We start from the raw sequence: 115,343 nt of genomic DNA on the forward strand, positions 1-115,343 counted from the left end.
CACCTATATTGTGAGAGACGCTCAAGGCAGGATCCTGCTTCAATCCAAAAATGCAGAAGCAGATATTTTCCCGTCCGTAGAGCAATTGGGCTTTTTAACGCTGGATGATTATCGCATTTTCACGGGCTCCACGCTGGATGGCAATGTGATCATTTCTGTCGCAGACCCTATGGCCAGACGTCAGAGGGCGGCGCATGACACGCTGGAAGCGCTTGCCATGCCGCTTTTTATTCTGGTACCGCTCAGCATGCTGGGGGTCTGGTTGCTGGTGCGCATTTCAATGCGATCAATAAGAGGTTTCAGAGCGGAGATTGAAGCCCGTGGCTCCGGAGATCTTTCCCTTATCAGCGCAGAGAACCTGCCATCGGAAATCGAGCCTGTGGCAGACGCGGTCAATAACCTGCTTGATCGCATGCGCAGGACGCTGGAAGCCGAGCGTAGTTTCACTGCCAACAGCGCACATGAACTTCGAACCCCCGTAGCTGCGGCTCTTGCGCAAACACAAAGGCTCATCTCCGAAGCAAAAGACGCGCCGCTTCAGGAACGCGCCCGCCAGATTGAAACGGCCCTTAAGTCTCTTTCACGCCTTACAGAGAAGCTGATGCAACTGGCGCGCGCCGAAGGCGGTGCGATGTTGTCGGAAGAAGCAAGGGATATCTTGCCCATCTTCGCGCTGGTTCTGGATGAATTCCGGGAGGATAGTGATCGGCTGAAAATCCGATTACCGAACAAGCCGGTGCCGTTACTCATCGATGCCAATGTGTTTGCCATCCTCTTACGCAATCTTATTGAGAATGCTCTCAAGCATGCGACAGCAAATAGTCTGGTAGAGATTGAGTTGCGCCAGAATGGAGAGCTTGTGGTGCGCAACGACTGTAATGCAATAACGCCAGACATACTCAGTCGCCTGACCCGCCCCTTCGAACGTGGACAGACGGGCGCCAAGGGCAGCGGCGTGGGACTTGCCATCGTCGCGGCGATCGTCAAGGGCAGCGGTGCTTCGCTGCGCCTTAACTCGCCCATTGCCGGAAAAGCCAGAGGCTTTGAAGCCATTGTGTCTTTCTCCCCCAAAGGGGAATGACACGGGCGATTCTGCCTCCGGCTCAAGAGTTCATCTACTTCATCGCGTTGCGCTGATCGTGCATTCGGCGGATATTTTCAGGCCATGTGCTTTTGATGTATGAGAGCACCGCGATGATTTCCTCATCACTTAGCACATCCTTGTATATCGGCATGTCAGTCTGATAGTCCGGCATATTCCCGATCTCGGCCAGACCAAATTTGGTGATACCGAATAGAAGCGCGTCGGCATGATGCCATGTATGGCCGGTTTCATCATGAGGCGGCGCAGGCAGCCGACCGTCTTCATTGGTTTCGCGCCAATTGGGATGTCCTTGAAGATTGTCTCCGTGGCAGGCTGCGCACTGCTCTGAATAGATCTGTTTACCCAGTGTGACAATCACCTCATTGTCAGGACGCAGCAGCCCCTGGCCGCTGCTATCTGTTGCGTAAAGCATAACCCCAAGCCCAACGGCGACGATTGCGGACAGAACCGTTGCGACCATTATGAATTTTGGAACATGTTGGCTTTTTGATTTTTTCTTGCTTGCCATCAGACAACCTCGAACCATGTGGTCATGCCCGCAGCAGCATGCTCAAGCATGTGACAATGCAACAGCCATTGACCGGGATTATCTGCAACAAACGCGATTTTAGTTGTTTGGCTTGGTCCGATCAGGAAGGTATCCTTCCACGGGCGTCCCTCATCGATGGTGCTGCCTTCCCTTTCCTCGATACGGAAGTGATGTCCATGAACATGCATGGCATGGGGCCAGGCTGTATCATTGATCATTTCAATAATTACGGTCTCCCCGCGTTTGGCCGTAAAAAACTGCTGCTCAGGCAGGTTGGCCACACCGTTGAATGCCCAAAACTGCATGGACTGCATCATCTCCTGCCGACCGAGGGGGGCCCCCTTGTAGGTCATGTTTCCCATGCGCCCCATCGCGCCGCCCGTAATAAGCGATCGATGTGTTGTGGCAGCATTGAGGTCGGGCTCGGTGAGTGCGTTGGGTTTCAAGACAGGAACAGACGGAGCGCCATTTACCTTGCCTGTGACGCGAAAGGTGGCAAAAGGAAATGGCTTGTTGCCGGAAAGCTCTTCAAGGACAAAATCCTGCCCTTCCTTCGGGATAACCAAAAGGTCCACGCGCTGCGCCGAAGACAATAGATATGGCTCATAGGGCATGGAGATTGGCTCTGGCAAAGGCTGTCCATCAAAGGCCAAAATTTTCGCCTCGAAGCGATTTGGATCCAGCTCAAGAGTGCGTGCGTTGCTCACATTGATGAGGCGCAAACGATAGGGTTCCCCTGCCCTCAGGTCGATCTCGGGCATGCTCTTGCCGTTGACTGTGATCCAGTTACCCAGACGTCCGGCATGGCTCCAGTCCATTATCATGCCCATGGAGCCTTCATCAAATTGCCCGTTCTGATCCAACAGCCAATCATCTATCACGAGGGTAATGTCATGCTCGGAATCGAAGGTAGGATATGGCTCTTCGACAATCAACGGGCCATAGAGCCCACGCCCGACCTGATTCCAGCTTCTGTTATGGGCGTGATACCAATAGGTTCCGGCATCGGGAGCGACAAAATCATACTCAAATCGTTCCCCGGGTTTGACGGCGTTTTGTGTCAGACCGGACACTCCGTCCATAGCATTTTCAATGCGCACACCATGCCAGTGAATAGAGGATGGTTCATCCAGTTCATTGATGAAGCGCACCTTCACCCGCTCCCCCTGCTTAACACGGATTTCCGGTCCGGGTGTTGTTCCGTTATATGTCCAGATAGTCGATTTTGGACTATCTGGGTAAAGGGACTGTTCGGCTTTTTGGGCACGGATTTCGAGAAAACCATCTTCCGTTTGCGCAAGGGCAAAATGATAGGGTGCAAGGGCTGCGGCGGCAGCACCCGCACCGAGCTTGCAAAAATTGCGTCTATTCAGATTCATCGTCGCTTTCCAATCGGCAATCACAGACAAGGCGATGGCGCGCCAGGTCTTTGATGCCGGTATCATGGAGTCCGTATATTTCAGTGCAAAGGCTGAACGTCACGGACACGTTATCGTTTTGAAAATGGGAGAATGGCCAGACTTTATGGTTTTCTGGCCCGAAACTCCATGTGGCAAGCAGAGCATGTTTCAACCATCATGGTGAAAACGCCGTCTGCAGGCATCTGCCCGAGTTGATTGGCCTCATAAGCATCTGTGCCCATCATACTCCCCATATGCCCGGCCCCTTCCATCATGGCCCCACTCATCATGGATCCATCCATCATCACCCCGTTGTCAGCCGCAAGCGTCAATCCATCTGCGTAGCTTTCCAACTGGCTGGACAACTGAGAAAAACGTTCCCAGTCAGTCCAGATTTCCGGCTTGGCGTGGGTGGGGGCTTGAAGAGATCCTTCAGGAAACTGATCGACAAGATTTTGGCCAGCATGCTGTTTGATGATCTCGGCCTGCTTGCGGGCAGACTCCGCGTCATATGCCTCCGGATCTTGCACCATGGCTTTGACAGCGCGCACGGCCTTGCCCATCTCTTTCATTGAATGCATGCGCTCTTCGACAATGCCTGTCGCACCATCATGGGCATGTGCCATCGGCCCCAAAGTAAGTGGAGCTGACAGCAGCAGAGTTGGCGCGAATACAAATGCTTGTTTCATGGAAAGTCGCCTTTGATTGAGATTTGAGTTTATGGTTCAAATTCAATCAGGCAAAACGCGGCGGTGGAGGATCCGGCGAGAAGATTTGGGCGATAAAATCGCGGACCGTGTGTGCGGGGACGGTATGACTTAAGATTGGACCTGGCACATCTGCACCACAAGAGAGCGCAAGAATCTGCCCTCCACAATGCATCTGCTGTTCATCCTGCATTTGCGGGCACCCCTGACAAGGCGGCCCCATATCATGCAAAGACTGGTCGATCTCGAATTGAGAGAGCTGTTTCTGGCCGAGCGTCTGAACCACATCAGCATGGGTAAAGCTGCCACCCGAATATACAAGACAAAGCACACTCAACATGATGAGCATGTTCCCTATCCATCCAAAGTGAGTAGCAAGGCGTTCCAAATCTATCAATCCTGATTTTCTTTCCGATGCCTATCGTGCCACAGAATGATGAATATGACAGGTATGTTTTTCAAAAATATTCTCTTTAAGGATCTTGTAGCCATGAAGCATCAAAGGCTGCCTGTTAGCCGCAGGGACGCATAACGGTCAAAAGATGGTTTCAGAATGAAACGGGCGATAGGGTTGCTTTTTTTTCAGTATGCCAAGAGAATATTGCATTAAGTTTGGTCAATTAGCTCATTTGCACATTTTGCAAGCAACTTTTATATCAAAACAGCCTTCAGCAACTTGTGGTCGAAGAATTGTTGAGGTAGCTTTTTTTATTCACTGCTGTCGAGGATAGGAGATACTTATGAAACATTTTAAGATTTTTACTGGCGTCGCTTTTGCGCTCAGTCTGGCCGCTTCGGCTGCCGTGGCACAGGATATGGCATTTTTCCGTATCGGCACGGGCGGAACCGCAGGCACCTACTACCCGATTGGCGGCCTTCTCGCCAATGCGATTTCCAACCCTCCGGGGTCTCGTCCATGTGACAAGGGCGGTTCGTGCGGCGTCCCGGGTCTGATTGCCTCGGCTCTGTCTGCCAACGGTTCTGTTGCAAACATCAACGCCATTGCGGGTGGCACGCTAGAATCCGGCTTCTCACAGTCCGACGTTGCGACCTGGGCCTATACCGGAACCGGCATCTGGGAAGGCAAACCGGCCGTTGAAAAACTGCGCGCCATTGCCAACCTCTATCCGGAAAGCATCCATCTCGTTGTGAGCGCTGACTCTGGCATTTCCAGTGTTTCCGATCTAAAGGGCAAACGGGTTTCCATGGATGAACCCGGCTCGGGCACCCTTGTTGATGCAAAAATCATTCTCAATGGCTATGGCCTAACCGAAGACGACATTGAGCCGGAATATCTCAAACCCGACCAGGCTGCAGACCGGATGCGCGATGGCGCGATGGATGCCTTCTTCTTCGTAGGCGGCTATCCTGCAGGTGCCATCTCGGAACTGGCGAGCCAGCATGATGTGAAACTCATCCCGATCACCTGCGATGAAGCTCCGAAAATCTGCGAAGACTTCAAATTCTTTGGTCCGGACACCATTCCCGGCGGGACCTATGAAGGCAACGCAGATAGCGTGAATACGCTCTCCGTTGGTGCCCAGTGGGTCACAAGCGCGGATCAACCCGAAGAGCTGGTCTACAACATCACGAAGGCCCTTTGGAACAAGAATACCCGCAAGCTGCTTGATGCGGGCCACGCCAAAGGCAAGATGATCACGGAAGACACAGCCCTTAACGGTGTCGGCATTCCTCTGCATCCGGGTGCAGAGAAATTCTACAAGGAAGCAGGCCTGATTAAATAGGCCCATCGGCTCGGGCCCTTGCCTGAACCTTAAACAGATCTGAAGGGGGGCGAGGCCGTTCTTGCCCCCTTTACCACTATCCGACAGGAGCGCACGGGATGACAGAGGACCGCAGCAAACAAGAAGATGGCGAGGAAATCCATCATCTATCAGCCGACGAACTTCAGGCAATCGAGGAAGAATTTGACCCAGAACTCCGCTTCCGGACACTGGCTTGGCCTCTAACGCTGATCACGGCAGCGATCCTGTTTCTCCTCTCGTGCTATCACTATTATACAGCCGGTTTTGGCATCCCTCAGGCAACGGTCCACCGCGGGCTGCATCTGGGTGTCACATTGCTGGTCGTCTTTCTCAGTTTTTCGGCCTTTGGCAAAAAGATCGTCACTCCAAGCTGGAAGGCGCCTTTCGGGTTGCCGCTCATTGACTGGGGTCTCGCCATTGCCGGGGTGCTCAGCGCGCTTTATGTTCCGTGGATCTATAGCGAGCTTGCCTTCCGCGTCGGCAACCCATTGCCCATTGATATCTTTATGGGAACGGTCATGATTGTCGTGCTACTGGAAGCGGTGCGTCGATCCATGGGCTGGCCATTGCCGGTTATCGCAATCCTGTTTATGGCCTATGCCTATTTCGGCAAATCCATGCCGGGAATCCTCGTTCATCCGGGCGCCAGTTGGGCCAATATCGTCAACCATCTCTATCTCACTTCGCAGGGGATCTACGGTACGGCTCTCGGAGTGATCGCCACCTATGTCTTCCACTTCGTGCTCTTCGGTGTAATGGCAACGCGCATTGGATTGGGCCAGTTGTTTATCGATGTCGCCTCTGCGCTCGCCGGACGTTATGCGGGCGGTCCGGCAAAGGTGTCCGTGCTGTCTTCGGCCATGCTCGGCTCGATCTCGGGTTCATCCATTGCCAATACGGTGACCACCGGAGCGCTTACCATTCCGGCCATGATCCGCATCGGCTATCCACGTCATTTCGCAGCCGCAGTTGAAGCGGCCGCCTCAACCGGTGGGCAGATCACGCCGCCCGTCATGGGCGCGGTCGCCTTCCTGATGATCGAATATCTCAATGTGCCGCTCACTACGATCCTCACGGCGGCGCTTGTGCCCGCCTTCATGCATTTCTTCGGCGTTCTGGTTCAGGTCCATCTGGAAGCCCGCCGCCTTGGCCTCAGGGGCATGTCTGCTTCTGAATTGCCAAACGCATGGAAGGTGCTGAAAGAGGGCTGGTTATCGGTTGTGCCTTTGGCAATTCTGGTCGCCGTTCTGTTGTCTGGACGCACGCCTTTTGCCGCAGCCTTCTATTCAATTTCTGCCTGCATCGTTGTCTTGGCTATCCAGCAAATTCAGGCTTCCGGCCTTATAGGAGGCATCAAGGGTACGATCTATGAGGTCTTTGAGGGCTTTATTCTGGGTGCGAAACAATCTTTGTCTGTCACAGCTGCAGCGGCGTTGGTGGGGGTTGTGATCGGGGTTGTTACTCTGACCGGGGTCGGCTTCAAGATCGCCTATATGGTCACCAGCATTGCGCAAGGGTGGGCAACATCACTCCATGCAATGACCGCCTTCTTGCCTTTTGAGTTGATGACTGTGCCATCACTGACCCTACTATTCACACTTATGCTGACTGCGGTGGTTTGCATCCTGATGGGGTGTGGCATACCCACAACCGCTAACTACATTATCATGGTTGCAGTTGCGGCCCCCATCTTGGGTATGCTCGGCGTGCAGCAGATGGTGGCGCACTATTTCGTCTTTTATTACGGCGTTCTGGCTGACGTGACACCACCGGTGGCCATGGCCGCCTATGCCGGCGCCGGGATAGCGGGCGCAAACGCCTTCAAGGCAGGCAATACGGCCTTCCGCCTGAGCATGGGCAAGGCTCTGGTCCCCTTCGTCTTTGCCTTTCAGCCAGCCCTTCTTATAGTGACTGATGGCTTTACCTGGCAAGCCTTTGCGCTGGCCTTTGGTGGCGCAGTGCTCGGCATCTGGATTCTGGCATCTGCTGTTTCCAACTGGCTTTTCGCACCACTCTACTGGTTCGAGCGCATCATTCTGATTGTAGCGGCTTTGCTGTTGGTGGCACCAAATCTGATTGCAACCGCGGTAGGGTTGGTCGTAATAGCTCCAATCATTCTGCGACAGTTGCTCCCCCGCTTGTTGCAACGGTCACAAATGGGGTAAGGGGAGCAGTGCTCGTTCTGACGGACCCAATCTCGCACCGGGCGACGCTCAAAGGGACAAAATGAGGGCCGATAGCTTCGTGACCGTTCATACGGCCCATCGGCAACGATCATAGTGGAATGGACAACATACGTGAGCTATTCATCGACCATAGGGAAGACCCGTTATCGCTTTGAAAGCTTGAAAGATCTGCTCGCTAAGGCAACGCCTGAACGATCTGGCGACGAGTTGGCAGGCATTGCGGCAGAAGGCCCTGTCGAGAGGCTAGCCGCGCAGGTTGCTCTTGCTGATCTACCCCTTCAATCCTTTCTGGATACGGATATTCTCGGTGTTGAGAATGACGAAATCACGGAGCTGATTTATAGCAGCCATGACCTGCCAGCCTTCGCTCCCATCTCCCATATGACCATGGGGGAATTCCGCGAATGGTTGCTGGCTCCGACGACAACATCGGAAATCTTGAGCAAACTGCAGCCCGGGCTCACGCCGGAGATGGTCGCCGCAGTCTCCAAAATTATGAGATCCCAAGACCTGATAGCAGTGGCTCAGAAATGCCGGGTGGTCACGAAATTCAACAATACAATCGGCCTTGAAGGGCGTATGGCCACTCGCAACCAGCCCAATCATCCGACGGACGACAGCCGAGGCATTCTGGCCTCTGCAATTGATGGCCTGATCATGGGGACTGGCGATGCGGTAATCGGCGTCAATCCGGCAACCGACACAGTCGAGGACTATATCCGCATCGTGTCGCTGCTTGACAGGTTGGTCGAAGCCTTGGAGATACCGACCCAGCATTGCTGCCTTGGTCACGTAACTGTGGCACTGGAGGCGATAGGGTGCGGAGCTCCGGTCGACCTTGTTTTCCAGTCAATTGCGGGCTCTCAAAAAGCGAATGAAGGTTTTGGCGTTAATCTTTCCCTGCTTCGTGAAGCTCATGAGGCGGCCCTGTCTTTAAAGCGGGGAAGGATTGGCGACAATGTCATGTATTTCGAAACCGGACAGGGAGCAGCCCTTTCTGCGGATGCCCATCACGGCATGGACCAACAGACAATGGAGGCCCGCGCCTACGCGGTCGCTCGAGAATTCCGCCCTCTCCTCGTTAACACCGTCGTCGGGTTCATAGGACCAGAATATCTCTTCAACGGAAAACAAATCATGCGCGCCGGTCTCGAGGATCACTTCTGCGGCAAGCTTTTCGGGCTGCCGATGGGGGTTGATGTTTGTTACACCAATCATACAGATGCAGATCAGAACGATATGGATAGTCTTCTTGTTTCTCTATCTGCGGCCGGAGTCAATTTTGTCATTTGTGTACCCGGTGCCGATGACATCATGCTCAATTACCAGAGCCTATCGTCCCATGATGCGATCTTTGTGCGAGAAACCCTTCACAAAGCCCCTGCTCCCGAATTCTCTGACTGGATGGAAAACAAGGGGATCACGGATAAGACAGGTAGAATGCGATCCGAGCCAGCCCTTAGCGGCCCTTCTCTTTTGGCTCTGACAGAGGCTGCACAATGAAAAAAGACGTTTCGGCAAGCCAACTTGATACGCATTTGCGTGAAATGACGGCAGCTCGTGTTGCACTTGGTCGTTCCGGCAGTGGCGTGCCGACCGGTGCTTCCTTGGCCTTTGCCCTGGACCATGCACGCGCGCGTGAAGCGGTTTGGTCCGACATGGACAAGACCAGCTTGTGTGAGGCGCTTGTCTTCTGGCCACTCGCCAGCGTGAGAAGCGCAGCCCCTGATCGCTCAAGCTATATACGCAGACCGGATCTGGGTAGAAAGCTGGCGCCAGAGACTGATCTTTCCACCTTGCCAAAAGAGGGAATTGTCATAGTCATTGCTGATGGTTTGTCTGCAATGGCGGTGAATGCCAATGCAGTCAAAGTCGTTACACACCTGCAATCGCTCTTGCCCGAACCTGCCGGTATCGTGTTGGCAGAGCGCGGTCGCGTTGCCATTGGCGACGAAATCGGGGCGATGGTTTGCGCGAAGGCTGTTGTGGTTCTCATTGGTGAAAGGCCCGGTCTTTCCTCTGCGGATAGTCTGGGTGCCTATATCACCTGGTCACCAGAACCAAGGCTACCTGACAGCCGTCGCAATTGTATTTCCAATATCCGAGATGGCGGCCTTGCGCCAGAAGATGCTGCAAACAGGATTGCCACTCTGCTTCGTCGCATGGAAAAAGCGCAAATTTCCGGCGTCGCGCTGGCGGGGTCTGTTGCCGAGCAACTCTTACACAAAGCGTAATTTCTAAAAACCAAATGCTCCGACTGCTTTACAAAAAGCATCACGTACCAATATTTGCGCAAGTCCATAAGCCTTCGACCAGCGTCATGATACCTACAAGCGCTGAAAGCCAAGAGGTTTGTCGGGATGGCAGTAAAGTTTCAGCCTAGTACCAAAGCTTCAGTCTGCGATAGTTGTGAACCTTCAAAGTCGGAGCAAAGAGGCGTCAGGTCGAGATGTATAATTTCATAAATGCCAGAGCCAGAAGTTGCTTATACCGGCGTTCGATTGAACAATTTTCAATACTGCAATTATAACATAAGCGTTTTTTCTGAATATTATAAGAAACTATAGCTTCTTACAGTCTTAACCCATATGAAAACTATACATCTCAGAAAAGCGCACTATTTCTAGTTGATAAACTCAGAATACAGAATTGACACGGGATCACAGATTTGTATCTTTCCTTTATATACCGATATGAAGTTGACCTACATAACGAAGGAAAACAGAAGCATGACGAGACAGCCCCAATCGGTTCGCCCAATTCTGTCTTTCCTCGACAAGGCAGGACACAGAGCAAGTGCAGAGCGCTTTGCTCTGTTATCCCAGATCGAAAAGGAAGGTTCGATCTCGGCTGCAGCCAAGCAATTGAAGATCAGCTACAAGGCTGCCTGGGACGCAGTCAATGCGCTCAACAACCTGTTCAGCACCCCGCTCGTGGACGCAAAGCCTGGCGGCAAGAAAGGCGGTGGCGCCACCCTCACCGATGAGGGACGAAAGGCTCTGATCGCCCACCAACACCTCACCGAACGGCTCAATGCCTTTCTCGCGGAGATCGAACAGGATATCTGCGGCAATAGGGGCAGCTCCCCGCTTTCTAGCCCCCTTCTATGGAGTTTCGCCATGCGCACCAGTGCCCGCAATGTCTTTCACGGCATCGTCGAAGATGTCATCACCGGCGCGGTCAATTCAGAGATCAGTCTGCGTGTATCGGAGCAAACGGTTTTGACCACCGTGATCACCAACAAAAGCGCAGAGACCCTGGATCTACGTGTTGGCAGCGAAGCCTTCGCCCTCATCAAGGCTTCAACGCCGGTGCTGATGGCCGACAATGACGGAGCGCGCCTCTCTGCCCGCAATCAGATCAGGGGCACGGTCAGTTCGGTTGAACCGGGCGCGGTCAATAGCGAGATACAGCTCGATATAGGGAACAGTAAAACCCTCACCGTGGTTATCACCCGCCAGAGCACAGAAAGCCTAGACATCAAACCTGGCGACAAGATGTGCGCCATCATCAAGGCATCTCAAATCATCCTCGGCGTCGAATAGCAGTCCTTTTAATACACTCTGTTCCAAGCAACCCGACCATCCCGAAAGGCACTGTCCCTATGACACCTTCTTTCAAAAATCTGCTTTCTCTTTCCGCCCTTACACTTTCACTCGTTGGCCTTGCTGGCCCATCCCTTGCCGCTGACACCAAGGTGGCGGTTGCTGCCAACTTCACGGCAGCAGCCAAGGAAATTGCCACAGCTTTTGCGGCCGAAACTGACCATACAGCCACGCTGAGCTTCGGCTCCACCGGCAAGCTCTATACACAGATCTCAAATGGCGCGCCCTTCTCGATATTTCTGGCGGCGGATCAAGCCCGACCGATCAAGGCAGAAACAGATGGACTGGCCGTACCCGATAGCCGCTTCACCTATGCTCAGGGCAAGATCGTGCTATACAGCACCGATCCCGATCTGGTTGATAGCGATGGTGCCGTTCTCAGGGCTCCTGACAAGTTCCACAAGCTCGCCATAGCCAACCCCAAGACAGCCCCTTATGGTGCCGCCGCCATGGAAACCCTCGACAAGCTGGACGTCCCGGCTGCCGTGATGGACGCACTGGTGCGCGGTGACAGCATTTCCCAAACCCACCAGTTTGTCGCCTCCGGCAATGCACAGCTGGGCTTTGTTGCCCTGTCTCAGGTCGTCAACAGCAAAGAGGGTTCCCGATGGGTCGTCCCTGATGATCTTTACGCTCCTATCAAGCAGGATGCTGTCTTGCTGAAAACCGGAGCAGAAGATGAAGCCGCCAAGGCCTTCCTTGCCTTTCTCAAGGGGGAAACCGCCAGAGAAATCATCCTCAAATTCGGCTATGGTGTCAAATAGTCAACGCCCGGCACGTAAGGGGCGATAAAGGGCAAGAAGGAGACTAGCATTGCTCGAGGCCATAATCCTGACACTGGAACTGGCGATCACCGTCACTATTCTGCTGCTGATCATCGGCACGCCGATTGCTTGGTGGCTCGCCAGATCGAAGAGCTGGTGGAAGGAGGTGGTCGGTACACTGGTCTCCCTGCCGCTGGTGCTGCCACCAACCGTGCTCGGTTTTTATTTGTTGCTGGCGCTCGGGCCGAACAGCATGCTCGGTCGCTCCATTGCGGCGGTGGTCGGGCACACCTTGCCCTTCACCTTCGCTGGCCTCGTCGTAGCGTCCATCATCTACTCCTTACCCTTCATGGTGCAGCCAGTGCGGAATGCCTTCGAGGCCATCGGAGATCGGCCGCTGGAGGTGGCTTCCACCCTGCGTGCGTCACCTCTGGATTGCTTCTTCTCCGTCGTGCTGCCGCTAGCAAGGCCCGGCCTCATCACAGGCACCATCCTCAGCTTTGCCCACACGGTGGGAGAATTCGGGGTCGTTCTGATGATCGGCGGCAATATCCCCGGCGAGACAAAGGTGCTCTCCATCGCCATTTATGATTATGTCGAAACACTGGAGTGGAACAAGGCTCACATTCTGGCAGGCGGCATGCTTGTCTTCTCCTTTCTTGTCATCTTCAGCACGACAACTATCGAGAAGCGTTTAAGGAGACGGATGCAATGACCGGCACTCATCCTCCGTACAACTTTCATATCGACCAGTCCGACGTGATCTCAGCCCGCTTCAAGGGCCCTCAGGGCAGCTTCAAGCTAGACGCAGCCTTCACGCTGCCTGCCGCGGGAATCACCGCTCTGTTTGGCCCCTCGGGCTGTGGCAAGACCAGCGTCCTGCGCTGTATTGCCGGGCTCAATGCCATGCAAGAGGGGTTCTTTTCCCTCAAGGGTGCCATCTGGCAAGACCAATCCCGCTTTCTGCCTGCTCACAAACGCCCCGTCGGTTATGTCTTTCAGGAAGCCAGTCTCTTTCCCCATCTCTCAGTCAAGCAGAATCTTGTCTACGGGCAAAAGCGCAGCCAACCTCTCAGCCCATCAGACACGGCCCGGCTAGATCAGGATGATGTCATCTCGTTGCTCGGCATCGGGCCCCTGCTCCAGCGTTCTCCCAACAAGCTCTCCGGCGGGGAACGTCAGCGGGTGGCCATTGGCCGCGCCCTTCTGTCCTGTCCCAGCATCCTGCTCATGGATGAACCCATGGCCGCGCTCGACCGCTTTAGCAAGAACGAGATCCTGCCCTATCTGGAGCGCCTGCACGATGAACTGAAGATCCCCATTCTCTATGTCAGCCATGACATCAGTGAAGTGGAACGCCTCGCTGACCATTTGGTTCTGATGCAACAGGGCACGGTCAAGGCCGCCGGACCTCTGCAGTCCCTCTTGTCCAATCCAGATCTGTCGCTCGCTCTGATGCCAGATGCCGCCTCCGTCCTTGGCGGCACTCTCTCCGCGATGGACGATGCCTTTGGCATCAGTACCATCATGGTCTCCGGACGTCCCTTTTATGTCCCCGGCGTCAAGGGGCCGATCGGACACCCCATACGTCTCAGGATCGAAGCCAGCGACGTCGCTCTCTCCCGGCATATGCCCGAAGGCTCGTCTTCCATCCTAAACACTCCGCCCGTCACCATTGAGACCATCCAGCCCTTCGGCGACCATATGGCCAACATATTCCTCACTCTGGGCGAAGATCTGGACAGACAGACCCTCATAGCCCGCATCTCAAACAAAAGCCTCCACGCCCTCGACCTGAGGACCGGCGACAGACTTCAGGCGATGATCAAATCTGTTTCAATGGTGAGGTAAGTGTGATTGCTCTACGCCCTGAAAACTGGATCGTTTTGAATAACAGTTTTCCGCGCTATTCTTCTGGCTGAGAGAAGGAGAGAAAGCGATAAAAGCATCGAAGTTTTCGGTCGCACAGAAGGCGTTTGTTTTGAATCTGGGTGATGATGGTGTACCCCGTTGCAGAGCTCTGCAGGAAGGCAGGAATCAGTCAGGTGACCTATTTTTGTCCGTCGTCGAATGCTTTGGGACTGATGTCTGTGGTTATGACTGGAGGGTTCAGCTCATCAGGTTTTTCGATTTAAGCGGCTTGTGATTTATGTTGCAAGCGGCGCCGTTGGATTGTCTTCTGTTTGATCCTTTGCCTTTGTTCCAGAATTGCCTGCCCTCTTCCGAAGTAAACGTCCGCTGGTGTGAGATTTCCAAGGCTCTCATGGTATCGGCAATTGTTATAGTGGTCGATGAATGCCGCGATCTCATTTTCCAGATCCGTCGGGAAGAAGTAGTTCTCCAGCAGGATCCGGTTCTTGAGTGTCTGATGCCAACGTTCGATTTTGCCCTGTGTTTGCGGATGACCTGGCGCATCATGTATCTGTTTCATAGATCGCTCTTCCAGCCAGTTTCCCAGATCCTCGGCGATGTAGCATGGGCCATTGTCCGACAACAGGCGCGGTTTATGTTCGACCTTCACGCTATCGCAGCCAGAAGCCTCAAGAGCCAAATTGAGGGTGTCGGTAACATCATGGGCCTTCATGGTGGTGCACAACTTCCAAGCCACGACATAGCGAGAGAAGTCATCAAGAATGGTGGACAGGTAAAACCAGCCCCAGCCGATAACCTTGAGATAAGTGAAGTCGGTTTGCCCGCTGCCCGGCAAGCGATGTTTCCATCGCTGAGAGGAGCATCTCGTTGGGACGGGTTGTCTTGTCCCGGAATTCATTATCAGCTTTCATGACGATAAATGCCGGAGACGTGATCAGATCATGAGCTTTCAGAAGGCGATAGACCGAAGCCTCTGAGACAAAACAACTTTCCTTGTCTGTGAAGGTCACAGCCAGTTCCCGTGGGGACAGCTCAGTCTCTTCCAGCGCCAACTCGACAATCTTATCACGGACATCATCATCAATCCGGTTCCAGACCCGTGAAGGTGCGGAGCTGCGATCTTCCAGCCCTTCAACACCATCGATCAGGAAACGGTCGTACCAACGATAGAATGTTGATTTAGGAATGCCCAACATCTTCAATGTTCGAGTGACCGGCAGATGGGATTCTTCGACAAGGCGGATGATCTCATGCTTCTCGGATGCGGGATACCTCACTCTTCTTCGCCCCCATCCACTGACCGGCAGTTGATTGCAAAGCAATCAATGAGAGGGATCGATCATACTTTTTTAAGCAGGCGGAGCTCAAGTGTTTGCTCAGCGACAACTTCCTCAAGGTCCCGAGCCTCCTTGCGAAGCGTCTTCACTTCATCGCTGGTGGCAGCACGAGCCGTATCTCCGGCCAGTCGCTTCTTGCCAGCCTCAAGGAATTCCTTCGACCAGGTGTAATAAAGGCTCTCGGAGATACCTTCGCGGCGGCACAGGGCGGCGATACTGTCTTCGCCACGCAAGCCGTCCAGCACAATGCGGATCTTTTCTTCTGCCGAATACTTCTTCCGGGTCTTGCGGCGGATGTCTTTGATGGTTTTTTCTGCGGACCAGATTTCTGTCTCATCTTCGCTTCCTTTGATAGAGCTACGATGAGCCAAAATCCTCCTTTGTCAAATCAACCCAATCTGTCCCATAGGTGCTGAGACGGAACAAAACACCAGATTCAACCATAGCTCCAAATTCTAATCCATCAAGCAAGTCACCAATTCATTCAGAAATCCTATCGCTCAACAAACACCATCAGATAATCGTTAGCCACCTCTCATTCATAATCCATAAACGCTGTTCTCGCCCCACGTTGCGACCACTGGCGAGATCTGCAATGAGATCTTTATATTGATATTTATGGAGTATCTCCATGGAAAGTACAGCGGAGTTTCTCACTCCTTCGCGGTGTGCGCGCGGAAGGCCACGCAAGTGGGCGGACGAGGAGAAGGCGCAGATCGTCTCGGAAAGTTTTCAGCCGGGTGCTCGTGTCTGTGATATTGCCAAGCGGCATGGGGTTCGACCAAACCATCTCTCCGCATGGCGTAGACAAGCGCTCCGAGGCAAGCTGGTCGAGATCACGCGCGCCGGCACAGCTCCCATTGCGCAGGAGGGCATCGAAGGGATTGCAGCCCTATACCGCATTGAGGCTGAGATCAAAGGCATGGATGCTGATACGAGGCTTGCGATACGGCGGGAAAAGTCGGCGCCTTTGATCACAGACCTGCAAGCCTGGCTCACACAGCACCGCGTTCGTATCTCAAAGAAATCGCCACTGGGCCTGGCGCTGGCCTATATCGCCCAATACTGGGAAGGGCTTTGCCTGTTCCTCACCGACGGGCAGATCGAGATCGACAACAACAGTGTCGAGCGGACAATCAGGCCAATTGCCCTCAATCGCAAGAACGCACTCTTTGCCGGTCATGATGCGGGAGCCGAAAACTGGGCGATCATTGCCTCGCTCATCGAAACCTGCAAACTCAATGGCATCGATCCCCATGCATGGCTGGCACGAACGCTCAAAGCCATCTTCAATGGTCACAAGCAGAGCAACATCGATGAGCACCTTCCCTGGAACTGTCCCCGCAACGTGTGAGCAAAACAGCGGTTACGACCATCCGAACACCAAACCCGATTGAAAGCACTTTTGCCACAATCCACCATAGCACCAAACGAACAAAAGGCCGCCGCTTAAAACCACTCAATCTCTAGAGTCGACAATAGCTCCTATTTGTTTCTACAACTTTAAAGTAAGACGCGATACACAGTGTTCGATTATGCCGTGTATCGCGTAGCAGCTATTGGCTTTGTTTCAGCACGGGTTTAATCCACGCTTCCCCAGCCACCACCGTTTGCTGTGTCGATCAGAACTTCATCACCGAGATCTAGCTTGATGTTGGAAGCAAAGGCATAGGTTTCTATTTCACCGGACGGACGTTTGACACGGATTGTATTGAAGCCTCCTTTTTCTCCTCCTGCAACGGACCAGACTGGCACATTCGTGTGAGAATAGCCTGCGGACATTACTGCTTTTGCACGCGGTTGGTAAGAAGTTGTCATGCCACGCCCTCCTTTATAGAGGCCGTTTCCCAGAGGGCTCTCTGACAAGGCTTTCCAGCCAACATCAATGCCATAACGGGCCTCGCAGATTTCTACAGGACAATTGAATGTGTCTCCATGGTTAGGAGAATACATTGCGTCAAGTCCATTGCGTTCGCTGGTTGCCCCCCACCCCCCCATTTGAGGCTCAACCATTGTGTAGCTGCGGCCGGTTTCTGGATGAACGCCCGCAATCACTGTGCCGCAAATAGAACCAAAACTGCCGGAAGGCAGGCGTTTGGGCATTTTTTGCGCCATGCCTTGCCAAAGCATGTCTGAGAGGCGAATACGCGTTTCCGAGTAGTATCCGTGAGCCGCTGGTTCATGAGGATCAAATATGGAGCCTTTACGCGTGATGACCTTCAGAGGTCGGAATGAGCCTGCGTTTGCAAAAAGTGTCGGATCGGTAAGAACCTTGAAAATCAACTGGCATGCTATGCGGGCGCCATCATGAGACGTGTTGAAGGGCCCTTCCCTTTGATCCGGAGCATTCGTCAGGTCAACAGTCAGGCTTTTTGGAGTAATGTGAATGTCTGCATGCCATTCATCACCTTCATCTTGCAAGGCAGATACATGGAAGGAACCTTCAGGAAGCTTGCTCAGGCCGTCCAGAGCCCTTGCTTCACCAATATCAAAGGCTTCATTGATTGCAGCTTGAAGTTCCTCAGGTCCATAGCGCTCGGCCATTTCCTTTATGGGTTTGGCTCCGCGTCTACCTGCTGAGACTTGTGCCCATAGATCCCCCATAACAAAGTCTGGCAGACGTGAATTTACCGAGATAATTTTGAAGACAGAGTCTATTTTCTGGCCTTTATCAAACAGTTTGACAGCAGGCAGGCGCAGTCCTTCCTGGAGGATTTCCGTTGCGTCTGCGGCCATGGAGCCCGGCGTTTTGCCGCCAACGTCATTCCAGTGAGCAATTGATGCTGTCCAAGCTACACGTGTATCGCCATGGAAAACAGGTTCGGCCACGACCACGTCATTTAGGTGAGTTACGCCTCCCCAATAGGGGTCATTGGTTATGAAGACATCGCCACTATTGATGTCTTCACCATAGATTTCGATAATCTGCTTTACCGCCTTGTCGAGCACGCCGACAAAACCGGGAATACCAGCTCCGGACGAAACGATATCACCGTTGGTATCTGTAATGCCCGTTCCGACATCAAGCACTTCATAAATAATCGGACTCATCGCTGTTTTTCTCAGAACAGCGAACATTTCTTCTGCTGCGGCTGTAAGGCCGGCCTGAATGACTGCGCGCGTGAATGGATCGCTAGAAGCCATGATTTTCAATTCTCCTTTTTGGCTCACCTCAAAGAGGATCTGAACCAGCAGGGCCGGAGCTTTCTCTGGCCAGAAAATGGGATAATCTAGATCTGGATGACGAAGTTGCCCCAAGAATCGACAACCACTTTGTTATCGGGATGGATAACGATCGTTGTGCCGGGATCTTCGATAATCGCAGGGCCGGAAAATGTCATGCCGGCCATTAGCTTCGCGCCATCATATATATCAGCTTGATGCTTTCCTTCCGTTGCGAAGTCCACATGTCGGCGGCCCTTTAAAGCATCACTTGCCGGAGCTTTGGTCGGATTCTGTCGGTTCGGTTGCAATTTACCGACTTCGGCAGAAGCAATTATGTGAAGTCCGACCATCTCAACCGGCGCGTCAAGGCGATATGTATATTCACGTTCATATGCTGCGTGAAAGTCCTCAACGATCTTTTGGAGATCTTCTATCGTCAAGTGACCACCAACAGCCACTTCCGTTGTATGCTCCTGATTTTGGTAACGGAATTTGCCATAGCGTTTAAACCGTATAGAAGTTTCAGGTATGCCCTCACCGACAAATTTTGCCTTTGCTTCTGCTTCAAGAGACAGGAAGCGCTGTTCGATTTGTGGGATGGATTCTCCGTTCATGTCCGAAAGAGCTGTCAGAAAATAGTCGCGGCGCAAATCGGACATCATCATGCCCCAAGCCGAGAATACCGATGCTCCGGCGGGTACAACGACCTTCTTGACGCCGAGTTCTTTGGCCAAAGCGACAGCGTGCATGGAGCCTCCGCCTCCGAAAGCAACCATAGTAAACTCGCGCGGGTCATGGCCTCTATTAAGTGAAACCAACTTAAGCGCATTGATCATATTGTTATTGGCGATACGAATAATGCCCCGTGCAGCCTCATCCTGATCAATGCCCAGACGGTCTGCCAGCTTTTGCAAAGCTGCCCCTGCTGCTGCGACATCCGCGTTGACTGATCCGCCGCAGAAATAGTCCCGGTTGATGCGATTTAGCCACAGGTTGGCGTCGGTTGTTGTTGCGTCTGTGCCCCCTCTGCCATAGGCCGCTGGCCCTGGTGATGCACCAGCAGACTGAGGGCCCACGTTGAGCTTGCCATAATCGTCTACCCAGGCGATAGAGCCTCCACCATTGCCAATTTCAACCAGATCGACAACAGGCACCATAATTGGATAACCCGCTGATGACTTGTCTCGCTCGATCCAGTAGTCTGTCATGATGGTGACTTCGCCGTTCTCGATGAGCGAACATTTTGCCGTTGTGCCACCAATATCAAGAGCGAGAATATTTTTTTCACCAATGAGCTTTCCAAGCTCTGCTGCACCCCAGAAGCCAGAAGCAGGTCCGGATTCGACCATCGTGATTGGTATCTGGGCCGTTGCTTCCAGCGTATCTACGCCGCAGTTGGATTGCATGACATAGAGTTGACCGTTGAAACCGTCAGAATGAACGCCGGCTTCTAGTCTATGTAGATATTTCTCGGCTACGGGCTGCACATAAGAAGAAAGGACAGCAGAATTGGTCCGTTCATATTCTCGCCATTCCCGGCTAATCTGATGCGAACCAACAGCAGAGATCTCGGGGCAAAGCTGTTTGAGCTTCTCTAGCACGGCAATTTCATGGGCTGGGTTGGCATAAGAATGCAGAAGAGAAACGGCAATAGCTTCTACGCCATTGGCTTTGAAGGTCTCAACGATTTCCTGCAAACAGGATAGATCTAATGCTTCGGTTTCCTCGCCCATGTAATTCATACGGCCCGGGATTTCCAGTCGCAGTTCCCTTGGAACAAAAGGCTCTGGTTTTTCATAATAGAGATTGAAGAAATCAGGCCGGTTACCTCTGGCAATCGCCAAGATATCGCGAAAGCCTTTTGTTGCAATGAGCCCGACTTTTACGCCTTTTCGTTCAGTAAGCGCATTGATGACAACCGTTGTGCCGTGTGCCATGACATCGACACTTGAAAGATCAACCCCACCCTTTTTCAGCACATTGAGCACTCCTTGCTCAAAGTTCGGTGGTGTTGTGTCTGATTTGGCCGTGATGATCCGGCTCTCTTTGGTTGCGTGATCGATTTCGAAACTGACAAGGTCAGTAAAGGTTCCACCGACATCTGTTGCGATGCGGACAGTTTTTCCGCTCATTTTGTTTCTCCTTACGATGCCCTGTGCCTAGGAAAATTGAGGCCACTCGCCCTGCGGGGTGGCGAGTGGTCTTGTGGGTGCTGTTTATAAAAACGAGACCTCGATTATTTCCAGTTGTAGATCTGAGTGGCCCGTTCTTTGGTCAGGTAGCCATTGCGTAGATCGTTCTCTATTGCTTTGGGATCACGATTTTTCGGATCGCCACATCCGCCTCCATTTGCTGTAACAACACGGATGACGTCACCTTCGTTAACCTGCACATTTGTCGCAAAAGAATAGCGCTCTTTACTGCCATCTGTTCTCACAACCTCGACATAGTTTGTCGAGCCATCGAACCCTCCATCAACGCCCCATGGCGGGATTCGAGATCGTGTATAGCCGACGGACATGAAATTGTTGTCGACTCTCACACGGTAGTGCAGCTCAATGCCTTTGCCTCCACGCCACTGACCTTCTCCTCCTGGCTCGGAGTTGAGTGAAAAGCGGTCGACAATCATGCCGTAGCGGGCCTCTGCAATTTCGGCCGGACAATTGAATGTTTCTCCATGGAACCCGGAAAACTGTCCCGATATGCCGTCAAATCCATGCCAGGCACCCCAGCCACCAACCTCGGGTTCAACAATCGTGAAATGGCGTTTGCTATCAGGGTGCTCACCACCAACGACCGTTCCGCAAATGGACGCAAAGTTGCCTGCTGGAATGATGGCAGGATAATGGGTCGCCAGTGCTCTGAGGATTAAATCAAATAGGCGTATTTCTGTTTCGGAATAATAGCCCATAGCGCCGGGTTCTTCGACGTGGAAAACAGTTCCGGGTTTGGTGATGACTTCAAGTGGACGAAAGAACCCGCCGTTACCCGGGCCGTCAGGATCGATAAATGCTTTAAAAGCCAATTGAGCTGCAATGATCGTTCCGTCTCTTGATGAGTTTGATGAACCCTTTTGTTTGGGATTGTCAGAAAGATCTATGGTGAACAGGTCATCGGCGATGTCTATGCTCACTTTATAGATGTCGCCGTTGTCTTGTTCTTCTTCAAAACTGAATGTGTTTTTTTCAATATTCGATAGCCCGTCTCGGGCGCGACGTTCCCCAAGTTCCATATAGTTATCAAGAGCGGCCACAAAGGTATCTGCGCCATATTTTTCGACCAACTCCAGAACGCGTCTCTCCCCCGTTCGCAAACCGGCAATTCCCGCCCAGAGGTCTCCCCGCAAGAAATCCGGCAGTCGTGAATTGACAATCATTATGTCAAATACGGCTTTGTTCTCGACACCAGATTCAAACAGCTTGACTGCAGGAATGCGTATTCCTTCTTGGAAAATTTCTTCAGCATCGGCAGACATGGAGCCGGGTACATTGCCGCCGACATCGTTGTAATGGGCGATATTGGCTACCCAGGATACGATCCTTCCGTTTGAAAAAATCGGCGCGGCTAAAACCATATCATTGAGGTGGGTGACACCCCCGTAAAATGGATCATTCGTTGCAAACACGTCGCCCGGCTTTATTTGGTCAAGCGGGAATTTGGCGATCAAGCCTTTTACCGACTTGTCGAGAACACCAATAAATGCTGGGATTCCGGCACCCGTAGCAGCTACGTCGCCTGCGGGGCCGAGCACTGCGGTAGACATATCCAATACTTCATAGATGATAGCGCTCATCGATGTCTTGCGTTGGGCTACGAACATCTCATCAGCAATTGCTACCATGGCATTCTGGATGATGTCGAAGGTGATAGGATCGAATTTTTGCTCCTTCGTCATGTCTTAGTCCCTTATCTCGATATGTGTGTTGCCGTAGGCGTCTATATGGACCCGGTTGCCCGGATGAATGACGATGGTTGTGCCTGAGTCCTCGATAATGGCAGGGCCACTGAAACTCATGTCCGGTTCGAGTTTGTCACCATTGTAAATGGTGGCCTCGTGAACGCCTTCCATGGCGTAGTCGACCTTTCGCGTTCCCTTGACCGCATCAGCAAGAGAGGCTCCGGTTCTTTGTTGAGGAACAATCTCTAGTTTGCCAACTTCGGCGGATGCTATGAGGTGAATGCCGATAATTTCCATCTCTGCATCAAGGCGATAGCAGTATTCACGCTCGTAAATGCCATGGAACTGTTCAATAGCCAGTGCCATATTTTCTTCAGACATGACTTCGGGTTCGATGGGCACCTCAACTGCGAATTCCTGATTTTGGTAACGGCAACGCAATTGTGGGTGCAGCGTGATCTTGTCTGCTGTCAGGCCTTCCTTACTAAATTCCTTGTAAGCGAGATGTCGTACTTCTTCGAATAAAGTGTTGAGGGCTTTGACTTCGTTTTGGCCGATGAGGCGGGTAACAAAATAGTCGCGCCGCAGATCGGACATCATCATGCCCCATGCCGAGAAAACTGGTGCGCCACGCGGAACGACGACCTTTTTCATGCCCAGTTCACGCCCCAATGCTACACCGTGCATTGGCCCGCCACCCCCAAAGACCACCAGAGTGAAGTCTCGGGGGTCATATCCACGATTAATGGAAACCAGTTTTAGGGCGTTGACCATGTTAGCGTTAGCTATTCGGATGATACCTCTGGCGACTTCGCTTTTGTCTAGTTTAAGCTTGTCGGATAGCTTATCGAGGGCGAGGTCAAGCGCAGGCATGTCAGCATTAACAGTACCGCCGCAGAAATAGTCTTTGTTGATGCGCCCTAGATATAGATTGGCGTCGGTTGTGGTTGCATTATGCCCGCCGCGGCCATAGGCGGCTGGACCTGGGCTGGCTCCAGACGATTGGGGGCCGACGTGCAATTTTTCATATTCGTCAACCCATGCAATAGATCCGCCGCCATTACCGATTTCGACCAGATCGACGACCGGAACCATGATCGGATATCCTGCAGATTTCTGATTCCGTTCAATCCAGTAATCCGTCTTGATAGTCACCTGTCCGCCAGAGATCAAAGAGCATTTTGCTGTTGTGCCTCCAATGTCGAGCGCCAGAATGTTCGGCTCGCCAATAATGCGCCCAAGTTCTGCTGCGCCCCAGAAACCGGAGGCTGGACCTGATTCTACCATTGTGATCGGGACTGACTTGATGGCTTCCAGAGAATCCACGCCGCAGTTTGATTGCATGACAAACAGGTTGCTATCATACCCCCTGCTCTGAAGGCCAGTTTCCAGTTTTTCAAGATAGCGCTGTGCTGCAGGCTGAACGTAGGCGGACAAAACGGTCGTATTTGTCCGCTCATATTCGCGCCATTCTCGAGTAATTTGGTGGGAGCTAACTGCCGGTATTTCAGGCCAGAGGGATTTGACGGCTTCCATCACCTGTTGTTCGTGAACAGGATTGGCGTAAGCATTCAGCAGACAAATCGCTACGGCTTCAACACCTTCGGCCTGAAAGTCCGCAAGAATTCCTTCCAGATCAGAGATATCAATCTGTGAAATTTCATTGCCTTTATAATCGATGCGGCCTGCAAGTTCTCGGCGCAGGTAGCGCTCAACGAAAGGCTGAGGTTTGCGATATTTTAGGTTGAAGAAATCTGGTCTGTTACCGCGCCCGATCTCCAGAACATCTCTAAAACCCTGCGTGGTAATCAGACCGACCTTAGCTCCTTTGCGCTCTGTCAGTGCGTTAATAACCACGGTGGTACCATGAACGAAAAATTCGACTTCGGTTATATCCACTTCTGACTTTGCAATTACGTTCAGAACACCTTCCTCGAAATTGGGTGGTGTTGTATCTGATTTTGCTGACAGGATAGTCTGCTTGCCAGTTTCCAAATCTGTTTCAAAGAAAACCAGATCTGTGAATGTGCCACCAACGTCTGTGGCAACGCGGGAAATCTTGTTTGATGTCAACTTTGGCTCCATTCATTTGGCCCCGATATTACTGCGGAGGTCAAATCTCTTTCGTGTGATTTATCTCGCCATTTTGGTTGGCGATTTAATTTGTTATTTCATAAAGTGGTAGGCGCGTAGAATTTCAAAAAAGTGCTTGTGTTCAAAGGCAATTGTTCTCGGGCTATGGCTTTTCGCCCCAGGGTACCAACTGGCCTTATAAGCATCTTCAGGGTTATTGAATTCTATAATGAGTTCAAAAGACGGGGCGATCGGCGGCAACATTGCCGAGGTGTCTTTGGCAAGGACAGCCGCAATGCCGGAGCGAATTTCTGATCTGGATTTTCTCGGCGCGATGGAATTGGTTGACGGACCGACGCCAATCAATGTTTCTACCGTTGCGATACCGTGTACAAAGGCTTGGGCGTCCTGACATATGCCCTGATCGCCAGACAGAAATACTGAAGGTACGTCATATCTTGCTGCGCAAAGAGCGTTTAGGGTGAATTCCGAAGCCACCTCGCCATTCAGCAACACGCGATAAATGCGCAAATTCGATGTATGGGCCAACGGATTGGTTTCGGTCCCAGCTTTGGAGTGATACCCGGTGTAGATAGCCGCATCGTAGTCTTCGGAAAGTCCAAACATCATTGCGTCTGGATGACCAGACCAGTTGCGAATTATTCGGGCATATTCGGGAAGGCGCTCCAGTATGATATTGCGGCCGGTTGCATGAGCGTCCTTGATGAGAACTTCCTCTGCACCGGCCTCTCTGGCGCCTTCACAAGCGGCGATAACTTCTTCGGTCATCAAAGACTGGATCTGAGAATACTCTCCGGGGACATGGCGTCTGGCTTCATCCCAGAAGTTGATACCCGCAGTTCCCTCTATATCTGCACTAATGAAAACCTTCATCTTTATCCCTATCGTCTTGAAGGAACCTGTCAGGCGATAAGCCGAGCCAGATTGGCTAGAGTTTCAGTTCCAAATCCGGTCCCCCCTGGGGGTGCAAATGCGGATTCAGCACCCGCATAGGCCGGTCCACCGACGTCGATATGAGCCCACTCGACACCGTCATCAATGAAATTTTCCAAAAAGGCTGCCGCGATCGAAGCGTTGCCGTAGGTCACACCCGGCCAGTTGAGCATATCTGCGAAATCCGATTTCAGCTGAGCATGGAAGGCTTCATCGATTGGCATCGGCCAAACAAGCTCACAGGCGCTGTCTGCTGCCTGTTTGACTGAACTCAGCAGTGTTTCGGCATTGCCATAAATTCCTGCGTAGCGGGTTCCCAATCCGATCTGTACGGCATAGGTCAGTGTCGCAATGTCAATCACTTTACGCGCTCCCAACTGGCGCTGGGCATAGCTTAGGCAGTCAGCAAGTACCAATCGCCCTTCACAATCAGTGTTTCGCACCTCGACGGTTTGTCCGTTGTAGGAGCGCAGGATATCTCCTGGCCGGATAGCCGAACCGCCGGTCATGTTTTCTGCAAGGCCAATTACTGCAACGATATCGCCTTTGAATCCGTTCTTGGCTAGCGAAAGCATGGCGCTGGTCACAACAGCCGCTCCAGCCATGTCGCCTTTCATCTCCCACATTCCCATAACAGATTTGACATTGACGCCGCCGGTATCAAAACAGATACCTTTTCCGATAAGCGCTGCAGGCGCCGATTTTCCTTTGCCGATGGTCATGACTACAGCACAAGGGGGATTGTCCGAGCCCTGCCCGACACCCAGCAGGAGGCCCATGCCTTCTTTTTGCAAGGCTTTCTGATCCAGCAATTGCGTCTTGATACCTGCTTCCTCGCAGGCAGAGATCACACGGGCAGCCATTTTTAACGGAGGTAATTCATTGGCAGGCTCGTTGACCAGATCACGCGCAAAATGGATAGCATCAACGTCAACTTTTAAACCGTTGAGTGTTGTGTCGGAAAGGTCTTCGGTGCCGCAATACGAAACTGATTTGACCAATGGTTGTGGGGCTTTGTAAACATCAAAGCTGTAAGCTCTCATGGCTAATCCGCGCAGTATTTCGAGCGCGTGCCTTTCTGTCCAAAGTGCAATGTCTTCTGCTGCACAAGCGTCGGGAGCCGCCGCTATTGTTGCTCCTATTTCACGGAACTCTCTGGGAGTTTCTGCTCCTCTGGCTCCTACCAGAATGATCCGTTTATGAGAGGTTCCCGCGGGTGCCGGAATGGAAAGAATTGCCTTCTTTTCAGCTGTGAATCCGACTGCTGAGATGGCTCTTGTAATTTGGTCTGCAACCGGTTCTCCCAGAGTTGAAACCAGAGTTTCGGACAGCTTTGTTTCGCTCAGAACAAGAACCAGAGAGTTGCTTGATCCGCAATTTGATATTGATGTGCAAGAAATTTTCATTTCGTGCCAACTCCTTAGATCTTGATTATGTGATAGTCGCGAGGAAGTGCCGAAAAGACGCGAGGTCCTTCTTTGGTCAATGCAACAATTTCCTCAAGGCGGACTCCAAACTTGCCCGGAAGGTAGATGCCCGGTTCAATGGAAAAGACCATGCCTTCTTCTAGGATAATGTCGTTTGTCGCAGTTATGAATGGTCGTTCGTGGCCGTCGATCCCTAGCCCATGTCCGGTGCGGTGAACAAAATATTCGCCATATCCGGCATCCGTAATCACACCACGCGCGGCCGCATCAACAGCTTTGGCGGGTACTCCGGGTTTGGCAGCCAGAAGCGCCGCTTGCACGGCTTTCTCCACAATTGCGTGGACCTTTTTATATTCCTCGGAAGGGTCGCCAATAACAGCCATGCGCGTGATGTCGCTTGGAAAACCGTTTTTGCGTGCTCCAATATCAATTACAATTGCGTCTCCTGTCTGGATGACGCGTTCACTGACGCTATGGTGCGGAAAGGCTCCATTGGGGCCGGATCCAACAATCCAAAAGGCCGGCGTTGCTCCTTGCGACTGGAAATATTCTCTTATTTGTGCTGCCACCTGACTTTCAGTCATGCCGGGTTTGATGAAGTCAAAGGCGGTGAGAATAGCTTGATCATCAATGAGAGCGCTAGCCTGGATTAACTCCAGATCATCAGCATCCTTGATCATGCGCAGGTGACCAACGGTCTTTTCGGTAAACTCGACGTTTATTTCGTTTGGCAGTGCTCTGGTAAGAGTATAGGCGAAATCGGCTCTCATCGTTTCATCTAGAACAACGGTTCTGATCGTTTCACCGTCAAGGTGTTCGAGCGCCTTCTTTATGGCTTGCGCAGGCCCTTCATCATCCGACCATGGAAAGAATGGAATATCGCACCGTTCTCTTGTGCCTTCCGCGTTGAGTGCGGGCATCAGGAAGGCCTCACTTGACTGAGTGATGAGAAGCAGACAGGGCCGTTCATCGGCGTGTGTGCGGAATCCTAGAACCCATTCCATATGTGAGCTAGGGCCTATCGCAACCAGATCTGTTCCGGTTTCTTTCATTTTTGCTTTTAAGGAAGCCAAACGATTTTGTTGTTTAGTCATATTTTCCTCTCAATACCTGCCGTACGCAGATGGATCATCGGGTTGTTTCGGGCTTCCAATGGCCATCCTGATGTTCATTCTGGAAGCGAATACAGCGGGTTGAGTGTCCGGGTTTGATTTCTTTCAGTTTTGCAGGCAAATGCCCACACTCCGTTTTTGCGAAAGGGCAACGCGAGAGCAGACGGCAATGTGGTTTGGGATCAATTGGTGAGGTTGGCTCGCCCTGCAGACTGATGCGTTCTTTTTGCTCGAGAGGATGCTCGATCGGCGTTGCTGAAACAAGACCTCGGGTATAGGGGTGGAACCCGTTGTTTAGCACATCTTCTACTGGACCACTTTCCACTATTTGGCCGAGGTACATGACGATGACGACATCTGCTACAAGGCGCACAACGGACAGATCATGGGAAATAAAAAGAAATGCCAGCTGAAACTTCTTTTGCAAATCCACCAAGAGATTGAGAATTTGCGCTTCAACTGACACGTCCAAAGCAGAAGTCGGTTCGTCTAGTACAATGAGGTCGGGATTGGTTGCGAGGGCTCGGGCAATCCCGACACGTTGCTGTTGGCCACCTGAGAGCTGATGGGCGTAGCGATCGGCATGGTCTCGCCTCAGGCCGACAAGTTCAAATAATTCGTCTACGCGATCTTTTATTTTATCTGGAGGAACCGTACCATGAAGCATAAGCGGTTCGGCAACGAGTTTGCCAACCGGGTGGCGCGGATTTAGTGAGCCCAGTGGATCCTGAAATACCATTTGCATTTTGGCACGCAGACCCATCAGTTGTCTTTCAGATAGGGAATTCAGCTCGCGGTCTTCAAACTGGACTGAACCACTATCTGGTTCTTCTAGTCTAAGAAGACAGCGTCCTACGGTAGATTTGCCTGAACCGCTTTCCCCGACGAGAGCAACAGTTTGTCCCGATGAAATTGAAAAACCGACTTCTTCAGCTGCAATCAGGTTGCCTCGTTTGAAAAGTCCCTGCCGAACGGGATATATTTTGCCGAGATTGTCGACTTCTAGAATTGGTTTGGTCATGAAATCTCTTCCCAACGAAGGCATGCAGCCTTGTGATTTTCTCCAACCGACATGAGGGATGGAGCGTCCTTGGAACAGGCTTTGGTAGCGAAGGCGCAGCGTGGGTGGAACGGGCAGCCTGTCGGGCGCTCCCGAAGATCCGGGACTTGACCCGGGATCGTCTGTAGCTTTCCCTCACCTGACGCATGTGCTGCGCGGGCAGCGAGCAGGCCGCGCGTATAAGGGTGTTTGGGAGAGTCGAAGATATCAATTGTTCTTCCCTCCTCCACCACGGTACCTGCATACATGACGACGACGCGTTCACAGAGCTCGGCCACCACACCAAGATTATGTGTTATGACGATCTGCGTGAGGTCGGCTTCCTTTTGGAGTCGTTTGAGCAGCTGGATAATCTGGTACTGAATCGTTACGTCGAGTGCGGTTGTGGGTTCATCGGCAATCAGCAGACTTGGACGAGAGGCAAGTGCCAGAGCTATCATCACTCTTTGTGCCATTCCGCCAGATACCTGATGAGGGTAGCGCGTAAGGACCGACTCTGGATCAGCCAGGCCGACATTACTAAGAAGTTCTATCGCTCTTTTGTGGGCCTTAGCACCAGATAGGCCTTCGTGAATTTTCAGAACCTCATTAATAACCCGACCGATTTTAAAAACTGGGTTGAGGGCAGACCGCGGGTTTTGGAAAATCATGGAAATTTCGTTGCCACGAATCTTTCGCATCTCTTCCTTTGAGATTTGCATCAGATCTGTGCCTTTATAGACGATGCGGCCTCCAGAGATGCGTCCAGGCTTTTGTAAAAGCTGAATGATAGACATCGCCGTTACAGATTTACCAGAACCGCTTTCACCAACGATGCCAAGAATCTCTCCAGACTGAATGCTTAGATTAACACCATCCAATATGTGGGCAGAACCGGACGGAGCATCAAAGGTGACATGGACACCATCCAGCCGTAACAAGGGCTCCTGGGTCGGCGTCATTTGTGTGGATGCTTGATTGGTCATGGTTTTATCACTTTGATTTTGGATCAAGCAGATCGTTGAGACCATCCCCGATCAGATTGAATCCCATCACACTGATGAAGATTGCCAGTCCGGGGAAAAAGGAAACCCACCACTGTCCTGAGATGATTTGCGGTACGCCAAGGCTGATCATGACGCCCCACTCCGGAGTTGGAAGGCGCACTCCGAGACCGATGAAACTAAGTCCGGCGGCATCTAGAATAGCCCAGCCGAATTGTAGTGTAGCTTGCACAAAGATCGGAGCGAGACTGTTGGGGAGCAGATGCCACCATAGAATGCGCCAACGAGAAGCCCCTACCCCCTGTGCCGCCATGGCATAGGTCGAGCTGCGGATGATGAGAAACTTCGCCCGCATCAGGCGGGCATAAACGGGAACATTGACGAAGGCGATGGCTATGATCAAGTTCGGGATACTTGGACCGAGAACGCCTGCAATAGCCATGGCGAGAATAAAACCCGGAAATGCAGCGATGATATCCATAACGCGCATTAGGATTTCATCAACTTTACCACTGAAATATCCTGCCAGTGCGCCAACGGGACAGCCGACCGCAATGCCGAAAATGACGGCACCGATACCGATTAGCAAATCAATACGTGCGCCGTAGAGAATGCGTGAAAAAATGTCTTCACCAAATAGGCCCGTTCCGAAAAAATGGGTTGCTGATGGTGGCAGTAGTCGGTTTTTGGGGTTGAGACTGTAAGGGTCATAAGGTGCGATTAATGGTGCAAGCAGTCCTGCTATCGCAATGAAAAGCACAATGCCGATACCAAGGGCAGTGACAGGATTGTGGGCAATCCAGCGAGAGAGACGTGTCATGATGCCCGGCTCCGCTTTGTCGTTGGCACTCGTCTCATCGGTGGGGGATTTTGATAAGGCAACCATAGGGCATTCCTTTAAAGGCGAACGCGAGGATCAAGGATGACATAGAAAATATCAACCAACAGAAAGATGAGCACATAGAGCGTGGTCGAGTAGAGAATGAACCCCTGAATGGCGGGATAATCGCTAGAGGTTATGGCCGTGAAAACGTAGCGCCCGAGCCCGGGCCAGGCAAAGATGTTCTCGATCAGAACCACACCGCCGAGCATGTAGCCATAAACCATGGCAGTCATGGTCATCAGCGGAAGAATAGCATTCCTGAAGCAATGCCGAAGAACGATAGAGCGCACATTGAAACCTAGAGCGCGAGCGGTGCGTGCATAGTCAGATTCGAGGGCTTCAACCATCCCTGCCCTTGTCATTCTTGCTAGTGGAGCCATGGCAGCGAATCCGAGAACGCCTGCAGGCAAAATGATGGACATGACCGCCGACTTGAAGGCTTCCCAATCTCCGGCCAGCAAGGCATCTACAGTAAACAGACCCGAGATGGTCGGTGGAGCGGAAACATATAGAGAAATTCGGCCTTGCGGAGGCGGTAGAATATGAAGTTTGAAGTAGAACACATATACCCCTAGCAAACCGAGCCAGAAAACGGGCATGCCGACGCCAGTAACCGCAAAGATACGGGCGGCATGGTCGATCAAACTGTTTCTCCATACGGCGGCAGCGATACCAAGGGGAATAGATAAAACGAGCGCGATTGTCATCGCTGCTAGGGTGAGTTCGAAAGTCGGCATGAAACGGGAAAGAAGATCGCTCAATACCGGCTGACTTGTGACAAAGGAGTCACCAAAATCGCCATGAAGAACATCTCCGATATATCTCAAATACTGCATCCACATCGGATCGTTGAGGCCTGCTTGTTGGGCGACAAGCTCTCGCGTTTCGGGGGTCGCCATCGGGCTGACCATCATGTCGATAGGGTTGCCGGGAATGACGCGTGTTAGTCCAAAGGTGATTATTGTAACACCCAACAGAACGGGAATGAGGAGCAGAAGTCTGCGCGCTACATAGGTAATCAACGATCTACCTCATGAATAGATAGAGCTTCAGAGTCGAAAGGCTTGCCGTTGCATGGGGGAGCATGCAAGAAACCTTCCGTTCCAAATCATCAAGAACTGACAATTGAATTGGGATGGAAAAAGGTGCCGGTGGAGTACTGCGACCCCACCGACAAGTAGCCAAGGGGGATACTTCTACTCTTTGTACATATACTGGAAGCGGTTGTACCGGTCGGCAGAGAAGAAGGTGTAGCCTTTAACGTTGGCGCGTGTGGCGACAAGGTTTTGTGGCTGATAGAGGAAGACCCATGGAGCATCTTCGACAATCATCTTCTGTGCTTCGACAGCTGCTTTGTTGCGAGCCTCGATATCAGTGTTGAGGGTATATTTCTCAATCAAGTTGGCCAGTTCAGGATTATCGTAATTTGCATAGTTGCAGCATTTCGATTGGAACAGCCAGAACAGATGATAGAAAGGATCATTGTTAATAGAGGTCCAGCCTGAGGCGAAGAACATACCAAGAGTGTGCTTTTGCAGATTCTCGGTGAAGGCAGCAGACGGCATTTCCTGAATGTTTATTTTGATGCCTGCCATGCCGAGGGTTTGCTGCGCATAGATCGCCATTTCCTTAGCTTCTTGCAATCCTGACGGAATTTGCAAAGTGGTTGAGAAGCCATTTGGATAGCCCGCTTCTTTCAAAAGTTCCTTGGCTTTTGCAGGGTCATTCTTGTATTTGAAGAATTCATCGGTATGCGGAGGAGTGCCTTCCGGAATTGGGCTGGTAAGCTGGGTGGCATATCCATTCATCACCTGATCAATAATCGTGTCATACGGAAAGGCGTATGAGATCGCCTGACGCACCAATTTGTTGTCAAACGGCTTCACCTTATTGTTAAGGCCGATATAAGTAACTGTACGGTTAGTGTCTCTATTTACTGTAATATCTGGATTTTCTTCGAGGGCTTTGATGTCTGACGTTGGCAGATTGTAAGCCACATCGACTGCGCCGCTTACTAGCTGCGCCAGACGGCTGGAGGGATCTGGAATGATTTTGAAAATAACTTTAGAAAGCTTGGCCGGAGTGCCCCAGTAGTTCTCATTGCGCTCTAGCACCCAACTATCGCCTGGCGTCCAATTGGCCAGTTTGAATGCGCCCTGCTCTGTTCCCTGAACGTGGGTTTTTAGCCACTCATGAGCGTAAGGATCTTCCTTTGTCATATGTGGCTTGACCACTTTGGGATTCAGAATGGAATGGGGGAACTGAGCCATGTTGCCTAAAAGCAATGTGTTTGGCTTTTCTACTGTGAGCGCAACAGTCAAAGGATCGATGACTTTGATCTGTTCTTTTTTCTTTACACTTGCCATGCCCATCAGTGAGGCGGCGACACCCTTTTGATCGAAGATGCGATCATAAGTGAACTTTACAGCCTCTGCGTTTAAAGGATCACCATTTGAAAACTTCAGGCCCTTGCGGAGTTTGAATGTAATGGTCTTGCCATCTTCACTCCAGTCGTAGCTTTCAGCAAGGCCTCCAACAAAACCGCTGGGATCTGCGGACAGAGTGCCATCTGCATTTTCGATCATTTTGTAGTCGATCAGCCAATCATAAACGTTTGTCAGGAACTCCTGAGTTGGAATATCTCCTCCTGAAAGGGTTGGGTCCAGATTTTGAATATCACCTGGAACAGCGACGACAAGGACGTCTTTTGACTGTGCCATTGCATTATGAGATACACCCAAAGAAAGGGTTACCGCCAAAGCGGTAACAACAGGGCGTATAAAACTGAGGCTTTTTGAGAGTTTCACGGGATACTCCAATTGCTGCTGTTTCTCTGAATTGTGTGTTTTTGTGATTGTTGAATTTTCTTATTAGAAATTAAATTTCCTATACATCATGTTTATGTTAATACTAACTGTCAAGGACAAACGTCGTATAGGCGTAAAAATCTATAGATATAATTCGAAAGCTGTGCTGGTGCGGAGGTGCCAATTAATGGTTAAAGCGCAGGTTATTTGCGATGCTTTTGGCTCGTCATCTTAGGAAGGCGGAAAGAAACGCGGGGCGCTTTTTTGAGGTCAATCTTTGGCGAACCGAAAGGCTCTCCAGCTTTTTAAGTAAGCAATCCAGGTTTGCAGTACCATATTTTGCCGCATTGAATCTCAGTTCCAATCTGCCCCCAGAAATTGCTTTCTGTAATTGGACACGGATGAATTTTCTCGTGCAATAGATCTGGTATAGATTGCCAAGTTTGCGCAAGATATTGACGGATTTGTGGGAAAAATCGGACGATTCTAATAGTATGAAACAGCTCTGGCGTTAGCAAATTGCCACTCACAAGTATCGTAAAATGTGAGTGGCTTTTGGCGCATCTAAATCTAGTCACATGCAGCAGTAATAATAATTTCAACTAGATAGTCCGGGCTGGCGAGTTTTGCTTCACCACAAGCGCGAGCCGGAGCATGGCCATCGGGGACCCAGGAATCCCATACAGAATTCATATCCTCAAAATATTTTTCCATATCTGGCAGCCATATGATTGCTTGAAGAATTTTTTCTGGAGAAGAACCTGCTTGAGCAAGTGCTCCTTCTATTTGAGTGAGACAATCTTTGGTCTGTTCAGCGACTGTTGCGCCGTGACCAACGTGGCCACAGAGATATACAACTCCATTGTGCTTTACGATTCCGCTCATGCGGGTTCCAACTTCAAAGCGCTCTATCATTAATCCATACCTGTGTTTCTAGTTCGTTTTCTCTTTGTGGGAGACATCGGTTTTGGCAAAGCTATTTATGGAATCAGCAGATTTGCAGAACCATATATTATGCTTTTTATATTCTGGTGCGGGATCTGATCCGATTTCTATGGCTGTTTAGGATCACTCCAACGGTTGTTTATTTCTGATGTGCGTTGACTTAACGCCTCAGGATAGGCAAAAGCGGCCCATACAAAGCGCCAATAATTTCCTATAAGAAATTCAATGTAACTTCAATACTAATTGTGCACGAGAAGTGCTATTTAATGAGCTTCTTTTTTGAGGGATATCTTTTATCTCAACATCTTTGTTTTTATCTAACATACTGGCAATATGTAACAAAATTTATCATGTGGAGTTTGAGTTGCGCGTGAATTAAATTCTTCTTGCGCTGATCGCTATGGTGCGGGTATCATTCCTATAAGAAATATTCGCCAAGATATGCTTTTTAGGCACTTTTCTGCGTAAAATTTAGGCATGTTTAGTGGTTTAGTTGGCTCTATGGACTACGCGCACAGTATGACAGATATTACAATTCCTTATGAAGAACTCGTTGATTTGCTCGATAGCATTTTCTGTCACGCAGGTGTTCGTGCTGAAAGTTCGTCGATTTTAGCCAAGAACTGTGCTTCTTGCGAACGAGATGGAGCTCTTTCTCACGGAGTATTTCGTATTCCCGGTTATTTGGGATCGCTTTCCAGTGGTTGGGTTGATGGTCAAGCTGAACCCGTCATCGAAGTGGATGGTCCCGCGTTCGTTCGTGTGGATGCGGCAAATGGTTTTGCGCAGCCTGCGCTTGAAAAGGCCAGATCTGTCGTAGAAGCAAAAGCGCGTAGAAATGGCGTTGCAGTTCTTGCTATAAGAAATTCACATCATTTCAGTGCGCTTTGGCCTGATGTCGAGGGATTTGCTCAAAATGGTCTGATTGCTCTTTCCATGGTCAATAGCATGGCATGTACCGTACCTTTCGACGGCACTAAAGCCATTGTTGGCACCAATCCGATTGCCTTCGCAACACCGGTTGAAGGAGATTTGCCGTTGGTCGCGGATATGGCAACCAGCGCTATGGCAAACGGTGATGTGCAAATCGCATCACAAAAAGGTTTGTCTATTCCGCCCAATCATGGTGTCGACAGAAATGGAGAGCCGACCACAGATGCTGATGCGGTGCTAGATGGTGGAGCTTTGCTGACATTCGGAGGCTATAAAGGCTCTTCCATTTCGCTCATGATAGAGTTGCTTTGCGCCGCATTAACAGGCGGAAAGTTTTCTTTTGAAGTTGACTGGAGCGCACATCCGGGCGCGCAGACACCACACACCGGGCAATTGATTATCGTCATTGATCCCGATTTTGGTCGTGTAAACAGCTTTTCCTCTCGGGCGGCCCTGCTATTGCAGGAATTGGAACGGGCAGGAGTTTCTCGTTTACCTGGTCAACGGCGCCATAAGCAAAGAGAGGTGAGCCTTCGGGATGGCATCCAAATGAAATCGGATCAATTGAAAAAGCTAAGAGACTATGCATCTGTAAGCATGCTTAAAGCGGCCAGCGCTTGACGCCAGGTAGTTTCTCTTGGACTAGTAAAGTTGCTATTTTTGCACTATCGTTTGCCTGGACACAACCATGCCATGCAGAATTAGGGATGGAAATTTAGAATGAAAGACGCTGCTTTTTCAAATGGACGTGGACTACGTCAGCCACCGTCAACTCTGGCAATTATCGTTAGGCGGCTGCGGAAACAAAATGAACAAAGCATTGCGCAACTCGCTGAACATTGTCAGCTTGCCCCCTCGACCCTTTCCAAAATTGAGAATGGGCAGATGTCTCCAACCTATGAAACCATTCTCAGTCTGGCAAATGGCCTTGATGTCGATGTTTCCGAGTTGTTTTCCAACAAGCCCGGCGTTCCCATTACAGGGCGTCGATCTATCAATGCCGCAGGTTCTGGCGCCATTATGAAAACGGAGCATTATGAATATGAGCTGCTCTGCGCTGATATCGCCAAAAAGAAAATCGTTCCTCTGCTAACCAAGATCAATGCGCGATCCGTTGATGAATTTAAACCTTTTAGTTCGCATCCCGGTGAAGAGTTTATCTATATCTTGGAAGGCAGCGTTATGCTCTACACTGAGCTCTATTCTCCCAGCGAGTTGAATGTTGGTGACAGCTGTTACTATGATAGCACGATGGGACATGCAATCGTTTGTACAAGTGACGAGCCTGCAACTGTGTTATGGGTTTGCTCGAATGTTGTTAGTCCATTGCATGACTAGCTGATCGCCTTACATAAGCCAGATCTGAAATTCTCATAGTCCTATTCGGTATCTAAAAAAGGACTGTCCGTTATCAAATGAAATGGTACCAATTTGGCTTCAAAGTAAGAGAGCATTTGTCTCATCTGGTTGTCGATATTAAGCGGCAGTTTTTCGGTGAAGCAAGCGCCTTTTTTCGAGTGTTTCCTGCTTGATGATTTTTCTTTGTCTGAGAATGGTTTTGTCCCTTCCAAAATAGACGTCAGCCGGTGTCACGTTGTTCAAGCTCTCGTGGTACCGATGGTGATTGTAATGGTCGATGAAGGCTTGGATTTGCCTTTCCAAATCTCCGGGCAGAAAGTAATTTTCTAGCAAAATTCGGTTCTTTAGGGTTTGATGCCAACGCTCAATCTTGCCCTGTGTCTGCGGATGGTACGGAGCGCCGCGTGAATGCTTCATGCCTTTTTCTTGCAACCAATCGGCCAAATCGGACGATACATAACTTGAGCCATTATCGCTGAGCAGGCGTGGTTTATGAGCAACATGGATTTGATCACAGCCTGAAGCTTGCAATGCCAGATCCAGGGTATCCGTCACATCCTCTGCCTTCATGTTGGTGCACAGCTTCCATGAGATAATGTATCTACTGTAGTCGTCCAGGATAGTTGACAGGTAGAACCAACCCCAGCCAATAACTTTTAAATAGGTGAAGTCGGTTTGCCAAAGCTGATTGATGGCCGTGGTCTTGTCTTTGAATTCGCTAGCTGCCTTGACCACAATATAGGCCGGGCTGGTGATCATGTCGTGGGCCTTGAGAATGCGATAAACCGAGGCTTCCGAGACAAAATATCGTTCTGTATCGGTGAACATCACTGCCAATTCTCGAGGCGATAGTTCCGGCTCGTTAAGGGCTAGTTTGACGACCTTGTCCCGGATATCGTCGGGGATCGAGCTATAGGTGAATCTGGTGTTTGGAGGATTTGAAAGTTGGCGGTGCATCTGATTGGATCGTCGTTGCTACGCGAATCCACCAATCTTCGAGGACGCACCACCATGGATGAGAATACCATCGTCGAATTGCGCGGTCGAGATACCGTTGCTGACCCATTGACAGAATTGCTGCGCAAGGGTGCGCGGCAACTTCTGCAAACGGCTGTCGAGGCGGAATTGGAAGCTTTCCTACAGGAGTTCAAGGAACAGAAGACACCTGATGGATTGGCCGGAGTTGTCCGCAATGGCCATCACCCCGAACGTGCTGTTCAGACCGGAATTGGTCCTGTCACGGTGAAAATCCCCAAAGTCCGCTCCAAGGTCGGCAAACCGGTCACCTTCCGGTCAGCCCTTGTTCCGCCATATGTCCGCAAGTCCAAGTCTATCGAGGCAGCCTTGCCCTGGCTGTATCTCAAGGGCATATCGACCGGTGAGATGGAGGACGCTCTGAAGGCACTTCTCGGGCCGGACGCGACCGGGTTCTCTGCCAAGACAATATCTCGGCTGAAGAAACAATGGGCGGCAGAGTATGAGGATTGGCGCAAAGCTGACATCAGCCGTGATGAATGGGTCTACATCTGGGCGGACGGCATTTACAGCGGCCTGCGTGGCACTGATGACCGGCTCTGTGCCCTAGTGGTGATCGGGGTGAACTCGCGAGGTGAAAAGCATTTTCTGGCTATCGACGATGGCGTCCGCGAATCCACCCAGAGCTGGCGAGAGGTTCTGCTGGGCCTTCAAAAGCATGGCCTCAAGGCACCGAAATTGGCCATCGGCGACGGAGCCATGGGATTCTGGGCGGCGCTGGAAGAGATATTTCCATCCACCCGTCAGCAACGCTGTTGGGTCCATAAAACGGCAAACGTGCTCAATTATCTGCCCAAGCGATCCCAGCCCAAGGCCAAGAAAATGCTGCATGATATTTGGCAGGCAGAGACCCGTGAGGATGCCAATCTCTCTTTTGACCTGTTCATCGAAAGCTATGAGGCCAAATACCCCAGGGCAGTTGAATGCTTGATCAAGGATCGCTCAGAACTCCTGACATTCTTCGACTTTCCCGCTCAGCATTGGCAGAGTATCCGCACATCAAATCCGATTGAGAGCGCTTTTGCCACCATCCGCCATCGCACCAAGCGAACAAAGGGAAGCCTGAGCAGAGAAGGTATGCTGCATATGATGTTCAAACTCGGCCAATGCGCCGAGAAAAACTGGCGAAAGCTTCGTGGCTTCGCTCATCTCGCTGACGTCATTGAAGGCGTCGACTTCGTCAACGGCATCAAGCCGTCAAACCAACAAAAGGCCGCTGCTTGAAAAGCTTCAAACACCAGAATTGACAATAGCTCAAGGAAGCGAAGATGAGACAGAAATCTGGTCCGCAGAAAAAACCATCAAAGACATCCGCCGCAAGACCCGGAAGAAGTATTCGGCAGAAGAAAAGATCCGCATTGTGCTGGACGGCTTGCGTGGCGAAGACAGTATCGCCGCCCTGTGCCGCCGCGAAGGTATCTCCGAAAGCCTCTATTACACCTGGTCGAAGGAATTTCTTGAAGCTGGCAAGAAGCGACTGGCCGGAGATACGGCTCGTGCTGCCACCAGCGATGAAGTGAAGTTGCTGCGCAAGGAGGCTCGGGATCTTAAGGAAGTTGTTGCTGAGCAAACACTTGAGCTCCGCCTGCTTAAAAAAGTATGATCGATCCCTCTCATTGATTGCTTTGCAATCAACTGCCAGTCAGTGGATGGGGGCGAAGAAGAGTGAGATATCCCGCATCCGAGAAGCATGAGATCATCCGCCTTGTCGAGGAATCCCATCTGCCGGTAACTCGAACATTGAAGATGTTGGGCATTCCTAAATCAACATTCTATCGTTGGTACGATCGTTTCCTGATCGATGGTGTTGAAGGGCTGGAAGATCGCAGCTCTGCACCTTCACGGGTCTGGAACCGGATTGAGGATGATGTTCGTGACAAGATCGTCGAGCTGGCTCTGGAGGAAACCGAATTGTCTCCCCGGGAGCTGGCGGTGACCTTCACAGACAAGGAAAGCTATTTTGTGTCAGAGGCTTCGGTCTATCGTCTTCTGAAAGCTCATGACTTGATCACGTCTCCGGCCTTCATCGTCATGAAAGCTGATAATGAGTTCCGGGACAAGACAACCCGTCCCAACGAGATGCTCCTCTCAGCGATGGAAACATCGCTTGCCGGGCAGCGGGCAAACCGACTTCACTTATCTCAAGGTTATCGGCTGGGGCTGGTTTTACCTGTCCACCATTCTTGATGACTTCTCTCGCTATGTCGTGGCTTGGAAGTTGTGCACCACCATGAAGGTCCATGATGTTACCGATACCCTCAATTGGGCTCTTGAGGCTTCTGGCTGCGATAGCGTGAAGGTCGAACATAAACCGCGCCTGTTGTCGGACAATGGCCCATGTTACATCGCCGAGGATTTGGGAAACTGGCTGGAAGACCGGTCAATGAAGCAGATACATGGTGCACCTGGTCATCCGCAGACACAGGGCAAAATCGAACGTTGGCATCAGACACTCAAGAACCGGATCCTGCTGGAGAACTACTTCTTCCCGACGGATCTGGAAAATGAGATCGCGGCATTCATCGACCACTATAACAATTGCCGATACCATGAGAGCCTTGGAAATCTCACACCAGCGGACGTTTACTTCGGAAGAGGGCAGGCAATTCTGGAACAAAGGCAAAGGATCAAACAGAAGACAATCCAACGGCGCCGCTTGCAACATAAATCACAAGCCGCTTAAATCGAAAAACCTGATGAGCTGAACCCTCCAGTCATAACCACAGACATCAGTCCCAAAGCATTCGACGACGGACACAATGTGAGCAAGGGCGAACGCTGGTTCTGTGATGAGGCTGAAGCGGTCGCCGCTGGATGGCGTGCGCCCATGTGGCGATGAACGATTATGCACAAATCTGCACGATCGTAGCACCTATTGGTTGCTGCTAGAAGTGGTGGAATGATGAAAGAAAAATCTGCGGCAAAAAGAAATCCGAAGTGGTCGCGCGATGAACTCATTTTGACGCTCGACTTTTTCTTCGATCATTCGCCCCATTTCCCCGACAAAGCATCCAAAGAAGTTGCAGAGCTTAGTTCGCTACTGAATGAGCTTGGCTTAAAAATCTCAACACAAAAAAATCTGATAGCTTTAGGAATCCGAATGTGGTTTACATGAAGCTGATGAACCTGAGGCGCTTTGACTCTGATTACAAGGGAAAGGGGCTTCAACGTGGCGGCAAAGACGAACAGGTTGTTTGGGATACCTATTTTAGCCGCAGAGACGAGCTCAAGCGCACAGCCGATGCCATCAAGGCAATGCTCAAAGCCGATTTGCGGCCTTCTGAACTAACGCCTTCGCCCGACCTAGAAGAAGCGCCCGAAGGCCAATTGCTCACGCGTATGCATAGCTTTCGAGAGCGCAATAGAGAAATCGTGAAGAACAAAAAGGCTCAAGCTCTTGAGCGTGACGGGCAACTAAAGTGCGAGGTGTGTGGCTTCAACTTCGAAGAGGTCTATGGTGAGACAGGTGAGAGCTTCATCGAGTACCACCACACTAAGCCGGTTTCGGAAATGTCACCAACAGACCAAACCAAATTAGCGGATTTAGCTTTGGTCTGCTCTAATTGCCATCGGATGATTCATCACCAACGGCCTTGGCTCACGATTGACGAGCTCAAAAGCAAGCTCAAGCGATGAGGATCGAGAAACCCAAATTGTCGGCCAGTCGGAACCGGGCCGAGATTCATACCAATACTGGGGAAATGTTGAAAGCGGTCCAAAAGCTATTGAGATTTAGCAGGGAAACATGGTGCTACTTCGAGAGACTGGAACAAGGAAGCGACTTTGTGGTTGTAGCCTTCAGTGAAGGTCCCTATCCGCCCGTTCTACGCCTAGAGTAGATTTTGTCTCCTAATGTTCAAAATATTCCCAATTGACCTCTGAGACCCCTATAAACAAATTCTGTGACAAGTTGTTGATTTTGAGGTGCGGTGAAATCGCACTAAACGCAACCGTTAGATTCGTTGCTGTGTTTAGGTCGTGTCTGTATCCGATCGCAGGCGGAACCTGCAAATGGCCAAGTATTAACGATAGGGCATAAAGTAGGACACTATCGCAACTACACGACAAACGATTGAAGTATATATGAAAATTTAGGGAAATGGCGGAGAGGAAGGGATTCGAACCCTCGAGACAGTTACCCGCCTACGCCCTTAGCAGGGGCGCGCCTTCAGCCACTCGGCCACCTCTCCGCGGACCTGTTTAAAGATCATGGGGTGTTGAATCAATGGCTATTTTGTCATGAGAATGACATTTCCACATAAGCCTCGAAAAGTTTCCGGCTTGCTAGGCACAAGAGCACGGCACAATCGCTTTTGCGTTTTCTCTCGATTGATCAATCATTTGAAGAATATGCGATTTGTGCGCAGCCTCAGCTCGCCCCGCTCCTCTCATGAAAAATTCTAATCAATGGAGTGCCTTAATCCATCAGAACGCTGTTGAGATAGTGTTCAAACACCGGATATCCATCACGCTCATAATCGAAGTCGCCAAAAGGCAACAGAGCCATATTTATCATGCCAATGAGAATATAGAGAAAGCCCATGGCGGCGTGGTCCGGATTAACACCTTGCTTCAAGTTGCCCGCTTCGCCCAGCTTTTTATAGGCACAGCAAAGCACCTGCTCATAGAGTTTATATTTATCAGACAGGAACTCGACCAATTCCTTGTCCTTATCCGATATCTCCATGTTGTGCATGATGATGAAGAACGCGCGACCAACAATGTTGTTGTCTTCGAACAGTTCAAGCAGGCTGTTGATTTGTTGGCGGAATGCCTCAGCAGGTTTGTCTTGGGGCAAATTGAGCAAGGTATCCTTAATGGGCTCGAAGAAGGGCAAGGCCTGCTCTTCCCAAATTGCCTGAATGACTTCAGACTTACTCGAGAAATGCCCGTAGAAAGCCCCGCGTGTTACCCCTGCCCTCTCTGCAATTTCATTTAATGTCGTCGCCGTAAAGCCTTGGCTCCGGAACAACTCTGCTGCCGCTTCTATCAGGGCTTGATAGGTCTTTTCCTTGTCAGCTTTTGTTTTTCTCGCCACTCTCTTTATCCACCAGCAATAGAATATTTATCATGTCACCTCCCTTCTCGGGGGAGATAGCAGGTATCTCATAATATTTCTACTTTACATTTATTCATACACGTATGTATGTTTTCTGCGAACAAACGCGCTCGATCAATGCGCAATAAGTTGCCATTCACACTTTCTCGGTTCGGCTCATGTCAAAACACTTCATGCTGATTGGCCTGATGGCTCTTTTGCTATCCGGATGTAATGAATCCTTCTTCAATTCTGCAGATGCCAATGAAAATGGCACTGAAGATCCTTCCGCACGTCCGGCCAAGATTGCAACAGCGCAGCGTGTTGCCCTTAGTTTGCCCAAATCATTCCCAGGTGTGACCACGGCGTCGCGCAAGGCGATCCTTTCCTTTCGTGTCGACGGGCAGATCGAGGATTTTCCCGTGCATGCCGGGCAGACCTTGAAAAAGGGAGAGCTCATTGCCCGGCTTGATGATGAGCCTTATCGGACAGTGGTTGACTCACGACAAGCGGCTTTCGATCTGGCCAAGATCAATCTGGAGCGGACAAAGAAGCTTTTCGAGCAGAAGCATGTAGCCAAGTCTACGCTTGATTCCGCAGAGACAAATTTCAAATCGGCACGATCTGCCCTCAAGGCAGCAAGGGACAATGTGAAATACACCCGACTTGAAGCGCCCTTCGAAGGCCTTGTCGCCAAGACATATGTCGAGCGCTATCAAACCATTGCTGCAGGCACACAGATTGCTCAGTTCCTTGGCACCAAGAATATCGATGTCGAATTCAATGTTCCTGAAAAGCTGTTTTTGCGGTTCAACCCTCGCAAGCTCGAGGTGAAGCCAACGCTGCAGATCGAGTTTGACGCCCTTCCGGGCAAGAACTTTACCGCGACCTACAAGGAAATCGATACAATTCCTGATCCTGTGACCCGCTCCTATCAGGTAACTGTCACCATGCCACGCCCCGATGACCTGACCGTCTTTCCCGGCATGAGCGTAACAGCAAGTCTCAATCTGGCGAGCCTGCTGGCCCATAGTGATGATGGCGGCGTTCTGGTGCCACTCGAATCTGTATTTGATGAAGATGGCAAGCGCTGGGTCTGGAAGCTGAACGATCAAAACGAAGCCCACAAGAGCGAAGTCAAGGTCTATGGCATTCAGGATGGACAATTGCGCATCTCTGAAGGGCTTGAAGACGGAGACCGCGTCATAGCTATTGGTGTCTCCTATGTCTCCGAGGGCATGAAGGTTAGAAAATTCAAGAAAGAAGGCGGGCTGTAAGCCCCTCTCCTTTTCGGAACGCGAACGGGTGTGCCGCATGCCCCCGTTCAGGCTGAACGCCTAATTTTTGCAGGTATGAGGGGAAGCCCATTTCCCGACGTGCGCATTGTTTGCAGGACGAGAGTAATGACACTCACAGACTACGCCATCAAGAATAAGGTTGTCAGTTGGATGATGACCATCCTGCTTCTCGCTGGGGGAATTTATGCCTATATGCATCTTGGGCGTCTTGAAGACCCTGAATTCACGATCAAGGAAGCCGTTATTGCGACGGCCTATCCCGGCGCGTCTTCGTATGAAGTAGAAGAGGAAATAACGCTGCCGATCGAAACGGCGCTGCAACAGTTGCCTTATGTCGATCATATCACCTCCATCTCATCTGCGGGCCTTAGTCAGGTGACCGTTGAAATGAAGGACAAATATCGGGACGCCGCACTGAAGCAAATCTGGGATGAAATGCGGCGTAAAATCAACGATATGAGTGCTGACTTGCCAACGGGCTCCTACCCCCCTGTCATCAACGATGATTTCGGCGACGTCTATGGCATCTATATGGCTGTGACCGGTGATGGATATAGCCATCAGGAGCTGAGCGACTATGTCGACTTCCTGCGGCGCGAGCTGGTGTTGGTTGATGGTGTGGGCAAGGTTGTCATCGGCGGCACCTTGCAGAAACAGATCATTCTGGAGATCAGCAGGTCCAAGCTCGCGGCACACAATCTCTCGGTTGCCTCGCTTCAGACCCTTTTACAAAACCAGAATGTGGTCACCAATGCAGGGAGCATTAAAGTCGGTAGCGAATATATCCGCATCAGTTCGACCGGCGACTACAGCACCGTGGATCAAATGAAGGATATCCTTCTGGGACAGGCCGGAGACGATGTTGTCTATCTCTCAGACATTGCAGATGTGAAGGTCGACTATGCCGACCCGCCGTCTCATGTTTACCGTTTCAATGGCAGTCCGGCCATGACGATCGGCATTTCGTTTGCCGAAGGGGTGAATGTGACGGAAGTTGGCGACAATGTTTCCCAACGGCTTAAAGAGCTGGAAAACAGCCAGCCTCTGGGCGTCGACCTTCATATGATCTACAATCAGCCGCAACAGGTGACGACATCCATTGATGACTTCCTGGTCAATCTGGGCATGTCGATTGTCATCGTTATCGTTGTTCTTCTCGTGACGATGGGGTTGCGGTCCGGCATTCTGATGAGCGCGATCCTGCTCTTGACCATCTGCGGCACCCTGATGGTCATGGAGCTGATCGGTATGCCGTTGCATCGCGTGTCTCTTGGCTCAATGATCCTCGCCCTCGGCATGCTGGTAGATAACGCCATTGTCATTACAGACGGCATTCTCGTCGGGCTCAAGCAGGGCCTTAGCAAGGTCAAGGCGGCTCACCGGATTGTCACTCAAACCGTTTGGCCCCTGTTTGGTGCCACAGCCATTTCCATCGTCGCCTTTGCCCCGATTGGGCTTTCGCCAGATAAGACGGGAGAATATGCAGGCTCCCTTTTCTGGGTGCTGATGATATCGCTCACCATCTCCTGGATTCTGGCCATGACACTGACGCCGTTCCTTGCGTCCGTCATGTTTTCGGAGACCAAGGTTCGCCAAGAAAGCAACGAGAGTGGTGAGCGCGAAGAGATTGATCCTTACAAAGGCTTTATCTACCAGATCTATAAATCCTTCCTCCTTCTATCCTTGCGTTGGCGATGGGGCACCATGGCCGTCATGGTCGGCTGTATGGCCGCCGCAATCTATGGCTTCGGATTTGTCGGGCATTCTTTCTTCCCGACATCCAAACTCCCCATGCTCACGGTGGACTACTGGTTGCCGCAAGGGTCAGATATCCGCGCAACGATCAAGGACATGGATCGTCTTGAAGGGATTTTGCAGAAGAATGACAAGATCAAACAGGTAACCACCACCATTGGTGGCGGCGCAGAGCGTTTCATGCTGACCTACAGGGCGGAACGCACCTATGCCAACTATGGCCAATTCATTATCGAAGTGAAGAATTTTGAGGAGCTGCCCAATCTGCGCCGTTGGGTCGACAAGACCTTGAAGGAAAACGCCCCTTATGCCTTCGTCAAAACGGGACGCTTTGAACTGGGAACGGCAGCGGGGTCTAAAATCGAGGCACGCATAACAGGCTCTGATCCTGCGGTCTTGCGCGAATTGGCGAGCAAGGTCATCAATGTCTATCGCTCTGACCCGGACGCCATCAATATCCGGCAAGACTGGCAGGAGCGCACCAAGGTTCTGCGACCTCAATTTGCAGAAGCCGAGGCGCGCCGTCTGGGCATTACCAAGGCGGACATAGACCGCGCAATCCTCTTGAATGTTCATGGCTTGCCCATTGCTCAGGTGCGCAATGGTTCAGACATCCTGCCTGTTGTCTTGCGCCCGCCGCTTAATGAACGCAACAGCGTTGATCAGCTTGGGGATATTCAGGTTTACAGCTCGGTGCTGCAAAAATATGTAAGCATTGATCAGGTGGTCCATTCAATCGATCTGGACTGGGAAGATCCGCTTGTCATGCGCCGCAACCGCAAGCGCACCATTCAGGTTTGGGCAGATGCAGATCCATACTCGGAGACGTCCAGCCTTGATCTTTTTGATCGTATGCATGGTAAAGTGGAAGCCATTGAAATGCCCCAAGGCTATGAGCTGACATGGGGTGGTGAATATGAAAACCAATCCAAGGCAACCAGCGCTGTCTTTGCCAATGTACCATTAGGCGTGCTGGTGATGTTTGCCATCACTGTCATGCTCTTTAATTCATTCAAGCAGACGCTCGTGGTGTGGCTCACTGTACCCCTTGCCATTATCGGGGTAACTGCAGGCCTCTTGATCTTCAATCTGCCTTTCAGTTTCACCGCCCTCATCGGTTTCCTCTCCCTCTCGGGTATGTTGCTGAAAAATGGCATTGTGCTGATTGAGGAGATCAAGCGACTAAACGAAGAGGACGAAATCAGCATCCATGATGCAATAACGCGTGCTGCCGTTTCGCGCCTGCGCCCTGTAACCATGGCGGCGCTCACAACCGTTCTTGGCCTTATCCCGTTGGTTACGGACATCTTTTTCAATTCTCTCGCTGTCACCATCATGTTCGGTTTGGCAACTGCAACGGTTCTGACATTGATCGTAGTGCCTGTGTTGTTTGCGATCTTCTATGGTATCAAATTCAAGCGAGGTGAGACGATCTAGGGCCTTGTGCCCTGTGCCAACCCTTTTTGCGCTACAAGTCCGGCGCTAATAGCCGAAAAACCCCATTCAAGACTGGTTCTCCAGTCTTGAAATAACCCGGACCCCACCAGACCCACAAAGCCGGGTTATTCCAGACGGAACACCCATTCCGCCAGGAGAAATCGCCCCCGTGATGCTATTGCGTTATTGGGGGCGACGGTCTGTCTTCCATTACCTTTTGTAAAAAGCATCCCTGCAAAGTCGAGCCATGCAATTTTGAGTGGTCTGCTGAAGCAACTATCCCGGTGCATTTTCATGCCTTGATGGGTTAGTCAGTGGCCGTCCTCGCAAAGGTCCAGCATGTGATACAATGCGAGAACACAGACAGCATTCGAATTCAAATTCTATTATATGCCCAATTGACCGTTGGGTTTGGCTCGCGGCATTCACCCGGCTCTGATCGATTAAGCTTTGCCAGCGTGGCCAAACACATTTATTGCAACAGGCACCAAGCAGAGACCAGACATGATCGACAGCCCCTCCTCACAAGACCATATTCGGCTCAGACACCGGCATCTGGAAAAAATTGCCATGGCAGCGCTCAATGTCGGCTGCATGCTCATGGAATCAGGCGCCAAGGCCGAGGTTGTGCGCAACGGCATCGAAATGGTGGTCAAGGGGCTGGGCGCAGAAACCATAGCGGTGCGTATCGGGTATGCCTCCATCAGCCTGACGGTCCGTGATGGCGGCGATGTTGGAAACACCATCTCACGGCTGTTGCAAGTGGGCCATCATGGCGTCAACCTTCAACTCAACAACGCTGCCCGCGCCCTCGCCGTGCGCGCCTCACAGGGTTCTCTTACGCCCGAGGCAATTGTTGAGGAAGTGGCGGGACTGAGGAAAAAGACTCCCAAGCATCATTGGGTGACTGTTGCACTTGCCACCGGCCTTGCCTGCGCTTCCTTTGGTCAATTACTCGGAACAGACGCGACGGCGTTTCTGCCCATCTGGTTTGCGGGCTTCATCGGCCAGACGATCCGGCATTTCATGGTGCTTAACAAGCAGAATGTGTTTGCCATGGTCACGATCGTCGCCTTTGTGTCTTCGGCAATTGGTGGCCTGATATCGCAGCTGGTTGGCAGCGTAACGCCAGAGATGGCGATGTTTGCTTCGGTGCTGTTGCTCGTCCCCGGCGTTCCGTCAATGAATGCGCAAACCGACATCATGGAAGGCTCGCCTACGCTGGGGAGCGCGCGCGCCCTGACTGTTTTCATGATTCTCATTTTCCTGACGGTAGGAGTCGCCCTCTCCCGCTATATTCTCATGCGGTTCGGTGCCTATGACCAGTTGCTCAACCACAATATTGTGCATCATATCCTGTTTGGTGGCATTGCCGCTGCAGGCTTCGGTATTCTGTTCAACTTCAGTTGGCGGACCGTTGGCTGGACGGCAATTGGCGGCGGCATAGCCCTTGCTGTGCGCACATTGGGACTGGATGCTCAATGGGGATTGGCCATGTCCTCCACGATGGCTGCTGCGGCCGTTACGGTCTATGTGCGCCTGCTGTATCTATTGCCGGTCTATGTGCCTACCGGGGGCAGCATGCTCGCCATCGCTGGCTGCATTCCGATGATTCCGGGAAGCGGAGCAGCCCACGGGATCGTCGGCCTGATGACCTTTGCCAGCCAACACGACAATTATGACGTTGCACTGCTTGGCAGCTCAGTCGCTTCCATGCTGAGTGTTGTTTTCACCATTGGCGGCATTGCGGCAGCGATTACCCTGATCAACGAAATCATCAAACGCCCAAGTTTCCCGACGCTCTAGGGGAAGCCCGCCCGCCTGTCTACAAGTCCAATCCATGAGAGGAAGCGCAAAGTCTGGTTTGTCTTTGCGCTTTTTCTTTATCTGGCTTCAGAGAGGATTCTAGCAAAAGTCGACATTGCCCTTCTGATCGCCCTTCACGCATCCAATACAAAAAAGGCCCGCTCGAAGCGGGCCTTTTCGAATAGCAAAGCGAAACGCGGTATTAGCGTTTGGAGAACTGGAAGGAACGGCGAGCTTTTGCACGACCGTATTTCTTACGTTCAACAACACGGGAGTCGCGAGTAAGGAAGCCACCTTTTTTCAGGACACCGCGAAGCTCTGGTTCGTAGTAGGTCAGAGCCTTGGAGATGCCGTGGCGGATAGCGCCAGCCTGACCGGACAGACCACCACCGGAAACGGTGCAGATGATGTCATACTGACCATCACGGTCAGCAGCAACGATTGGCTGCTTGAGAACCATCTGCAGAACCGGACGACCAAAATAGACGTTGAAGTCTTTTTTGTTTACGGTGATTTTGCCAGAGCCTGGTTTAACCCAAACACGAGCAACTGCGTCTTTACGTTTACCGGTAGCATAGGCACGGCCATGAGCGTCGAGCTTCTGGACATGAACCGGAGCGGTTTCTTCAGCTTCTACGCCAACAGCGGAGCCGAGGTCTTCAAGAGACTGTACTGTATCGCTCATTTAATGACCCTCACATTCTTGGCGCTCAGTGCCTTAACATCCAGCACTTCTGGAGACTGGGCTTCATGGGGATGTGCTGCTCCTGCATAGACACGCAGGTTAGACAGCTGTACGCGAGACAGCGGGCCGCCTGGCAGCATGCGCTGCACGGCTTTCTGGATCACACGCTCAGGGAATTTCCCCTCGATGATCTGGCGAGCGGTACGCTCTTTGATGCCGCCCGGATGACCGGTGTGCCAGTAGTATTTTTTGTTTTCGTATTTACGGCCGGTCAGCTTAACCTTCTCGGCGTTGATTACGATAACATTATCACCGCAATCCATATGCGGGGTGAAGGTTGCTTTGTGCTTGCCGCGCAGACGCATTGCGATCAGCGCTGCAAGGCGACCAAGCACCAGGTCTTCCGCATCGATCAGAATCCATTTCTTTTCGATGTTGGAAGGATTTGCAGAAAAAGTTTTCATTGCACTTCCGTATTTCGGTGTCATGTGACAACGTGAAACGGCGACCGTTCTCAGGCCGCCGCAATGTCTGGCGCTCCTTTTATAGCAACCCTTGTTTTTGTCAAGCCAATTTGTTTAAAATTCATCAATAAAAACAATGCGATATTTTTGCGGTATATAATTACCACAAAAAATAAATCTATTTTTGGCACCCAAGGTCCGCTTTTCACCTTGGCCGCCCTTTCACCAATGACTGTCCAAATAAAACCGCCCAACAAAGCCAATTGCGGGCGGTTTGTCGATTACACCTTAACTGCATGCAGCGTTGGGCCAAGATGGCCTGTTTGCCTACAGCGTGCAAACCGTGTCATGCAAGCCAGTATCTTCATGGTGATAGTCTGGCCGGGGTGTTTTGGCGGCGCCATTGATGGTTCCGACAAATTTGGCGTCGGCCACCTTCATGCGCTTCCAGCCCAGGTCGCCAGTACGCGATCCTCCGGATGTCTGATAGACATACATCAGTTCATTGCCGCGCAAGGTTTTGCCAACAGCATGAACCTCAACATTTCTGTCATAGCCATGATAGTTGATTTTGAGGACATCGTGATTCTTGAGGGCTTCGCATGCATATTTGCTTTCCATAACGTACCTCCTCGCTGACCATTGCGTTACGCCTTCATTATTCCGAATCTGAGAATTCCTGTAAATTCTCAAATAGTTCGTCATAGCCTTTAAAGCCTCCAATCTGCCAGCTATGCGCTCTATTGACCCTCGCTTGCCGGTTATACGCCTTCTAAGGGCCACTTCATCCAATTGTCAGTTTCGCGCAAAAGACGACGCATACCGGCCAAGCTTGACTTGCTGTTCAAATAGCGGGCATGGTCGCAGAAGCAAATAAAATCAAGTGAGTCCCGGGAGGCCAAAATGACCACAGGAGCCACCAATCAGGAAGATGCGCTATTGACCGAACAGGTCGGCCCTGTGCGACGCCTGATCATGAATCGTCCCAAAAGCCGCAATGCGCTTTCGGAAGAGATGATCGCTGCATTGAGCGCAGCGCTTGATGAAGCAGACTCCGACACTCAAACACGTGTCATCGTTCTTGCCGCCAACGGACCGGTATACTCCGCCGGACACGATCTCAAAGAACTTAATTCCCATCGTAATGATGCGGATAAAGGCGAAGCCTTTTTCAGCCGGATTTTCACGGACTGCTCAGCGTTGATGCAGAAAATCCAGACAGTCTCAAAAATCGTCATCGCAGAAATCCAGGGCACCGCCACAGCGGCTGGCTGCCAGCTGGTTGCCAGTTGCGACCTAGCCATCACTGTCAACGAAGCCGATTTCGGTACGCCGGGCATTAATATCGGATTATTCTGCACCGGTCCTGGGGTTGCCCTCACCCGCTCTGTTCCACGCAAACAGGCAATGGAGCTTCTGGTGACGGGTGAAATGATCGACGCCCACACCGCCAAAGCCTATGGCATTGTCAATCGCGTTGTACCGAAGGACTATTTGCGGATCGTCGTCGACAAATATGCGATAGAGATTGCAGGCAAATCTGCCGAAGCCCTGACCTTTGGCAAGCAAGCTGTCTATCGGCAAGACGAAATGCCCCTGGCCGATGCCTATACACTCGCGACGGATGTGATGACGAATAATCTGCTCGCAGATGATGCGATAGAAGGCGTCAATGCCTTTATTGAAAAGCGAAAGCCCGACTGGCCCAGCCTTAAATAGGAGCATTCCATGGACCATAGCGACTATACCGCAGACTATCTCAAGGACATCCTCTCTTCGGTCAAGCGCATCGCCCTGGTTGGCGCCAGCGACAAACCGGAGCGTGCCAGCTATCGGGTTATGAGCTTTCTGCTTGATCATGACTACCACGTAATTCCGGTTAATCCGGGCAAGGAAGGTCAGGAAATTCTGGGCCAACGCGTGGTCGCCCGTCTTGCCGATATAGACGGCCCTATCGACATGGTGGATGTGTTCCGCAATTCCGAAGCCGCGGGCGGAGTAACGGATGAAGCCATTGCCGTTGGAGCCAAGGTAGTCTGGATGCAACTCAATGTGTTCAACGCCGCGGCTGCCAAGCGAGCAGAGGATGCCGGGCTCAAGGTGGTCATGGATCGCTGCCCGAAAATTGAACATCCAAGCGTGATGTTCAATTAGCCAGCACATGAACTGCGAAAATTGAATTTGAGCGGCGGAGCAATCTGTCGCTCTTCCTATTTGTGCGCTCAATTTTACGCACTCGCTGCACATTTTGACGCCCGGCGGAAGGTCGGATAGCTCAACTACAAATTAGCAAATAAAATCAAGCATATAAAATCCCTGATTGGTTCCCTTTCATATTTCATTTTTACCGCCATCATTAGAAACCTCGTTCAACAATCGAGCAAAATTTAAAACGATATTTTCCACTTTCAAATGGCGCGGCGGGTTGTGCTGGTCTAGAGTTGCCACACACTTCAATCTTGAAGATACATTGACTTTTTATTGGCAAAGCACGTCGCGAGATAAGCCCGCACGCTCTGCACTGATTTATGAAGAGGACGATTATGAGCGAAGAAACAGCCCTCGGCTTTTCCACTCTTGCCATTCACGCTGGCGCTGACGCCGACCCGACCACTGGCGCACGCACCACGCCGATCTACCAGACGACATCCTATCAGTTCCGCGATACCGAGCATGCAGCCAATCTGTTTGCGCTCAAGGAATTCGGCAATATTTATACGCGTCTGACCAACCCGACGACCGCTGTGCTTGATGAACGCATCGCTGCGCTGGAAGGCGGCTCAGCGGGTGTTGCCGTTGCTTCGGGCCATGCAGCGCAGTTTGTTACATTCCATTCCCTGATGGGACCAGGTGACAACATTGTCGCTGCCAACAAGCTCTATGGCGGTACGTTCAACCAGTTCAACCACACCTTCAAAAGTTTTGACTGGCATGCCAAATGGTCTGATGCACTTGATCCGGAAGCAGCGCGCGGCCTGATTGATGAAAAGACCAAAGCCATTTATATCGAAAGCCTCGCCAACCCTGGTGGGGTGATCTGCGATATCGAGGGCTTTGCCAAAGTCGCCAAGGATGCCGGCATTCCGCTGATTGTTGATAACACGATGGCAACCCCTTATCTGTGCCGGCCTATTGAACATGGTGCCAACATTGTTCTGCACTCCATGACCAAATTCATTGGTGGTCACGGTAACTCCATGGGCGGGATGATCGTCGATGGCGGTAACTTCGACTGGTCGCAGTCTCACAAGTTCCCGATGGTCAACACCCCGCGCGCGGAATATAACGGCGTCAATTTCTACGAAACCTTTGGCCCGATGGCTTTCGCCATCACCTGCCGCGCTCTTGGTTTGCGCGATCTGGGCCCGACCCTGTCGCCATTCAACGCCTTCCAGATCCTGACTGGTGTTGAAACCCTGCCCCTGCGCATGGATCGCCACTGCGAAAACGCTCTCACCGTCGCCAAATGGCTTGAGAGCAACGACAAGGTGAGCTGGGTTTCCTATGCAGGTCTTGAGTCCAGCCCGCATAAGGCTGCACAAGAGAAATATCTGCCAAAGGGTGCAGGGTCCGTCTTCACATTCGGCCTCAAGGGCGGCTATGATGCAGGTGTGAAGTTCATCACCAGCCTCAAACTGCTCAGCCATGTTGCCAATATCGGCGATACGCGTTCTCTAGCCATCCACCCGGCATCGACCACTCACAGTCAGTTGACCGATGAGCAGAAGACCGCAGCGGGTGCGGCTCCGGATACAGTCCGCCTGTCAATCGGCATTGAAGATGTAAAAGACATCATCGCCGATCTCGAACAGGCAATGGCTTGAATGTGAATTGCAATCATCTCGAAAGGCCGGGACAGTCCCGGCCTTTTTTGTGTCCGCCATGCTCTGACCATATCAACCCGTTTATCCTCTCTGATAGTCCTTGCCAGTCTCAAGAGGTGTGCATAGGTTTGATATTTGGAATATATCCATTGCTAGGTCAGACGAATGAATTTTGATGAACGTTACACACTCGCCATTGCTGAACTGAAACGCACACCCATTGTGGAAGGAAACTATGCGCCGCCGCTGCATCGGTTTTTGCGCGGCCGTGGTGTCAGAATAAAGCCGCCACACTATAACAGTATCGGCATGAATATAATCACCACCGGAGCGCCTTTTGCCGTGCTCTGGGGCGCGATCATGTGGTTCATTCTCTGGCAAAGCCAAAAACTGACACCCTTCATGGCCATCGGCGCTGCGCTTGTTGCGGGCACCATCTTCGGGCTATTCATGGCGCTCTATTATCGCTGGTCATTCAACCAGAATGCGCTGACCAAATGGGACCAGTTGGAGCCTCAGGAGGAACTGGCGGCGCCAAAGGAAGAGGACAAGGAGGACGCACCGGAAGCGCCCTCACCCAAGCCTGAAACGGATGGCACTCCGTAAAGAAGGGCGCCAGTGCTGCCGCCCGTTCATTTCACAGCCAATGCTTTGATCGGGTCAATATTTCCGGGCATTATCGTATAAATCGCGCATTACAAGGGTCGCAGACCCCAATACAAGCATTGCTCCGGCCTGATGTAACAAGGCAAGAGAGAAAGGCACGGCAAACAGCAAGGTGGTGATGCCGATGATAACCTGAAATGCCAGCAGACCCGCAAGAATGTTGACTGGCAGCATTATGTCGCCTTGGAAGGGATCGCGCCTGAGACGGAACCATAGCAAGAGACATATCACAGCGACCAGATAGGCCATCATGCGGTGATTGAACTGGATGGTGGCATGATCCTCAAATATGGAATGCCAGACGGACCCCGTGTCATAGATCTTCTCGGGTATGATACCGCCATCCATCAATGGCCATGTGTTGTAAATCAAGCCTGCATGAGTGCCTGCCACCAGCGCGCCAAGAAAGATCTGCACCATGATGCAGACGGTCAATATCCCCATCAACCAGACGTGACGATCCGCACTGACACATTCGGGCATCTTCTGTCCGGTTCTATAGCCGCGTGCGACCCATAACAGCGCAAAGAATATGATTGATGCGAGGATCAGATGGGTAGCGAGACGATATTGGCTGACGTCGACGCGATCCACCAGCCCTGACGCAACCATCCACCAGCCGACAAAGCCCTGCAATCCGCCCAAGCCAAGCAACACGAGCAACCGTGGCTTAAGTGATGCGGTCACCCTTCCGGAAAGCCAGAAATAGAGCATGGGAACAAAAAAAGCCACGCCGATAAAGCGCCCCAGCTGGCGATGCCCCCATTCCCACCAGAAAATATTCTTGAAATCATCCAGCGTCATTCCCTTGTTAACATGCTCATATTCAGGAATCTGCTGATATTTGAGAAACTCCTCGTTCCATTCTTCAACTGACATGGGCGGGATGGCGCCATGGATGGGTTTCCATTCGGTAATGGAAAGCCCCGAGTCTGTGAGACGAGTAATACCGCCCACCACGACCATAAGGAAAACGAGAAAGGCGACACAATAGAGCCAGAACCGCACCATATGCCGAGATCTGCTGGCCTTGTCTTCCTCCTTGTCGACATAATAGATTGCGCTTTCCAAAGCCGCTTCATTCCTCACCATCGGATGCCTCAATTCTCTCTAGATAGTCCACCTCGAGACATAAGCATCTCTGCTTGCGCACGTCGGGTCAAGGCAACTGAGGGCTAAACTGTTTGAAATTTGCGCTTCTCTACCAAGATAAGGGCCGTTCTAATTCCATAGTCGGATCAAGGAGATGGCTTTTTTGCTTTTCACGGACCAATTGCTAAGCTATTAGGACACAAAACCGCAGACCAATGGAGCAACCATGAGCCAACGCACTCGGAAATTCTTCGGCATGATCATGCTTGTTGCCTGGGTTATTCTCTATGCCGCAGTTGGCATGACCATTGGCGCGGCAGTTGTCGCCAACGCCACGCCCCTCGCTCAAATCCTGTTTTTCCTGATTACCGGCCTTATCTGGATTGTGCCCGCAGGGTTGATCATACGCTGGATGGAAAAACAGGTCTAAAAACCGGCATGTAAGAGGCCTATGGCTGAACCAACACGCTATTCAGCCGCTTGCAACAAATTATCCGGCTCATCTGCATTGTCATCGCTATCGCTAAACTCAAGATCCGTCACGATGAGGCTGTCAGCGAAGCCAAGATGTCCAACGGCCTCATGCAGCTGGGCAACTTCGCTTTCGGCGATTTCGGGCACGATAACAAAGGCTAGTGCATCGGGAACAGACGCAAAACCGCGAAGAATACTGACATCTTCGCACGCAGTTCCCAAGTCGAGCATGACGATGTCATAAGCAGCCTCAAGTGCAATTAGCAGCGCATGAAACTCCGAAGAGAGCAAATCACTGCGATTGAGAGTACGACTACCCGCATGGATGCATTTTGCCTTCCCGGTCCATTCTTCATCGATAAAATCTGAAAAACTGCCATTGCCATCCAGTAGATCGGCAATCCCGCAAGCCTTCGGCCCGTCGCCGTCGATTGCTTGCGACTGAGCGGATATCAGATCGACATAAGCAACGGAGCGTTCTTTAACCAGTCGATTGGCCAGAGCCGATCCCCTCGCTCCCCAGGCTTGATCCTGCGCCATCAGAACGATGCGTGCGTGGGTGACATCACTGAGCTGTTCAGCAACCAGATCGAAGATGATGGCTGCGCGGCGGCCGGTCCCCTGCTCTACTGACAAGGTATCAAGCTTATTGGCAACTTGCCTTGTCTGAACCATGTGGATGTCAGCGCTTGGCATAATGGGCAAATCGGCTGGGGCCGGAAATGACAGACGGATTTCTTGTGGTAAGTCAGCCCCATCAGCCAAACGGGCCGAACCTCTTTCCGTATTCTTTTTAAAGCGTGAGAAGACAGCGCTTCCTATCAAGCCAAACAGAAACACCGTAGCAGCCCCAAATAGAGCCCAAAGGAAGGCTGCCTTTGAAACAGGTGTGTAGGCTGTTGTCGCCCTGACCAGAACGCGCGCCGCGGGGGGCAGCAAATCGAGCGTAGACAGGGTTTTCAGCTCGGCCTGCCTCACACGAAGCCGCTCGACCATCTGTTTGCGACCCTTTTGCTCCATGCTGGACAAATCACCGGCATTTGCCTTTTGCTCCCCCTCACTCTTTCCGGTTTGTTTCAAACGGGACGACAGGGCCTCGATCTGTCCGTTCAGCTTATCAATTGAAACATTGAGTTCCTGATGACGCTTTTTCGAGAGCAAATCAATATAGGCTTCAGCAAGGCTGTTGGCGATTTTGGCAGCGGCGTCGGCTCTTGGCGCTTTCATGGAAATTGTAATTACACGTCTAGGGGCCAAACGCTCGACACTAAGAGACTGTTGAACACGGTCTATAACGGCCTCTCTGGCAGAAACCGAGAAAGAGCCAACACGAAGCATCATCCCGAGTGTCTGCAATGTTCCACTGGCAGCAAAGCTCTTGTCTTCGGTCAGATGCAATTGATCGACGATGGTCGACAAAATTTGTGGGCTTTTCAGATCTCTAATCAGCTTGTCAGCCAATTCGGTTTGGCTGTCCGTTCCCTTATAAAGAGATGCAGAATCGACCACAGAGGGGAAATACTGTTCTTGTGGCGCCAGCAGCAGAATGCGCGCTTCGGACTGGTATTCTTCAGGCTGGTAAGCTTTATAGGCGAATAAAACCGCTCCAATGGCGAGGGAAGCCAGCGTCAATCGTAAAAAGACCCGTGGAGATAATCTCAATGCCGCAATAGATTTGCGGGCGTTGCTCCCTGCTCTTTTATCGCCAATGCGGTTCTCACATTCCATCGCCATATCAGCCCCCTTATGCTGAGCCTATTGGGACAAATTATAGTAACCACTTTATTAACGAGAGACGTTTTACCTTTTCCCTTGATGCAATCTGAGCTGGCGCGCATAAACATCGGGCACAATTACCGGAAATTTACGCGACATTAACCATAACAACATTTGAATAAAACCGAGTTAGTCAAGCGAGTCGAACCATGTTTCGTTTTTTGGTCATTCTGGTTATAGCCCTGACGGTCAGTAGCTGTTCAAGCTATCGGCCCGCCGGTGATGCATTTCATAAATCCCTCGTCGGGCCATATGAGCTTGATGCCGGCGACCGGATACGCGTAACCGTGTTCAATCAGGAAGATCTCAATAAAGAATATCTTGTCGATCAGGCTGGCTATGTTTCCATCCCACTCATCGGCAATGTGGCGGCTCGCGGAAAGCAAACCAGTGAACTCGCCAAGATCATCGCAGGCAAGCTCGCCAACGGCTATGTACGCAACCCCGACGTTTCGGTAGAAATCGCGCAGTATCGACCCTTTTTCATCATGGGCGAAGTCAATTCTGCTGGTCAGTATTCCTATGTGAGTGGCATGACAGTACAGACCGCGATCGCCATCGCAGGCGGCTTCACGCCAAGAGCCCAGCAGCGTTATGTCGACATTACCCGCCAATTGAACGGCAAGATCCTGACTGGACATGTGCGCCTGACGTCCCCTGTTCGCCCGGGAGATACAATTTACATTCGAGAGCGCATCTTCTGATTTTTAATTCCAGCCTTAAAGTTGCGTTATACTTCTAGGTTTCATTTGCTATAAAGCACTTCTTTAACGATAATATCCAAAACCAACTGGCAAAGTTTTTCTCGGTTCAACCATTAAAACTTAGTCAGACTTTGTTTGCTATATCCTTGGTTGGGACAATAATTTTAAATGTGGGTGACCCAGAATGCAGCCTCTTGATCCGAGGACAGCCTTCACTTCACGCGCCGTACTAGATGCCAATGAGCCAATTGTCGACAAGAACAAAGATGCTCATATTACGGATCTGGCTCGCGAAGTGGCTGCCGAGTTCTCTGAAACCACTTACGCACCAGGAATCGTTCGTGGTCTGTTTCAGCTAGCAGATTTTGTCGTTCTGGCTCTTCTCGGCATCATATCGACCTCTATGATGGGCGGTGCGATTGTCGCTGGCATGAGTTTTCCTGTACTGCTCTCAGTGGCAGGCGCAATCATGTTTAGCCTGTTTCTGCTTTCGGTTGATGGCTATTCCATTCTCGATATGAATCATCTGGCGCCCCAAATTGGCCGAACCATCGGTGCGTGGACGATGGTGATTGTGTTGTTCCTTCTTATTTTCTACCTCTCGGAAACTCCCATCGACGCCAATCGTGGCTGGCTGGGTGTCTGGTTCATTTCAGGCATCGCGACCGTGTCAGTGATGCGTGCGGTTGAGTCCCTACTTGTGCGCATATGGCAACAGGATGGACGATTGGAACGCCGTGCGGTGATCGTTGGCGGGGGGGATCCAGCTGCTGAGATCATTACCTCACTGGAAACGCAGGAAAATAACGATATCCGCATCTGCGGTATTTTTGATGATCGGGATGATGAGCGTTCGCCCCCCATAGTTGCCGGTTATCCGAAACTTGGTACGGTGGACGATCTTGTCGAGTTTTCGCGCCTTTGCAAAATCGACATGTTAATCGTTACCATTCCGGTTTCTGCCGAGAAGCGCGTTTTGCAGATGTTGCACAAACTCTGGATATTGCCGCTTGATATCCATCTTAGCGCCCATATGAACAAGATGCAGTTTCGCCGGCGCACCTACTCCTATGTGGGCAATCTGCCTACGGTTCCGGTATTCGCCAAACCCATAGCCAACTGGGGCGGCCTTCTGAAAAGAGTGAGCGATGTAGTGATCGCCGGAATTTCGATTGCCCTCCTTTCTCCGATTTTGATTGGCACGGCCATCGCCATCAAGCTGGACAGCGAAGGCCCCATCATTTTTCGCCAAAAGCGCCTCGGATTCAACAATGAAGAGGTCGTGATTTTCAAGTTCCGCTCCCTCTACCATTCACAGAGTGATCAGAGCGCACAGAAATCTGTAACCAAGAATGATAGCCGCGTTACCAAGGTAGGGCGGTTCATTCGGAAGACCTCCATTGATGAGTTGCCACAATTGTTCAATGTGATTCTTGGATCATTGTCTTTGGTGGGCCCTCGCCCTCATGTGCCACGGCAACAAACCAATGAACGCCTGTTTGAGGAAGTGGCCGATGGATACATGGCGCGCCATAAGGTCAAGCCCGGCATTACAGGCTGGGCACAGATCCATGGCTGGCGCGGGGAAATCGATGACGATGAAAAGCTCAAGCAACGCGTCGAGCATGACATCTATTATATCGAGAACTGGTCTCTTGCCCTTGATCTCTACATTCTGGCTGTCACGCCCCTCAAGCTGTTCAATCAAGAGGGCGCCTATTAGGACGCAAGACAGGTTGGCGCCCTCACCAGTGCCAACGGCAACAAACTAATCTATCGGTAAATCAGCGCTTTATCCGCTTTCTTACCCTTAAGACATATTTTGTGAACGCTCTTTTTCTCGAAAGCTTGAGGATAATGTGCATCAGGCGATCTCAAACATTGCAAGATGATGACAGAGCCATTATAAAGCCTCTTGTCGGAGCGTAGCGCAGCCTGGTAGCGCACTTCGCTGGGGGTGAAGGGGTCGTAGGTTCGAATCCTATCGCTCCGACCAATTATCCTTCCCCACAGTATTTTCCAAACAATAATTCTATCTGCTTTTTGAATGCAGCAATAAGCCCCGTCGGCTTTCATACCGCGGCTTTGCTGATGTTTGGTATTCAGTACTTATTGCAGGGCAACTGATTGTCATATTCATGCAATACGGCCTTTATAGAAATCTCCATAACTGACACAGAGGAATCACTCACCTCTTCTGCTACGCTTGTTAACAGAACGTGAGAGAGTGATAAAATGTTGTCGACCGAATTTGTTGCATGATTACACCAGAACGTCGTGACCACTGACCGTGCATGACGTATTTGATGGCCCTGTCGGATGGTGGGGCCATTTTTTTATCTAGCATACAGCCACACGCAAAACTCGTTACAATTTTAGCTTTTCAAGTAGCACTACATTAAAAGCTGACAGATATAATCACGTTATGATTCCAGCTTTGAACATATCAACTGCCGGCATGCTTGCCGCTTCTGACCGTCTTGAGGATATCGCATACGGGATAGCCAATCCTGTTGCTGATAACGCAGCTCAACCGGCGACGCCGACGAGTCGGCAAGTCAGACCAGAAGAGTCCATAGCACCGGTGTCAGCAGCACCAGAGCTGGATCCGGCGCGTCTTGTAGAGTTGATAGAAACAGAGGCGGCATTCAACGCCAGCGCTTTGGCCACAAAGTCGGTAGCCAGTGCCTCGCAAGAGCTGATGGACGCACTGCGTTAGACTTTCCTAAAGTTACAATTTTGCAAGCATAATCAGATCAGTCTGACAATGCCTGATCCAAGATCCGCTTGCACTCCAGCAGCTCAAAGAGCGTTGATTGCAAGCGTCTTATTTCGTCTCGGGATAAGGATTGCTGTGTCATAGCAGCCAGTTCTTGATCACTTGCCTCTGAACGCCCCCCCATGAAGCGCGAAAAGAAGCCCGACTTCTGCTCTTCTTGCAATGCCCTTAAACGCGCTTCCTCTACTGAGAGACTGGCGCTCCTCCCACCTTGCAAAAATTGAGGATCGCCAGAACGAAGATCTGGCGGCAAAGGCTGATTGTCTTCTTGAGCATTCACCCCTGGAGCCATGGCTGGCGCAACAGGCTGGCGACCGACGGTTCTGTCTTCTGGAGCCGCGACCGGTTGCATGTGTGGAATGTCCCGTCTGTGCGCTGAAGTCTGCCGTGGCGCGGAGCTTGGCATGGAGTGCGGCGCAACGCGGCCTTGGCCTTGACGGCCTTGCGCACCTTGAGGAGCGGGGTTGCTATAGGCAGCGGGTCCTGGTGCGGGTGCGGGGTCAGGGGTGACGCCCCTTTCGCTACGAGGCACCATTTTTGCCGCCTGCGGCATCTGAGATGGATGGGGCGCGGCCACACGGGGACCTGCTGCAGTATGCTCGCTTCCGGTAACATCAGAATTTACATCGCCCAAATTGTTCCTAGCCAACGCATCTGGAGTTGCCTGATACCCTCCCGCCGTAGCCCGATCAATCGCCTGAGCCGATTGCTGAGGCTGCATGGCCTGAGCATGATCAATAGGATGAGCAATCGGCTGGGGTTTGCTAGAGGCTGCTGGTGGCTGATTTTGCAGTGGCACTTGAGTTGCAGGATGCGGCGGCAGATACATATCCTGCGCAGGATAGACATCCGGCTTTAGTACTTGCTGGGGCGCTTGTTGAGGCGCTTGCGTGGGCACCCGATTTTGCGGCTGAGCGGTAGGTTCCGGAGAGCCAGTTTCTGCAGGGTTTGCAGCTTGCTGTTCTGTGGTTGCTTGAGAAGTTTGAGCTTCTTCCGCGGCGGCGCCGACCGTGTCGATAACGTGGCGCACCCCCTGCTCTTTCAGGATCTTCTGCACGCCTTTAATGGTATAGCCCTCATCATAAAGCAGATGACGGATACCACGAAGCAGGTCAATGTCGTCGGGGCGATAATAGCGGCGACCACCACCGCGTTTCATAGGCTTTATCTGGGAAAAGCGCGTTTCCCAAAAACGCAAGACATGCTGAGGCAAATCGAGATCCTGAGCGACCTCGCTAATTGTTCTGAAAGCGTCAGCACTCTTCCGCAAGACATCCACCTGTCACACATTTCGCCTCGATATGCCGAAAAGCATAAAACAGCCGGGCCCGAGTGCATATAAGACTCGAGCCTGTTTCCATCAGCCATTTGCCGAGACGATTTTATCAGCTACACACCAGCTCGCACGAGAAAGCGATCTTTTTAAGATGCCTCAGGAGCCAAAGAGTCGTTGATTTTCTTTTTCAGAACGTTGGATGGTTTGAACACCATCACGCGCCGAGGAGAAATCGGAACTTCCTGTCCGGTTTTCGGATTACGACCGATGCGCTCGTTCTTATCTCTTACGAAAAAGGTTCCGAAAGAAGAAAGCTTGACCTGTTGTCCTTCAACAAGGCAATTGCTCATTTCATCCAGTACCATCTCGACAAGCTCTGCAGATTCCGTGCGCGACAGTCCTACCTTCTGATAGACCGCTTCGCACAAATCCGCGCGCGTTACCGTTTTGCCCCCCATGTCGCAAACCTCTCTCTGAAAAGATCTATATGACTCATACCGTTGAAGCAGGGTATTTCCGTAATTGACTTCCGTCAACTGTAAGACTGCGCATTAATTTTCTCATTTGCCGAATAAATCAAAACAATCATATGCGCGTTGAATGCCACTCATACAGAATCATAAGTCAAAGGCCCTTTGAAGCAACTTATTATCAAAGCTATCTACAAAAAAACGCCCCTAACATAGTCTAGTTGTTGGAAAAATCGCTAATAAGGTGTTGTCGCATAGTAAAGCGCTGACACTTTTAGCAAAAACAAGCAAAGCATTGTCAAAAATACGAACTCAGCGCAAAATCCGCACAATTGGTGAATGTTGCGCCGATCCGTTGAAACAAAAGCAGACTACCAGCGCAGCAGGACAGAGCCCCAGGTAAAGCCTCCGCCCATTGCTTCGAGCAAGATCACATCGCCCTTTTTGAGGCGGCCATCCTTGGCTGCGGTATCAAGCGCCAGAGGAATGGAGGCAGCTGACGTATTGCCATGAAGATTAACTGTCATCACGACCTTTTCCGGCGCGATATTCAGTTTACGGGCACTGGCATCAATAATACGCTTGTTTGCCTGATGAGGCACGAACCAGTCCAGATCATCAGCGGTCATACCGGTTGCCTTGAACGCATCAGTGATGACGTCCGTGATCATGCCAACCGCATGTTTGAAGACTTCCTTGCCTTCCATGCGCAAGTGACCGGTGGTCTGAGTGGTCGATGGTCCACCATCAACAAAGAGCTTTTCCTTGTGACGACCATCAGAGCGCAGATGGCTGGTCAGAATGCCGCGATCGGAAATTTCGCCTTCCCCTTCTTCGGCCTTGAGAATGACAGCGCCAGCGCCGTCACCAAAGAGCACGCAGGTCGTGCGATCTTCAAAGTCGAGAATGCGAGAGAAAGTTTCGGCACCGATCACCAGAGCCGTTTTGGCTTTGCCACAGCGCAGATACATGTCGGCGGTCGATAGTGCAAAGACGAAACCCGAACACACGGCCTGCAGATCAAAAGCGGCACCATGATGGATCTCCAGCATATTCTGGATCGCAACCGATGTTGCCGGGAAAGTATTATCCGGAGTGGCCGTTGCACAGATGATCAAGTCAATTTCTTGCGCATCGATACCGGCGCTCTTGATCGCTTCTATAGCGGCCTTGTAGCCCAGCTCAGAGGTAAACTCCCCCTCTTCAGCGATGTGGCGCTGTTCAATGCCTGTCCTTTGCCGAATCCATTCGTCAGACGTATCAACGAACTTGGCCAGATCTTCATTGGTTACGATTTTCTTGGGCAGATAGGATCCGGATCCTACGATAACAGACCTTGTGACGCTCACTTATGCGTTCTCCTCGTCAGGCACTACTCGGTTCTTGTGATAAACAGACAGATCCTGTTCGATTTTTTCGGTCAAACCATTTTTGACCATGTCATAGCCAAGGCTGATGGCTGAAGCGAAGCCTTCACCATCCGTCCCCCCGTGGCTCTTGATGACGATGCCATTGAGGCCGAGAAATACGCCGCCGTTGACTTTGCGCGGGTCCATTTTCTCACGCAAGCGCTGAAAAGCGGAGCGGGCAAACAGATAGCCGATCTTGGCCATCAGAGTACGGCTCATGGCGGAATGCAAATATTCAGCCAGCTGCTTGGCAGTGCCTTCTGCAGTTTTCAGGGCAATATTGCCAGCAAAGCCTTCGGTCACCACCACATCCACTGCGCCGGTACCAAGATCGTTGCCTTCAACAAAGCCTTTATATTTGAATTGCGGGAATTCGAAATCGCGCAGCATGCGGCCAGCCTCTTTGACTTCATCAAGGCCTTTGACATCTTCTTCGCCGATATTGAGCAAACCGATGGTTGGCTGTTCGATACCGAACAAAGCGCGGGCCATGGCGCCACCCAAAAGGGCAAAATCCACCAGCTGCTGAGCATCGGCGCCAATCGTGGCCCCCACATCGAGCACGACGCTTTCGCCGCGCAATGTGGGCCAGATGGCAGCAATGGCCGGCCGCTCGATATCGGCCATGGTGCGCAGACAGAATTTGGACATTGCCATCAGAGCACCGGTGTTGCCGGCAGAAATGCAAACCTGAGACTGGTTATCCCGCGCGGCCTCGATTGACCGCCACATGCTGGATTTTCCACGTCCGCGGCGCAAAGCCTGACTGGGGCGTTCGTCCATCTGAATAACGACTTCACAATGATGCAGTGTGCTTGCTTGCTTTACGCGAGGATAATCATCCAGCAAATTTTCCATAATTTCCTGATCACCATAAAGATGATAGCGCACGTCAGGATGACGTACCAATGCAAGGTCTGCACCTTCAAGGATGACAGCAGGACCATTGTCCCCGCCCATGACATCCAGCGAAATGTTAATGACTTCAGACATTACAGATATCTCTATCCCGCCTTCTTCTTCATCCAGTCTGTTAATATGTAACCGGATTTGGTCCAGCCCAATAAGCGACTGCAAAGTTTGGCTCGACTATTATTGTTGTTGGGACAATATCCAAATTCTGCCAAGAAACAACCGCATTATTTGGAAATCGCCCTCATCAAGCCCGCTCTACTCGTCTTTTGGCTTAGGTTCTTTGAGAACAGCCAGAGCAGCGAAGGGGTTTTCAGATCCATCAAAGGCGGCTTTGTCCTCTATATGACCGGAAAATTCGACACCGGGCGCACGAGGATAGTCGTCAAGACTCAGAGCAAAAAACTCCTCGGCATATTCGCCGACGTCGATTTCCTCACCTTCGAACTCTTCTGGCGGGTCTTCCCCTTCCGGATCAATCACCATTTCGCTCATTGTGGCATTTTCAATCGCGCGTTTGGCAAATTCCGAGCCTTTGGGCACCAGCGTGATTCTGAAAGGTTCGTCGATCTGCTCCACGACAGGTGCCAGCGTCACGACACAGGACTGCTCCACCTCTCCGCGCACGTGCCCTTCGATCTGAACACCGCGCTTTTTCCATGGAGAAACCTTTGCTTCAATAGAAAAGGCATTCACGGCCAGAATACCGAGACGGTCTCGCATTTCATTGAGGGCTTCGGCATCGGCGGATCCCTTGACCATTTCGCCAAGGCTTTTCAACCGAGCGACATTTATTGGCAGGGAGATCACTGGGGCGCGCGGGGCCAGTACAGGATCAGTAGATTTTTTCGACATAATGGCGTTTTCTTCTTTGTGCTCGAACGCGCGATCATGCGTTCGATTGGATGTGCAGTGAGCCGTCGCCAAAAACCTTGGATCGAGTAACAAGCATTTGCGACACACTTCGTCCGGCTCCGAAACAAAGCCTTTTGCAAACTGACTGATCAGTATGCTTGAAAAGGCCCGATTTCGGGAAAATTCAGCTCACCTTTACTGAAATCTTCCATGGACTGCAATTTTAATTTTTCATCGCAGTCAAGGATATAACGGGCCAATCCGGCAGCTTCTGGGCAAGGCTTGCTTTCTTCACCGTATATGTTGCGCGAGAGAGCAATTGCAAGGGCTTCCACACCTTGGTCTCGTGCCTTGTCATAGGCTTCAGCATGCCCATAGAAAGACTGGGCCATCTTCTTGATCTTCTTGGGCACGGAAAGGTCGCCCACCCCCTGCTCCCTCAGGGAGTCATCCATATCCTGGAAGAAACGCCCAAAAACAGCCTGAGACAGCTCCCTATTCTCTGCTGTTTCGCTTTTCATGCGATAGAAAAAAACATAGGCGTGCAAAACGATCATTTCAAACCGGCCTGTGACGGAATCCTCGACAGCATAGCTGAGATAGAATTCTGGCTGCCTCGCCGCCGCCACGATTTGCCGATAGAGATCATCGGCGATTTCTTCTCTCTTTTGGGCTTTGCTTTTGAACAGGTTGAAGATCATCGGGTCATTTCCGTTGGCGGTTTTGCGATAGGCGAAATGAAGCATTCTATAAGGGCAGACAAGTTATCCGGCCATAAGAGCGGACAGACTGTTTGCACAATGCTTTAAATCACCCTTGAGCATTTCACAATGATTGCATTTTTTGTGTAAACGAGATACCGACTAAAGGAAATATGGTTGAAAAGGCAGAGATACTTTCGAGTGGTTTGAAATGTATCTCGATTAGGTTCTTCTGATGCCGCGCGGGTGATCACGCCTGCAGCTGTGTGTGGACCAATTATTACGAGGAGTAGCACCTTCAATGCGCAATGATCGTCCAGTTTCAAATGGCCGCAACACTCATCTGGTTAAGACCCTGCTTTCTCCGGCAAGAGCAGCAGGAATGGCTGCTTGCCTCTGCACGGTCCTGCTATCAGGTTGCTTTACCGAAACAACATCCATCCACGGCTTTGTTCCTTCTGATTATACTCTTGATCAGATTGCCGAAGGCGCCAGCCGTGAACAGGTTCTGCTGACCTTGGGCACCCCTTCCACGACGGCTGATTTCGGCGGTGAGGTATTCTACTATATTTCCCAAACGCGCAAGCAGCCGGTTGCCTTCATGCGTTCGCGCCCTGTCGACCAGACTGTGGTTGCCGTTTATTTCGACGACGAACAGCGCGTTGCGCGCACGGCTCGCTATGGTCTGAAAGATGGCAAGTTGTTCGACTTCTCCCGTCAGGTCACGCCAACAGGTGGCAAGGATACCCAGTTCCTCAGCCGTCTTGTGGAAGGCATTGGCGCAGGTATCGGCGAATAGGAAAGCATTCTTTACGCAAAATAAGTTCCAAAGGGCCTGGCCTCACAAGGTCAGGCCTTTTCTTTTGCCTTGTTGCGGTTTGGGTTCCTTAAGGTGGATACCTTAAAAATGCTCGTAAGAAGGACCTTTGGAGAGAGCCATTTCATGTCCACTCTCATCGAGCAGACACACGCCCTTCCCTTCTGCAACCCTGCCAATTCTGGTGACAGGCACATTCAGTGCAGAGGCCGCCGCCCGGATGGCCTCTCGATCTTGACGACGAGCACAAAAGAGAAGTTCGTAATCATCGCCCCCCGTCAGAGCCACATCTCTGGAAGCCGAGGTTACATCCAGCATCGCTTTGGCAGACAGAGAGAGTGGCACGGCTGCATCGTCCAGATGCAACGCGCAATCGGCCGCGGACGCCATTTTCGCAGCGTCTCCCATCAAGCCATCGGAGATATCCATAGATGCCGTGGCGAACTGGCGTATCAGGGCGAGACCTTGCAAGCGTGGTTGAGGCAGTAGGAAGCGGTTGATGAGAACAGCTTTGCCCTCTTCACCGATTTCAGGATAGTCCTCAGGCTCGCGGCGCAGCAACAACCCCAGAGCGCTATCCCCTATGGTGCCGGTGACATAGACATCCTCGTCAGGCTTGGCATTGCGGCGCAAGATGGTGCGCCCCTTGGGCACTTCGCCAAAAGCGGTGATGGAAAGGGTCAGCCGTTCAGGGCTCTTGACCGTATCCCCGCCAATCAGCGGAAAATCAAAGGCCTGCTGGTCTTCACCAAGCCCTTTACAAAAGCGGGAAAGCCAGTCTTCCGTCCAGTCTGAAGGCAAACCGAGTCCCAACAGGTATCCGACAGGTTTGGCCCCTTTCGAAGCCAGGTCGGAAAGATTGACCCGCAATGCCTTTTTGGCAATCAGCTCTGGTGCGTCATCGGCAAAAAAATGCACATTTGCGACCAGCATGTCCTTTGTAAGAACAAGCTGCTGATCGGACGCCAGATTGAGAAAAGCGGCATCGTCACTGAGACCAAAAGACATATCCGGGTGACACAAGGGCGCAAAATACTGTTTGATCAGCGCGCTCTCACCAAGGCGCACCTGTCCTTCGGCATTGGCCATTGATCACTCCCGGAATGCTTACTGGGTCTTTGCCCTGACTTCATCCTTGCGGATATTGCGCGCCAGAGCATCAAGCACACCGTTGACCATGCGCGGCTCATCCCCTTCAAAGAAGGCTTTGGCCACGTCGATATATTCTGACAGGATCACCGGTGCAGGAACATCCTTGCGGAACATGACCTCATAAAGACCACAGCGCAGGATCGCGCGCATGGTTTGATCGATGCGCGCCAAGGGCCAGCCCTTTTGCAAGGCGCTGTTGATGAGTGGATCCAGTGTTCTCTGTTCGCGCACAACACCACTCACGATATCCCTGAAATAGGCATAGTCCGCTGGCAGATAGAGTTCTTCATCGACTTCTTTACCAAGACGGTAAAGCTCGAACTCCTGCAAAACTTCGGTCAAAGGTGTCCCACCGACATCCATCTGGTAGAGGGCCTGAACGGCCCCCAGCCTGGCAGAGCCACGCTTGTTTGCGGTACGGACAGATTTTTCCTGTTCACTCATTCTTCTATTCCGAATTTCTCGCGTAGCTCAATCATGGTCAATGCAGCACGAGCTGCAGCACCACCTTTATCTTTTTCTTCAACACGCGCACGCGCCCAAGCCTGCTGGCCATTTTCGACGGTCTGGATGCCGTTACCGACGGCCACGCAGCCCTCAACAGCCAACCCCATGATAGCGCGAGCGCTCTCATTGGCGACGATATCGTAATGGGTCGTTTCACCACGGATCACGACGCCAAGAGCAACATACCCGTCATAGTCGGAATAGCCATCTTCAACAGCGGCCATCGCCATTGACAAAGCGGCAGGAATTTCCAGCACACCGGGAACGGCAACGCGCTCGTAAGTCGCACCAGCTTCCTCTAGAGCCTCGACAGCTCCGCGGACCAGTTCATCGGCAAGATCTTCGTAAAACCGGGCCTCGATGATTAGAATATTGGGGGTTTCCTTAGTCATGATTTCCATCCGAAGTCTTGGGGCATGGGGCGGCATAAGCCGAAGGGTTGCCTGTCAAACCATGTCCGCTCGCAGTTGTCCAGCATTTTGTGCAGAATTCACCGGCCAACATCGGACCAGACGCATCATACGTCAAGCCTATATCGTATTGACCTCGAATTTTTTTCGATAATTGCTGAAAAGGCAGAAATCCAACAGACAGACATTGCGGGTCCAGCGCTAAAGCGCTGGTCCAAGAAGCATTGGCGAGCCATCAGTGAATCGCTCAAATCTGAAGCGCGAGATGTCGTGGGTCGGCTTGTTGCCCAGCACCAGATCCTTGACGACCATCGCCGCCCCCGGCCCGAAACCGAACCCGTGGCCGCTAAAGCCTGTCGCAATCACAAGGCCGGGCAGTTTCTCGATCGTGTCGATCAACGGAACGACATCCGGCAGGGCATCCACCATGCCTGCCCAGGCATCTATGATCTGGGGTGATCCGACACCCGGAAAGCGGTTCTCAAAGGCATAGACGGCCCTCTGAACATATTTCATGTTAGGTTGAGGCTCCAGCACACGACATCTCTCAAACGGTGTCTGCTGGTCTGCTGACCAAGACCGCTTGGTGGTCCATGCATCGGGGAAACCTTTGGGCGCCCAGGGAGTGAGGAATGTATGGTCCCAACTTTCCTTCAGAAGCGGAATATATTTGAAGAAATTCCTGAAGGCGTCCGGCCCAATGAAGAAATCATTGCCATCACATACAGCTAGCGTATAACCGCCATCCTTGCGGCGGCGCAGAGCAAAATCTTCATCGGCACTGTTATGCTCAGTGAAGTTGGGCATCGGCGCCGTTTGCATGGCCGTGAGACTCACCGACAGCTGCGGAAAACTTATCCCGTGATTGCGCGCAAACAGCAAAGACCATGCGCCAGCAGCCAGCACGACATGATCGCATTTTACAAGACCCTGCTCGGTATGCAATCCGGTCACGCGCCCCGCTTCAATCTCAAGCGAACGCGCGGCGCAATTCTCGATGATGGTTACGCCTTCCTGATGGGCCAATTTGGCGATAGCCGGTATGGCTTCCCATGGCTCAGCGCGGGCGTCATCAAGCGTAGACGTACCGCCAACCCATTGGTTATTGGATACACCGCCAAAGATATTGGAAACCTCTTTGCTGCCGAGACGCACGGAATTTACCCCATACTTCTCGGCAATGGACATCCAGTCTTCCAGACCCTTCAACTCCTCCTGACTGGAGGCGAGATAATTGATCGGAGTGGTGACGAAACCGGTTGCGCCATCTACCTCGGCATCGGCTTCTTTCCAGAGCCGCAAGGCCTCTATTGCGATGGGAACCTCGGCCTCATCGCGCTCATGCTGACGAATCCAGCCCCAGTTACGGGACGACTGCTCGCCCGATACTCGACCCTTTTCGAGCACGCAAACCTTCTTGCCAGCGCGCGCCAGATATAGAGCCGCAAAGATACCCACGACGCCTGCCCCGATGATGGCGACATCAACAGCTTCAGGTAGCGGATCAGAAAAAAGAATTGGCGTGGTGATGCTGATTTTCTCGACCATGATTGTTTCCTTTATGTGGCGAGAAGGGAGCCCAGACAGGCTCTCCAATTAGACTCAGCAATCTAATATCAGAATTCTAGGATGGCGTATATTCATTCAGTCGTGCGACATAACGAGCCATCATATCCACCTCAAGATTGATCTTGTCGCCCACTGTTTTCTCTTTCCATGCTGTGTTGGAAAGCGTGTGGGGAATAAGGAAGATTGTGAAGTCATCCCCTTCCACATCGTTGACCGTCAGAGAGGTACCATCAAGGCAAACAGACCCTTTAGGCGGAATAAAGCGAGCCAATTGACCTGGTGCCCTGAGCTTAAAGAAAACGCTGTCTGGATGCTCTTGCCGTTCTACCACTTCAGCCACACCATCAACATGACCGAGCACAAGATGACCGCCCAGTTCATCTCCCATTTTAAGGGACCGCTCCAGATTGATTGCAGCCCCTTCTGACCAGCTGGACGCATTGGTCAGATCAAGGGTTTCACGGGCCGACTCGACCGAAAAATAGTTGCGCGCTTCGTCCAGAGAACCAGCTTCAACAACAGTATGGCATACACCGTTGCAAGCGATGGAAGCACCCAGAGCGATTGTCTCGGGGTCAAAATGAGTCGCAATCTTCACCCGCTGTCCCGCAGGAATAGTCTCCTGCTTCATTACTTCGCCAACGTCCGTGATAATGCCGGTAAACATAGCTGCTAATCTCCGTATAAAGCGTCCAAACTTTGAGGGCGAACAAATCTCTTCAGCTTATCCTGCCCCATATTGCAATTCTCTTCCAGAATGAAACCGGCCGATGACAAAGCTTTTTCCGGCAAACCATGCAGCGCTTCAAGGCCATTCAGGCCGATCAACTCAGAGCCTTGGTAGAGGAAAAATTCATCGACGAACCCTGATTTGAGCATTTCATCTGCGAGTTTTGCGCCGCATTCAGCAAAAACTGTATTGATGCCCCGCTCCGCTATGGCTTCAAGGGCCATCTTCAGATCAACATGACCCTCTGGCGTGGCATCGACGCGGAGAATGACGCAGCCTCGGGCCTCTAGCACCTTTGCTTTATCACTGCGCATTTGCCCGGTCGTCACGATCCAGACGGGCGTCTCTTTAGCCGATTGCACAAGAATCGTTTCAACGGGCAAACGCCCCTTGCTATCCAGAACGACGCGCACGGGGGATCGCTTCTCCAACCCCGGTAAGCGCACCGTCAAAGCGGGATTGTCAATCAGCACGGTATCGCAACCAACCAATATTGCATCAGCCCGCGCGCGCAAAGCGTAGGTACGGGATTTGGCCTGCGGCCCGGTAACAGGATAGTTCCCCTGCCCCTTAATGCCGATCATGCCATCACGAGAAAAAGCCATCTTGGCCTGCAGCCATGGCCTATTGCGGACGGTGCGAGAGAGAAAACCGGTCAGGTCGCGATGCGCCCGATCCTGCATGAGCCCAACATCGACAGCGATTCCGGCATTGCGTAGTTTCTCAAAGCCACGGCCAGCCACACGCCTATCCGGATCGGGATGTGCACAGACAACGCGTGCAATACCGGCTTCAATCAAGGCATCAGCGCATGGGCTGGATTTTCCGGTGTGAGAGCATGGCTCCAGAGTGACATAGGCCGTGGCCTCCCTTGCGCGTTCTCCTGCCTCGGCCAAAGCCACACGCTCCGCATGAGGACGCCCGCCTTCTTGCGTCCATCCGCGCCCGACAATTTCCATGCGCCCAGAATTATTGCGGGCAATCACGCACCCAACGGCCGGATTTTCGGCAGTCGCTCCGGCACAGCGGCGCCCAAGACGCAAAGCCAGATCCATCAGTTGTTCATCAGAGAATGTGTGCAAGAGAGTGTGCATACAAGGCCGATCGGTTTGAGGTGGCACAAACGATCCAGACCGCGTCATCCCGTTATTCTGCTACTCGGAGAGATCATCATCCTCGGGGCGAGCGGACGACATTTCGGTCAGCATATCAGAAAAGTCTTTTGCTTCACGGAAATTCTTATAGACGGAAGCAAAGCGAATATAAGCGATTTCATCCAGTCCCTTAAGGCCTACCATCACCAGATTGCCGATATGTTCTGCCGGGACTTCTGCATCGCCCGCGCTTTCAAGCTGCCGCACGATGCCAGAGACCATACGCTCGACCTTTTCGTCTTCTACCGGACGTTTACGAAGGGAAACCTGAACAGAGCGCATCAGCTTGTCACGATCAAAGGGCACTTTACGCCCCGTCCGTTTGATAACAGACAGTTCACGAAGCTGGATACGCTCGAAGGTGGTGAAGCGTCCGCCGCAGCCTGCGCAAAAGCGTCGACGGCGGATCGCCGTATTGTCTTCTGTAGGACGAGAATCCTTGACCTGGGTATCTTCATAACCGCAATAGGGACATTTCATATCTCGACCTCACAATTCATTTATGGGATCACGGCGGGCTGCCAATGGCTTACCAGACTGCCCTGCCGATATGATCAAAGGTCAGGGTAGATCGGGAAGCGATCGGTCAGGGCGATGACCTTTTCCTTCACAGCCGATTCTACGGCGCTATTGCCTTCTTCCCCATTCGCAACGAGACCGTCAAGCACTTCGATAATCAATTTACCGATTTCCTTGAACTCCTCGGTGCCGAAACCACGGGACGTACCAGCTGGTGTACCAAGACGGATACCGGAGGTAATTGCCGGTTTTTCCGGATCGAACGGCACGCCATTCTTGTTACAGGTGATATAGGCACGACCAAGAGCGGCTTCAACAACTTTACCGGTCAGGCCCTTCGGACGCAGGTCGACGAGCAGAAGATGGTTATCCGTACCACCAGCGGCCAGTTCAACACCACCTTCATAGAGGGTATCGGCAAGAGCTTGCGCATTGTCTTTGACAGCCTTTGCATAGACCTTGAAGTCATCGGTGAGCGCTTCACCAAAGGCAACGGCCTTGGCAGCAATAACATGCATCAAAGGACCACCCTGCAGACCCGGGAAGACAGCCGAATTGACCTTCTTGGCGATGTCGGCATCGTTGGTCAGGATCAAGCCACCGCGCGGTCCGCGCAGGGTTTTATGGGTCGTGGAAGTCACGATATCGGCATGCGGGAATGGATTCTCATGCAAGCCAGCAGCGACGAGACCTGCGAAGTGGGCCATGTCCACCATAAGATATGCGCCAACGGAATCAGCGATTTCACGGAATTTCTTGAAGTCGAATTCACGGCTATAGGCAGACCCACCAGCGATGATCAGTTTTGGCTGATGCTCTTTTGCCAGTTCTTCGATCTGGTCAAAGTCAATGCGGCCGTCCTGCTTGCGTACGCCGTACTGGATGGAATTAAACCACTTGCCAGACTGGTTCGGCTTAGCACCGTGGGTCAGGTGACCACCGGCATCAAGGCTCATACCCAGGATGGTGTCGCCCGGTTTGATGAGCGCCATGAAGGCAGCCTGGTTGGCCTGCGAGCCGGAATTGGGCTGTACGTTGGCGAACTCACAACCAAACAGTTTGGTTACACGTTCGATCGCAAGGTTTTCAGCCACGTCAACATGCTGGCAACCACCATAGTAACGACGACCCGAATAACCTTCTGCATATTTGTTTGTCATGACAGAGCCCTGCGCCTGCAGGACTGCTTTGGACACGATATTCTCAGAAGCGATCAGTTCGATCTCGTGTTTTTGACGACCAAGCTCGCTGTTAATCGCAGCGGCAACTGCCGGGTCGGAATTTTCGAGATCGCGGGTGAAGAATTCTGGGAAAATCGCTCCCGAATTGGCACCTTCGTTTGCTGACATGGAACAATACCCCTTCGCGTTTGTTGGGCGATCATAGATCAGAACTAGAGGCAATTGGCTATCACAAATGCCCCTTTGAGTCTGCCTTTAATATTTGACTGAAGGCCACAACATTGTGCGCATTTCGGCAACACCATGTACACCAAATTGCGCCACCATTGTCTTTGTTTCGAGGATTTAGCACACTCCACAGCCAAACCCAAGATGGATTTGCAGCTCTTACATGTAGATCATGAAAGGAATTGTGGGCACAAGGGGCAGAACGCCCCTCACCCATTGCCCAACTGCTCGAGCCTGCGCTTCAATTTGCGGACTGCAAGGTTCTGCAAATCCTGTTTTGATACGCTGGTAGGACCGAAAACACTCACCTCGACACCTGTCGTGGCATCGACAGCCACGGCCTTCACCTGCTGTCCTATAACCGTAAATTCAATATAGATTTCACCGGGTTTAGGCTGGCTCATGAAGATTTATCCCTGAACAGGTGTGCTGGCCGGCGCCATGGCACTCAGACCGTCGCGATCATAAATGTCCTCACGGAAATGAACCATACCTTCACTGGTTGCCCAAGCCGTAATGTAGGTCATGTAAATCGGAACCTTACCGCGGACCGATACATCTTCACGCTCGCCTGAACGGATCACCTCATCAATGGCGAAACGATCCCAGCCCGGGGTGTCTTCAAGAACCCAGACAACAAATTCACGCACATTCTGAACACGCACGCAGCCCGAAGAATGGAACCGGTAGCTGTTGCCAAACAGGGTTTTGGATGGCGTGTCATGCAGGTAAACCGCATATTTATTGTGGAAGTTGATCTTGATGGAACCCATCGAGTTTTTGGCGCCCGGTTCTTGACGGAACTGGTAGTTCAGCGCTTCGTCAGTCGTCCAGTCGACCTGTGAGGCATCCAGCTCAACATTGTTCTTCAGGTCGCGAATATGGATCTTGTTGTCCCGCAAATAGTTGGGGTCCTTGAGCATTTTCGGGATCAAGTCCTTACGAATGATGCTTGCAGGAACATGCCAATAGGGGTTGAAGTTGATTTCATGAATCGTGCTTTTGAGAACCGGTGTCTGACGATCAATCTTGCCAACAACAGCTGTATGGCGGGAATGCACCTGGCCTTCTTCAACAGTTTCGATCTCGGCAGCAGGAATATTGACCATAACATAGCGCTTGCCAAGGAAGCCAGACATTGAGCGCACCCGCACAAGGTTTGTCTCCAACTGACGCAAACGCACCTGCACCGGCACATTCATGGCTGCGAAGGTTTCCTTGCCGATGACACCATCGGGATGAATGCCATGACGCGACTGGAAGCGGCGCACGGCAGCATCAACATAGGAATCGAACACATCGTTGACACCGATATTCTGCATCAGGTCACCGGACATACCCAGACGTTCACGCAGGATAACCACTGCGGGCGATTTATGGCCGAGGCGCAGCACCTGATCATCAGGAACAATCGGCCAACCACCACGCTGCACGATGCCGTAATAAATCTGCATCGCATTTTCAATATTGGATACGGTTGATGGCGAAAGGGTTGGCTCTGCGGTACGGACAGCAGCAACCGTCTGGCCCGGTGTATCAAAACGGTCACCCCATTCGACCGGGCTCTGATTGAGCACTTCATCGATAGGGTTTACCGCTTGTGCAAAAGCCGGGGTTGAAAGGGCTGTCGCAAAACCCGCCACCATTTGAGACCCGGAAGTCAGGAATGTACGGCGATTTATCTTTTGCTTAGTCACGATTTCACTATATCCCGGTTTTGAATTTGTCATGGTCACTTTCGCCATTCTTTTCGCAGAATCCACCTGTGCCAACAGGTTGTATCACATATTCAATTATATCGGCGCCCGAATAAGTTGGGCCGCTCAGAATCACATCAAACAGGAATATTTTCCCAATTGCGATCAGTCTAGAACCCTGACTCGCATGTTTGAAGACCCTAAAGAGCTTTGCTGAACACTTATTACCGCATTCTTAATGAATACTTTTCGGCAACCTGAAAGCAATTGGCAACAGAATGTGGCAAATTCTGGATGTAATGATCACGTTTTTGAAAACTGTTGCAGGAATACCAGACCGGACAAACCAAAAAACCTCGCAAGGACAAGCCTTGCGAGGGAAACTGATACTGGTCAGATTATGAACATCATTGAAACGAGCAGGATATGTCGCTTGCGCTCGCTTTGGCCATCGTTTCAGAAGGAACAGTGCACTCAAGGCTCACTGCAATCGCCCTCTTCTGTCGTTTCTTGCGGGACAGCATGTCAGGGCAATCCGTTAAAGACGATACAGGATCTGGTCGGTCCAGAAGCGTTCCAGACGCTGTAGGGATTTGTTCAGAAGAGCAAAGTCCTCTGTAGCAATTCCACCGACCTGCTCGATCGTCGCGATGTGACGTTCATAGAGCTCGCTCACGATCTGACGCACTTCCAGGCCCTTATCCGATAGGGAGATACGAACAGAACGGCGGTCAACGCGGGAGCGTTCGTGATTGACATATCCCATATCAACCAATTTTTTCAGGTTGTAGGAGACGTTTGACCCTTGATAGTAGCCGCGAGAGCGCAGCTCACCGGCAGTCACTTCAGAATCGCCGATATTGAACAAAAGCAAAGCTTGCACGCTGTTAACATCGGTTCTGCCGCGACGTTCGAATTCATCCTTGATAACATCCAGGAGTCTGCGGTGCAGGCGTTCTACGAGCCTGAGTGCGTCCATGTAGAGTGGTTTAAGCTCTACGTCGCCCTCAGCTTCACTAACTGTTTCCACTGCGCGTTGTGACGTAATCATGTGTTTGAGCCTCGTTTTTGTTTTAACTTGAGCGACGGTTTGTCCGCCTTTGAACTCACAGTAGCCGTCGCTAAATAAAATCTGCTTAAGCAACAGCCTTAACAAAGCCCTAATCGCGCTAATTCTACATAATTTGCGTCGAGTTCTGCATCCGTGGTAAATAACAGGTTATCAATTTTATTAAACACTCTGGTTCTTGCGTATATTTACTTCACAAAAGCCGCTTGTATCTCTTTAAAACATCGGAATACGCCATTTCTTCATCATCTATTTACAAATGCACTAACAAAACCTTTCCCAAATGGTTCACATCCTAGCAAGTTATTCCCAACAAACCGCAGCTCTAAAGAAAAAACGTAAGCACGCCCCGCTGGTCGGATAATTTACCCGGCCTTCCAAAAATGAATGGATGATGGAAATGGATTCAGATTTCCTGCTGCCTTGAAGATCGGTAGACAAGCCAGGCACAACAGATTGATAACGCAATCAACCCCAAAGTATGCGCAATGGTAATGAGGCCGGAATATAAGGTAAAGTCCTCAACCAGCAAGATGGCCAGTGCCTGGGTTACTGCGCTCAGAACCCACATGACAACACCCCAGAATGCCAACTGCCATACACCAACAGACGCGATGAGGAAGGAGCAGGCCAGAATGACCCGACCGACAGGAGCGAGCCAAATTCCGCGCTGAAGTCCGCTCTCTCCGAACACACCAAGAATATCAACCCAATAGAATAAGCCACTCAACATCAGGGCGATGCTCCCGACACGCGCCAGAACAATCAGCCAATAAGGCAAATTCTCACCCCAGTATTTCGGGGAAACATCGGTCAATCTGAGCGTCATGGCAGTTTCTATTCAGTCTTTGCATACGCGGAAGCAGGATCGCATCCGCATGAGTAGTGTCCCTCTGACGCCCATAAATATGCAACGCCAGTGAGTCAGATCATAGGCTCTTATGAGCCATTGAACAATTCGCGATCCGGATCAAGAGGCAAGAAATAGGACAGCACCTTTTCCTCTGAAACATCATCAAAAGAAGCAGGCTCCCACTTGGGCGCCCCATCCTTATCGACAATCGTGGCCCTCACTCCCTCATAAAAGTCATTATCATTGAGAATACGCTCAAGGATTCGATATTCCATGGCCATGCAGTCTTCAAAACTCAACGTCGCTCCGCGGCGCATTTGTTCAAAGGCAACATACACCGACATTGGAGAACGGGAGAGCATCAAATCAAGCGTCTCTTTTGCAAAAGGGTGCGGATTGGCATTCAGATTCGCAATAATTTCCGAAACCGAGCTTCCAGAAAACGCATTTTCAATCACGCTCAGCTTCCCTTCCTCAAGCCCCTCTCCTTTTGCCTCTCCAGCATATTGGGCCAAGCAGGTTTCCGGATCGGCACCATTGGAAATTTCTTCCAGAATGGATGCAAATTGATCCAGTTCGATAGGGTGGGTCACCAGTCCAAATTTCAAACAGTCTGCCTGCCCCAACCGCGCACCAGTCATGCCGCAATAAAGGCCCACATTACGGGGCATGCGCGGAAGGAAATACGCTCCGCCGACATCGGGGAAAAAGCCGATTCCCGTTTCGGGCATGGCAAAGAGGGTCTTGCTACCCGCTGCAATATAGCGCCCATGGAAGGATAGACCTACCCCTCCCCCCATGACTATGCCATCAACCAGTGAAATATAGGGCTTTGGATAGCGGAACATCGCGCAATTCATCAGATATTCAACGCGGAAGAAATCGTAAGGCGGGTTTGCGCGATTATTATAGACGAAACGGATATCAGCCCCGGCGGAAAAAGCGCGCTCACTGGCAGATGTGAGAATGACGGCCTTGACGGCATCATCACTTTCCCAATGTTTGAGCTGGTTTGAAAGCGCGTTGATCATGTCTATGGTCAGGGCATTGAGCGCTTTTGTCCTGTTGAGGGTAACAAGTCCTACGCATCCACGTTTCTCAAATAAAATGTCATCCATGATCTTGCCCTGCGCACTGAGCGCTCATCTTCATTGTTTGATCCAAATTTTGCTGACTTTTCAATATAGCGTCCGCCTGACGCGATCAAGTAAGACAATGAAGCGACCGGGATGATGCTCAAGCATGGACCATGGTTTCAACAGGCCGGCCATCATTACCAATTGGTCAGTTTTGTTCTGCTTGCAAGTTGATTAGCATTGGGCACGACTTTCCCAAGACAGCCTTCAGTTTGCAGCGCCTTGACTGAAAGGGAGCGCAACGGGCTGGCCAAGTTTCAAGGACCTATAATGCAATGACAAACTCTTCCAAATCCACCATGGACACGCCACTTTCTGCCATGACCGATGTCGGCAGCATCACAGGGGGACGTCGGATGCGCAGGAATCGTCGTAGCGATTGGTCCCGTCGTCTGATCCGCGAAAATGCCCTGACCGTCAATGACCTGATCTGGCCAATCTTTGTGATGGATGGCGACAATGAAGCCCAACCGATTGGTGCCATGCCCGGCGTGGACCGCTTGAGCATCGATAACGCTGTGCGAGCTGCCGAAAAAGCTGCCACACTTGGTATTCCCGTCATCGCCCTCTTCCCCTATACCAATCCGGATTTGCGCGATGATGAGGGCAGCGAAGCCCTCAATGAGAACAATCTCATCTGCCGCGCCCTCCGAGCCATCAAAAAGGAAGTGCCCGAAGTAGGGCTGATGACGGATGTGGCGCTAGACCCTTACACAAGCCATGGCCACGATGGTTTGCTGCGTGATGGCATCATCCTCAATGACGAAACCGTGGAGCAACTGACGCGTCAGGCTCTCGTGCAGGCAGAAGCTGGCTCGGACATCATCGGTCCATCAGACATGATGGATGGCCGCATCGGGGCCATTCGCGCCGTGCTCGACAATCAGGGTTACACCGACACACAGATCATGGCCTATACGGCCAAATATGCGTCAGCCTTCTACGGTCCGTTCCGTGAAGCAGTCGGTGCCAATTCGACCCTTAAAGGCGACAAACAAACCTATCAGATGGACCCTTCCAACACGGATGAAGCCCTCATGGAAGCCCAGCTGGATATCAATGAAGGCGCAGACATGCTGATGGTCAAACCCGGCATGCCTTATCTGGACGTTCTTCGTCGATTGAAAGACGAATTCGCCATGCCAACCTTTGCCTATCAGGTTTCAGGCGAATATGCGATGCTCTGCGCGGCTGGCCAGAATGGCTGGCTTGATCAGGAACGCGTCATGTGGGAAAGCTTGCTGGCATTCAAGCGCGCAGGTGCAGACGGCATTCTGACCTATTTTGCACCGACGATTGCCGAAACCCTCAAACGCTAAGTTCCAGCTTGACCATTTTCTTGTGAGACCGGCCTTACAGGTCGGTCTGCTCAAGGATCTTGTACATATAGGTCGTAGAATCCAGACGATCACAATCTGCAGCTCTGGCAAAATTGGGGATACGTCCAGCGATCTTGTAATCAAGAAGAATATAGAGCGGCTCAGCCTGATCACCCGAGCGGGTATCAAGTGTGATGAGGCTCTTGCCCAAGGCTCTTGCCTCTTCCTCGAGATTTTCCATCAAGGTCGTGGCAATGCCCCGCTTGCGATAGTCGGGATGCACCAACAGTTTGGCCACCTCACATCGATGGGTCTGGTTGGGCGGCAGGTTCGTCTGCAGTTGGACGGTTCCGACAAGGCGGTCATCAGCCCGCGCAACCAACAAGACGGTTTCGCCCTTTTCCACCTTGGGGAAGACATCTTTAAGCCAAAAGCTGCGTGCATCTTCTTTGCTAAACGGATGAATGAAGCTGACACTGGCACCATTTTGAACGCACCCGTGCAGGATAGAGGCCAGATCATCAAGGGTTTCATTAAGCTTTTCAGCCTTCAAGGTCTGATAGACAATTTCTGACACTCGACCATTCCTTCACTATTCTCATTCATTTTAGGCCTCCGGCAAAATAAAAGCAGACCTTGTTTTGAGCAGTCTTCTGCCGCTTTCAGCTTTCGTATGAAACTAGCGCACGGGAAATGGTCAAAACAGTTCTTTATCTCTTCATCAACGAAAAAAGGCGAGGTTCGACAACCACCAGCACTCTTCCCGACTGGTTTTTCCGATCCGGATACCACCTTCGCTTTAAGTGGTGCAAAATCATTTGAATGCGCGGCGATGTTAAGGCATTGTCTCTGAACCATTTCCTACCAAAGCGAGCCCATGTGATGTCTGATCGTTCTTCCGCCTCAAACCGCCCAACTCTCTCTGACATCATGCAGGCTGCCGACAAGATCAAGGGCGCGGTTCTGCGCACTCCGACGCTACCCGCCAAACAGCTCTCCGACATTCTGGGCGCGAACATCTACGTCAAATATGACAATATGCAGGTGACCAACGCCTTCAAGGAACGGGGCGCGCTTAACAAGCTGCTGTCTCTGAGCGAAGATGAGCGCAAGCATGGCGTTATTGCCATGTCCGCAGGCAACCATGCACAGGCCGTGGCGCTTCATGCGACGAGACTGGGTATTCCTTCTCTCATCGTCATGCCGGAATTTACGCCCTTTGTAAAAGTCGCGGCCACGAAAGGCTTTGGTGCTGAAGTTATTCTGGAGGGCGAAACTGTCGCCGAAGCCGGGGACGCGGCCATGCGCCTTGCCAAAAACAGAGGCCTCACCTTCGTTCACCCCTATGATGACTATAAGATCATCGCCGGACAGGGCACCATCGCTTTGGAAATGCTCGCCGACGAGCCGGATCTCGAGACATTGATCGTGCCCATCGGCGGAGGTGGCATGATTTCCGGCATAGCCATTGCCGCCAAGAGCATCAACCCGCAGATCGAAGTAATAGGGGTTGAGAGTGAACTCTATCCAACGATGTATAATGAGCTCAAGCACAAGGACCTGTTCTGCGGGGGACAGTCTCTTGCCGAAGGCATTGCCGTCAAGAAAGCTGGCAAATTGACCGCTGAAATCGCCTCAGAGCTTCTGGACGACATCATATTGGTGACAGAACGCGACATAGAGCGCGCCATCAACGCCTACGCGACCTATCTCAAGACGATGGCAGAAGGCGCCGGAGCGGTGCCATTGGCTGCCGTTATCGCCGAGCCGGCCCGTTTCAAGGATAAGAAAGTTGGTCTGGTTCTGGGGGGTGGCAATATCGACCCTCGCCTACTCTCCTCGATTATCGTGCGCCAGCTTGGCAGAAAGCAGCAGATCGTCGGACTGCGGATCACCATTCCGGATCGCCCGGGTATTCTCGCCGAACTTTCCAGCATCATCGGAGACCTTGGTGGCAATATTCTGGAGGTCGATCATCACCGCACATTCCTGAATGTTCCAGTCAAGGGAGCCTCCATAGATATTACCATCGAAACCCGCGATGCGGCTCACGCCAATGAGATCATCATGGCCATCGAATCAGCGGGACACAGTGTGGAATATCTCAACAAACCGGACATTTCTGACTAAAATTTTCTCGTAAAAACAGGTAATTTTACTATGAGATGCAGAAATTTTTCTTGTGATTACAGGTTTTTTTGGCACCTTGAATTATTTCGTTAACCATTTTCAAGTGCATCTGCATTGATAATTTTCTCATGTGTCCTTTTTACTAGAAGAACCTTGAGACCGATGTCGCAGCATAGCCAACAAAACAACCTTTCAGAGCTGGAACAAACCTTCTCCTTTATTTCCGCAGGAACCGCAACCAACGGCATTCAGGCGGTAACCCAGAAGCTGGAAAAAGACCTTCCTTCTGTGTCCAAGACGATTCGTTCTTGCATTGACCAGCAAACGGATTTGGCGCGCATGTTCCAACCTTCAATGGGGAGCCAGACCACGGCAACGCTGGGTCAACCCGCACACCTTGCCAGGATGCTGAAGGCTTCCAGCCCCTCCGAGATTGTGCGCAACAGCAATGAGAACGGCGCAGCACTCAAGGCATCAGGTGCAAGCGCCAATGCTGTCATGGCGCTCTATGCCAGATCACTCCTTGAGTTGGTGCCTTCCATTGCCAAATCCCATCGAGGCGGCAGCAAAGCGCAGATTGGAGAGATGCAAAATGTCATCGCTCTCGTCTTCTCCGATATGATAGGCACCTTATCTGCTCTTGGTGGAACAAAGGGGGTGGCCTCTCAGGGCGAGAATGCCTGCCATCAGGGCAACTTGCGCGCCCTATCCAATGCTGCGGTCGAAATCAATGAAATCTGCGCTGACATGGCCATTCTCACGCGCAACACCCACACCGCCACGAGCAATGTACAGGCAATCTCGGCTGCGGTTTCCGAGTTGGCTGGATCAATCGGCCAGATTTCCGAAACATCGGATCTAACGGCTGATGGCGCCAAAGAGACACATCAAACGGTCACGCAGGGGCTCGCCACAATGCAGGCCGTATCCTCGGCCATGACCAACATTGCAACCGCTTCATCACAAACGGAGACGAGCCTCAATGACCTTGTACAAGCGTCTGAGCAGATCGGCTCGTTCCTTACGGTCATCGACAAAATCGCCAACCAGACCAATCTGCTGGCGCTCAACGCCACAATAGAAGCTGCTCGCGCGGGTGAAGCTGGTAAAGGCTTTGCCGTGGTTGCTAACGAGGTCAAGGCGCTCGCCGGACAAACAACCAAGGCGACGGAAGACATCACCAACCGTATCAACGCGCTCAGCGGCGGCATGCGCACCATTCAAACGGCTGTCTCAACCTCTCGTGAAGCGATTGGTGATGGTGAAAACGCGATTCATGGTGCGAACCAGTTGATGGAGCAGATCGGTTCGCAGGTGGGTGAGGTCAACCGCAACATGCAGGAAGTCTCCCAGATTATCCAACAGCAAACCGTTGCGACGCAGGAGATTTCTGAATCGGTCACAGGCGTGGCCGAACTGAATGCCGAAAATGAAAAAATGCTCATCGGCATGTCTGACACGCTCCAGAACAGCAACGACCATTTTGCAGAGAATGCCAGCACCCTGTTCCAGGATGGTGATGCATTGTCCCTTTGCGAAATGGCCAAGATCGATCATGTGCTGTTCACCAAGCGCATCGTCAATATTCTCACAGGTCGTGAAAATGCCAAAACTGCCAAGCTGGCCGATCACCACGGCTGCCGTCTGGGGCAATGGTATGACGGTATCAACGATCCGGAAATCCGGCGTCTCCCGGCCTTCACCGCATTGGAGGCTCCGCACAAGAAAGTTCATGATGTAGCAATCCAAATCGTCAAGGCCTGCGCAGAAGACAAAAAGGATGAAGGTTTTGGTCTTTTGCGTGATCTGGAAAAAGCCAGTTCTGACGTCATTGACAGCATTTCACGCCTTGTAGCGACACTGGAACAGAAAAGCTCCCTGCGGGCCGCTTCCTGACGTCGCCTCAACTGACAAACAAAGAGGCATATCAAAGAGCGTGATATGCCCCTTTTGTTTGCCTCTATATCGGACAGCCCACACGGGCAAATATCCGCTCGACGATTGCCAATATTCTCCTGCGCATGCTGTAAAAAACAGTCTAATATCCGTCACGTCGCCACGAATTTTATTAGACGGTTATTGACGCTCGATTTTCAAGAGCCGTTTTTCACTATATTTTCTCACCAAAAACCGAAATATCCTTGAAAAGTCCTCTCAAGATACGCACCTCATCTATATCAATTGCGCACTCCGCCCGACACGGGCAAACAGACAGGACCAGAAAGGATCCTCTTTTCGATGAACAACGCCAATGCGGCTTACGAACCAAACGCGGAACGCAGGAATGCATTCAACCCGGACATGCATCCAGCCCTATTTGATGGCATTCTCTCCCGCCGCATTCTGGCCTTTCTCATCGACTCTTTTCTGATCATGCTTTTGATGATCGCGGCATCGCTGGTTATTGCCGTGGTGGGCGTTATCACTTTCGGGCTAGGTTGGCTGCTCTATGCTGCGTTGCTCCCCATCGTGGCCCTGCCCTATATCGGTTTGACACTGGGCGGCTATAAAGCGGCGACACCGGGAATGCGTGTGATGGGGCTAGAGATGCGGCTGTGGTATGGTGCCAAACCCTATGCGCTGTTGGCCATCATGCACAGTCTACTATTCTGGTTTGGCAACACGATCCTGACGCCCCTCATCATTCTCGTCGGGCTTTTCACCCGCCGCAAGCAACTGCTGCACGACATGATTCTCGGCACCATGATCATGGATCGCGATGCCCTTCGGGATCTTGAATCCTTGCATTAAGTTGCCGTTTTCATGATTTGTTTTATTTCAAGTGCCCGCTTTTGGCGGGCATTTGCATTTTGATGCTAGCTTTTAGGCTCGTCAGTGGGCTTTGTGTCTAATTCCATACGGATATCAGCAGATTGCCTTTGCAAATAGGTCAATAATCTGATTTTCTTATGCCCTGAAGGCCATTTTAGGTCCTTCCAAATCTATAATTTATTTGGTCATGCGTTTTCTTGGGAGACACCGTCTGCGCTCTTTGTCAGGCTGGTAAGGACTGTCTTACTTATGTACCTAACTGCTGAAGTGCAAATGTGGCTCACGTTTGCCGTTATTCTTTTCTCGATTGTTTCCTACAGTCTCGAATATTTTTCGATCGAAATTACAGCTTTAGGCTCATTGCTGCTTCTGATGCTGGTATTTGTCGGATTGCCCGCAACCAGCGAAGCTTCGGATCTTGTTTCTCTTGACGATCTTCTGGCGGGGTTTGCCAACCCGGCACTCATTGCCGTCTTGGCTCTTCTCATAATCGGTCAGGGTCTGTTTCAAACAGACGCTCTGGATAAACCGGCGCAACATATCACGAAGCTAGCCAAGAGACATCGATATATAGCCTTTGTCGGCGTCTATATTTCCGCGGCTTTCATCAGTGCCTTTATCAATAACACCCCAGTGGTTGTGATGTTCATTCCCATCATGACGGTTGTGGCTGGCAACTTGCGTCTGTCGTCTTCCAAAGTGCTGATGCCCTTGTCCTTCATCTCTATTCTGGGAGGTATGACAACGCTGATCGGCTCATCGACCAACCTTCTGGTCGCCGATGCAGCCCGCAAGGCGGGAGTGCTTGATCTCAATTTCTTCGACTTCACCGAAATCGGGCTGATGGTATCGAGTATCGGTGCCATTTATGCGCTTTTGGTGATGCCGAAAATCTTGCAGAATCGCAAGAGCATGGCGGATCAGCTCAGCCAAACGACCGGCAAGCAATTCATTGCCCAGATCCCCTTGAGCGAAGGCGACGCACTTGTCGGAAAAAAGGCCGTTGCTGGCATGTTCCCCGATCTCAAGGACATGACCGTCAGGCTCGTGCAGCGGGGCGAGACGCCCCATTTGCCCCCTTTTGACAATGTTACCCTGCAGGCGGGAGACACGGTTGTCGTGGCGGCAACCCGTCAGGCCCTGACGACCGCCCTTAAGGGTGGACACAAAATGGCGAAAGTGGCCGACAATCAGCGTTTGAAGGAAATTTCGCCCAAGACAGACGTCACGCTCGCAGAGGTCATCGTACCACCGGCCTCGCGCATGTCCGGACAAACCATCGCGCAAGCTTCTTTCCGTTCCAAAACCAATTGTATCGTGCTCGGTGTTCAGAGACGCTCTCGTATGCCACGCATGGCCATGAGTGACATTCGCCTGGAGGCGGGCGACGTATTGCTCGTAGGCGGAGCCCGTGACGATGTGGAGGCATTGCGTCTCAACAAGGATCTGTTGCTCATCGAGCTTTCCAGCACCGATGTGCCACGCCGACGTTACGCTCCCCGCGCGATCCTCATTTTTCTGGCGACAGCCTTGGCGACAGCTTCGGGTTTACTGCCCATTGCCACGGCGGCGCTGGCAGGTGCCTTTTGCATGATCGTCTTCAAGTGCCTCAACCTGCGGCAGGCTGTGCGCTCGCTTGATAGCAGAATCTATATGCTGGTGGGGTCATCGCTCGCCAGTGCTGTCGCGCTTCAGAATACGGGTGGGGCGAAATTCATCGCTGGCGCGGTCGTTGACGCCATGCAGGGTCAAGACGGCTGGGTGCTGCTCTCAGGCCTGTTCTTGCTCGTTGCCGTGTTGACGAATATCCTGTCAAATAACGCAACGGCTGTGCTGTTTGCGCCCATCGCAATCTCCATTGCAAACCAGACCGGCCTCCCGGTTGAACCCTTTGTCGTCTGCGTCATACTGGCTGCCAACTGCTCGTTTGCCACCCCTATCGGCTATCAGACCAATCTGCTTGTCATGGGCCCCGGCCACTATCGATTTGCAGATTTCCTGTGGGCTGGCATTCCGCTCATGATCATCATCTGGCTGAGCTTTACCTTCATTGCTCCGTGGTACTATGGGCTATGAGGCTTTAGGTGAATCCTTTATAGACCTCAGTTGTACTTTTCTTGACGTTGCAAATCTGTTTTGATGGATTCTGACAAGGAACTATTGCAACAAATGACAAGACACGCCCTAGAGAATCCGCAATTCTATTTGACCTCACCACAAGACTGTCCCTATCTCGACGATAGGCAGGAGAGGAAGATTTTTACCTATCTCGTGGGTGCAGAAGCCAAGAATCTCAATGATCTCTTGTCCGTAGGTGGCTTTCGCAGAAGCCAGACGATTGCTTATCGCCCCGCTTGCGCGGACTGCAATGCCTGCAAGTCCGTGCGCGTTTTGGTTCCCCAGTTTGAATTCTCCAAGAATCAGCGAAAGATCCTCAAGCGCAACAGTGATCTTGTCCGCATAGTAAAACCCGCTCTGGCAACGTCCGAACAATATGCCCTGTTCCACCGCTATTTACGATCCCGCCATGATGATGGAGGCATGGTGGAAATGACCGAAGCGGACTATATCGCCATGATAGAAGAGACCCACATTGAGACGATTGTCGTCGAATATCGACGCCGTGTAGAGGGCCATGCAATCACCGGCAGCGCTCACGGTGAGCTTATCGCTGTTGCTCTCACCGATGTGCTGGATGATGCAACATCCATGGTCTACAGCTTCTTTGCGCCAGATATGGATCGCCGCAGCCTTGGCACCTACATCATTCTGGACCACATCCGGCAGGCCATCGAAAATGGCCTCTCCTATGTCTATCTGGGCTACTGGGTGGCCGAGTCTGCCAAGATGTCCTACAAGACGCGTTTCAAGCCGCTGGAAGTTTTAAGTTCTGAGGGCTGGACGTGCCTTGATTAAATCTCATTTTTGATGTTTTTCACCCACAACCACGATTTCCCTTGAAACTTAGGGAGGGTGATTCACGACAATCATGAGGGTCGCATGCCAAGGCGCATCAGATTAATTCTGGATATCTGCATATTCGCTGGGTTGGCCACGGGGGCCATCATCTCTTCCCTTGCGCTATTGGGGGCTTTCGTCCCGATTCTGGATGTCATCAATCATTTCCAACTCGTCATCATGACCCTTGGGCTCATTGCGCTGGCAATGAGTTTTGTCTGGCCGAGCACCCTGTTGGCTCTCAAGCGCTTCGGGCGTTGGCTCGTGCTCTTTATTCTCTGCTGTTCAGCGATCATTTTGCTACCGGAATATTTTCACAGGCAGTCGTTTTTCCAAGCTGACGCGGCCCTGTCCGAGAGCCGTTCTGTGACGCCCCTGAAGCTTATGAGTTTTAACATCTATATGGGCACGCGCGACAAGCAGGCTCTGGCGGATACGATACTCTCGGCCAATCCCGATGTTGCCGCATTGCAGGAGTACGCGCCCAAGCGCTTCCGTAATCAGCCAGACCTGAAAAAGGCCTATCCCTTTCAGGCGCGTTGTCAGTCATGGCGCATCTGCACCCTTGCCATCTATTCAAAGCACAAGCTCACCGATATCAAATCCTACAATATCGGCACCCAAGCCCAGAGAAACCCCATGCATGGCAAGCTTCTGGCAGCAACGGTTCATCCAGCAGGGGCGCGTGCCTTCCGGCTCTATAGCGTACATCTGGCTTGGCCGCTGCCTCTTGCCGAGAAGCAAGGGCAATTGGCAACCCTATCGCGCATCATTGACGAAGAGAGAAAGCAATGGACGCTACAGGTCATCGCTGGGGATTTCAATTCAACAGGTTGGGCCTTCCGTGTGGATGCCTTTGCCGAACAAGCAGGCCTTGAGCGGCGCGATCATTTCGTTCCGACCTTCCCCTCGCCCAATTCGGTTATCAAGCATCTGCGTCTGCCGGCCTTTCTGAGCCTTGATCATATCCTGACCAGCGCCACAATTGAGTCGACCTCTGTCGAACGCTTTTCAGCGCCCATCGGCGACCACTGGCCCATCATGACGACGCTCTATATGCCTCACTGACACCTGCGCATATAAAAACACCGGAGCAAGCTCCGGTGTTGATGATCAATTCTCGAATTTGTTGCTCCGCGGAAAGCCATTGGGCGGCAAGCGCCCGGCCTGTCCGCGTTCACCGAGCCATTCAGCCAAGTCATCCAAAGTTCGATGATAGCTGCGTCCGGAGCTGTCTTTCCATGTCAGGCCTTCCTCGCCAGAGAAAGTGATCACGTCTGAAATGCCGCCGTCCTTGTAGCGCTGAAGCATAACACCGCGACCCCGGTTCATTTCGGGCAGCTGTTCCAGCGGGAAGATCAGCATCTTGCGGTTTTCGCCGATGACGGCAATACGATCGCCCTTGGCAACCTTGCAGAGCTTGGCCTCGACCGGAGCGCTCACATTAAGCACCTGTTTGCCCTTGCGGGTGTTGGCGATGAGGCTTTCTTCCTTGGTTATGAATCCTCGACCATCTGTCGCCGTCACGAGCAGCTTGCGATCGGGCACATGCACAAACATGTCGACCACATCGACGCCGGGCTCCATGTCAATCATCACGCGGATCGGTTCGCCATGGCCGCGCCCACCTGGCAGCTTGTCAGCCTGCATGGTGAAGAAACGCCCATTCGTGCCCATAAGCAGCAGCTTGTCTGTGGTCTCGGCCTGAACAGCAAATTTGAGTTTGTCGCCATCCTTGAAGTTGAGGCTGCTAAGATCAGAGATATGCCCCTTCATGGCGCGGATCCAGCCTTTTTCAGAGAGAACCAGCGTAACCGGTTCGCGCTCGACCATGGCCAGATTGATATCTTCGATATCACGCTCGCTGGCTTCGCCAAACTGCGACCGACGACGCCCCAGTTCGGTATCCGGCCCGAAAATCTTGTAGATCTCACGAATTTCCTTGGAAATGCGCTTCCACTGCAACTCTTCGGAACCCAGCATCTCAATCAGTTCGGCCCGTTCCTTGCTGAGACTATCATGCTCGGTGCGGATCTCGATTTCTTCAAGTTTGCGCAAGGAGCGCAAGCGCATGTTGAGGATTGCCTCAGCCTGAATTTCAGACAGGCTGAAAGATTTCATCAACTGGGCTTTGGGCTCATCCTCATAGCGAATGATGCGGATCACTTCATCCAGATTGAGATAGGCAATCAGATAGCCATCGAGCACTTCGAGGCGATGCTCGATCTTGCCAAGGCGGTAACGCGACCGACGCTGCAACACATCACGACGATGATCAAGCCACTGCCGCAACACTTCGCGCAGGCCCAGCACCCTTGGCACGTTATGCTCATTGAGCACGTTCATGTTGAGGGAGATGCGGCTTTCAAGATCGGTCAACTTGAATAGCGCTTCCATCATCAGGTCAGGATCAACCGTGCGGTTCTTCGGCTCCAGCACAACGCGGATATCTTCAGCCGACTCATCACGCACATCGACCAACAGGGGCAATTTGCGGTTCTGGATGAGATCGGCGATCCGCTCGATCAAGCGCGACTTCTGAACCTGATAAGGAATTTCTGTGACAATGATCTGCCAGGCCCCGCGGTTCAGCTGTTCGATTTCCCATTTGGCTCGCACGCGGAAGCCACCGCGCCCGGTCTGATAGGCTTCAAGGATATGCTCCTTGGGCTCGACAATAATGCCGCCGGTTGGGAAATCCGGCCCGGGCATCAGATCGAGCAGCTTTTCATCTGTACAATTGGGATATTTGATGAGGTGAAGGGATGCTTCACACAGCTCGGAAACGTTATGCGGCGGAATGGAGGTCGCCATGCCCACGGCAATGCCGCTTGAACCATTCGCCAGCAAATTGGGAAAGTTCGCAGGCATGACAACGGGCTCTTTGTCCTCGTTGTCATAGGTCTCGCGAAAATCCACAGCGTCTTCGTCAAGCCCCTGCATCATGAGGCGAGCGACCTCGGTCATGCGGGCTTCGGTGTAACGCATCGCAGCAGCACTGTCGCCGTCGATGTTGCCGAAGTTGCCCTGCCCGTCCACCATGGGGTAGCGCGAGGCGAAGCCCTGCGCCAGACGCACCATGGCATCATAGACAGCGGTATCACCATGCGGGTGATATTTACCAATCACATCGCCCACAACACGGGCAGACTTCTTGAAGCCACCCGTAGGGTCCATCTTGAGCTGGCGCATTGCATAGAGAATGCGGCGATGCACCGGCTTGAGGCCGTCGCGCACATCTGGCAGCGCACGCTGTGTGATCGTTGACAAGGCGTAAGCAAGATATCGCTCTTCCAACGCTTCGCGCAGGTTGATGCTCTCAAACTCGCCGGACTTTACAATTTCGTTTCCCATGCAGGTTGGTTATAGAAAAAGGGCGATTCGTGCAATTGTTTGCATCGCGAATCAACCATATTCCAGCAGAATAGCCCCCAGTTTGCACGCCGGCGACATATCCGCTTAGGTTCGAAGGTCACCATCCGTAACCACGATGTCTAGTCTTCCAGCGTCAAATCCTTGCGCACGGCGGCTATGAAGCTCTTTCTAAGGTCCGGTGCGTTTCGCTCCAAGGGGCGGTAGACATGGCGATCCAGAAAAAAGGATGTCAGCTCAAAACCCTGGGACAATTCCTCAAAGGAAACACGGTTTGACGACGCTTTACCGCGCAGAAAGGCTGGCAGTGGCAGCATGCGGTCATGATAGGGTTTGCCAGCTTCAGCGCAAACAGCCCTGCCCGATTTGGGCGAAACATAGATGAGATCGTCTGTTCGACCTGTGGCTGCGCATTGCTCCAGATCGAGCCCATAGCCAAGCTCGGAGAGCATGGCCAACTCATAACGCACCATGAGCTCACCGGCGACATCGCCTTCTTCGAACTCATCCACGATCACCTTGAGCGCCTGAAACAGATATGGATGCGCATCCCGCTCGGGCAAGAGACGGGTCAGCTCCGATATGAACTGCATCCCATAGGTGCCAAGCGGCAGGGCCATCAATCTTGCGGCACGGGAGGTCAAAAGCTCTGTTGTCATTTGACCCAGATGGTTTTCCAGCCGTGCGCGCCAAACAACCGTGAGACTGTTGCCCGGTTGCAAGACGGGTTGCTGACGGCGCGAGCGCCCCCCTTTGACGAGCCCCATCACGCGCCCATGGCTACGGGTCATCACCTCCAGCAAAACAGAGGTTTCACCGTGCCTTTTCGTGCCAAGAACAATCGCTTCGTCAGTCCATTCCATATGGCAAAGATGCTTTGGTTCGACGAAAAAGGGAAGAACCAAATGAGGTTCTTCCCTTTTCATTCATTCACATTTATCGCGTAGCAGGCGTTAGATAGGGAAATCGATACCCATTTCACGATAGCGTTCCGGATCATCAACCCAGCGCTCACGCACTTTAACAAACAGGAACAGATGCACCTTGGTTTCCAACAGCTCCATCAGCTCTTTACGAGCTGCGGTGGAAATGGCCTTGATGGTGGCGCCGCCCTTGCCCAGAACGATCATTTTCTGGTTGTCACGTTCCACATAGATCACCTGCTCGATCCTGACCGAACCATCTTTCTTCTGCTCCCATTTTTCGGTTTCCACCGTTGAAGCATAGGGCAGTTCCTGATGCAGGCGCAGAAAAACCTTTTCTCGGGTAATCTCGGCTGCCAGCTGACGCATGGGCAAATCCGAAATCATGTCTTCTGGATAAAGCCAAGGCCCTTTCGGCATATGATCTGCGAAATAAACCATCAGATCATCCGTGCGATCACCGTTAAGAGCCGACACCATGAAGGTTTCGTCAAAGGCGATACGATCATTGAGCTGCTGAGCCAGAGCCAACAGGCTATCGCGTTTCACAAGGTCGATCTTGTTCAGGATCAGAACCTTGGGCAGTTTGATATCCTTGAGGCGATCGAGAATATCCTCGATCTGCTCGGTTACCCCTTTGCGCGCATCCACGATCATGCCGATGACGTCGGCATCCTTGGCTCCCCCCCATGCGGTATTGACCATCGCCGTTTCAAGACGGCGTTTGGGGGCAAAGATACCCGGGGTATCAACGAAAATAACCTGCTTTTCGTCCTTCAGTGCAATGCCCCGAATAAGCGAACGGGTGGTCTGCACCTTGTGTGTGACGATGGACACCTTGGAGCCGACCAATTCATTGACAAGGGTCGACTTACCCGCGTTTGGTGCGCCGATCAGGGCGACATATCCGCATTTGGTTTCTGTTTCCGGCGTGTCACCAGACATTGGAGAGGATGTATCTGACATAAACGTCCTTATGTTTCAGGGCCTTTGTTTCAAAGCCCTTGTGAGGTAATCGAAGGGGACGTCACTTGACGTCCGCACTCCACTGTCCTTCTCTTATAAGCATCGTCCGGGCAGCATCCTGCTCGGCAATGCGTTTTGACGGGCCCTTGCCCTGTGCCGACTTGAGGGTCGGCACTTCGACATTCAATGTGAATTCCGGTTCGTGGTCGGGGCCTGTGCGTTCCACCAGCCGATAGGTTGGCGGTGGCAGCTTGTTGCCCTGCACCCATTCCTGCAATGTGGTTTTGGCATCGCGCAACGGACCGGTCCAGTCCAGCATGCGCCTCTCCCAATAATGCTTGACGATATCGCGGGCTTTCTCGAAACCGCCATCTATATAGATGGCACCGATAATTGCTTCGCATACATCACCAAGGATCGCTTCCTTTTTGCGACCACCAGCTTGCGCTTCTCCCTCGCCGAGGCGGATATAGGGGCCTATTCCGATTTCTCTGGCCACTTCCGCGCAGGTTTCATTGCGCACAAGACCATTGAAACGACGGGCCAATTCCCCTTCATCTGCCTTGGGAAAGGCTTTCAGCAACATATCGGCTATCGTGACAGCCAAGACGCGATCACCAAGAAATTCATGCCGTTGGTAGGTTTGATCTACCTGCAAGCGTGGTGACGCAACAGTACTGGAGTGGCTCAAAGCGCGTTCCAGCTGTGATCTGTCCTTGAATTTATAGCCGAGATGCTCTTCGAGTTTTGCCACATCTCTTTTCTTCATGTAACCCTAACCTGTTTCCTTCCTTTTGTATTTTCTAACATCAGTATTTTATTACAGAGCCTTATATAGAGAATGCCACACAGAGAGTTTCTGCGCGGCATATTGCTTAATATGAGAGGTCTCTTCTTTGCCAATCAAGACGGTCTTATGTGTGCCAAACCGCTCCTTTTGGCAAGTCTCCCGTTACATTTATACAGACAATCGGGAGTGAAGCAACCGGCGGTCATCATCCACTCCCATACTGACTTATTCATGCAACTCTGTTTCTAGTCATTGGTATCCGGCTTGAGGCTTGTGAACCAACGTTCCCAGCGGGCTGCACTTGGCCAACTCCAGATCTCCCAAGGGGCCTTGCCATCGCCAATGGAGAAGAAGATCACCTGAGCCTTGCCAACCAGATTTTCAAACGGCACATAGCCGACATTGCTCAAGACACGGCTATCCGAGGAATTGTCCCGGTTGTCGCCCATCATGAAGTAATGGCCCGCAGGCACTTCATAAACCGGCGTGTTATCGAGATAGTTGTTGTCAGTCAGGTTGAGCGTGGTGTAGCTGACGCCATTTGGCAGGGTTTCACGGAAGCGTTCAACCCGCGTCTTGCGCCCCTGTGCGTCCGTATCGATGAAGTCTTCAATCCGCTCATGCTGAACCGCAGTACCATTGATATAGAGCTGACCGCCAATCATCTGGATCTTGTCGCCGGGTAACCCGATGACGCGTTTGATATAGTCAACCGACGGATCGCGCGGCAATTTGAACACGACGATGTCACCGCGCGTGGGTTCGCTGGCCAAAATGCGCCCGGAGAAAAGAGGCAAACCGAACGGCATCGAATAACGCGAATAGCCATAGCTATATTTTGAAACGAACAGATAGTCGCCAATCAGAAGTGTCGACTTCATGGAACCGGAGGGTATCGAGAAGGGCTGAAATAGAAGCGTTCTCACCACGAGCGCTAGAAGCAGCGCCTGAATAATGACCTTGATGGTTTCCCCAAGGCCACCCTCATTTTCTTTCATGCTATCGTCTGACACACTGAATTCTCTTTTTTAAATCATGACCGGCAGGTTTTTGTAAAAATCTGGCCGATGGCCTTGTCGGTCATATCCATTCAAATTGGTTCATGTTTGGTAATAGCGGTAGCGTACCGCCGATACAATCAAGAAAACACAATGGCAGAAAAGTCTGGCATTCCTGTGTACATATGACCGTATAAGTGAACAAAAAAGCAGTTCGAAGGGTCTTTGTACCCTGATTGTGGCGCTATTGTGCTGACGGCCAGTTTTCCGGGATTGCCGAAATGATGACATAGGCCTGAGCGATGGGATATTCATCCGTGATGGTCAGATCAATCTGAGGCACGAAACCGGGCGGGATCATAGACTGCATTCGCTTCAGCGCGCCGTTGGTTAGCACCATGGTCGGCTTGCCCGTCCAAAGGTTGCTAACACCCATATCACGCCAGAAGACACCATGAGAAAGCCCCGTTCCCAATGCCTTTGAACAGGCTTCCTTGGCAGCGAACCGTTTGGCATAGGAGGCTGCCCTCTGAGCCTTGCGCTCCGAGCGTGCAATTTCCTTTTCGGTAAAGACACGCTGAATGAAGCGTTCGCCAAAACGATCAAGAGATTTTTCAATGCGTCTGATGTCGATCAGATCATTCCCGGTGCCGATAATCATGCGTTTGTTTCTTCCTTTCTCTTCATGCCTCGCCCCGGTCAGGCTTTTATTTAACTGCGCCTCTGACTGGTCTGTCAAACACCTTCAATCAGTTGACTCGCCATGCCTTGGACACTGTTTTCTTGCTACGGATCTGTTCGATAATCCGGTTGAGATGATTGAGGTTCCAGACTGACAAATCGATAGTCATTTCATGGAAATCACTCATCTGATGCTCCATCTTGATATTCTCGATATTGCCGTCATTCTCGGCAATGACATTGGCGATAGACGCAAGACTGCCCGGTTCATTAAGGATGGAAACCTCGATCCTTGCCGGAAACCGCTCTGTATTCTCCTCATCGATATCCCAACGGACATCAAGCCACCGCTCCGGCGTGTCTTCAAACTGACTAAGAGCCGGAGAATGAATAGGATAGATGGTAACCCCTTTACCCGGAGTGTGAATGCCAACGATCCTGTCGCCAGGCACGGCTCCTCCTTCAGGAGCGAAGGTAACGGGAATATCGGCAGAAAGGCCACGGATCGGGATAGACCGCTGACCGGACTGATGGGCGTTCTTGCCATTTTGCTTTCGGCCAGAGCCGGGAATGCGGAACTTCATAGCCGAGGCATGAGGCAGGCCGAACCACCCTTCCCCTCGCTCGCCTTCGCTCTGGGCTGCCCGCTGGTCCTGATAATCAGGGAACACCGCCTCGATCACCATACGGGACTGGAGTTCCCCTCGTCCGACGGCCGCCAGCGCGTCGTCCAATGTCTGGAAACCAAGCCGCGACAAGGTAACCTTGATCTGTTCGGTGGAATATTCCTGATCAGCCCGTTTGAAGGCATTCTGCAAGATCTGCTCTCCAAGGCCGGCATATTGCTTGCGCACAGCTGCTCGCGTAGCCTTGCGAATGGCAGCCCGCGCCTTGCCCGTGGCTGCTATATTCTCCCATGCAGGCGGAGGCGTCTGCGCCTTGGAGCAGATAATTTCGACCTCGTCACCATTGTTCAGCTCGGTCACCAGCGGCATGACGGCGCCATTGATCTTACAGCCGATGCAGGTATCCCCGATATCGGTATGAACCGCATAGGCAAAATCAATGGGAACGGCACCACGTGGCAAGGCAATGACGCGCCCTTTTGGCGTGAAACAGAAGACCTGATCCTGAAACAGCTCCAGCTTTGTATGCTCGAGGAACTCTTCAGCCGAGTTACCCGACGAGAGCAGCTCAACTGTCTGTCGCAGCCATGAATAGGCGTTGCTGTCGCGGGCCAGACGCCCCAAAGACCGCCCCCCCTTGGTCTTGCCGCTAACATCTTTATACAGTGCGTGGGCCGCGACACCATATTCAGCGAACTGGTGCATTTTATGCGTGCGGATCTGCAACTCAACGCGCTGCCGCCCGGGGCCGATCACCGTGGTGTGGATGGAGCGATAATCGTTGGGTTTGGGGGTTGATACATAATCCTTGAAGCGACCGGGTACGCACGGCCAGATGGTGTGCACGATGCCGAGCGTTCGGTAACAGGCTTCAACATCTTCCACCAGCACGCGGAAGGCATAAATATCGGACAATTGCTCAAAGCCGATATTCTGTCGCTGCATCTTGCGGAAAATGGAATAGGCCTTTTTTTCACGACCACGAACGGATGCCTTCAAGCCCTTCTCAGCGAAAGTCTTTTCCAACTCCCCTTCAATTTCGGAGATGATGGTCTTGTTGCGCTGACGCACCTCTTCAAGACGTGCATTGATGGCTTCGTAAGCTTCAGGATTGACATATTTGAAGGAAAGACCTTCCAACTCTTCGCGAATATCCTGCATGCCCATACGCTCGGCGAGCGGCGCGTAGATATCGATGGTTTCCTGTGCGATACGATGGCGCTTGTGCTCGGGCACATAGTGCAAGGTGCGCATATTGTGCAAACGGTCTGCCAGTTTGACGATCAACACGCGCACATCATCGGAGATGGCGAGCAACAGCTTGCGGATATTTTCCGCCTGCTTGGTGCGGCGGGACACCAGATCAAGCTGGCTGATCTTGGTCAGCCCCTCAACGAGCTTGCCGATTTCTTCGCCGAACATGGAATCAAGTTCTGTGCGTGTTGCGTCTGTATCTTCCAGCGTGTCATGCAACAACCCGACGGCGATCGTTCCATCATCCAGCCGCAAATCCGTCAGGATGCCGGCAACCTCGAGAGGATGCACGAAATAAGGGTCACCGGACGCACGCTTCTGTTTGCCATGTTTGCGCATGGAATAGACATAAGCCTTGTTCAACAGGGCTTCGTCAGCATTGGGATTATAGCTTACAACTCTCTCGACGAGTTCGTACTGACGCATCATGGCGAAGAAGAGACCTCAATTGTTAAGCGCCCGAAACCACTCGAGCCCATACGGTTTGTTTCCAAACCAGAAACCGGAACGCTAAAAACTAGAAACTGAAGACGATGTTCTGCTGGCGGAGACTCGCCAGACTGGGCAAAACCGACTCCAGACCATGCCGGACAGCCAGAATTGCAGAACAAAGTAAAAAAGCCAATAAAAAAGGCGGACTTATGACGCCCGCCTTTTCAAACTCAAGTCTGATACCTTGCTGCGCTCAGTCGTCGTTACGATCTGGCGGCACTAGGCTTTCCAATCCGCGCAGAAGCTCTTCTTCAGACATCTGGTCGAAGACGACTTCATTCTTGTTCTCAGAAGCAACACCTTCATATTCGGTGGTTGCAGCTTCGTCAGCGGTGATCAGCTGAACTTCTTCAGTCTCGGGCTCATCAACCTCAACATATTTCTGAAGCGAATGGATCAGATCTTCTTTCAGGTCTCCCGGGGATACAGTTTCATCTGCAATTTCCCGCAGGGCAACAACCGGATTTTTGTCATTGTCGCGATCAACCGTAATCGAAGAGCCACTAGAAATCATGCGCGCACGATGACCGGAAAGCAGCACGAGCTCGAAACGATTCTCAACCTTATCAACGCAGTCCTCAACAGTGACGCGTGCCATAGACGATCTCCTTAATGGGGGATTTTCCCCCTAGATAAAGCGATTTTTTTTATTTGACAAGGGCGAACCTTTGCAAAACTGGGCCTGAAACCGATTTCATACGCTTTTGTCAAAATTTTGGATACCATATACATGATTATCATGTTGTGATTTCGTTTATAATCTGTTTTTCTTGGTGGTTATTGAATATAAATTTGTATAGACTAAGAATCGATTTGATTTCGCGAGATTGCAATTCATTGTTTCGAATAATTTAAAGATTCAATAACGCATTTTTAAATCTTGCATTCACTTACAAGGCTTAGAGCAGACGTGTTTGTATACGACACTCATCCTGAAATTGAATCCAACGAAAAACCAGCATAAAGGGTGACTCCGTGTTTGATCCTAGAGAAAAAGTTGCGCTATTTATCGACGGGGCCAATCTGTACGCAACGACCAAGACTCTTGGTTTCGATATTGACTACAAAAGGCTTCTGAGAGAATTCCGCGGCAAAGGGTATCTTCTGCGAACTTACTACTACACTGCCCTGGCCGAAGATCAGGAATATTCATCCATTCGTCCTTTGATCGACTGGCTTGATTATAACGGTTATCATGTTGTTACCAAGCCGACCAAAGAATTCACGGATTCTGCCGGACGCCGAAAAATCAAAGGCAACATGGACATCGAGCTAACCATTGATGCGATGGAGCTTGTGGAGCATGTTGATCACTTCGTGATTTTCTCTGGTGACGGAGATTTCCGCAAACTTGTAGAAGCCTTGCAGCGCAAGGGTCGCAAAGTCAGCGTTGTTTCAACGATGTCAACCCAGCCGCCAATGATCGCTGATGAGCTTCGCCGACAGGCAGATCATTTCATTGATCTGGCCCATATCGCAGACCGCATTGGTCGCGACGCGAGTGAGCGCCCACAGCGGATGCCTGTACAGAATGACTATGAAGATGGAGACTATGACGATTGATCGTCAGTCCGTCTGCCCCCAATTGAAAAAGCCCCGTTTTCATACGGGGCTTTTTTTGTTCGCCATTCAAGCTGTGTCTGGACCGTTCCAAAAAGAACAGCCAAATGCCCGAATAGCATCGGCCTGCCCAAAAATCAAAGGCCAGAACGCTCCAGCATGGAAAGCCAGTTCTTGTAGGCAATCTTGGCAATCAGCTCATCACCAAAGCCACGCGCCTGCATCCGCTCTATCAGAGCTGGGTTTCCGGCTGCGGAGCCAATCCGACGCGGCACTGTCGTTCCGTCAAAGTCCGAGCCGAGACCTACGCCCTCTTCTCCCAGTTTCTCGACGAGATAGGCCAGATGGTCGACCATGATATCGAGGTCCATATCCAGCTGGGACTTGTCTCCATCCGAGCGCAGAAAGCCGATTGAGTAATTCAGCCCTACCAGCCCCTTGCTTTCAGCGATGGCCGAAAGCTGTTTGTCCGTCAGGTTTCGACGCGATTTGCAAAGGGCATGCACGTTGGAATGGGTTGCAAGCAGCGGCTTGTCGGATACCGCATGGACATCCCAGAACCCTTTTTCATTGAGGTGAGACAGGTCGATAAGGATGTTGAGCGCATTGCATCGCTTGACCAGTTCCTTGCCAAGCTCAGTCAATCCCGGGCCAGAATCAGGACTTCCGGGGAAATCAAACGGCACGCCATGACCAAAGATATTACTGCGGCTCCAAACCGGACCAATGGACCGCAAACCAGCTTCATGTAAAATGGACAAAGCATTGAAATCTGCATCAATCGCTTCAGCCCCTTCGATATGGAGCATGATCGCAAGAGCATTGTCTTCCATCGCCTTTCGAATGTCCTGACTGGAAAGACAGATACGAATGCGATCACTAGATTCCCGCGCCAGAAGCATTGCGCGCGCCATCATGGCGTCGGTCAAGTCGAACGCGTAGGTCTGCTCAATCGGCTTTACCATGGACTGGAAGTCCGGCTTGCTGCCCAATTCCTGCACTGGCGGCACGAACATGGCAAACAGCCCTCCGGCAAAGCCGCCTTCCTGCGCCTTGGGAAAATCGATATGCAGGCGTTCATCCCCTTCCATAAAGGACATGGGAGAGCCCTCACGCGCGGCCATTTCAAGCCTTAGCAACGTGTCATTGTGGCCATCGAAAATTGGCAGGGAAGCATTGTCCATTTTAATCTCGTTTTTCTTTTTGTTTCGTTGCGCCACTTACGGCATCGATTCAATCGCAGGACCGGCGCTCAAACTGGTTTGCGATCCCACGACTGATGAAAGAACAGCATCATCCATTGCGCCACTCGGTCCGCATCGACCGGGTCATTCACATGGGATAAAGCTACATCTGCATCTTGTTCTGTCATGGCAGTGCCGCGTCTCTTGTGAAGCATGGTTTCCACGATACCGCTGGATAACTCGGGATGGAGTTGCAGGGAAAGCCCAGCCTTTCCATAAGCGATCATGCCATTGGGGCAGAATTCGTTGCCCGCGATCAGACAACCGCTTTCAGGCAAAACTGTGACTTGATCCTGATGACTTGCCTGTAGCGCAAAAGTTTCGCCATCGCCATTCATCCATGCGGGGCGTTCCCTGTCGTTCAGGGAAATTTTATAGGTGTGGACAGCCGCTCCCCATTTGCCCGAAGGCGCTTTTTCAACCACGCCCCCCATAGCTGTTGCCATGATCTGATGGCCAAAGCAGATGCCAATGGTTGGCTGGTCGGCCTTGATCGCCTCTCTGATGAAGGCTTCAAGACGGATCATCCAGGGCAGTTTTTCATAAGCGCTGTGCAGTGATCCAGTTACAATCCAACCGTCACAATCCTTTGTGTCTTCAGGGAAATTGTCCTCATAGACATCATAGCTGGCAAAGGTCAGGCTCGGCTCCTGCTTTAAGAGCAACGCCTTGAACATATCATCAAACGTACCAAACTGTTTGACGAGCTCCTCAGGCAGCGGACCAGCAACAAGCAAACCAATTTTCATACCATCAAAGCTCCAGACAAAAGACTTTCCCGGCTGATGCCGGACAAATTATCCTAAAACTTGTCGCAAAAGCGCTACGGCAACGGCTCCTATGATGACCATGGGAATCGTGGAAACCCGCACCCCTGCGACAACAGCAATTGCAAAAGCGGCCCATTCGCTAGGGCCCCCATCGACCACAGCCGGTGCGACCAACGTTGTCAACACGGCCGCTGGCACGGCATCCAGCCCCGCTTGAACGCGAGGATGGATCCGATCAAAGCGCGTGAGGATGAGGTGGCCGCCGATGCGCGTTAGATAGGTAACGATTGCGCCGCCAATGATAATCCAGAAAGTGGCTGTCATCACCGCGACCCTTCCTGTTTATCACCGGTTTCTTCATCCGACACTGGGGCGAAAATTGCCGCAGTCAGAATACCAACGGCCGCACCGATGGAAACATGCCAGGGAGATCCAACCGTTTTGGCGGCAATAATCGAAGAGGCTGCACTGACAAAGACAATCGGGTACCAGAAGGGCCGTTTTCGAAATCCCATGAGCAAAGCCATGAAATAGATCGGCAAGATGAAATCGATGCCCCAGGTATGAGAATCCTCAAGAAAATTGCCGAATATGGTGCCCAGCCAGGTCATCCCTACCCATCCGACATAGACCACAAACACCAGCCCCATATACCATGAGAACTGCACATCCTCCCCCTGCTCTGCGCGTCTTTCCGTTTCAGCATAGGCCGGATCAACCAGAAAGAAAAAGCCGAACATCTGGCGAACCCATGACCAGTTGGCTACATGTTGCCCAAGCGAAGCAGAATAGAGGATGTGCCGGAAATTGACGGCGAAAATGGAAAGAATAACGATCCAAGCGGGGATATGCTGACCAAACAGTTCGAGCCCCACCAACTGGCTGGCACCCGCAAAAATGGTCGCGCTCATCAAGACCGCATCAAAGGCAGACATGCCATTGTCAATGGCGAGGGCTCCGAACAGGGCACCGAAGGGTCCAGCCGTTATTACTACGGGAATGCCGCGCCGCATTCCTTCAAGAAACAGACGGCCGGGCGTCATGCTGTCATCAGCTAATCGTTTTCCAGTCATAAGCTTTCTATAGGGCATCCCTTGCCCGTCGTCTTATCAATTGTTTTATAAAAGCCATAACGGGAACTGATTAGTTGCAGGCTTTGCTGGTAACCCAACCATGATGTCAGCCACTCAGGCAAGTTTGCCTTCCATGACATACCGCAGGATCTGCACGACTTCTTGTGGTGTTTCGGTCACGGCAAGCGCTGCGGCATCCACTTCCTTTAGCGCATGCTGATGATCTTTACCGTGCATGACGATCATGGGCTTACCCAATGCTGCGGCGAAGCCTGCATCGAAGGCTGCGTTCCATTGCTTGTATTTTTCACCAAAGCGCACCACGACAATATCGGCCGCTTCCAGCAGTGTGCGGGTTCTGATGGCGTTGAGCTTGGCACCCTTGTGATCGTGCCAGAATTTATTCTCTTCCTGCCCCAGAATTACGACACCGCAATCATCCGAAGCAGCGTGGTCCGTAACCGGACCAGAAAAGCATACGGGCAAATCCAATGCCTTGGCGCCTTCTTCGATCTGGTCGCGCCAATCGGTGTGAATTTCTCCCGAAAGATAGATCGTCCAAGTCATTAACATGTCCCCGCGCTTAGATGATAAATGAATGGGTCTGTCAGTGCTCATAAAGGCAATGGCTGTGATCGGCAAGGCTTTCGATAACGGAACATTCCGCAACGCATTCCCCCTCGCAATGAGACATCCGCTCAAGCTCGGCTTCAAGGCGCTGTAAACGGCTGATCCGGTTGCGCACATCAGACAAATGGCGTGTCAGAATTTCATCAGCCCCCGAGCATGGGCATGACGTGTCTTCTTTAAGGGTCAACAGGGACTTGATGTCATCGAGATGGAAACCGAGGTCACGGGCATGCTTGATAAATATCAGGCGCTTCAAATCGTCTGCCTCATAGCGACGCTGATTGCCTTGGCTGCGATCCGCCGGCGCTATCAGACCAATTTTTTCATAATAACGTATGGTGGGAACCTTCACGCCACTCGTCTTGGACAGATTACCGATCGAGAGCATATCAACATTTCCTTCCTGATTTTGTCCTTCAGGCCTTGAAGCTATAGTGACTAGAGCTATTATATTGGTGTTCATCAAACGCTTTCAATAGAAAAAGAGGCACACGATGAGCCAGGCATATTCGGGCACAACCGATCATGATAGCTGCGGATGTAGCGCTTCTGCACAGACACCCCCCTCAAAAAGCCTCACAAGCGAGACGTGTTGCGGCACCGGCACCTGTAGCAGCCATGATGCGCATTCCCATGATCATGAGCATGAGCATACTCATGCTCACGCACAACCACAGCAAGACTCCTGTGGCGATTCCTGCGGATGTCACGGCAATCCGGTGTTCGATGGCGTAGACAAACGCTACAAGGCCGTACTCTGGACCGTGATCGCCCTGAATGGCGGTATGTTCCTTGTTGAAATCATCGCAGGGCGGATGGCCGGATCACAAGCCTTGCAGGCAGACGCTCTGGACTTTCTTGGTGACTTTCTGACCTACGGCATCAGCCTTGCTGTGATCGGCATGAGCCTCAAGGTGCGTTCAACAGCGGCTCTAGTCAAGGGCTTCAGCCTTCTGGCTATGGGCCTCTGGATTTTTGGGTCCACTCTGTATCAAGTGCTGTTTCTGGATGTACCAAGCGCAGAAATCATGGGTGTCATCGGCTTCATGGCGCTGGCAGCCAATGTAAGCTCCGTCCTCCTACTCATGCGGTACAAGGATGGTGACGCCAATGTGCGGTCCGTGTGGCTTTGTTCGCGCAATGATGCCATTGGCAACATCGCCGTAATGGGCGCCAGTGTCGTGGTCTTTTACACCAATTCAGCTCTGCCGGATATCGCTGTGGCGCTGGTGATGGCCGGCCTGTTTTTGCGATCAGCGCAATTGATCATCACGCAATCTGTCCAGGAATTTCGACAAAGTCATACAATATCTGTTTGAATCACCCGAGATTGTGGCAAAAATGTGCAATTTTTCAAGCAAATGAATGGATTTATAGCCATCCAGTATGTAGAAGATCATGCTAAAGAAAAGCATTTATCGAAGCTGGAAGGATTGGAAAGATGCGCAACCTTCAGACCATGGCCATGTTGCTTGCCCTGACATTGATACCTTCATACGCACAGGCAGACGCTCTGTCGGATCAATTCGAAGAAGCCAGAAGCCTTCTGGCCGAAGGGCAACCAGCCCCTGCCTTTGAAGCGCTCGACAAGATCATAGACAGCTTCTGGCAGCGCTCTCCCATGTTTGTTCGCAAGGCCCTGTTTGTTGACGAAATCAACGGCTATGGCAACTTCACAGCCAAGGAACCGGTCTTCAAACCCGATGAAGCACAGATGATCTATGTTGAGCCTGTGGCCTTTTCCTATGGCAAAACAGAAGATGGCAGCAGCGTTGCCAGCTGGAGCGTTGACTATTCGCTGGAAGGCCCCAAGGGGACCACGCTCTTCGAGCAAGAGGATTTTGTCAATCTTGGCGTGCCTCTCATTCGCCATAACCGCGAAATTCACCTGAAGATGACGATCAATCTAAGCGGATTAAAGCCAGGCGATTATGTGTCCCACTATCTTCTCAAGGACAAGAATTCCGATAAGACGGCGGACTTCTCACTTCCATTCAAAGTGGAAGAATAAAAGCTAGCTGGCCTCACGGGGGCTCTGTGGTACAGATGCGCAGATAGCAACAGGGCGCGCCTATTGCCGAATGGTCGAGCGGATGCTGGCGGTTTCTACTTCTACAGGCAGATGAGTAAAGGCAACTTCAGCCCCCATTTCGCTCATTTCATGGTGAATGAGTCCAAACATGATTTTGCTTCCCATGGATGTGAACCCGACAGCCAAACCAATGACAAGGCAATAGATTCCTGTTTGCAAAACAAGTTGCCTCAGCTTGATGGCAGCTCCATAACGTAACGCACGCTTTCCTGTTTGGCGGAGCACGTTCGTCGCGCTGAGCAGTGTTTCTGTGCCCAGTGCGAGCCCCTGTGCCCACGCCGTAGCCAGCCTCTCGTCTGGCCGCAGATTTTCGACAATCCGGTCCTTATGTTGCTGCAATTCCCTTAAGAACATGATGTGCCCCATATCACCCAGTTTCGGTTTCCGCTTATGGTTTGCGGATCCACGCCAAATCTTGCGAAAAAGGGTGACAAAGAAGCCTATCTCAAAAATAAACAGGCCGACGAATTGAAGGAAATCCGCCAAAATCCGAGATTTAAGGTTTTCAAACCGTTAATTTGTTGGCGCAATTCTTATGGATTGGTTTAACCATCACGCAGAAAGACTGGCCGACTCCTGATCTTGGTTAATAGTGTCTTGGACTTTGTGGGATCTGATTGCAAAACATGCCCGGGCATGTCACATTTAGTCATTCGTGTTTGGAATCTTGCAATGACATCTATATCCCCCTCCCCGAACAGTCCTTCATCGTCTGCTTCGACCAATCTCACCTTCCGTCCGATAGGCCCCAATGATGCAGCTGCCATTCTGCAAATCTATCAGGAAGGCATTGACACAGGAAACGCAACATTTACCGCACAGGCACCCGATTGGACCGGTTGGGACCAGGGGCACTTGCAAAGTTGCCGCATCGCTGCGCTCTTGTCGGGAGAAATTGTTGGCTGGGCTGCGCTGTCAGCCTATTCGAGCCGCGATGTCTATCGCGGAGTTGCTGAACTCAGCATCTATATCACCTCAAGTGCCAAGGGCCAGCATGTCGGATCCCAGCTTATGGGCAGGCTCGTAGAAGCGTCCGAGCAAGAAGGATTCTGGACGCTACAAGCTGGCATCTTTACCGACAATGCGGCCAGTATTCGTTTGCATGAGAAATTTGGGTTTCGCTGCGTTGGTGTCCGCGAGAAGATAGCAAAGATGTCAAACGGCCCTCAAAAGGGATGTTGGCGGGACGTTGCCCTCTATGAGAGGCGCAGCAGCACCATCGGGCAATAGCACCGCTAGTTATCATCCTTGGGCAGGCTCATAACCGCCGCGCCCATGGCCACGCTGCAGATGGTGATCAACAGACCGAAAAACAGCAGCGCGATGGGGACGAGCGGATTTTCGCTATTAAAGATCAGATCCTGCAATCCGGCAGCATTTGTGGCGATAAGCCCAAATACGATGAGCACAGTGACCACGAAACCGATTAGCCAATTGATAGCGAGCAACCGGATCAAGGGATTCTGAATAATACCCTTAAAGCCTTTTTCCTGTTTTCGTGAGGCTGGCACCAGATCGGTAATTGGCATGCATGTCCTATTCTGCTTTTCAGCTCCCAGATAGAAGCGGGATCAAATCCCCTCCTGCGCTTTCGCTGCTACATTCACCTGTTCGCAATTATAGTTACTTTCCCTCATCTGTAAATGACACCTTGCGTCAATATCTCGTCAATTATGAGGAGCAAGCGCAGTGGAAATACATATACTCGTTCGATATATCCTCTAGACACATATATCGGTTCGTTATATAGACTTTAGATATATGCTGGCGCATTACACTCATAAGCTGGCATCACCTAATTGTCTGGATCACCTTATGAACGTTCGCAGTATCTGCCTCGCCATTCTTTTCTGTTCGGATCGGACCGGATATGACATCCGCAAATTTTCGACAGAAGGCAATTTCAGCTTTTTTATCGATGCCTCTTACGGCTCGATCTATCCGGCTCTCAATAAAATGGAAGCGGAAGGGCTGGTAACCGGCAGGCATGTGTCTGAAGAAGGAAAACCGGCGCGCAAGGTCTATTCGATCACGGATGCCGGTCGCGATGTCTTTTTTCAGGAACTTTTGCAACCACACAGGCCAGATATTTTTAAGTCCGAGTTCCTACTTATATCGATCTTTGCCCGATTGGTGGGGCCGGATGCTATCGAGGCAGCAATCGCACGGCAACTTGCCCATTTGCATGAGGAACTTGACGTAATCACTTCATGTAATGATTCAGAGCTGGAAGACCGCCCGCAGGACGGCAAATATGCGCTCACAGAAGAGGACAAAAAGGCTGCCGACTGGGCTCGTAGCTATGGCCTCTATTGTGTTCAGGCCAGCATTGACTATCTCAGGATGCATGGTAGCGCGCTGGTCGAAATTGCGAGAAACGGCCAGTTGTCTCAGCCGGAAGCCGAATTGAGGGCAATCAACTCATAAGTAAATCAGGTGTCGCGGCACACTTCATTAGTCTGCGACAATTTGTTGGTATTTGTATAGCTGCTCAGCAAGCAGGAGCTACTATAGCGAGGGACTATTTCATGGCGTTGCGACTCAAAGGCTCATATGGCCTGGCGCTGCTGTGTACGGCAGGTATTGTCGGGTGGATGGCAACCGGTAAAGCCGTTTTTAGCGGGCAGGAAACAGGGGACACCACCCCTCCTCCCGCCGTTCGCAATCAGGCACAGGAAGCAGAGGCCTTTCGGGTGGCCGTTCAACATTTCAATGCCAAGCCTAGACAGTCCAGTCTTACCATTCGTGGCAGGACCGAGGCTGATGCCAAAGTTACGGTCCGCGCGGAAACTTCCGCGATTGTTCGGTCAATCGAAGTTGAAAAGGGCCAGTGGGTTCACAAAGACGATTTGCTTTGTGAACTCGATGTGGGGTCTCGCGAAGCCAATCTGGCCAAGGCCAAGGCGGCTCTGGAGCAGGCGGAGTTTGACCTGTCCGCAAAAGAGCAACTGGCAACCAAGGGCTTCGCGTCCAAAACCCAATTGGCGGCTTTGCGCGCTGCGCGTGATGCCGCGATCGCTGGCGTCAAGGAAGCCCGCCTAGAGTTGGAGAGAACCCGTATTCTAGCACCAATTGATGGGCTGGTGCAGAGCGATCTGGCTGAAGTGGGCGATCAACTCAGCTCCGGCGGAGCATGTGCCGTTCTGATGGATCCCGATCCCATGCTTGTGGTCGGTCAGGTCTCGGAACGAGACATCGCTGCGGTCAAAGTTGGAAACAAGGCGGAGGTTACGCTCGTTACCGGCGAGAAGACTGATGGGAGCGTTCGCTTTGTAAGCGCCGCGTCTGATGTAGAAACCCGCACCTTCCTTGTCGAGATCGAGATCCCCAATCCGGATCGTCAATTGCGAGACGGGGGTAACGGCTGTTGCCAGCCTCAAACTGCCGCCCATCAAGGCCCATCTGATGAGCCCGGCTTACCTGACCCTCTCGGATGAAGGTATTGTGGGCGCTATGCAGGTAATTGATAGCAAAGCGCAATTCACCCCTGTTCATATCATTTCCAACGATGAAACGGGAATATGGGTCACAGGTCTGCCCGAGAAAGTGGAGCTGATTACCGTTGGTCAGGAATATGTCAAATCCGGGCAACCGGTGATCGCAGTTCCAGCAGACAAGCTGACCACAGCAGACGCTTCAGGGGAGTAGCAGGGATGCATAACGCTCTTGAAACCATTCTGCGCGCCAGGCGGGTCGTCATGACCCTCATGGTCGTTCTTCTGTTCGGCGGCATCATCAGCTACATCAATGTGCCAAAGGAAGCCAATCCGGATATCGACATCCCAATTTTCTATATCTCGGTTACGCAGCAAGGCATTTCGCCAGAAGACGCCGTAAGGCTGCTGGTCAAACCGATGGAAAACAAGCTGCAAAGTCTTGACGGCCTCAAGGAAATGACCAGCTTTGCCTCCGAAGGGCATGGCGGGGTTCTGCTGGAATTTACCGTCGACTTTGACAAGGAGTCGGCTTTGGCGGATGTCCGCGACAAGGTAGATCAGGCCAAGGCGGAAATGCCGACCGATGCGGATGAGCCGACCATTTCTGAAATGAACATGTCGCAGCAGCCCACCCTGTATGTGACCCTTTCCGGTGCGGTTCCAGAAAGGACGCTCTATCAGCATGCACGTCAGCTCAAGGACGAGATTGAAGGGATTTCTTCTGTTCTTGAAGCCAATCTATCGGGCAACCGCGATGAGCTTCTGGAAGTGGAGATCGACCAGCTACGCCTTGAATCCTATAATGTTACGCAGACAGAGCTGATCAATGCGGTAACCCTCAACAACCAGTTGGTGCCAGCGGGTTTTCTCGATAACGGTAAGGGACGCTTCAACTTGAAGGTTCCCGGCCTCATCGAGAGTGCCGAGGATGTCTACTCCATCCCCATCAAGCAAAATGGCGAGGGTGTGGTAACACTGGGCGATATCGCCACCATCAAGCGCACATTCAAAGATCCGACAACCATTACGCGGGTGAATGGCAAGACAGCGATTACGGTTGAGATTTCCAAACGCCTCGGCACAAACATCATTGAAAATAATGATGCGGTTCGCAAGGTGGTTCATGATGTAACCAGTGACTGGAACCCGGCCATCAAGGTCAGCTTCCTACTCGATCAGGCTGAGCCGGTCAACGAGACTTTGGGGTCGCTGGAATCTTCTATCATGACGGCCATCGCACTTGTGATGATGCTGGTGCTGGCTGCACTCGGGTTCCGGTCGGCTCTGATGATCGGTATCGCGATCCCGACGTCCTTCATGATGGGCTTTCTAATCCTGTCGCTTCTCGACATGACACTCAACACGATGGTGATGTATGGGCTCGTGCTCACAGTGGGCATGCTCGTTGATGGCGCTATCGTGATCGTGGAATATGCAGACCGCAAGGTAGCCGAGGGCATGTCGCGTCAGGAAGCCTATATCAGGGCTGCCCGATTGATGTTCTGGCCGATTGCGGCGTCGACCGGGACCACGCTGGCCGCCTTTTTGCCCATGCTTCTATGGCCGGGCATCATCGGCGAGTTCATGAGCTATCTGCCGATCATGGTGATCATCGTTTTGTCTTCAGCGTTGTTGACGGCCATGGTGTTCCTGCCGGTTGTCGGCGGTTTCATCGGCAAGACATCCGCGTCTCGGGAAGAAATCGAAAACGCCAAGCATCTGTCTGGTGGCCACCATTTCAACCCCAAGGAAGTCACGGGAATGACCGGGGTTTATGCCCGTTTCCTGCATGTGCTGGTGCGGCATCCGCTGGGCAATATTGCCGCGATCCTTGGCGTGATCGCCATCATGATTGCCATCATCAGTCCCTTCTTATTCTTTGGCAAAGAGTTCAAGGCCGAACTCTTCGTCAACGAAGAACCACGCTATGCGATGGTTTATGTTTCGGCGCGCGGCAACATGTCCGCTCTGGAGAGCCGAGCCATCGTCAAGAGTGTCGAGGACGAGGTTTTGCAGGTCAAAGGCGTCAAGGATGTCGTGGCCACCTCAGCGCCTTCCGGCACGAGTAGCGGCGGCAACAGCCTCAGCTCGGACAGTAGCCGCCCGTCAGACGCAATCGGGTCTCTTGCATTGGAACTCTCGGACTTCTGCTGTCGCAGACCGGCGGAAGAGATTTTCACCGAGATCCGCGATAGGACCGAGAAATATCCGGGCATTCTGGTAGCCGTTGCCAAGACCGAAGAAGGCCCTCCGACGGGTAAGGACATCAACCTTGAAATCACCTCGAACAATTATGATCAGGTTTCCAAGGTTACCGGCATTGTGCGTGACCATGTTGATGGTATCACCAATCTGGTAGACATCGAAGACGGGCGCCCCCTGCCCGGCATCGAATGGGAACTCAAGATCGACCGCGAGCAGGCCGGACGTTACAACGCCTCCATTGCAACGGTCGGCTCCATGGTTCAGCTTCTCACCAACGGGGTCATGATCGGCAAATATCGCCCGGACGATTCCGAGGATGAAGTGGATATTCGCGTTCGCTTGCCCAGAGATCAGCGCAATCTGGATCATCTGGATGAGCTGAAACTGCCTACCAGCAACGGGCTCGTGCCCATCAGCAACTTCGTCAAGGTGGAAGCCCGACAGAAAGTATCGTCCATCACGCGTAAGGATGGCTTCTACGCGATGAGCGTCAAGGCAACCGTTGACCAAAGCGACGGCACGACTGTCGACGCCAAGGTGCGCGAGATCGATGATTGGATAAAAGCTCAGGATTGGCCCAAAGGCGTGACCTTCAAATTCCGCGGCGCGGATGAAGACCAGAAAGAGTCCGGCCAGTTCCTTGCCAAAGCTGCGGTCGCGGCACTGTTCATCATGGCGATGATCCTCATCACCCAGTTCAACAGCTTCTATCAGACCGCCCTTACGCTGATGACCGTCGTCTTCTCGATCTTCGGCGTGCTTCTGGGCATCGTCGTGACGGGACAAACCTTCTCGATCATCATGACGGGTACGGGCGTTATGGCGCTTGCAGGGATCGTGGTGAACAACGCGATTGTTCTCATCGATACCTATAACCGCTTCCGATCCGAGAAGGTCGAGGTCGTGGAGGCTGTCATCAAGACGGCGGCTCAGCGTATTCGGCCTATCCTGCTGACAACCATTACGACGATTGCGGGTCTTATTCCCATGGCGACAGGGATCAATCTGGACTTCTTCAATCGTGTGATTGCTGTGGGCTCCATTACAGCTGCATGGTGGATACAGCTCTCAACGGCAGTTATCGCCGGTTTGGGTTTCTCGACCATCCTCACGCTGATCCTGATACCGGTACTGCTTGCCTTCCCGACAGTTACGCTGAAGCCGATGATGCGCCGTACAGGCCGCCTGTTTGGCTTCAAACGCAGAGCGCATCAGGCACCACAGGCCGCGGAATAGACGGACAGATACGACTAGGCCAAAGCATTAGAACATGACAAAACCCATCGGCAATCCAGCCGATGGGTTTTCTTTTAAAATATATTTTAGATATATCTTGACTCGAACTAATTAGACGCCTATTTAAGATATATCTTAGTTATATCTATAAAGGAGAATTAAAATGATTACAGAAGAATTTTCTCCCTCAGGTCGCAGACAGGGACGGCGCAGAGATTGCGACGCCAGCGGGCCTCATGGTCACCAATTTCCAGAACAAGCCATGATGCAGCGCGGAAGAGGACGCAAGGGACGCGGAAACGATGGTTGGCCAGAAGGCTTTGCAGCGTCCGGAGATCCATCCGGTCGTGGCGGCTTCATGGGCGGTCGTGGAGCTGGCCGTGGTGGTCACTCCGGCGGTCGAGGCTTTGGCAATGGTGGAGGCGGTCGACGTCGTGGCCGTTTCCTGAACCATGGCGACATTCGCCTGTTGGCTCTGGCCCTTATCGAACATGAGCCACGCCATGGCTATGACATCATCAAGGAAGTGGAAGCACTCACCGACAGCTTCTATGCGCCGAGCCCGGGGGTTATTTACCCTACCCTTACCTATCTTGAAGAAGCCGGCTATTGCGCGGTTGAGAGTGATGGCAACAAAAAGCGTTACGCCATCACACCCGAAGGGCTGGCTTTTCTTGATGAACATCGGGCCGAGGCCAATCGCATTATCGAAAAGCTTAAGGCATTGGTGGCACGCGCAAAGCAAGAAGACCCAAGCCATGGGGCCAACGCAACGTCTCTGCCACTCAGTGTCGAGACAGCCCTGTTGAACTTGCGAGAAACAGCAGCACAAAAGCTGAAGGACAACCCGTCGGCCTCAATGACAATTGTGCAGAAGCTTCTGACTGTTGCCGAAGAGCTTTAGCCGCCCCATTAGTGTGCCTCATTAGACCGAGGCGATAGAAAGTAACTGGCGCTTTCACAGCTTTATCCAGGCGGGCAAGCGCCTTTTTAGTTCCAGAATTTCTCAAGACTTGCGGGACTGAGGGTCAGTCGTCGTCGTCATCCATATCATCTGCGTCTGCGACCATACCGTCCGTGATCGGATTGTCTTCCGGCATCTGTCTGTCATGGCGATACCAAGCGCGACGGGCAAACGGAATCGAAGCCAGATAGATCAGAACGAGCACCGTCATTGTCATCCACGGATAGGAAAAGAGGATGGCAACAAACGCCACTACGCCTAAGATGAGCGGCAACACATTGGCACGCGGAATGCGCAGGCCGACGGTTTTGCCTGAATAGCTTGGCACCGTGGAGACGACCAGCATGGCGATGAAGAGCGTATAGACAAGCACAATAGGCGCCGCAAGATCGGAATGCGGCAAGCCGGACAGTTCCAGATAAATCGGAGCTAGAACACATAGGGCTCCGGCTGGAGCAGGCACGCCAACGAAGAAATTCTTCTTCCAAGCAGGCTGGTTTTTG

The 115,343-nt window shown here is 51.8% G+C and carries 101 protein-coding genes, 2 tRNA genes and 7 pseudogenes (2 of these 110 running past the window's edge); 46 read left to right on the plus strand and 64 right to left on the minus strand.

Annotated features, from left to right (window positions below; genetic code table 11):
* On the plus strand, positions 1–1,081 hold the 3' portion of the coding sequence (locus ACKPCT_RS07060; RefSeq protein ID WP_319568789.1) for a sensor histidine kinase. 425 nt of this gene lie to the left of the window's left edge; only the last 1,081 of its 1,506 coding nucleotides appear in the window; its start codon lies off the left edge, out of view; its stop codon occupies positions 1,079–1,081.
* A gap of 34 nt (positions 1,082–1,115) precedes the next feature.
* Here ACKPCT_RS07060 and ACKPCT_RS07065 read toward each other — a convergent pair whose 3' ends face one another.
* The 4 genes from ACKPCT_RS07065 to ACKPCT_RS07080 form a co-directional block, all read right to left on the minus strand.
* Positions 1,116–1,613 carry a c-type cytochrome gene (locus ACKPCT_RS07065; protein WP_319568790.1) on the minus strand — a complete coding sequence of 166 codons (498 nt, stop codon included), beginning with the start codon at positions 1,611–1,613 and terminating at the stop codon, positions 1,116–1,118.
* Complete coding sequence (locus ACKPCT_RS07070; RefSeq protein ID WP_319568791.1) at positions 1,613–3,013, minus strand: multicopper oxidase family protein; 1,401 nt, start codon at positions 3,011–3,013, stop codon at positions 1,613–1,615. The genes ACKPCT_RS07065 and ACKPCT_RS07070 overlap by 1 nt, the downstream gene beginning before the upstream one ends.
* Positions 3,014–3,156: 143 nt before the next feature.
* A complete protein-coding gene (locus ACKPCT_RS07075; RefSeq protein ID WP_319568792.1) occupies positions 3,157–3,723 on the minus strand; it encodes a c-type cytochrome in 567 nt (188 codons plus the stop codon).
* 46 nt (positions 3,724–3,769) lie between these two features.
* A complete protein-coding gene (locus ACKPCT_RS07080; protein ID WP_319568793.1) occupies positions 3,770–4,138 on the minus strand; it encodes a hypothetical protein in 369 nt (122 codons plus the stop codon).
* A gap of 343 nt (positions 4,139–4,481) precedes the next feature.
* On the opposite strand from ACKPCT_RS07080, the gene ACKPCT_RS07085 reads away from it, so the two are divergent.
* From ACKPCT_RS07085 to modC, 8 genes are all read left to right on the plus strand, one after another.
* Entirely contained in the window at positions 4,482–5,486 is a 1,005-nt protein-coding gene (locus ACKPCT_RS07085; RefSeq protein WP_090074704.1) for a TAXI family TRAP transporter solute-binding subunit, read from the plus strand.
* A 98-nt stretch (positions 5,487–5,584) separates the two neighbouring features.
* Positions 5,585–7,672, plus strand: coding sequence for a TRAP transporter permease (locus ACKPCT_RS07090; protein ID WP_319568794.1), 2,088 nt, complete (start codon positions 5,585–5,587; stop codon positions 7,670–7,672).
* Between the two features lie 132 nt (positions 7,673–7,804).
* A complete protein-coding gene (locus ACKPCT_RS07095) occupies positions 7,805–9,196 on the plus strand; it encodes an ethanolamine ammonia-lyase subunit EutB (protein ID WP_319568795.1) in 1,392 nt (463 codons plus the stop codon).
* Positions 9,193–9,927: an ethanolamine ammonia-lyase subunit EutC gene (eutC, locus tag ACKPCT_RS07100; protein WP_319568796.1), complete on the plus strand. Its 735-nt coding sequence runs from the start codon at positions 9,193–9,195 to the stop codon at positions 9,925–9,927. Before ACKPCT_RS07095 ends, eutC begins: the two co-directional genes overlap by 4 nt.
* A gap of 495 nt (positions 9,928–10,422) precedes the next feature.
* Entirely contained in the window at positions 10,423–11,238 is an 816-nt protein-coding gene (locus ACKPCT_RS07105; RefSeq protein ID WP_319568797.1) for a TOBE domain-containing protein, read from the plus strand.
* A gap of 59 nt (positions 11,239–11,297) precedes the next feature.
* Positions 11,298–12,062, plus strand: a complete 765-nt coding sequence (gene modA, locus ACKPCT_RS07110) for a molybdate ABC transporter substrate-binding protein (RefSeq protein ID WP_319568798.1) — start codon at positions 11,298–11,300, stop codon at positions 12,060–12,062.
* Between the two features lie 49 nt (positions 12,063–12,111).
* Positions 12,112–12,777 carry a molybdate ABC transporter permease subunit gene (modB, locus tag ACKPCT_RS07115; RefSeq protein WP_319568799.1) on the plus strand — a complete coding sequence of 222 codons (666 nt, stop codon included), beginning with the start codon at positions 12,112–12,114 and terminating at the stop codon, positions 12,775–12,777.
* Entirely contained in the window at positions 12,774–13,913 is a 1,140-nt protein-coding gene (gene modC / locus ACKPCT_RS07120) for a molybdenum ABC transporter ATP-binding protein (RefSeq protein WP_319568800.1), read from the plus strand. The genes modB and modC overlap by 4 nt, the downstream gene beginning before the upstream one ends.
* A gap of 280 nt (positions 13,914–14,193) precedes the next feature.
* On the opposite strand, the pseudogene ACKPCT_RS07125 reads toward modC, so the two are convergent.
* A pseudogene (locus ACKPCT_RS07125) lies at positions 14,194–15,624 on the minus strand (IS3 family transposase).
* Between the two features lie 278 nt (positions 15,625–15,902).
* Between ACKPCT_RS07125 and ACKPCT_RS07130 the strand changes: the two are divergent.
* Both ACKPCT_RS07130 and ACKPCT_RS07135 read left to right on the plus strand, forming a co-directional pair.
* A pseudogene (locus ACKPCT_RS07130) lies at positions 15,903–16,046 on the plus strand (transposase); the annotation flags it as partial.
* A 42-nt stretch (positions 16,047–16,088) separates the two neighbouring features.
* Positions 16,089–16,625 (plus strand): annotated as a pseudogene (locus tag ACKPCT_RS07135) (IS66 family transposase); the annotation flags it as partial.
* A 227-nt stretch (positions 16,626–16,852) separates the two neighbouring features.
* Here the strand turns inward: ACKPCT_RS07135 and ACKPCT_RS07140 are convergent.
* The 14 genes and pseudogenes from ACKPCT_RS07140 to ACKPCT_RS07205 form a co-directional block, all read right to left on the minus strand.
* Positions 16,853–18,415 (minus strand): hydantoinase B/oxoprolinase family protein, encoded by a 1,563-nt coding sequence (locus ACKPCT_RS07140; protein WP_319568802.1) that lies wholly within the window; start codon positions 18,413–18,415, stop codon positions 16,853–16,855.
* An 86-nt stretch (positions 18,416–18,501) separates the two neighbouring features.
* The gene (locus ACKPCT_RS07145) at positions 18,502–20,568 is read right to left on the minus strand and encodes a hydantoinase/oxoprolinase family protein (protein ID WP_319568803.1); all 2,067 of its coding nucleotides are present in this window, start codon (positions 20,566–20,568) and stop codon (positions 18,502–18,504) included.
* Positions 20,569–20,672: 104 nt separating this feature from the next.
* The gene (locus tag ACKPCT_RS07150) at positions 20,673–22,331 is read right to left on the minus strand and encodes a hydantoinase B/oxoprolinase family protein (RefSeq protein WP_319568804.1); all 1,659 of its coding nucleotides are present in this window, start codon (positions 22,329–22,331) and stop codon (positions 20,673–20,675) included.
* A gap of 3 nt (positions 22,332–22,334) precedes the next feature.
* Positions 22,335–24,407, minus strand: a complete 2,073-nt coding sequence (locus ACKPCT_RS07155; RefSeq protein WP_319568805.1) for a hydantoinase/oxoprolinase family protein — start codon at positions 24,405–24,407, stop codon at positions 22,335–22,337.
* Positions 24,408–24,500: 93 nt separating this feature from the next.
* Entirely contained in the window at positions 24,501–25,301 is an 801-nt protein-coding gene (locus ACKPCT_RS07160; protein WP_319568806.1) for a M55 family metallopeptidase, read from the minus strand.
* A gap of 29 nt (positions 25,302–25,330) precedes the next feature.
* On the minus strand, positions 25,331–26,404 hold the full coding sequence (locus ACKPCT_RS07165; RefSeq protein ID WP_407652480.1) for a leucyl aminopeptidase family protein: 1,074 nt from the start codon (positions 26,402–26,404) through the stop codon (positions 25,331–25,333).
* Positions 26,405–26,431: 27 nt separating this feature from the next.
* A pseudogene (locus ACKPCT_RS07170) lies at positions 26,432–26,767 on the minus strand (M17 family peptidase N-terminal domain-containing protein); the annotation flags it as partial.
* Between the two features lie 14 nt (positions 26,768–26,781).
* Positions 26,782–27,882 carry a M24 family metallopeptidase gene (locus ACKPCT_RS07175; RefSeq protein ID WP_319568808.1) on the minus strand — a complete coding sequence of 367 codons (1,101 nt, stop codon included), beginning with the start codon at positions 27,880–27,882 and terminating at the stop codon, positions 26,782–26,784.
* A gap of 34 nt (positions 27,883–27,916) precedes the next feature.
* A complete protein-coding gene (locus ACKPCT_RS07180; RefSeq protein WP_319568809.1) occupies positions 27,917–28,921 on the minus strand; it encodes an ABC transporter ATP-binding protein in 1,005 nt (334 codons plus the stop codon).
* Positions 28,918–29,925 carry an ABC transporter ATP-binding protein gene (locus ACKPCT_RS07185; protein ID WP_319568810.1) on the minus strand — a complete coding sequence of 336 codons (1,008 nt, stop codon included), beginning with the start codon at positions 29,923–29,925 and terminating at the stop codon, positions 28,918–28,920. Before ACKPCT_RS07185 ends, ACKPCT_RS07180 begins: the two co-directional genes overlap by 4 nt.
* A 7-nt stretch (positions 29,926–29,932) precedes the next feature.
* Complete coding sequence (locus ACKPCT_RS07190; protein ID WP_319568811.1) at positions 29,933–30,829, minus strand: ABC transporter permease; 897 nt, start codon at positions 30,827–30,829, stop codon at positions 29,933–29,935.
* An 11-nt stretch (positions 30,830–30,840) separates the two neighbouring features.
* Positions 30,841–31,848 carry an ABC transporter permease gene (locus ACKPCT_RS07195; RefSeq protein ID WP_319568812.1) on the minus strand — a complete coding sequence of 336 codons (1,008 nt, stop codon included), beginning with the start codon at positions 31,846–31,848 and terminating at the stop codon, positions 30,841–30,843.
* A gap of 174 nt (positions 31,849–32,022) precedes the next feature.
* Positions 32,023–33,633 carry an ABC transporter substrate-binding protein gene (locus ACKPCT_RS07200; RefSeq protein WP_319568813.1) on the minus strand — a complete coding sequence of 537 codons (1,611 nt, stop codon included), beginning with the start codon at positions 33,631–33,633 and terminating at the stop codon, positions 32,023–32,025.
* Positions 33,634–34,203: 570 nt separating this feature from the next.
* Complete coding sequence (locus ACKPCT_RS07205; protein ID WP_324292362.1) at positions 34,204–34,548, minus strand: RidA family protein; 345 nt, start codon at positions 34,546–34,548, stop codon at positions 34,204–34,206.
* A gap of 549 nt (positions 34,549–35,097) precedes the next feature.
* On the opposite strand from ACKPCT_RS07205, the gene ACKPCT_RS07210 reads away from it, so the two are divergent.
* Entirely contained in the window at positions 35,098–36,132 is a 1,035-nt protein-coding gene (locus ACKPCT_RS07210; RefSeq protein WP_319568815.1) for an Ldh family oxidoreductase, read from the plus strand.
* Between the two features lie 99 nt (positions 36,133–36,231).
* Complete coding sequence (locus ACKPCT_RS07215) at positions 36,232–36,849, plus strand: helix-turn-helix domain-containing protein (protein WP_319568816.1); 618 nt, start codon at positions 36,232–36,234, stop codon at positions 36,847–36,849.
* A 138-nt stretch (positions 36,850–36,987) separates the two neighbouring features.
* Here ACKPCT_RS07215 and ACKPCT_RS07220 read toward each other — a convergent pair.
* Positions 36,988–37,785: pseudogene (locus ACKPCT_RS07220) on the minus strand (IS3 family transposase); the annotation flags it as partial.
* 96 nt (positions 37,786–37,881) lie between these two features.
* On the opposite strand from ACKPCT_RS07220, the gene ACKPCT_RS07225 reads away from it, so the two are divergent.
* The 4 genes and pseudogenes from ACKPCT_RS07225 (at position 37,882) to ACKPCT_RS07240 (ending at position 41,541) form a co-directional block, all read left to right on the plus strand.
* The gene (locus ACKPCT_RS07225; RefSeq protein WP_319567962.1) at positions 37,882–39,129 is read left to right on the plus strand and encodes an IS256 family transposase; all 1,248 of its coding nucleotides are present in this window, start codon (positions 37,882–37,884) and stop codon (positions 39,127–39,129) included.
* A gap of 55 nt (positions 39,130–39,184) precedes the next feature.
* A pseudogene (locus ACKPCT_RS07230) lies at positions 39,185–40,588 on the plus strand (IS3 family transposase).
* Positions 40,589–40,804: 216 nt separating this feature from the next.
* On the plus strand, positions 40,805–41,020 hold the full coding sequence (locus ACKPCT_RS07235; RefSeq protein WP_319568817.1) for a hypothetical protein: 216 nt from the start codon (positions 40,805–40,807) through the stop codon (positions 41,018–41,020).
* Positions 41,017–41,541 carry an HNH endonuclease gene (locus ACKPCT_RS07240; protein WP_319568818.1) on the plus strand — a complete coding sequence of 175 codons (525 nt, stop codon included), beginning with the start codon at positions 41,017–41,019 and terminating at the stop codon, positions 41,539–41,541. Before ACKPCT_RS07235 ends, ACKPCT_RS07240 begins: the two co-directional genes overlap by 4 nt.
* A 464-nt stretch (positions 41,542–42,005) precedes the next feature.
* On the opposite strand, the gene ACKPCT_RS07245 is transcribed toward ACKPCT_RS07240, so the two are convergent.
* Both ACKPCT_RS07245 and ACKPCT_RS07250 read right to left on the minus strand, forming a co-directional pair.
* A tRNA-Ser gene (locus tag ACKPCT_RS07245) sits at positions 42,006–42,095 on the minus strand.
* A 227-nt stretch (positions 42,096–42,322) separates the two neighbouring features.
* The gene (locus tag ACKPCT_RS07250; protein ID WP_175527897.1) at positions 42,323–42,943 is read right to left on the minus strand and encodes a TetR family transcriptional regulator; all 621 of its coding nucleotides are present in this window, start codon (positions 42,941–42,943) and stop codon (positions 42,323–42,325) included.
* A gap of 179 nt (positions 42,944–43,122) precedes the next feature.
* Here ACKPCT_RS07250 and ACKPCT_RS07255 point away from each other — a divergent pair, with 179 nt between their 5' ends.
* The 3 genes from ACKPCT_RS07255 (at position 43,123) to ACKPCT_RS07265 (ending at position 49,239) form a co-directional block, all read left to right on the plus strand.
* Positions 43,123–44,220, plus strand: coding sequence for an efflux RND transporter periplasmic adaptor subunit (locus ACKPCT_RS07255; RefSeq protein WP_090068855.1), 1,098 nt, complete (start codon positions 43,123–43,125; stop codon positions 44,218–44,220).
* A gap of 126 nt (positions 44,221–44,346) precedes the next feature.
* Entirely contained in the window at positions 44,347–47,433 is a 3,087-nt protein-coding gene (locus ACKPCT_RS07260) for an efflux RND transporter permease subunit (protein WP_319568819.1), read from the plus strand.
* A gap of 504 nt (positions 47,434–47,937) precedes the next feature.
* Complete coding sequence (locus tag ACKPCT_RS07265; protein WP_319568820.1) at positions 47,938–49,239, plus strand: threonine/serine exporter family protein; 1,302 nt, start codon at positions 47,938–47,940, stop codon at positions 49,237–49,239.
* A 202-nt stretch (positions 49,240–49,441) separates the two neighbouring features.
* Here ACKPCT_RS07265 and rpsI read toward each other — a convergent pair whose 3' ends face one another.
* The 3 genes from rpsI to ACKPCT_RS07280 form a co-directional block, all read right to left on the minus strand.
* Positions 49,442–49,924, minus strand: coding sequence for a 30S ribosomal protein S9 (gene rpsI / locus ACKPCT_RS07270; protein ID WP_090068847.1), 483 nt, complete (start codon positions 49,922–49,924; stop codon positions 49,442–49,444).
* Positions 49,921–50,388, minus strand: coding sequence for a 50S ribosomal protein L13 (gene rplM / locus ACKPCT_RS07275; protein ID WP_319568821.1), 468 nt, complete (start codon positions 50,386–50,388; stop codon positions 49,921–49,923). The genes rpsI and rplM overlap by 4 nt, the downstream gene beginning before the upstream one ends.
* Positions 50,389–50,715: 327 nt before the next feature.
* On the minus strand, positions 50,716–51,009 hold the full coding sequence (locus ACKPCT_RS07280; protein ID WP_090068842.1) for a hypothetical protein: 294 nt from the start codon (positions 51,007–51,009) through the stop codon (positions 50,716–50,718).
* Between the two features lie 282 nt (positions 51,010–51,291).
* Between ACKPCT_RS07280 and ACKPCT_RS07285 the strand changes: the two genes are divergently transcribed.
* From ACKPCT_RS07285 to ACKPCT_RS07300, 4 genes are all read left to right on the plus strand, one after another.
* Entirely contained in the window at positions 51,292–52,107 is an 816-nt protein-coding gene (locus ACKPCT_RS07285) for an enoyl-CoA hydratase (RefSeq protein WP_090068840.1), read from the plus strand.
* Positions 52,108–52,116: 9 nt separating this feature from the next.
* Positions 52,117–52,542 carry a CoA-binding protein gene (locus ACKPCT_RS07290; protein ID WP_319568822.1) on the plus strand — a complete coding sequence of 142 codons (426 nt, stop codon included), beginning with the start codon at positions 52,117–52,119 and terminating at the stop codon, positions 52,540–52,542.
* A 389-nt stretch (positions 52,543–52,931) separates the two neighbouring features.
* A complete protein-coding gene (locus ACKPCT_RS07295) occupies positions 52,932–54,212 on the plus strand; it encodes an O-acetylhomoserine aminocarboxypropyltransferase (protein ID WP_319568823.1) in 1,281 nt (426 codons plus the stop codon).
* A gap of 165 nt (positions 54,213–54,377) precedes the next feature.
* Positions 54,378–54,818, plus strand: a complete 441-nt coding sequence (locus ACKPCT_RS07300) for a DUF6404 family protein (RefSeq protein ID WP_319568824.1) — start codon at positions 54,378–54,380, stop codon at positions 54,816–54,818.
* Positions 54,819–54,872: 54 nt separating this feature from the next.
* On the opposite strand, the gene ACKPCT_RS07305 is transcribed toward ACKPCT_RS07300, so the two are convergent.
* Positions 54,873–55,970 carry a COX15/CtaA family protein gene (locus ACKPCT_RS07305; protein WP_319568825.1) on the minus strand — a complete coding sequence of 366 codons (1,098 nt, stop codon included), beginning with the start codon at positions 55,968–55,970 and terminating at the stop codon, positions 54,873–54,875.
* Positions 55,971–56,196: 226 nt separating this feature from the next.
* Between ACKPCT_RS07305 and ACKPCT_RS07310 the strand changes: the two genes are divergently transcribed.
* Positions 56,197–56,400 (plus strand): DUF2842 domain-containing protein, encoded by a 204-nt coding sequence (locus tag ACKPCT_RS07310; protein WP_090068831.1) that lies wholly within the window; start codon positions 56,197–56,199, stop codon positions 56,398–56,400.
* 38 nt (positions 56,401–56,438) lie between these two features.
* Here the strand turns inward: ACKPCT_RS07310 and ACKPCT_RS07315 are convergent, their stop codons facing one another.
* Positions 56,439–58,178, minus strand: a complete 1,740-nt coding sequence (locus ACKPCT_RS07315) for a hypothetical protein (protein ID WP_090068829.1) — start codon at positions 58,176–58,178, stop codon at positions 56,439–56,441.
* Positions 58,179–58,369: 191 nt separating this feature from the next.
* Here ACKPCT_RS07315 and ACKPCT_RS07320 point away from each other — a divergent pair, with 191 nt between their 5' ends.
* The 4 genes from ACKPCT_RS07320 (at position 58,370) to ACKPCT_RS07335 (ending at position 61,643) form a co-directional block, all read left to right on the plus strand.
* The gene (locus ACKPCT_RS07320; protein WP_090068827.1) at positions 58,370–58,924 is read left to right on the plus strand and encodes a polysaccharide biosynthesis/export family protein; all 555 of its coding nucleotides are present in this window, start codon (positions 58,370–58,372) and stop codon (positions 58,922–58,924) included.
* Positions 58,925–59,108: 184 nt separating this feature from the next.
* Positions 59,109–60,647, plus strand: a complete 1,539-nt coding sequence (locus ACKPCT_RS07325) for an undecaprenyl-phosphate glucose phosphotransferase (RefSeq protein WP_319568826.1) — start codon at positions 59,109–59,111, stop codon at positions 60,645–60,647.
* Between the two features lie 196 nt (positions 60,648–60,843).
* Positions 60,844–60,920 (plus strand) — tRNA-Pro (locus ACKPCT_RS07330).
* Positions 60,921–61,361: 441 nt separating this feature from the next.
* Positions 61,362–61,643 carry a hypothetical protein gene (locus tag ACKPCT_RS07335; RefSeq protein ID WP_139229191.1) on the plus strand — a complete coding sequence of 94 codons (282 nt, stop codon included), beginning with the start codon at positions 61,362–61,364 and terminating at the stop codon, positions 61,641–61,643.
* 1,077 nt (positions 61,644–62,720) lie between these two features.
* Here the strand turns inward: ACKPCT_RS07335 and ACKPCT_RS07340 are convergent.
* The 6 genes and pseudogenes from ACKPCT_RS07340 to ACKPCT_RS07365 form a co-directional block, all read right to left on the minus strand.
* A pseudogene (locus ACKPCT_RS07340) lies at positions 62,721–62,973 on the minus strand (MerR family transcriptional regulator); the annotation flags it as partial.
* 152 nt (positions 62,974–63,125) lie between these two features.
* Entirely contained in the window at positions 63,126–63,437 is a 312-nt protein-coding gene (locus tag ACKPCT_RS07345) for an integration host factor subunit alpha (RefSeq protein ID WP_090068821.1), read from the minus strand.
* A gap of 383 nt (positions 63,438–63,820) precedes the next feature.
* The gene (locus ACKPCT_RS07350; protein WP_090068819.1) at positions 63,821–64,798 is read right to left on the minus strand and encodes a beta-ketoacyl-ACP synthase III; all 978 of its coding nucleotides are present in this window, start codon (positions 64,796–64,798) and stop codon (positions 63,821–63,823) included.
* Positions 64,799–65,851 carry a phosphate acyltransferase PlsX gene (gene plsX, locus ACKPCT_RS07355; RefSeq protein ID WP_319568827.1) on the minus strand — a complete coding sequence of 351 codons (1,053 nt, stop codon included), beginning with the start codon at positions 65,849–65,851 and terminating at the stop codon, positions 64,799–64,801.
* Between the two features lie 177 nt (positions 65,852–66,028).
* On the minus strand, positions 66,029–66,625 hold the full coding sequence (locus tag ACKPCT_RS07360; RefSeq protein WP_319568828.1) for a YceD family protein: 597 nt from the start codon (positions 66,623–66,625) through the stop codon (positions 66,029–66,031).
* Between the two features lie 149 nt (positions 66,626–66,774).
* Positions 66,775–67,326: a ubiquinol-cytochrome C chaperone family protein gene (locus ACKPCT_RS07365; RefSeq protein ID WP_319568829.1), complete on the minus strand. Its 552-nt coding sequence runs from the start codon at positions 67,324–67,326 to the stop codon at positions 66,775–66,777.
* A gap of 382 nt (positions 67,327–67,708) precedes the next feature.
* On the opposite strand from ACKPCT_RS07365, the gene ACKPCT_RS07370 reads away from it, so the two are divergent.
* On the plus strand, positions 67,709–68,125 hold the full coding sequence (locus tag ACKPCT_RS07370; RefSeq protein ID WP_319569398.1) for an outer membrane protein assembly factor BamE: 417 nt from the start codon (positions 67,709–67,711) through the stop codon (positions 68,123–68,125).
* Positions 68,126–68,227: 102 nt separating this feature from the next.
* On the opposite strand, the gene thiL is transcribed toward ACKPCT_RS07370, so the two are convergent.
* The 13 genes from thiL to ACKPCT_RS07435 form a co-directional block, all read right to left on the minus strand.
* On the minus strand, positions 68,228–69,232 hold the full coding sequence (thiL, locus tag ACKPCT_RS07375; RefSeq protein WP_319568830.1) for a thiamine-phosphate kinase: 1,005 nt from the start codon (positions 69,230–69,232) through the stop codon (positions 68,228–68,230).
* Between the two features lie 18 nt (positions 69,233–69,250).
* Positions 69,251–69,739 (minus strand): transcription antitermination factor NusB, encoded by a 489-nt coding sequence (gene nusB / locus ACKPCT_RS07380; protein ID WP_090068807.1) that lies wholly within the window; start codon positions 69,737–69,739, stop codon positions 69,251–69,253.
* Complete coding sequence (ribH, locus tag ACKPCT_RS07385) at positions 69,736–70,194, minus strand: 6,7-dimethyl-8-ribityllumazine synthase (protein WP_090069001.1); 459 nt, start codon at positions 70,192–70,194, stop codon at positions 69,736–69,738. The genes nusB and ribH overlap by 4 nt, the downstream gene beginning before the upstream one ends.
* A 219-nt stretch (positions 70,195–70,413) precedes the next feature.
* Positions 70,414–71,760: an NAD(P)/FAD-dependent oxidoreductase gene (locus tag ACKPCT_RS07390; RefSeq protein WP_319568831.1), complete on the minus strand. Its 1,347-nt coding sequence runs from the start codon at positions 71,758–71,760 to the stop codon at positions 70,414–70,416.
* A gap of 76 nt (positions 71,761–71,836) precedes the next feature.
* Positions 71,837–72,448: a riboflavin synthase gene (locus ACKPCT_RS07395; protein WP_319568832.1), complete on the minus strand. Its 612-nt coding sequence runs from the start codon at positions 72,446–72,448 to the stop codon at positions 71,837–71,839.
* 5 nt (positions 72,449–72,453) lie between these two features.
* Entirely contained in the window at positions 72,454–73,566 is a 1,113-nt protein-coding gene (gene ribD, locus ACKPCT_RS07400) for a bifunctional diaminohydroxyphosphoribosylaminopyrimidine deaminase/5-amino-6-(5-phosphoribosylamino)uracil reductase RibD (RefSeq protein ID WP_319568833.1), read from the minus strand.
* A 99-nt stretch (positions 73,567–73,665) separates the two neighbouring features.
* Complete coding sequence (nrdR, locus tag ACKPCT_RS07405) at positions 73,666–74,145, minus strand: transcriptional regulator NrdR (protein WP_090068799.1); 480 nt, start codon at positions 74,143–74,145, stop codon at positions 73,666–73,668.
* A 74-nt stretch (positions 74,146–74,219) separates the two neighbouring features.
* The gene (gene glyA, locus ACKPCT_RS07410; protein WP_319568834.1) at positions 74,220–75,533 is read right to left on the minus strand and encodes a serine hydroxymethyltransferase; all 1,314 of its coding nucleotides are present in this window, start codon (positions 75,531–75,533) and stop codon (positions 74,220–74,222) included.
* A gap of 269 nt (positions 75,534–75,802) precedes the next feature.
* Entirely contained in the window at positions 75,803–75,997 is a 195-nt protein-coding gene (locus ACKPCT_RS07415; RefSeq protein WP_090068796.1) for a DUF6898 family protein, read from the minus strand.
* A gap of 6 nt (positions 75,998–76,003) precedes the next feature.
* Positions 76,004–77,290, minus strand: a complete 1,287-nt coding sequence (locus ACKPCT_RS07420) for a L,D-transpeptidase family protein (protein ID WP_319568835.1) — start codon at positions 77,288–77,290, stop codon at positions 76,004–76,006.
* Between the two features lie 538 nt (positions 77,291–77,828).
* Positions 77,829–78,341, minus strand: coding sequence for a transcriptional regulator LdtR (ldtR, locus tag ACKPCT_RS07425; protein ID WP_090068792.1), 513 nt, complete (start codon positions 78,339–78,341; stop codon positions 77,829–77,831).
* 424 nt (positions 78,342–78,765) lie between these two features.
* The gene (locus ACKPCT_RS07430) at positions 78,766–79,188 is read right to left on the minus strand and encodes a hypothetical protein (RefSeq protein ID WP_090068790.1); all 423 of its coding nucleotides are present in this window, start codon (positions 79,186–79,188) and stop codon (positions 78,766–78,768) included.
* A gap of 110 nt (positions 79,189–79,298) precedes the next feature.
* On the minus strand, positions 79,299–80,330 hold the full coding sequence (locus tag ACKPCT_RS07435; protein WP_319568836.1) for an enoyl-CoA hydratase/isomerase family protein: 1,032 nt from the start codon (positions 80,328–80,330) through the stop codon (positions 79,299–79,301).
* A gap of 317 nt (positions 80,331–80,647) precedes the next feature.
* Here ACKPCT_RS07435 and hemB point away from each other — a divergent pair, with 317 nt between their 5' ends.
* Positions 80,648–81,667 carry a porphobilinogen synthase gene (gene hemB, locus ACKPCT_RS07440; RefSeq protein ID WP_319569399.1) on the plus strand — a complete coding sequence of 340 codons (1,020 nt, stop codon included), beginning with the start codon at positions 80,648–80,650 and terminating at the stop codon, positions 81,665–81,667.
* Between the two features lie 34 nt (positions 81,668–81,701).
* Here the strand turns inward: hemB and ACKPCT_RS07445 are convergent, their stop codons facing one another.
* Positions 81,702–82,244, minus strand: a complete 543-nt coding sequence (locus ACKPCT_RS07445) for a GNAT family N-acetyltransferase (protein WP_244544570.1) — start codon at positions 82,242–82,244, stop codon at positions 81,702–81,704.
* Positions 82,245–82,549: 305 nt separating this feature from the next.
* On the opposite strand from ACKPCT_RS07445, the gene ACKPCT_RS07450 reads away from it, so the two are divergent.
* From ACKPCT_RS07450 to ACKPCT_RS07475, 6 genes are all read left to right on the plus strand, one after another.
* The gene (locus tag ACKPCT_RS07450) at positions 82,550–83,797 is read left to right on the plus strand and encodes a threonine ammonia-lyase (protein ID WP_319568837.1); all 1,248 of its coding nucleotides are present in this window, start codon (positions 82,550–82,552) and stop codon (positions 83,795–83,797) included.
* A 162-nt stretch (positions 83,798–83,959) separates the two neighbouring features.
* Positions 83,960–85,693 (plus strand): methyl-accepting chemotaxis protein, encoded by a 1,734-nt coding sequence (locus ACKPCT_RS07455; RefSeq protein ID WP_319568838.1) that lies wholly within the window; start codon positions 83,960–83,962, stop codon positions 85,691–85,693.
* A gap of 342 nt (positions 85,694–86,035) precedes the next feature.
* Entirely contained in the window at positions 86,036–86,548 is a 513-nt protein-coding gene (locus tag ACKPCT_RS07460; protein WP_319568839.1) for an RDD family protein, read from the plus strand.
* A gap of 270 nt (positions 86,549–86,818) precedes the next feature.
* A complete protein-coding gene (locus tag ACKPCT_RS07465; RefSeq protein WP_210186632.1) occupies positions 86,819–88,645 on the plus strand; it encodes an SLC13 family permease in 1,827 nt (608 codons plus the stop codon).
* Positions 88,646–88,738: 93 nt separating this feature from the next.
* A complete protein-coding gene (locus ACKPCT_RS07470) occupies positions 88,739–89,485 on the plus strand; it encodes an arginyltransferase (protein WP_090068994.1) in 747 nt (248 codons plus the stop codon).
* Positions 89,486–89,569: 84 nt separating this feature from the next.
* A complete protein-coding gene (locus tag ACKPCT_RS07475) occupies positions 89,570–90,595 on the plus strand; it encodes an endonuclease/exonuclease/phosphatase family protein (protein ID WP_090068780.1) in 1,026 nt (341 codons plus the stop codon).
* Positions 90,596–90,640: 45 nt separating this feature from the next.
* Here the strand turns inward: ACKPCT_RS07475 and parC are convergent, their stop codons facing one another.
* The 8 genes from parC to rpoZ form a co-directional block, all read right to left on the minus strand.
* Positions 90,641–92,881: a DNA topoisomerase IV subunit A gene (gene parC, locus ACKPCT_RS07480; RefSeq protein ID WP_090068778.1), complete on the minus strand. Its 2,241-nt coding sequence runs from the start codon at positions 92,879–92,881 to the stop codon at positions 90,641–90,643.
* A 140-nt stretch (positions 92,882–93,021) separates the two neighbouring features.
* A complete protein-coding gene (recO, locus tag ACKPCT_RS07485) occupies positions 93,022–93,762 on the minus strand; it encodes a DNA repair protein RecO (RefSeq protein ID WP_090068992.1) in 741 nt (246 codons plus the stop codon).
* A 90-nt stretch (positions 93,763–93,852) separates the two neighbouring features.
* The gene (gene era / locus ACKPCT_RS07490) at positions 93,853–94,788 is read right to left on the minus strand and encodes a GTPase Era (RefSeq protein ID WP_319568840.1); all 936 of its coding nucleotides are present in this window, start codon (positions 94,786–94,788) and stop codon (positions 93,853–93,855) included.
* 61 nt (positions 94,789–94,849) lie between these two features.
* The gene (rnc, locus tag ACKPCT_RS07495; RefSeq protein WP_319568841.1) at positions 94,850–95,557 is read right to left on the minus strand and encodes a ribonuclease III; all 708 of its coding nucleotides are present in this window, start codon (positions 95,555–95,557) and stop codon (positions 94,850–94,852) included.
* Between the two features lie 266 nt (positions 95,558–95,823).
* Complete coding sequence (gene lepB / locus ACKPCT_RS07500) at positions 95,824–96,576, minus strand: signal peptidase I (protein ID WP_090068772.1); 753 nt, start codon at positions 96,574–96,576, stop codon at positions 95,824–95,826.
* 244 nt (positions 96,577–96,820) lie between these two features.
* The gene (gene acpS, locus ACKPCT_RS07505) at positions 96,821–97,237 is read right to left on the minus strand and encodes a holo-ACP synthase (protein ID WP_090068770.1); all 417 of its coding nucleotides are present in this window, start codon (positions 97,235–97,237) and stop codon (positions 96,821–96,823) included.
* Positions 97,238–97,325: 88 nt separating this feature from the next.
* Positions 97,326–99,566 carry a RelA/SpoT family protein gene (locus ACKPCT_RS07510; RefSeq protein WP_319568842.1) on the minus strand — a complete coding sequence of 747 codons (2,241 nt, stop codon included), beginning with the start codon at positions 99,564–99,566 and terminating at the stop codon, positions 97,326–97,328.
* Between the two features lie 256 nt (positions 99,567–99,822).
* Positions 99,823–100,227, minus strand: a complete 405-nt coding sequence (gene rpoZ / locus ACKPCT_RS07515) for a DNA-directed RNA polymerase subunit omega (RefSeq protein WP_090068766.1) — start codon at positions 100,225–100,227, stop codon at positions 99,823–99,825.
* A 377-nt stretch (positions 100,228–100,604) separates the two neighbouring features.
* Here rpoZ and ACKPCT_RS07520 point away from each other — a divergent pair, with 377 nt between their 5' ends.
* On the plus strand, positions 100,605–101,192 hold the full coding sequence (locus ACKPCT_RS07520; RefSeq protein ID WP_090068764.1) for a LabA-like NYN domain-containing protein: 588 nt from the start codon (positions 100,605–100,607) through the stop codon (positions 101,190–101,192).
* 134 nt (positions 101,193–101,326) lie between these two features.
* On the opposite strand, the gene ACKPCT_RS07525 is transcribed toward ACKPCT_RS07520, so the two are convergent.
* The 6 genes from ACKPCT_RS07525 to ACKPCT_RS07550 all read right to left on the minus strand — a co-directional run bounded on the left by ACKPCT_RS07525 (position 101,327) and on the right by ACKPCT_RS07550 (position 105,294).
* The gene (locus ACKPCT_RS07525; protein ID WP_090068762.1) at positions 101,327–102,373 is read right to left on the minus strand and encodes a dipeptidase; all 1,047 of its coding nucleotides are present in this window, start codon (positions 102,371–102,373) and stop codon (positions 101,327–101,329) included.
* A gap of 68 nt (positions 102,374–102,441) precedes the next feature.
* Complete coding sequence (locus tag ACKPCT_RS07530) at positions 102,442–103,182, minus strand: glutamine amidotransferase-related protein (protein WP_090068760.1); 741 nt, start codon at positions 103,180–103,182, stop codon at positions 102,442–102,444.
* A gap of 48 nt (positions 103,183–103,230) precedes the next feature.
* Positions 103,231–103,527 (minus strand): AzlD family protein, encoded by a 297-nt coding sequence (locus ACKPCT_RS07535; RefSeq protein WP_090068758.1) that lies wholly within the window; start codon positions 103,525–103,527, stop codon positions 103,231–103,233.
* Entirely contained in the window at positions 103,527–104,276 is a 750-nt protein-coding gene (locus tag ACKPCT_RS07540; protein WP_319568843.1) for an AzlC family ABC transporter permease, read from the minus strand. Before ACKPCT_RS07540 ends, ACKPCT_RS07535 begins: the two co-directional genes overlap by 1 nt.
* Before the next feature lie 114 nt (positions 104,277–104,390).
* Complete coding sequence (locus ACKPCT_RS07545) at positions 104,391–104,849, minus strand: YtoQ family protein (protein ID WP_319568844.1); 459 nt, start codon at positions 104,847–104,849, stop codon at positions 104,391–104,393.
* A 34-nt stretch (positions 104,850–104,883) separates the two neighbouring features.
* Positions 104,884–105,294, minus strand: coding sequence for a MerR family transcriptional regulator (locus tag ACKPCT_RS07550; RefSeq protein ID WP_090068752.1), 411 nt, complete (start codon positions 105,292–105,294; stop codon positions 104,884–104,886).
* A gap of 106 nt (positions 105,295–105,400) precedes the next feature.
* On the opposite strand from ACKPCT_RS07550, the gene ACKPCT_RS07555 reads away from it, so the two are divergent.
* Positions 105,401–106,225: a cation diffusion facilitator family transporter gene (locus tag ACKPCT_RS07555; protein WP_319568845.1), complete on the plus strand. Its 825-nt coding sequence runs from the start codon at positions 105,401–105,403 to the stop codon at positions 106,223–106,225.
* Between the two features lie 122 nt (positions 106,226–106,347).
* Positions 106,348–106,917, plus strand: coding sequence for a hypothetical protein (locus ACKPCT_RS07560; RefSeq protein ID WP_090068750.1), 570 nt, complete (start codon positions 106,348–106,350; stop codon positions 106,915–106,917).
* Between the two features lie 60 nt (positions 106,918–106,977).
* Here ACKPCT_RS07560 and ACKPCT_RS07565 read toward each other — a convergent pair whose 3' ends face one another.
* Complete coding sequence (locus ACKPCT_RS07565) at positions 106,978–107,352, minus strand: hypothetical protein (RefSeq protein WP_319568846.1); 375 nt, start codon at positions 107,350–107,352, stop codon at positions 106,978–106,980.
* Between the two features lie 318 nt (positions 107,353–107,670).
* On the opposite strand from ACKPCT_RS07565, the gene ACKPCT_RS07570 reads away from it, so the two are divergent.
* Complete coding sequence (locus ACKPCT_RS07570) at positions 107,671–108,228, plus strand: GNAT family N-acetyltransferase (protein ID WP_319568847.1); 558 nt, start codon at positions 107,671–107,673, stop codon at positions 108,226–108,228.
* Between the two features lie 5 nt (positions 108,229–108,233).
* Here ACKPCT_RS07570 and ACKPCT_RS07575 read toward each other — a convergent pair whose 3' ends face one another.
* Entirely contained in the window at positions 108,234–108,527 is a 294-nt protein-coding gene (locus ACKPCT_RS07575) for a hypothetical protein (protein WP_090068746.1), read from the minus strand.
* 286 nt (positions 108,528–108,813) lie between these two features.
* Between ACKPCT_RS07575 and ACKPCT_RS07580 the strand changes: the two genes are divergently transcribed.
* The 5 genes from ACKPCT_RS07580 to ACKPCT_RS07600 all read left to right on the plus strand — a co-directional run bounded on the left by ACKPCT_RS07580 (position 108,814) and on the right by ACKPCT_RS07600 (position 114,780).
* Entirely contained in the window at positions 108,814–109,425 is a 612-nt protein-coding gene (locus ACKPCT_RS07580; protein ID WP_319568848.1) for a PadR family transcriptional regulator, read from the plus strand.
* 101 nt (positions 109,426–109,526) lie between these two features.
* Positions 109,527–110,435 carry an efflux RND transporter periplasmic adaptor subunit gene (locus tag ACKPCT_RS07585; RefSeq protein ID WP_319568849.1) on the plus strand — a complete coding sequence of 303 codons (909 nt, stop codon included), beginning with the start codon at positions 109,527–109,529 and terminating at the stop codon, positions 110,433–110,435.
* Complete coding sequence (locus tag ACKPCT_RS07590) at positions 110,404–110,646, plus strand: hypothetical protein (RefSeq protein ID WP_319568850.1); 243 nt, start codon at positions 110,404–110,406, stop codon at positions 110,644–110,646. The genes ACKPCT_RS07585 and ACKPCT_RS07590 overlap by 32 nt, the downstream gene beginning before the upstream one ends.
* A gap of 5 nt (positions 110,647–110,651) precedes the next feature.
* Positions 110,652–113,876, plus strand: a complete 3,225-nt coding sequence (locus tag ACKPCT_RS07595) for an efflux RND transporter permease subunit (RefSeq protein ID WP_319568851.1) — start codon at positions 110,652–110,654, stop codon at positions 113,874–113,876.
* 163 nt (positions 113,877–114,039) lie between these two features.
* On the plus strand, positions 114,040–114,780 hold the full coding sequence (locus ACKPCT_RS07600; protein WP_319568852.1) for a PadR family transcriptional regulator: 741 nt from the start codon (positions 114,040–114,042) through the stop codon (positions 114,778–114,780).
* A gap of 124 nt (positions 114,781–114,904) precedes the next feature.
* Here the strand turns inward: ACKPCT_RS07600 and ACKPCT_RS07605 are convergent, their stop codons facing one another.
* Positions 114,905–115,343, minus strand: partial view of a CDP-alcohol phosphatidyltransferase family protein gene (locus ACKPCT_RS07605; RefSeq protein WP_175527891.1) — the final stretch only. It continues 440 nt past the right edge of the window; 439 of the gene's 879 nt are visible here — the last part of the coding sequence; its start codon lies off the right edge, out of view; the stop codon is at positions 114,905–114,907.

The sequence above is a fragment of the Cohaesibacter marisflavi genome (assembly GCF_963665895.2).
Taxonomy (GTDB): domain Bacteria; phylum Pseudomonadota; class Alphaproteobacteria; order Rhizobiales; family Cohaesibacteraceae; genus Cohaesibacter; species Cohaesibacter marisflavi.

Excerpts from the sequence above, each read along its gene's own strand:
- ACKPCT_RS07065 (WP_319568790.1), bottom strand. The coding sequence starts at position 1,613 with ATGGCAAGCAAGAAAAAATCAAAAAGCCAACATGTTCCAAAATTCATA.
- ACKPCT_RS07070 (WP_319568791.1), bottom strand. The coding sequence starts at position 3,013 with ATGAATCTGAATAGACGCAATTTTTGCAAGCTCGGTGCGGGTGCTGCC.
- ACKPCT_RS07075 (WP_319568792.1), bottom strand. The coding sequence starts at position 3,723 with ATGAAACAAGCATTTGTATTCGCGCCAACTCTGCTGCTGTCAGCTCCA.
- ACKPCT_RS07085 (WP_090074704.1), top strand. The coding sequence starts at position 4,482 with ATGAAACATTTTAAGATTTTTACTGGCGTCGCTTTTGCGCTCAGTCTG.
- ACKPCT_RS07090 (WP_319568794.1), top strand. The coding sequence starts at position 5,585 with ATGACAGAGGACCGCAGCAAACAAGAAGATGGCGAGGAAATCCATCAT.
- eutC (WP_319568796.1), top strand. The coding sequence starts at position 9,193 with ATGAAAAAAGACGTTTCGGCAAGCCAACTTGATACGCATTTGCGTGAA.
- ACKPCT_RS07105 (WP_319568797.1), top strand. The coding sequence starts at position 10,423 with ATGACGAGACAGCCCCAATCGGTTCGCCCAATTCTGTCTTTCCTCGAC.
- modA (WP_319568798.1), top strand. The coding sequence starts at position 11,298 with ATGACACCTTCTTTCAAAAATCTGCTTTCTCTTTCCGCCCTTACACTT.
- modC (WP_319568800.1), top strand. The coding sequence starts at position 12,774 with ATGACCGGCACTCATCCTCCGTACAACTTTCATATCGACCAGTCCGAC.
- ACKPCT_RS07140 (WP_319568802.1), bottom strand. The coding sequence starts at position 18,415 with ATGGCTTCTAGCGATCCATTCACGCGCGCAGTCATTCAGGCCGGCCTT.
- ACKPCT_RS07145 (WP_319568803.1), bottom strand. The coding sequence starts at position 20,568 with ATGAGCGGAAAAACTGTCCGCATCGCAACAGATGTCGGTGGAACCTTT.
- ACKPCT_RS07150 (WP_319568804.1), bottom strand. The coding sequence starts at position 22,331 with ATGACGAAGGAGCAAAAATTCGATCCTATCACCTTCGACATCATCCAG.
- ACKPCT_RS07160 (WP_319568806.1), bottom strand. The coding sequence starts at position 25,301 with ATGAAGGTTTTCATTAGTGCAGATATAGAGGGAACTGCGGGTATCAAC.
- ACKPCT_RS07165 (WP_407652480.1), bottom strand. The coding sequence starts at position 26,404 with ATGAGAGCTTACAGCTTTGATGTTTACAAAGCCCCACAACCATTGGTC.
- ACKPCT_RS07175 (WP_319568808.1), bottom strand. The coding sequence starts at position 27,882 with ATGACTAAACAACAAAATCGTTTGGCTTCCTTAAAAGCAAAAATGAAA.
- ACKPCT_RS07180 (WP_319568809.1), bottom strand. The coding sequence starts at position 28,921 with ATGACCAAACCAATTCTAGAAGTCGACAATCTCGGCAAAATATATCCC.
- ACKPCT_RS07185 (WP_319568810.1), bottom strand. The coding sequence starts at position 29,925 with ATGACCAATCAAGCATCCACACAAATGACGCCGACCCAGGAGCCCTTG.
- ACKPCT_RS07190 (WP_319568811.1), bottom strand. The coding sequence starts at position 30,829 with ATGGTTGCCTTATCAAAATCCCCCACCGATGAGACGAGTGCCAACGAC.
- ACKPCT_RS07205 (WP_324292362.1), bottom strand. The coding sequence starts at position 34,548 with ATGATAGAGCGCTTTGAAGTTGGAACCCGCATGAGCGGAATCGTAAAG.
- ACKPCT_RS07210 (WP_319568815.1), top strand. The coding sequence starts at position 35,098 with ATGACAGATATTACAATTCCTTATGAAGAACTCGTTGATTTGCTCGAT.
- ACKPCT_RS07215 (WP_319568816.1), top strand. The coding sequence starts at position 36,232 with ATGAAAGACGCTGCTTTTTCAAATGGACGTGGACTACGTCAGCCACCG.
- ACKPCT_RS07225 (WP_319567962.1), top strand. The coding sequence starts at position 37,882 with ATGGATGAGAATACCATCGTCGAATTGCGCGGTCGAGATACCGTTGCT.
- ACKPCT_RS07235 (WP_319568817.1), top strand. The coding sequence starts at position 40,805 with ATGATGAAAGAAAAATCTGCGGCAAAAAGAAATCCGAAGTGGTCGCGC.
- ACKPCT_RS07240 (WP_319568818.1), top strand. The coding sequence starts at position 41,017 with ATGAAGCTGATGAACCTGAGGCGCTTTGACTCTGATTACAAGGGAAAG.
- ACKPCT_RS07255 (WP_090068855.1), top strand. The coding sequence starts at position 43,123 with ATGTCAAAACACTTCATGCTGATTGGCCTGATGGCTCTTTTGCTATCC.
- ACKPCT_RS07260 (WP_319568819.1), top strand. The coding sequence starts at position 44,347 with ATGACACTCACAGACTACGCCATCAAGAATAAGGTTGTCAGTTGGATG.
- ACKPCT_RS07265 (WP_319568820.1), top strand. The coding sequence starts at position 47,938 with ATGATCGACAGCCCCTCCTCACAAGACCATATTCGGCTCAGACACCGG.
- rpsI (WP_090068847.1), bottom strand. The coding sequence starts at position 49,924 with ATGAGCGATACAGTACAGTCTCTTGAAGACCTCGGCTCCGCTGTTGGC.
- rplM (WP_319568821.1), bottom strand. The coding sequence starts at position 50,388 with ATGAAAACTTTTTCTGCAAATCCTTCCAACATCGAAAAGAAATGGATT.
- ACKPCT_RS07280 (WP_090068842.1), bottom strand. The coding sequence starts at position 51,009 with ATGGAAAGCAAATATGCATGCGAAGCCCTCAAGAATCACGATGTCCTC.
- ACKPCT_RS07285 (WP_090068840.1), top strand. The coding sequence starts at position 51,292 with ATGACCACAGGAGCCACCAATCAGGAAGATGCGCTATTGACCGAACAG.
- ACKPCT_RS07290 (WP_319568822.1), top strand. The coding sequence starts at position 52,117 with ATGGACCATAGCGACTATACCGCAGACTATCTCAAGGACATCCTCTCT.
- ACKPCT_RS07295 (WP_319568823.1), top strand. The coding sequence starts at position 52,932 with ATGAGCGAAGAAACAGCCCTCGGCTTTTCCACTCTTGCCATTCACGCT.
- ACKPCT_RS07300 (WP_319568824.1), top strand. The coding sequence starts at position 54,378 with ATGAATTTTGATGAACGTTACACACTCGCCATTGCTGAACTGAAACGC.
- ACKPCT_RS07305 (WP_319568825.1), bottom strand. The coding sequence starts at position 55,970 with ATGGTGAGGAATGAAGCGGCTTTGGAAAGCGCAATCTATTATGTCGAC.
- ACKPCT_RS07310 (WP_090068831.1), top strand. The coding sequence starts at position 56,197 with ATGAGCCAACGCACTCGGAAATTCTTCGGCATGATCATGCTTGTTGCC.
- ACKPCT_RS07315 (WP_090068829.1), bottom strand. The coding sequence starts at position 58,178 with ATGGCGATGGAATGTGAGAACCGCATTGGCGATAAAAGAGCAGGGAGC.
- ACKPCT_RS07320 (WP_090068827.1), top strand. The coding sequence starts at position 58,370 with ATGTTTCGTTTTTTGGTCATTCTGGTTATAGCCCTGACGGTCAGTAGC.
- ACKPCT_RS07325 (WP_319568826.1), top strand. The coding sequence starts at position 59,109 with ATGCAGCCTCTTGATCCGAGGACAGCCTTCACTTCACGCGCCGTACTA.
- ACKPCT_RS07345 (WP_090068821.1), bottom strand. The coding sequence starts at position 63,437 with ATGGGGGGCAAAACGGTAACGCGCGCGGATTTGTGCGAAGCGGTCTAT.
- plsX (WP_319568827.1), bottom strand. The coding sequence starts at position 65,851 with ATGTCTGAAGTCATTAACATTTCGCTGGATGTCATGGGCGGGGACAAT.
- ACKPCT_RS07360 (WP_319568828.1), bottom strand. The coding sequence starts at position 66,625 with ATGTCGAAAAAATCTACTGATCCTGTACTGGCCCCGCGCGCCCCAGTG.
- ACKPCT_RS07365 (WP_319568829.1), bottom strand. The coding sequence starts at position 67,326 with ATGATCTTCAACCTGTTCAAAAGCAAAGCCCAAAAGAGAGAAGAAATC.
- ACKPCT_RS07370 (WP_319569398.1), top strand. The coding sequence starts at position 67,709 with ATGGCTGCTTGCCTCTGCACGGTCCTGCTATCAGGTTGCTTTACCGAA.
- thiL (WP_319568830.1), bottom strand. The coding sequence starts at position 69,232 with ATGGCCAATGCCGAAGGACAGGTGCGCCTTGGTGAGAGCGCGCTGATC.
- nusB (WP_090068807.1), bottom strand. The coding sequence starts at position 69,739 with ATGAGTGAACAGGAAAAATCTGTCCGTACCGCAAACAAGCGTGGCTCT.
- ribH (WP_090069001.1), bottom strand. The coding sequence starts at position 70,194 with ATGACTAAGGAAACCCCCAATATTCTAATCATCGAGGCCCGGTTTTAC.
- ACKPCT_RS07390 (WP_319568831.1), bottom strand. The coding sequence starts at position 71,760 with ATGGTCGAGAAAATCAGCATCACCACGCCAATTCTTTTTTCTGATCCG.
- ACKPCT_RS07395 (WP_319568832.1), bottom strand. The coding sequence starts at position 72,448 with ATGTTTACCGGCATTATCACGGACGTTGGCGAAGTAATGAAGCAGGAG.
- ribD (WP_319568833.1), bottom strand. The coding sequence starts at position 73,566 with ATGGATCTGGCTTTGCGTCTTGGGCGCCGCTGTGCCGGAGCGACTGCC.
- nrdR (WP_090068799.1), bottom strand. The coding sequence starts at position 74,145 with ATGAAATGTCCCTATTGCGGTTATGAAGATACCCAGGTCAAGGATTCT.
- glyA (WP_319568834.1), bottom strand. The coding sequence starts at position 75,533 with ATGTCAGCAAACGAAGGTGCCAATTCGGGAGCGATTTTCCCAGAATTC.
- ACKPCT_RS07415 (WP_090068796.1), bottom strand. The coding sequence starts at position 75,997 with ATGAGCCAGCCTAAACCCGGTGAAATCTATATTGAATTTACGGTTATA.
- ldtR (WP_090068792.1), bottom strand. The coding sequence starts at position 78,341 with ATGATTACGTCACAACGCGCAGTGGAAACAGTTAGTGAAGCTGAGGGC.
- ACKPCT_RS07430 (WP_090068790.1), bottom strand. The coding sequence starts at position 79,188 with ATGACGCTCAGATTGACCGATGTTTCCCCGAAATACTGGGGTGAGAAT.
- ACKPCT_RS07435 (WP_319568836.1), bottom strand. The coding sequence starts at position 80,330 with ATGGATGACATTTTATTTGAGAAACGTGGATGCGTAGGACTTGTTACC.
- hemB (WP_319569399.1), top strand. The coding sequence starts at position 80,648 with ATGGACACGCCACTTTCTGCCATGACCGATGTCGGCAGCATCACAGGG.
- ACKPCT_RS07450 (WP_319568837.1), top strand. The coding sequence starts at position 82,550 with ATGTCTGATCGTTCTTCCGCCTCAAACCGCCCAACTCTCTCTGACATC.
- ACKPCT_RS07455 (WP_319568838.1), top strand. The coding sequence starts at position 83,960 with ATGTCGCAGCATAGCCAACAAAACAACCTTTCAGAGCTGGAACAAACC.
- ACKPCT_RS07460 (WP_319568839.1), top strand. The coding sequence starts at position 86,036 with ATGAACAACGCCAATGCGGCTTACGAACCAAACGCGGAACGCAGGAAT.
- ACKPCT_RS07465 (WP_210186632.1), top strand. The coding sequence starts at position 86,819 with ATGTACCTAACTGCTGAAGTGCAAATGTGGCTCACGTTTGCCGTTATT.
- ACKPCT_RS07470 (WP_090068994.1), top strand. The coding sequence starts at position 88,739 with ATGACAAGACACGCCCTAGAGAATCCGCAATTCTATTTGACCTCACCA.
- ACKPCT_RS07475 (WP_090068780.1), top strand. The coding sequence starts at position 89,570 with ATGCCAAGGCGCATCAGATTAATTCTGGATATCTGCATATTCGCTGGG.
- parC (WP_090068778.1), bottom strand. The coding sequence starts at position 92,881 with ATGGGAAACGAAATTGTAAAGTCCGGCGAGTTTGAGAGCATCAACCTG.
- recO (WP_090068992.1), bottom strand. The coding sequence starts at position 93,762 with ATGGAATGGACTGACGAAGCGATTGTTCTTGGCACGAAAAGGCACGGT.
- era (WP_319568840.1), bottom strand. The coding sequence starts at position 94,788 with ATGTCAGATACATCCTCTCCAATGTCTGGTGACACGCCGGAAACAGAA.
- rnc (WP_319568841.1), bottom strand. The coding sequence starts at position 95,557 with ATGAAGAAAAGAGATGTGGCAAAACTCGAAGAGCATCTCGGCTATAAA.
- lepB (WP_090068772.1), bottom strand. The coding sequence starts at position 96,576 with ATGAAAGAAAATGAGGGTGGCCTTGGGGAAACCATCAAGGTCATTATT.
- acpS (WP_090068770.1), bottom strand. The coding sequence starts at position 97,237 with ATGATTATCGGCACCGGGAATGATCTGATCGACATCAGACGCATTGAA.
- ACKPCT_RS07510 (WP_319568842.1), bottom strand. The coding sequence starts at position 99,566 with ATGATGCGTCAGTACGAACTCGTCGAGAGAGTTGTAAGCTATAATCCC.
- rpoZ (WP_090068766.1), bottom strand. The coding sequence starts at position 100,227 with ATGGCACGCGTCACTGTTGAGGACTGCGTTGATAAGGTTGAGAATCGT.
- ACKPCT_RS07525 (WP_090068762.1), bottom strand. The coding sequence starts at position 102,373 with ATGGACAATGCTTCCCTGCCAATTTTCGATGGCCACAATGACACGTTG.
- ACKPCT_RS07530 (WP_090068760.1), bottom strand. The coding sequence starts at position 103,182 with ATGAAAATTGGTTTGCTTGTTGCTGGTCCGCTGCCTGAGGAGCTCGTC.
- ACKPCT_RS07535 (WP_090068758.1), bottom strand. The coding sequence starts at position 103,527 with ATGACAGCCACTTTCTGGATTATCATTGGCGGCGCAATCGTTACCTAT.
- ACKPCT_RS07540 (WP_319568843.1), bottom strand. The coding sequence starts at position 104,276 with ATGACTGGAAAACGATTAGCTGATGACAGCATGACGCCCGGCCGTCTG.
- ACKPCT_RS07545 (WP_319568844.1), bottom strand. The coding sequence starts at position 104,849 with ATGTTAATGACTTGGACGATCTATCTTTCGGGAGAAATTCACACCGAT.
- ACKPCT_RS07550 (WP_090068752.1), bottom strand. The coding sequence starts at position 105,294 with ATGCTCTCGATCGGTAATCTGTCCAAGACGAGTGGCGTGAAGGTTCCC.
- ACKPCT_RS07555 (WP_319568845.1), top strand. The coding sequence starts at position 105,401 with ATGAGCCAGGCATATTCGGGCACAACCGATCATGATAGCTGCGGATGT.
- ACKPCT_RS07560 (WP_090068750.1), top strand. The coding sequence starts at position 106,348 with ATGCGCAACCTTCAGACCATGGCCATGTTGCTTGCCCTGACATTGATA.
- ACKPCT_RS07565 (WP_319568846.1), bottom strand. The coding sequence starts at position 107,352 with ATGTTCTTAAGGGAATTGCAGCAACATAAGGACCGGATTGTCGAAAAT.
- ACKPCT_RS07570 (WP_319568847.1), top strand. The coding sequence starts at position 107,671 with ATGACATCTATATCCCCCTCCCCGAACAGTCCTTCATCGTCTGCTTCG.
- ACKPCT_RS07575 (WP_090068746.1), bottom strand. The coding sequence starts at position 108,527 with ATGCCAATTACCGATCTGGTGCCAGCCTCACGAAAACAGGAAAAAGGC.
- ACKPCT_RS07580 (WP_319568848.1), top strand. The coding sequence starts at position 108,814 with ATGAACGTTCGCAGTATCTGCCTCGCCATTCTTTTCTGTTCGGATCGG.
- ACKPCT_RS07585 (WP_319568849.1), top strand. The coding sequence starts at position 109,527 with ATGGCGTTGCGACTCAAAGGCTCATATGGCCTGGCGCTGCTGTGTACG.
- ACKPCT_RS07590 (WP_319568850.1), top strand. The coding sequence starts at position 110,404 with ATGAGCCCGGCTTACCTGACCCTCTCGGATGAAGGTATTGTGGGCGCT.
- ACKPCT_RS07595 (WP_319568851.1), top strand. The coding sequence starts at position 110,652 with ATGCATAACGCTCTTGAAACCATTCTGCGCGCCAGGCGGGTCGTCATG.
- ACKPCT_RS07600 (WP_319568852.1), top strand. The coding sequence starts at position 114,040 with ATGATTACAGAAGAATTTTCTCCCTCAGGTCGCAGACAGGGACGGCGC.